The 115,343-nt window shown below is 72.1% G+C and carries 74 protein-coding genes, 6 rRNA genes and 2 pseudogenes (1 of these 82 running past the window's edge); 67 read left to right on the forward strand and 15 right to left on the reverse strand.

All coding sequences use genetic code 11. The annotated features are described in order from the left end of the window. Positions 1-137 precede the first annotated feature (137 nt). From ACW14Y_RS27005 to ACW14Y_RS27100, 20 genes are all read left to right on the forward strand, one after another. A complete protein-coding gene (locus ACW14Y_RS27005; protein ID WP_456983665.1) occupies positions 138-1,649 on the forward strand; it encodes a gamma-aminobutyraldehyde dehydrogenase in 1,512 nt (503 codons plus the stop codon). A 52-nt stretch (positions 1,650-1,701) separates the two neighbouring features. Continuing rightward, entirely contained in the window at positions 1,702-2,958 is a 1,257-nt protein-coding gene (locus ACW14Y_RS27010) for a polyamine ABC transporter substrate-binding protein (protein ID WP_380386451.1), read from the forward strand. A gap of 38 nt (positions 2,959-2,996) precedes the next feature. After that, on the forward strand, positions 2,997-4,139 hold the full coding sequence (locus ACW14Y_RS27015; protein WP_380386448.1) for an ABC transporter ATP-binding protein: 1,143 nt from the start codon (positions 2,997-2,999) through the stop codon (positions 4,137-4,139). Beyond that, complete coding sequence (locus tag ACW14Y_RS27020; protein WP_380386444.1) at positions 4,136-5,080, forward strand: ABC transporter permease; 945 nt, start codon at positions 4,136-4,138, stop codon at positions 5,078-5,080. Before ACW14Y_RS27015 ends, ACW14Y_RS27020 begins: the two co-directional genes overlap by 4 nt. Beyond that, positions 5,080-5,883: an ABC transporter permease gene (locus tag ACW14Y_RS27025; protein ID WP_380309543.1), complete on the forward strand. Its 804-nt coding sequence runs from the start codon at positions 5,080-5,082 to the stop codon at positions 5,881-5,883. Before ACW14Y_RS27020 ends, ACW14Y_RS27025 begins: the two co-directional genes overlap by 1 nt. A gap of 80 nt (positions 5,884-5,963) precedes the next feature. After that, positions 5,964-7,358 (forward strand): NAD(P)/FAD-dependent oxidoreductase, encoded by a 1,395-nt coding sequence (locus ACW14Y_RS27030; protein ID WP_380309545.1) that lies wholly within the window; start codon positions 5,964-5,966, stop codon positions 7,356-7,358. Positions 7,359-7,490: 132 nt separating this feature from the next. Further along, positions 7,491-7,922: a hypothetical protein gene (locus ACW14Y_RS27035; RefSeq protein ID WP_266313064.1), complete on the forward strand. Its 432-nt coding sequence runs from the start codon at positions 7,491-7,493 to the stop codon at positions 7,920-7,922. Positions 7,923-8,069: 147 nt separating this feature from the next. Beyond that, the gene (locus ACW14Y_RS27040) at positions 8,070-8,972 is read left to right on the forward strand and encodes a hypothetical protein (protein WP_456983666.1); all 903 of its coding nucleotides are present in this window, start codon (positions 8,070-8,072) and stop codon (positions 8,970-8,972) included. Between the two features lie 172 nt (positions 8,973-9,144). Continuing rightward, entirely contained in the window at positions 9,145-10,668 is a 1,524-nt protein-coding gene (locus ACW14Y_RS27045) for a CoA-acylating methylmalonate-semialdehyde dehydrogenase (protein WP_380309549.1), read from the forward strand. 680 nt (positions 10,669-11,348) lie between these two features. Next, positions 11,349-12,872 (forward strand): 16S ribosomal RNA (locus tag ACW14Y_RS27050). Between the two features lie 276 nt (positions 12,873-13,148). After that, a 23S ribosomal RNA gene (locus ACW14Y_RS27055) occupies positions 13,149-16,272 on the forward strand. A gap of 85 nt (positions 16,273-16,357) precedes the next feature. Further along, positions 16,358-16,474 (forward strand): 5S ribosomal RNA (rrf, locus tag ACW14Y_RS27060). Together the 16S, 23S and 5S rRNA genes form the textbook arrangement of a ribosomal RNA operon. Before the next feature lie 270 nt (positions 16,475-16,744). Then, on the forward strand, positions 16,745-18,151 hold the full coding sequence (locus ACW14Y_RS27065) for a sensor histidine kinase (RefSeq protein WP_456983667.1): 1,407 nt from the start codon (positions 16,745-16,747) through the stop codon (positions 18,149-18,151). After that, a complete protein-coding gene (locus ACW14Y_RS27070) occupies positions 18,103-18,768 on the forward strand; it encodes a response regulator transcription factor (protein WP_045944465.1) in 666 nt (221 codons plus the stop codon). Before ACW14Y_RS27065 ends, ACW14Y_RS27070 begins: the two co-directional genes overlap by 49 nt. A 220-nt stretch (positions 18,769-18,988) precedes the next feature. Further along, positions 18,989-20,707 (forward strand): DUF2637 domain-containing protein, encoded by a 1,719-nt coding sequence (locus ACW14Y_RS27075; protein WP_456983668.1) that lies wholly within the window; start codon positions 18,989-18,991, stop codon positions 20,705-20,707. A 139-nt stretch (positions 20,708-20,846) separates the two neighbouring features. After that, positions 20,847-22,142: a DUF6986 family protein gene (locus ACW14Y_RS27080; protein ID WP_380305025.1), complete on the forward strand. Its 1,296-nt coding sequence runs from the start codon at positions 20,847-20,849 to the stop codon at positions 22,140-22,142. 146 nt (positions 22,143-22,288) lie between these two features. Beyond that, a complete protein-coding gene (locus tag ACW14Y_RS27085) occupies positions 22,289-22,945 on the forward strand; it encodes an IMPACT family protein (RefSeq protein ID WP_456983669.1) in 657 nt (218 codons plus the stop codon). Positions 22,946-23,249: 304 nt separating this feature from the next. Then, complete coding sequence (locus ACW14Y_RS27090) at positions 23,250-25,079, forward strand: hypothetical protein (protein WP_456983670.1); 1,830 nt, start codon at positions 23,250-23,252, stop codon at positions 25,077-25,079. A gap of 128 nt (positions 25,080-25,207) precedes the next feature. Beyond that, on the forward strand, positions 25,208-26,863 hold the full coding sequence (locus ACW14Y_RS27095) for a restriction endonuclease (RefSeq protein WP_380441283.1): 1,656 nt from the start codon (positions 25,208-25,210) through the stop codon (positions 26,861-26,863). Between the two features lie 288 nt (positions 26,864-27,151). After that, positions 27,152-27,976 carry a ZIP family metal transporter gene (locus tag ACW14Y_RS27100; protein ID WP_380441281.1) on the forward strand — a complete coding sequence of 275 codons (825 nt, stop codon included), beginning with the start codon at positions 27,152-27,154 and terminating at the stop codon, positions 27,974-27,976. A gap of 69 nt (positions 27,977-28,045) precedes the next feature. On the opposite strand, the gene ACW14Y_RS27105 is transcribed toward ACW14Y_RS27100, so the two are convergent. Next, positions 28,046-28,951, reverse strand: a complete 906-nt coding sequence (locus ACW14Y_RS27105; protein WP_380305034.1) for a LysR family transcriptional regulator — start codon at positions 28,949-28,951, stop codon at positions 28,046-28,048. A gap of 112 nt (positions 28,952-29,063) precedes the next feature. Here ACW14Y_RS27105 and ACW14Y_RS27110 point away from each other — a divergent pair, with 112 nt between their 5' ends. After that, on the forward strand, positions 29,064-30,017 hold the full coding sequence (locus ACW14Y_RS27110; protein WP_380305064.1) for an EamA family transporter: 954 nt from the start codon (positions 29,064-29,066) through the stop codon (positions 30,015-30,017). Positions 30,018-30,141: 124 nt separating this feature from the next. On the opposite strand, the pseudogene ACW14Y_RS27115 reads toward ACW14Y_RS27110, so the two are convergent. Beyond that, positions 30,142-30,522 (reverse strand): annotated as a pseudogene (locus ACW14Y_RS27115) (MarR family winged helix-turn-helix transcriptional regulator); the annotation flags it as partial. A gap of 148 nt (positions 30,523-30,670) precedes the next feature. Here ACW14Y_RS27115 and ACW14Y_RS27120 point away from each other — a divergent pair. Beyond that, positions 30,671-31,009 (forward strand): DUF2218 domain-containing protein, encoded by a 339-nt coding sequence (locus ACW14Y_RS27120; protein ID WP_380305036.1) that lies wholly within the window; start codon positions 30,671-30,673, stop codon positions 31,007-31,009. 59 nt (positions 31,010-31,068) lie between these two features. On the opposite strand, the gene ACW14Y_RS27125 is transcribed toward ACW14Y_RS27120, so the two are convergent. Both ACW14Y_RS27125 and gabT read right to left on the reverse strand, forming a co-directional pair. After that, entirely contained in the window at positions 31,069-31,959 is an 891-nt protein-coding gene (locus ACW14Y_RS27125) for a phosphatase PAP2 family protein (RefSeq protein WP_456983671.1), read from the reverse strand. Between the two features lie 202 nt (positions 31,960-32,161). Beyond that, positions 32,162-33,517, reverse strand: coding sequence for a 4-aminobutyrate--2-oxoglutarate transaminase (gabT, locus tag ACW14Y_RS27130; RefSeq protein ID WP_380388004.1), 1,356 nt, complete (start codon positions 33,515-33,517; stop codon positions 32,162-32,164). A gap of 240 nt (positions 33,518-33,757) precedes the next feature. Here gabT and ACW14Y_RS27135 point away from each other — a divergent pair, with 240 nt between their 5' ends. From ACW14Y_RS27135 to ACW14Y_RS27145, 3 genes are all read left to right on the forward strand, one after another. Further along, positions 33,758-35,821, forward strand: a complete 2,064-nt coding sequence (locus ACW14Y_RS27135; protein WP_456983672.1) for an ATP-binding protein — start codon at positions 33,758-33,760, stop codon at positions 35,819-35,821. A gap of 216 nt (positions 35,822-36,037) precedes the next feature. Further along, complete coding sequence (locus ACW14Y_RS27140; RefSeq protein ID WP_380305044.1) at positions 36,038-37,603, forward strand: PucR family transcriptional regulator; 1,566 nt, start codon at positions 36,038-36,040, stop codon at positions 37,601-37,603. A gap of 165 nt (positions 37,604-37,768) precedes the next feature. After that, the gene (locus ACW14Y_RS27145) at positions 37,769-39,211 is read left to right on the forward strand and encodes an aldehyde dehydrogenase family protein (RefSeq protein WP_380305046.1); all 1,443 of its coding nucleotides are present in this window, start codon (positions 37,769-37,771) and stop codon (positions 39,209-39,211) included. A 73-nt stretch (positions 39,212-39,284) separates the two neighbouring features. Here the strand turns inward: ACW14Y_RS27145 and ACW14Y_RS27150 are convergent, their stop codons facing one another. Beyond that, positions 39,285-39,950, reverse strand: a complete 666-nt coding sequence (locus ACW14Y_RS27150; RefSeq protein WP_456983673.1) for an NAD(P)H-binding protein — start codon at positions 39,948-39,950, stop codon at positions 39,285-39,287. 129 nt (positions 39,951-40,079) lie between these two features. Here ACW14Y_RS27150 and dxr point away from each other — a divergent pair, with 129 nt between their 5' ends. The 5 genes from dxr to ACW14Y_RS27175 all read left to right on the forward strand — a co-directional run bounded on the left by dxr (position 40,080) and on the right by ACW14Y_RS27175 (position 45,754). Then, positions 40,080-41,309 (forward strand): 1-deoxy-D-xylulose-5-phosphate reductoisomerase, encoded by a 1,230-nt coding sequence (dxr, locus tag ACW14Y_RS27155; protein ID WP_380305050.1) that lies wholly within the window; start codon positions 40,080-40,082, stop codon positions 41,307-41,309. 109 nt (positions 41,310-41,418) lie between these two features. Beyond that, the gene (locus ACW14Y_RS27160) at positions 41,419-42,723 is read left to right on the forward strand and encodes a M50 family metallopeptidase (protein WP_380305052.1); all 1,305 of its coding nucleotides are present in this window, start codon (positions 41,419-41,421) and stop codon (positions 42,721-42,723) included. Positions 42,724-42,864: 141 nt separating this feature from the next. After that, positions 42,865-44,025: a flavodoxin-dependent (E)-4-hydroxy-3-methylbut-2-enyl-diphosphate synthase gene (gene ispG, locus ACW14Y_RS27165; RefSeq protein ID WP_030397739.1), complete on the forward strand. Its 1,161-nt coding sequence runs from the start codon at positions 42,865-42,867 to the stop codon at positions 44,023-44,025. 155 nt (positions 44,026-44,180) lie between these two features. Continuing rightward, on the forward strand, positions 44,181-45,056 hold the full coding sequence (locus tag ACW14Y_RS27170; protein WP_340637061.1) for a GNAT family N-acetyltransferase: 876 nt from the start codon (positions 44,181-44,183) through the stop codon (positions 45,054-45,056). A 104-nt stretch (positions 45,057-45,160) separates the two neighbouring features. Then, on the forward strand, positions 45,161-45,754 hold the full coding sequence (locus tag ACW14Y_RS27175; protein WP_380387993.1) for a GNAT family N-acetyltransferase: 594 nt from the start codon (positions 45,161-45,163) through the stop codon (positions 45,752-45,754). Here the strand turns inward: ACW14Y_RS27175 and ACW14Y_RS27180 are convergent. Both ACW14Y_RS27180 and ACW14Y_RS27185 read right to left on the reverse strand, forming a co-directional pair. After that, the gene (locus ACW14Y_RS27180; protein ID WP_456983674.1) at positions 45,727-46,644 is read right to left on the reverse strand and encodes an aminoglycoside phosphotransferase family protein; all 918 of its coding nucleotides are present in this window, start codon (positions 46,642-46,644) and stop codon (positions 45,727-45,729) included. The genes ACW14Y_RS27175 and ACW14Y_RS27180 overlap by 28 nt on opposite strands. A 99-nt stretch (positions 46,645-46,743) precedes the next feature. Beyond that, complete coding sequence (locus ACW14Y_RS27185; RefSeq protein WP_456988263.1) at positions 46,744-47,823, reverse strand: DUF4439 domain-containing protein; 1,080 nt, start codon at positions 47,821-47,823, stop codon at positions 46,744-46,746. A gap of 297 nt (positions 47,824-48,120) precedes the next feature. Here ACW14Y_RS27185 and rimP point away from each other — a divergent pair, with 297 nt between their 5' ends. From rimP to ACW14Y_RS27235, 10 genes are all read left to right on the forward strand, one after another. Then, positions 48,121-48,651 (forward strand): ribosome maturation factor RimP, encoded by a 531-nt coding sequence (gene rimP, locus ACW14Y_RS27190; protein WP_456983675.1) that lies wholly within the window; start codon positions 48,121-48,123, stop codon positions 48,649-48,651. A gap of 57 nt (positions 48,652-48,708) precedes the next feature. Continuing rightward, on the forward strand, positions 48,709-49,710 hold the full coding sequence (gene nusA, locus ACW14Y_RS27195) for a transcription termination factor NusA (protein WP_380305060.1): 1,002 nt from the start codon (positions 48,709-48,711) through the stop codon (positions 49,708-49,710). A gap of 126 nt (positions 49,711-49,836) precedes the next feature. Further along, entirely contained in the window at positions 49,837-50,082 is a 246-nt protein-coding gene (locus tag ACW14Y_RS27200; protein WP_266313086.1) for a YlxR family protein, read from the forward strand. Positions 50,083-50,294: 212 nt separating this feature from the next. Continuing rightward, entirely contained in the window at positions 50,295-53,489 is a 3,195-nt protein-coding gene (infB, locus tag ACW14Y_RS27205) for a translation initiation factor IF-2 (RefSeq protein WP_380305062.1), read from the forward strand. A 136-nt stretch (positions 53,490-53,625) separates the two neighbouring features. Beyond that, positions 53,626-53,922 carry a DUF503 domain-containing protein gene (locus tag ACW14Y_RS27210; RefSeq protein ID WP_266274452.1) on the forward strand — a complete coding sequence of 99 codons (297 nt, stop codon included), beginning with the start codon at positions 53,626-53,628 and terminating at the stop codon, positions 53,920-53,922. A gap of 153 nt (positions 53,923-54,075) precedes the next feature. Then, on the forward strand, positions 54,076-54,519 hold the full coding sequence (gene rbfA, locus ACW14Y_RS27215; protein WP_266274451.1) for a 30S ribosome-binding factor RbfA: 444 nt from the start codon (positions 54,076-54,078) through the stop codon (positions 54,517-54,519). A gap of 2 nt (positions 54,520-54,521) precedes the next feature. Next, positions 54,522-55,634: a DHH family phosphoesterase gene (locus ACW14Y_RS27220; protein ID WP_380312084.1), complete on the forward strand. Its 1,113-nt coding sequence runs from the start codon at positions 54,522-54,524 to the stop codon at positions 55,632-55,634. 124 nt (positions 55,635-55,758) lie between these two features. After that, positions 55,759-56,688, forward strand: coding sequence for a tRNA pseudouridine(55) synthase TruB (gene truB / locus ACW14Y_RS27225; protein ID WP_380312086.1), 930 nt, complete (start codon positions 55,759-55,761; stop codon positions 56,686-56,688). 236 nt (positions 56,689-56,924) lie between these two features. Then, positions 56,925-60,791, forward strand: a complete 3,867-nt coding sequence (locus ACW14Y_RS27230) for a serine protease (RefSeq protein WP_456983676.1) — start codon at positions 56,925-56,927, stop codon at positions 60,789-60,791. A gap of 65 nt (positions 60,792-60,856) precedes the next feature. After that, a complete protein-coding gene (locus ACW14Y_RS27235) occupies positions 60,857-61,801 on the forward strand; it encodes a bifunctional riboflavin kinase/FAD synthetase (protein WP_078896655.1) in 945 nt (314 codons plus the stop codon). A gap of 113 nt (positions 61,802-61,914) precedes the next feature. Here ACW14Y_RS27235 and ACW14Y_RS27240 read toward each other — a convergent pair whose 3' ends face one another. The 3 genes from ACW14Y_RS27240 to eccE all read right to left on the reverse strand — a co-directional run bounded on the left by ACW14Y_RS27240 (position 61,915) and on the right by eccE (position 66,507). Next, positions 61,915-64,185, reverse strand: a complete 2,271-nt coding sequence (locus ACW14Y_RS27240; RefSeq protein WP_456983677.1) for a MinD/ParA family ATP-binding protein — start codon at positions 64,183-64,185, stop codon at positions 61,915-61,917. 151 nt (positions 64,186-64,336) lie between these two features. Next, positions 64,337-65,110, reverse strand: a complete 774-nt coding sequence (locus ACW14Y_RS27245) for a hypothetical protein (RefSeq protein WP_380307050.1) — start codon at positions 65,108-65,110, stop codon at positions 64,337-64,339. Beyond that, positions 65,110-66,507 (reverse strand): type VII secretion protein EccE, encoded by a 1,398-nt coding sequence (gene eccE, locus ACW14Y_RS27250; RefSeq protein ID WP_456983678.1) that lies wholly within the window; start codon positions 66,505-66,507, stop codon positions 65,110-65,112. Before eccE ends, ACW14Y_RS27245 begins: the two co-directional genes overlap by 1 nt. Before the next feature lie 169 nt (positions 66,508-66,676). On the opposite strand from eccE, the gene ACW14Y_RS27255 reads away from it, so the two are divergent. The 4 genes from ACW14Y_RS27255 (at position 66,677) to mycP (ending at position 70,561) form a co-directional block, all read left to right on the forward strand. Continuing rightward, positions 66,677-68,365, forward strand: a complete 1,689-nt coding sequence (locus tag ACW14Y_RS27255; protein ID WP_380307046.1) for a type VII secretion protein EccB — start codon at positions 66,677-66,679, stop codon at positions 68,363-68,365. 197 nt (positions 68,366-68,562) lie between these two features. Further along, the gene (locus ACW14Y_RS27260) at positions 68,563-68,865 is read left to right on the forward strand and encodes a WXG100 family type VII secretion target (RefSeq protein WP_045941337.1); all 303 of its coding nucleotides are present in this window, start codon (positions 68,563-68,565) and stop codon (positions 68,863-68,865) included. Between the two features lie 77 nt (positions 68,866-68,942). Then, a complete protein-coding gene (locus ACW14Y_RS27265) occupies positions 68,943-69,236 on the forward strand; it encodes a WXG100 family type VII secretion target (protein ID WP_030397718.1) in 294 nt (97 codons plus the stop codon). 89 nt (positions 69,237-69,325) lie between these two features. Beyond that, positions 69,326-70,561: a type VII secretion-associated serine protease mycosin gene (mycP, locus tag ACW14Y_RS27270; protein ID WP_456983679.1), complete on the forward strand. Its 1,236-nt coding sequence runs from the start codon at positions 69,326-69,328 to the stop codon at positions 70,559-70,561. Between the two features lie 112 nt (positions 70,562-70,673). Here mycP and ACW14Y_RS27275 read toward each other — a convergent pair whose 3' ends face one another. After that, positions 70,674-72,086 (reverse strand): APC family permease, encoded by a 1,413-nt coding sequence (locus ACW14Y_RS27275; RefSeq protein WP_380307042.1) that lies wholly within the window; start codon positions 72,084-72,086, stop codon positions 70,674-70,676. A 469-nt stretch (positions 72,087-72,555) separates the two neighbouring features. Continuing rightward, the gene (gene eccCa, locus ACW14Y_RS27280) at positions 72,556-76,506 is read right to left on the reverse strand and encodes a type VII secretion protein EccCa (RefSeq protein WP_380442686.1); all 3,951 of its coding nucleotides are present in this window, start codon (positions 76,504-76,506) and stop codon (positions 72,556-72,558) included. 438 nt (positions 76,507-76,944) lie between these two features. On the opposite strand from eccCa, the gene eccD reads away from it, so the two are divergent. From eccD to ACW14Y_RS27350, 14 genes and pseudogenes are all read left to right on the forward strand, one after another. Continuing rightward, positions 76,945-78,408, forward strand: coding sequence for a type VII secretion integral membrane protein EccD (gene eccD / locus ACW14Y_RS27285; protein ID WP_380307038.1), 1,464 nt, complete (start codon positions 76,945-76,947; stop codon positions 78,406-78,408). A 186-nt stretch (positions 78,409-78,594) separates the two neighbouring features. Further along, entirely contained in the window at positions 78,595-78,885 is a 291-nt protein-coding gene (gene rpsO, locus ACW14Y_RS27290; RefSeq protein ID WP_266274437.1) for a 30S ribosomal protein S15, read from the forward strand. Between the two features lie 463 nt (positions 78,886-79,348). Further along, a complete protein-coding gene (locus ACW14Y_RS27295) occupies positions 79,349-81,556 on the forward strand; it encodes a polyribonucleotide nucleotidyltransferase (RefSeq protein ID WP_030397712.1) in 2,208 nt (735 codons plus the stop codon). A 68-nt stretch (positions 81,557-81,624) separates the two neighbouring features. Next, complete coding sequence (locus ACW14Y_RS27300; protein ID WP_380307035.1) at positions 81,625-83,013, forward strand: M16 family metallopeptidase; 1,389 nt, start codon at positions 81,625-81,627, stop codon at positions 83,011-83,013. A 14-nt stretch (positions 83,014-83,027) separates the two neighbouring features. After that, entirely contained in the window at positions 83,028-83,774 is a 747-nt protein-coding gene (gene dapB, locus ACW14Y_RS27305; protein ID WP_380307033.1) for a 4-hydroxy-tetrahydrodipicolinate reductase, read from the forward strand. A 7-nt stretch (positions 83,775-83,781) separates the two neighbouring features. After that, positions 83,782-84,309, forward strand: a complete 528-nt coding sequence (locus tag ACW14Y_RS27310; RefSeq protein WP_456983680.1) for a hypothetical protein — start codon at positions 83,782-83,784, stop codon at positions 84,307-84,309. Next, positions 84,306-84,587: pseudogene (locus ACW14Y_RS27315) on the forward strand (FAD-dependent thymidylate synthase); the annotation flags it as partial. The gene ACW14Y_RS27310 and the pseudogene ACW14Y_RS27315, both read left to right, overlap by 4 nt. 129 nt (positions 84,588-84,716) lie before the next feature. Continuing rightward, positions 84,717-85,946: an FAD-dependent thymidylate synthase gene (gene thyX / locus ACW14Y_RS27320; protein WP_456988265.1), complete on the forward strand. Its 1,230-nt coding sequence runs from the start codon at positions 84,717-84,719 to the stop codon at positions 85,944-85,946. Between the two features lie 260 nt (positions 85,947-86,206). Beyond that, positions 86,207-87,106, forward strand: a complete 900-nt coding sequence (gene dapA, locus ACW14Y_RS27325) for a 4-hydroxy-tetrahydrodipicolinate synthase (protein WP_380307029.1) — start codon at positions 86,207-86,209, stop codon at positions 87,104-87,106. Between the two features lie 171 nt (positions 87,107-87,277). Next, a complete protein-coding gene (locus ACW14Y_RS27330) occupies positions 87,278-88,963 on the forward strand; it encodes a ribonuclease J (protein ID WP_045941327.1) in 1,686 nt (561 codons plus the stop codon). Between the two features lie 454 nt (positions 88,964-89,417). Continuing rightward, positions 89,418-90,939: ribosomal RNA gene (locus ACW14Y_RS27335) — 16S ribosomal RNA — on the forward strand. Between the two features lie 277 nt (positions 90,940-91,216). Next, a 23S ribosomal RNA gene (locus tag ACW14Y_RS27340) occupies positions 91,217-94,338 on the forward strand. Positions 94,339-94,423: 85 nt separating this feature from the next. Continuing rightward, positions 94,424-94,540: ribosomal RNA gene (rrf, locus tag ACW14Y_RS27345) — 5S ribosomal RNA — on the forward strand. Between the two features lie 95 nt (positions 94,541-94,635). Then, positions 94,636-95,472, forward strand: a complete 837-nt coding sequence (locus ACW14Y_RS27350; RefSeq protein WP_380437195.1) for a phosphatase PAP2 family protein — start codon at positions 94,636-94,638, stop codon at positions 95,470-95,472. 69 nt (positions 95,473-95,541) lie between these two features. On the opposite strand, the gene ACW14Y_RS27355 is transcribed toward ACW14Y_RS27350, so the two are convergent. Both ACW14Y_RS27355 and ACW14Y_RS27360 read right to left on the reverse strand, forming a co-directional pair. Beyond that, the gene (locus ACW14Y_RS27355; protein ID WP_380304224.1) at positions 95,542-96,105 is read right to left on the reverse strand and encodes an acetate uptake transporter; all 564 of its coding nucleotides are present in this window, start codon (positions 96,103-96,105) and stop codon (positions 95,542-95,544) included. Between the two features lie 333 nt (positions 96,106-96,438). Then, positions 96,439-98,997 (reverse strand): SpoIIE family protein phosphatase, encoded by a 2,559-nt coding sequence (locus ACW14Y_RS27360; RefSeq protein ID WP_380304222.1) that lies wholly within the window; start codon positions 98,995-98,997, stop codon positions 96,439-96,441. 573 nt (positions 98,998-99,570) lie between these two features. On the opposite strand from ACW14Y_RS27360, the gene ACW14Y_RS27365 reads away from it, so the two are divergent. The 9 genes from ACW14Y_RS27365 to ACW14Y_RS27405 all read left to right on the forward strand — a co-directional run bounded on the left by ACW14Y_RS27365 (position 99,571) and on the right by ACW14Y_RS27405 (position 113,101). Further along, the gene (locus tag ACW14Y_RS27365) at positions 99,571-104,133 is read left to right on the forward strand and encodes a HAMP domain-containing protein (protein ID WP_380304228.1); all 4,563 of its coding nucleotides are present in this window, start codon (positions 99,571-99,573) and stop codon (positions 104,131-104,133) included. Between the two features lie 347 nt (positions 104,134-104,480). After that, positions 104,481-105,116, forward strand: a complete 636-nt coding sequence (locus ACW14Y_RS27370; RefSeq protein ID WP_030396687.1) for a response regulator — start codon at positions 104,481-104,483, stop codon at positions 105,114-105,116. Between the two features lie 157 nt (positions 105,117-105,273). Next, positions 105,274-107,967, forward strand: a complete 2,694-nt coding sequence (locus tag ACW14Y_RS27375) for a DNA translocase FtsK (RefSeq protein WP_456983681.1) — start codon at positions 105,274-105,276, stop codon at positions 107,965-107,967. Positions 107,968-108,273: 306 nt separating this feature from the next. Then, a complete protein-coding gene (locus ACW14Y_RS27380; protein ID WP_380304216.1) occupies positions 108,274-109,146 on the forward strand; it encodes a helix-turn-helix domain-containing protein in 873 nt (290 codons plus the stop codon). Positions 109,147-109,242: 96 nt separating this feature from the next. After that, positions 109,243-110,715 carry a 30S ribosomal protein S12 methylthiotransferase RimO gene (gene rimO, locus ACW14Y_RS27385; protein ID WP_380304214.1) on the forward strand — a complete coding sequence of 491 codons (1,473 nt, stop codon included), beginning with the start codon at positions 109,243-109,245 and terminating at the stop codon, positions 110,713-110,715. Then, a complete protein-coding gene (gene pgsA / locus ACW14Y_RS27390) occupies positions 110,712-111,350 on the forward strand; it encodes a CDP-diacylglycerol--glycerol-3-phosphate 3-phosphatidyltransferase (RefSeq protein WP_380304212.1) in 639 nt (212 codons plus the stop codon). Before rimO ends, pgsA begins: the two co-directional genes overlap by 4 nt. Positions 111,351-111,444: 94 nt before the next feature. After that, entirely contained in the window at positions 111,445-111,999 is a 555-nt protein-coding gene (locus ACW14Y_RS27395) for a CinA family protein (RefSeq protein ID WP_456983682.1), read from the forward strand. Positions 112,000-112,383: 384 nt separating this feature from the next. After that, positions 112,384-112,752 carry a helix-turn-helix domain-containing protein gene (locus ACW14Y_RS27400; protein WP_266274422.1) on the forward strand — a complete coding sequence of 123 codons (369 nt, stop codon included), beginning with the start codon at positions 112,384-112,386 and terminating at the stop codon, positions 112,750-112,752. A 52-nt stretch (positions 112,753-112,804) separates the two neighbouring features. Further along, on the forward strand, positions 112,805-113,101 hold the full coding sequence (locus ACW14Y_RS27405) for a hypothetical protein (protein ID WP_380304208.1): 297 nt from the start codon (positions 112,805-112,807) through the stop codon (positions 113,099-113,101). 235 nt (positions 113,102-113,336) lie between these two features. Here ACW14Y_RS27405 and ACW14Y_RS27410 read toward each other — a convergent pair whose 3' ends face one another. Further along, positions 113,337-115,343 carry the 3' portion of an Lhr family helicase gene (locus ACW14Y_RS27410; protein WP_456983683.1) on the reverse strand. It continues 2,736 nt past the right edge of the window, so only the last 2,007 of its 4,743 coding nucleotides appear in the window; the start codon falls outside the window, past its right edge — the gene reads right to left on this strand; it ends in the stop codon at positions 113,337-113,339.

Here is a 115,343-nt window from a genome sequence, read left to right on the forward strand (position 1 = left end):
ACCCGGCGCCACGAGCGCGACGACCGGCCTGCCGGCCACGCCCTGTCCGCCCCTCGCCCGCCCCCCACGGCGGCGCCGGTGGGACGGCCCGGGAGCGTCGTCCGGCCGGTCGCACCACCGCAACCTGGAGGAACCAGATGGACCTGACCGACTTCGGCGCGGGCGCGCAGTACATCGCGGGCCGGCAGGGCCGGGGGAGCGGTGACGCCTTCCAGGTCGTCAACCCGGCCGACGGCAGTGTCGTCCAGGAGATCTCCCTGGCCTCCACCGGACAGGTCGACGAGGCCGTGGCCGCCGCCCGGGCCGCGCTGCCGGAGTGGGCCGGCGCCACCCCCGGCGCCCGCTCCGAGGCGCTCACCCGGCTGGCCGCCGTCCTCACCGACGCGGCCGCCGACCTCGCCCGGGTGGAGACCGCCCAGACCGGCAAGCCGATCAAGCTCTCCACCGAGTTCGACGTCCCCGGCACCATCGACAACACGGCCTTCTTCGCCGGGGCCGCCCGCAACCTGGAGGGCAAGGCGGCCGGCGAGTACTCCAGCGACCACACCTCCTACGTGCGGCGCGAGGCGATCGGCGTGGTCGGCTCGATCTCGCCGTGGAACTACCCGCTCCAGATGGCCGCCTGGAAGGTCCTCCCGGCGATCGCGGCCGGCAACACCATCGTCCTCAAGCCGGCCGAGCTGACCCCGCTGACCTCGCTGATGTTCGCCCGGGCCTGCACCCTGGCCGGCATCCCGGACGGCGTGGTCAACGTCGTCACCGGCGCGGGCCGGGTCGCGGGCGAGCACCTGGTGTCGCACCCGGACGTCGCGATGGTCTCCTTCACCGGCTCCACCCCGGTCGGCAGGCGGGTCGCCGAACTCGCCACCGCGACCGTCAAGCGCACCCACCTGGAGCTCGGCGGCAAGGCCCCGTTCGTGGTCTTCGACGACGCCGACCTCGACGCCGCGGTGCACGGCGCCGTCGCCGCCTCCCTGATCAACAGCGGCCAGGACTGCACCGCCGCCACCCGCGCCTACGTCCAGCGCCCGCTGTACGACGCCTTCGTGGCCGGCGTGGCCGAGCTGTACGAGGGCATCCGGCTGGGCGACCCGCTGGACCCGCGCACCGACCTCGGCCCGCTGGTCTCCTTCACCCACCGCGACCGGGTGGCCGGCTTCGTCGAGCGCGCCCGGGCCTACGCGACCGTGGTCACCGGCGGCGCCGCCCCCGCGAAGGGCCACGACGGCACCGACCTCACCCGCGGCGCCTACTACCGCCCCACCCTGATCACCGGCGCCGCCCAGGACAGCGAGGTCGTCCAGGGCGAGATCTTCGGCCCGGTGCTGGTGGTCCTGCCCTTCGACAGCGACGACGAGGGCCTGCGGCTGGCCAACGACACCCCCTACGGCCTGGCCGCCTCCGCCTGGACGGGCAACGTGCACCGCTCGCTGCGGGCCACCCGCGAGCTGGCGGCCGGCTGCGTCTGGGTCAACGACCACATCCCGATCATCAGCGAGATGCCCCACGGCGGCTACAAGTCCTCCGGCTACGGCAAGGACATGTCGCAGTACTCGCTGGACGAGTACACCCAGGTCAAGCACGTCATGTTCGACACCACCGCGGTCGCCCGCAAGGACTGGCACCGCACCGTCTTCGGAGACAGATAACCCGGACCGGGGTGCCCCCACACCCCCCTTCGCCCCCCAGGAGGCCCGCCCCATGGCGTTCAACGAGCTCACCGACGGACTGTCGGAACCGGTCCGCAAGGCCTGGGAACGCAGTCTGACCAGTGGCCGGGCCGCCCTCGGCCGGCGCGCCGTGCTGCGCGCCGCCGCCCTCACCGCCGGCGCGGCCGGCCTCGCCGCCTGCGGCATACCGCCCGCCGGGCACACCGGTGGGACGGGCGACTCCGCCGCGAACGCCGCCAAGGACCTCTCGGACAGCGAGAAGGAGGTGAACTTCTCCAACTGGCCGCTCTACGTCGACACCGACGAGAACGACAAGGAGAAGCACGGCACCCTGGAGGCCTTCACCGCCGCCACCGGCATCAAGGTCAAGTACACCGAGGACGTCAACGACAACGTCGAGTTCTTCGGCAAGGTCAAGCCGCAGCTCGCCGCCGGCCAGGACACCGGCCGCGACCTGATGGTGCTCACCGACTGGATGGCCGCCCGGCTGATCCGCCTCGGCTGGGCGCAGAAGCTCGACCCGGCCAACGTCACCACCGCCATCACCAACGTCGAGTCCCGCTTCCGGGCCCCCGACTGGGACCCGGGCCGGCTGTACAGCTACCCGTGGGCCGGCATCCAGGTGGTCATCGCCTACAACCGCAAGGCCACCAAGGGGAAGGAGGTCACCAGTGTCGCCCAGCTGCTGGAGGACCCCGACCTCAAGGGCCGGGTGACCTTCCTCTCCGAGATGCGCGACAGCATCGGCATCACCCTGCTGGACATGGGCAAGGACCCGGCGAAGTTCACCGCCGACGACTACGCCGCCGCGGTCGCCCGGCTGCAGAAGGCGGTCGACAACAAGCAGATCCGCCGCTTCACCGGCAACGACTACGGCCAGGAGCTCTCCTCCGGCGACATCGCCGCCTGCGTCGCCTGGGGCGGCGACCTGATCCAGCTGCGGGCCGACAACCCGGACATCGAGTTCGTCATCCCCGAGAAGGGCTTCGTGACCAGCACCGACAACCTGCTGGTCCCGGCCAGGGCGCAGCACAAGACGAACGCCGAGAAGCTGATCGACTTCTACTACCGGCCGAAGATCGCGGCGCAGCTGACCGCGGGCATCGGCTTCGTCTCCGCCGTCACCGGGATGAAGGAGGAACTCGCCTCCATCGCCCCGGACAGCGCGGCCAACCCGCTGGTCGTCCCCACCCCCGAGATGGCGGCCAAGGCGCACGTCTTCCGGACCCTCACCGAGACCGAGGAGAGCGACTTCGAGGAGAAGTTCTCCAAGCTCATCGGCGCCTGACCCCCACTGACGGCAGCGAACCCAGAGAGACACCATCCATGACAGAGCAGCAGAGCCCCGCGGCCGTCGGCGGCGACGTCCGGCTCACCGGCATCGGCAAGACCTACGGCTCCTTCACCGCCGTCCACCCGCTGGACCTCACCGTCCCCCAGGGCTCCTTCTTCGCCCTGCTCGGCGCCTCCGGCTGCGGCAAGACCACCACCCTGCGGATGATCGCCGGCCTGGAGGAGCCCACCAGCGGCACCGTCCTGATCGGCGGCCAGGACGTCACCCTCCTGCCCCCGTACAAGCGGCCGGTGAACACCGTCTTCCAGAGCTACGCGCTCTTCCCGCACCTCGACATCTTCGAGAACGTCGCCTTCGGCCTGCGCCGGCGCGGCCGCAAGGACGTCAAGAAGCAGGTCGAGGACATGCTCGAACTCGTCGAGCTCGGCCAGTACGCCCGGCGCAAGCCGCACCAGCTCTCCGGCGGCCAGCAGCAGCGCGTCGCCGTCGCCCGCGCGCTCATCAACCACCCGCAGGTGCTGCTCCTCGACGAGCCGCTCGGCGCCCTCGACCTCAAGCTCCGCCGCCAGATGCAGCTGGAGCTCAAGCGGATCCAGACCGAGGTCGGCATTACCTTCGTGCACGTCACCCACGACCAGGAGGAGGCCATGACCATGGCCGACACCATCGCGGTGATGAACGGCGGCCGGGTCGAGCAGCTCGGCGCTCCCGCCGACCTCTACGAGAACCCCGCCACCACCTTCGTGGCCAACTTCCTCGGCCAGTCCAACCTGCTGCCCGCCGACGTCACCGGCGGCGCCGGCGAGGACCTGCTGCTCACCGCCGCCGGCGCCCGGCTCACCGTGCCCCGGGCCCGCTGCGCCACCGACGCCAAGCGGGTCCACCTCGGCGTCCGCCCGGAGAAGATCACCATCGAGCACGGCTCCGCCGAGGTCGCCGAGGGCCGCAACCGGCTGGCCGGCACCGTCGTCGACTCCAGCTTCATCGGCGTCTCCACCCAGTACCTGGTGCGCACCGACGGCGGCCAGGAGGTCACCGTCTTCGAGCAGAACATGGAGCGCGACGCCCGGGTCGTCCCCGGCGCCCCGGTCGTCCTGCACTGGAACCCGGCGCACTCCTTCGCCCTCGACGCCGCGCAGGCGATCGACGCGGGCACCGGGGAGGCGGCGGCATGACCACCACCACCCCGGCGGCACCGCCGCAGGCCGTACCCCCCGACGGCGCCGCCGCCCCGGTGCCCACCCCGAAGGCGAAGCGCCGGCTCACCCCGTACTGGCTGCTGCTGCCCGGCGTCGCCTGGCTGGTCGTCTTCTTCGCGGTGCCGATGCTCTACCAGGGCTCCACCTCGCTGCAGACCGGCTCGCTGGAGGAGGGCTTCCGCGTCACCTGGCACCTCGCCACCTACTGGGACGCCCTGGTCGAGTACAAGTGGCACTTCGTCCGCTCGTTCGGCTACGCCGCCACCGCCACCCTGTTCTGCCTCGCCATCGGCTACCCGCTCGCGTACACGATCGCCTTCAAGGCGAGCAAGCGCTGGCGCAGCGTGCTGCTGATCCTGGTCATCGCGCCGTTCTTCACCAGCTTCCTGATCCGCACGCTGGCCTGGAAGACCATCCTCTCGGACGGCGGCCCGGTGGTCGGCCTGCTCAACACCCTGCACGTCCTGGACGTCACCAGCGCGATCGGCCTGACCTCCGGCGACCGTGTGCTGGCCACCCCGCTGGCCGTGGTCTGCGGCCTCACCTACAACTTCCTGCCGTTCATGATCCTGCCGCTGTACACCTCGCTGGAGCGGATCGACCCGCGCCTGCACGAGGCCGCCGGGGACCTCTACGCCCGCCCGTTCACCACCTTCCGCAAGGTCACCTTCCCGATCTCGCTCCCCGGTGTGGTCGCGGGCACCCTGCTCACCTTCATCCCCGCCTCCGGCGACTACATCAACGCCCAGCTGCTGGGCTCGCCGAGCGAGCAGATGGTCGGCAACGGCATCCAGAAGCAGTTCCTGAACGTGCTCGACTACCCCACGGCCGCCGCGCTCAGCTTCATCCTGATGGCCCTGATCCTGGGCATGGTGACGGTCTACATGCGCAAGGCCGGGACGGAGGAACTGGTCTGATGTCCCGATTCTTCATGTGGATACGCGCCCACCTGGTGGTGCTGGCGGGCCTGCTGGCCCTCGCCTACCTGGTGCTGCCCAACCTGGTGGTCCTCGCCTTCTCGTTCAACAAGCCGGTCGGCAAGTTCAACTACGAGTGGAACGAGTTCTCCACCGACGCCTGGACCGACCCCTGCGGCGTCGCCGACATGTGCCAGTCGCTCTCGCTGAGCCTCCAGGTCGCGGTGCTCGCCACCGTCGGCGCCACCGTGCTCGGCACCATGGTCGCCTTCGCGCTGGCCCGCTACCGCTTCCGCGGCCGCTCCGCCACCACCGCGATGATCTTCCTGCCGATGGCCATGCCCGAGGTGGTCATGGCCGCCTCGCTCGGCACGCTCTTCCTCAACATGCGCATCCCGTTCGGCTTCACCACCATCCTCATCGCGCACATCATGTTCTGCCTGAGCTTCGTGGTGACGGCGGTCAAGGCGCGCGTGATGAGCATGGACCCGAGGCTCGAACAGGCCGCCCAGGACCTCTACGCCACCCCGGTCCAGACCTTCCTGCGGGTCACCCTGCCCCTCGCCGCCCCCGGCATCGCGGCCGGCGCGCTGCTCAGCTTCGCGCTCTCCTTCGACGACTTCATCATCACCCAGTTCAACTCGGGCCCGACCACGGTCACCTTCCCGATGTTCGTCTGGGGCGCCTCGCAGCGCGGCATCCCGGTCCAGGTGAACGTCATCGGCACCGCGATGTTCATCGCCGCCGTCGGCCTCACCGTGACCGGCCAGTGGCTCGGGAACCGCCGGAAGGCGACCGCCTGACCACCCCGGCCGCCTTCCCGGCGTACCGTCGGAAGGCGGCCGATCATCACCATCGATGTGCAGAAAGTGGCTGATAATGCATGGACTCCGCCCGCGCGCTCAGTGACGCCAGGCCCACCCCCTTCTGGCTCGAGGACCCGGGGCGGCCGACGGCGCAGCCCGCGCTGGTCGGCGACGCCCACTGCGACCTCCTGGTCGTCGGCGGCGGCTACTCCGGCCTCTGGACCGCCCTCGTCGCCAAGGAGCGCGACCCCTCCCTGGACGTCGTCCTGGTCGAGGGCCAGGAAGTGGGCTGGGCCGCGTCCGGGCGCAACGGCGGATTCTGCGCGGCCAGCCTGACCCACGGCTTCGGCAACGGCCTGCAGCGCTGGCCCGCCGAGCTCGGCCGGCTGGAGCGCCTCGGCGCCGACAACCTCGACGGCATCGAGGCCACCCTCACCCGCTACGGCATCGACGCCGAGTGGGAGCGCACCGGCGAGATCGACATCGCCACCCAGCCGCACCAGCTCGACGAACTGCACGAGGTCGCCGAGGCCGTCGCCCAGTACGGCCTGGACGTCACCGTGCTCGACCGCGACGAGCTGCGCGCCCAGGTCGACTCGCCGACCTTCCTCGGCGGGATCTGGGACAAGGAGGGCGTGGCCATGGTCCACCCCGCCAAGCTCGCCTGGGGCCTCAAGCAGGCCTGCCTCGGCCTGGGCGTGCGGATCTTCGAGCACACCCCGGCCGAGGCCCTGCGCGAGCACGGCGCCGGCATGGCCGTCCGCACCCCCTACGGCCGGATCTTCGCCGGCAAGGTCGCGCTCGGCACCAACGCCTTCCCCTCCCTGGTCAAGCGCGTCCGTCCGTACATCGTCCCGGTGTACGACTACGCCCTGATGACCGAGCCGCTCAGCGACGAGCAGCTGGCCGCGATCGGCTGGAAGGGCCGCCAGGGCCTCAGCGACAGCGCCAACAAGTTCCACTACTTCCGGCTCTCCGCGGACAACCGGATCCTCTGGGGCGGGTACGACGCCGTCTACCGGTTCGGCGGGCACGTCCGGCACGAGTACGACCAGCGGCCGGAGACCTTCCGCACCCTGGCCCGGAACTTCTTCACCTGCTTCCCGCAGCTGGAGGGCGTCCGCTTCACCAACGCGTGGGGCGGCGCGATCGACACCTGCACCAGGTTCTCCGCGTTCTTCGACACCGCCTACCGGGGCCGGGTCGCCTACGCCGCCGGCTACACCGGCCTCGGCGTCGGCGCCACCCGGTTCGGCGCCGAGGTCATGCTCGACCTGCTCGCGGGCGAGCGCACCGAGCGCACCGAACTGGAGATGGTCCGCCGCAAGCCGCTGCCCTTCCCGCCCGAGCCCGTCCGCTGGGCCGGCATCGGGATCACCACCCGCTCGCTGGAGCGCGCCGACCGCACCGGCGGGGAGCGCAACCTGTGGCTGCGCACCCTCGACAGGCTGGGGCTCGGCTTCGACAGCTGACGGGGCGCGGAGAAGACCCGCGTGCCCGACCCGTGTAAGAGAGACCCGCCGTTCACCTCTCGATGGTGACGGCGGGTCTCTGCACGCCCCGCCGCGCCATCGCACACACGACGCGCAGAGCGGGGACAGCACATGGAGACCACGGCACTCGACTGGCTGGCCCAGGCCGCACCGGACCCGCAGGCCTTCCGGGCCCAGTGGGAACGCTCCGGCCTCGGCCTGGTCCTGCTCCCGGCCGGCCGGCACTGGGACGTCCTCTCGGTACCCGGCCGGCTCGGCCGCCCGGTCGTCGAACTCCTCGGCACCGGTTCCTGCGGACCGGTCCTGGCCGACTTCGGCGAGGAGCACATCGGCTTCCTGGTGCCCGTCGGCACCGCCGCCCGCTGGATCGGCACCGGCGTGCGCTGCGCCGGGGAGGGCACCTGGATCGTCGTCCCCCACCCCGAGCGGCGGGGCCGGGGCGTGCGCTGGCTCGTCCCACCCGACGGGTCCGGGCGGCTCAACGATCCCGTGCTCCTGGAACTCGCCCTGCACGAGGCGGCGGTCGGGCTCGGCGACTGGTGACGGGAGGGGGCGGCCGCCCTTCGGCCCTCCGGGCGGGGGTGCTGTTCTCCGGGCCGTTGCTGTCCGAGCCGGGCCGTTGCCGTCCGGGCCGGGGCGTTGTCCTTCCGGCCGGGCGCGCCGGAGGGGGCGGCGCGCCAGACTGGAGGGATGACGACAACCCCGGACGCCGTCGACCCCGCCCTCCACCCGGGCCGGGCCCAGCTGCGCCTCGTCGACCTGGCCCGGCCGGTGTGCGACCGGCACGGCCTCGCCCTCGCCGGTGGGCACGCCCTGCGCGCCCACGGTGTCCCGGCCTGCGACCAGGACGGGATCACCCTGGTGGCCACCGGGACCACCGACCTGCCCCGGGCCGCCGCGGAGCTGGCGCTGGCCTACCGGACGGTGGGCGGCGTGGTCGCGGAGCGTCCGGGCACACCCCGGTTGGAGCAGCTCTCCGTCCGGCTCACCCTGGGCGGGCGGGCGCACACTGTCGAGCTGCGCAAGGAACCGCTGGGCCACCGTCCGGTCCGACTCGCTCTCGGCGGCCCCGACCGCGCTGCTCCTGAGCCTGCTGCCCCTGAGCCCGCTGGTCCCGAGCCCGCTGGTCCCGAGCCCGTCGGTCCCGAGCCCGACAGTGCGACCGGCACCCCGCTCGTGGTGGACACGGTCGCGCTGGAGGACGCCGCCGCCCTCACCACCGCGCTGCTCGTCGACCGGGCCCTGCCCCGGGACCTGATCGACGTGCACGCCCTCACCGCCTGCTACCGGGAGGGCGAACTGCTCGCGCTGGCGACCGGACTGGACGCCGAGTTCCAGCCCACCGCGCTCGCCGACCGGCTGGAGACCCTGGCCGAGGCCGCCGACGGCCGGTTCCGGGCCCGGGGCCTGCCCGGCGGGGAGGTCGACGCGCTGAAGCGGTGGGCGCTGGCCTGGGCCCAGGACCTCAGGCTGGACCTCCTGGAGACCCGGGAGGCCGCGGACGGCCTGCACGACCCGTACCTGGAGGACGTGGAGGCCCGGGAGGATCTGGCGGACCAGGCCCCCGGAGCGGGTCGGCAGTACGACCTGTAAGGCTGAATCCGCAATCCCCGTCAGCCTGTTCGTTGAGGCTGCCCCGACCGCGCAGCAGACTGGAGCAGTGAGCGCGGTAGCCCCGTGACCTCGCCGCCCCCGTCCCGTGCGGGCGGCGTCACACAAGGGACCGGTGGCGCAAGGCCGCCCGGACTTCGGAGGCAGACGGACCTTGAGCAAGCACATCACCCACTGGATCGGCGGCCGCCCGGTCGCGACCGCCGGTGCCGCGCCCCGTCGCGGTGACATCTTCGACCCGGCCACCGGCCAGGTCACGGGCCACGTCGACTTCGCGGCCGTGGCGGACGTCGACCAGGCGGTGGCCGCCGCCGCCTCGGCCTTCACCGAGTGGCGCACCGCGTCGATCGCCAAGCGCACCACGGTGCTCTTCGCCTTCCGCGAGCTGCTCAACGCCCGCAAGGACGAGCTGGCGTCGATCATCGTCGCCGAGCACGGCAAGGTGCACTCGGACGCGCTCGGCGAGATCGCCCGCGGCCTTGAGGTCGTCGAGTACGCCTGCGGCATTCCGCAGCTGCTCAAGGGCGGCTTCACCGAGCAGGCGTCCACCGGCATCGACGTCTACTCGATCCGTCAGCCGCTCGGCCCGGTCGCGATCATCTCGCCGTTCAACTTCCCGGCCATGGTGCCGATGTGGTTCTTCCCGATCGCCGTCGCCGCCGGCAACACCGTGGTGCTCAAGCCGTCCGAGAAGGACCCGTCCGCCGCCAACTTCCTGGCCGAGCTGTGGAAGGAGGCCGGTCTGCCGGACGGCGTCTTCAACGTCGTGCACGGTGACAAGGTCGCGGTGGACCGGCTGCTGGAGCACCCCGACATCAAGTCGGTCAGCTTCGTGGGCTCCACCCCGATCGCCCGCTACGTCTACGAGACCGGCACCCGCTACGGCAAGCGCGTCCAGGCCCTCGGCGGCGCCAAGAACCACATGCTGGTCCTGCCGGACGCCGACCTCGACCTGAGCGCCGACGCCGCCGTCAACGCCGGCTTCGGCGCGGCCGGCGAGCGCTGCATGGCGGTCTCCGTCCTGGTCGCCGTCGACCCGATCGGCGACGAGCTGGTCGAGAAGATCAAGCAGCGGGTCGCCACGCTCACCGTCGGCCCCGGCTGCAACGGCGAGTCCGAGATGGGCCCGCTGGTCACCGGCCAGCACCGGGACAAGGTCACCTCCTACGTGGAGTCCGGCCTCGCCGACGGCGCCGAGCTGGCCGTCGACGGCCGCAAGCACGAGATCACCGCCGAGGACCGCAACGGCTCGCCGACCGCGGACGGCTTCTGGCTCGGCCCCACCCTGTTCGACCACGTCAAGCCCGGCATGTCCGTCTACAACGACGAGATCTTCGGCCCGGTCCTGTCCGTGGTGCGGGTCGACTCCTACGAGGAGGGCCTGGCCCTCATCAACGCGAACCCGTACGGCAACGGCACCGCCATCTTCACCAACGACGGCGGCGCGGCCCGGCGTTTCCAGTACGAGGTCGAGGTCGGCATGGTCGGCATCAACGTGCCGATCCCGGTCCCGGTCGCCTACTACTCCTTCGGCGGCTGGAAGGCCTCGCTGTTCGGCGACGCCCACGCCTACGGCCAGGACGGCGTCCAGTTCTTCACCCGCGGCAAGGCGGTCACCCAGCGCTGGCTGGACCCCTCGCACGGCGGCATCAACCTGGGCTTCCCGACCAACAGCTGATCCGGACGGGCACCTGCCCGCCTCCGCCCCGAGTCCGTCCCGCTCGACAGGCCGGCCCGCACCCGTGCGGGCCGGCCTGCGGCTTGTCCCGGGAGTTTGCCGGGCGTTTGCCTTCGGCCGCGAACCGGCGTAGTGTTCCCTAGTCGCTCGACAGGGAGCACCGGACACGCAACAGCGCGGACGGTCCCGGGGCGGCCAATCCTCGAAACACCACTTCCAGAACCGAATCGGCTGCGCCATGCCTTTTGGCTTTCGCGGCGAGGGTTTGTTTTGTTGTGCTCATTTTTGATGATTGCGGCCGGATTCGCTTTTCGGAGCGGGGATCGGCTAGAGTTTGAAACGTCGGACGGGGCGTCAAGCCGCAGAAGACACCAGCGAGTTGGATGAAGGAAGTGCCGGGAACGGCACGGAAAACATCTGATAAGCTGGGAACACGAAAGAACGAAGCGCCCGGAGGGCCGGTGTGAAAGCCGCCTGAAGGAAGTGTCCGTTCCTTGAGAACTCAACAGCGTGCCAAAAGTCAACGCCAGATATGTTGACATCCCCGGCCTCGGACTTGTTTCGGGGTTGGAGATTCCTTTTGAAGTAAAACACTAGCGAGGACGCAGTGTGCGGGGCCGCCCTATTCCGGTGGTTGCCGTGCCGCTCGACGCGAGTGCTGACCCGATTACGGGTAATCATTCACGGAGAGTTTGATCCTGGCTCAGGACGAACGCTGGCGGCGTGCTTAACACATGCAAGTCGAACGGTGAAGCCCTTCGGGGTGGATCAGTGGCGAACGGGTGAGTAACACGTGGGCAATCTGCCCTGCACTCTGGGACAAGCCCTGGAAACGGGGTCTAATACCGGATATGACCTGGGACCGCATGGTCCCGGGTGTAAAGCTCCGGCGGTGCAGGATGAGCCCGCGGCCTATCAGCTTGTTGGTGGGGTAATGGCCTACCAAGGCGACGACGGGTAGCCGGCCTGAGAGGGCGACCGGCCACACTGGGACTGAGACACGGCCCAGACTCCTACGGGAGGCAGCAGTGGGGAATATTGCACAATGGGCGAAAGCCTGATGCAGCGACGCCGCGTGAGGGATGACGGCCTTCGGGTTGTAAACCTCTTTCAGCAGGGAAGAAGCGCAAGTGACGGTACCTGCAGAAGAAGCACCGGCTAACTACGTGCCAGCAGCCGCGGTAATACGTAGGGTGCGAGCGTTGTCCGGAATTATTGGGCGTAAAGAGCTCGTAGGCGGCCTGTCGCGTCGGATGTGAAAGCCCGGGGCTCAACCCCGGGTCTGCATTCGATACGGGCAGGCTAGAGTGTGGTAGGGGAGATCGGAATTCCTGGTGTAGCGGTGAAATGCGCAGATATCAGGAGGAACACCGGTGGCGAAGGCGGATCTCTGGGCCATTACTGACGCTGAGGAGCGAAAGCGTGGGGAGCGAACAGGATTAGATACCCTGGTAGTCCACGCCGTAAACGTTGGGAACTAGGTGTTGGCGACATTCCACGTCGTCGGTGCCGCAGCTAACGCATTAAGTTCCCCGCCTGGGGAGTACGGCCGCAAGGCTAAAACTCAAAGGAATTGACGGGGGCCCGCACAAGCAGCGGAGCATGTGGCTTAATTCGACGCAACGCGAAGAACCTTACCAAGGCTTGACATATACCGGAAACGGCTAGAGATAGTCGCCCCCTTGTGGTCGGTATACAGGTGGTGCATGGTTGTCGTCAGCTCGTGTCGTGAGATGTTGGGTTAAGTCCCGCAACGAGCGCAACCCTTGTTCTGTGTTGCCAGCATGCCTTTCGGGGTGATGGGGACTCACAGGAGACTGCCGGGGTCAACTCGGAGGAAGGTGGGGACGACGTCAAATCATCATGCCCCTTATGTCTTGGGCTGCACACGTGCTACAATGGTCGGTACAAAGGGCTGCGATGCCGCGAGGCGGAGCGAATCCCAAAAAGCCGGCCTCAGTTCGGATTGGGGTCTGCAACTCGACCCCATGAAGTTGGAGTTGCTAGTAATCGCAGATCAGCATGCTGCGGTGAATACGTTCCCGGGCCTTGTACACACCGCCCGTCACGTCACGAAAGTCGGTAACACCCGAAGCCGGTGGCCTAACCCGTAAGGGGAGGAGCCGTCGAAGGTGGGACCAGCGATTGGGACGAAGTCGTAACAAGGTAGCCGTACCGGAAGGTGCGGCTGGATCACCTCCTTTCTAAGGAGCAATATGCCGCTTGCAGGCGAATGTCCTGCACGGTTGCTCATGGGTGGAACGTTGACTATTCGGCACACTGGGCAAGGGTCCTGTTAGTACTGCTTCGGCGTGGAAAACAGAGCACTGGCTGGTGTGTCGGGCACGTTGTTGGGTCCTGAGGGAACGGCCGTATGGTCTGTTTCTTCAGTGACGGTCTCATGCGAGGTGGTCTTCGGGCTGCTGAGTGTGGGTGTCTGGTCGTTGTTTGAGAACTGCACAGTGGACGCGAGCATCTGTGGCCAAGTTTTTAAGGGCGCACGGTGGATGCCTTGGCACCAGGAACCGATGAAGGACGTGGGAGGCCACGATAGTCCCCGGGGAGCCGTCAACCAGGCTTTGATCCGGGGGTTTCCGAATGGGGAAACCCGGCAGTCGTCATGGGCTGTCACCCATACCTGAACACATAGGGTATGTGGAGGGAACGCGGGGAAGTGAAACATCTCAGTACCCGCAGGAAGAGAAAACAACCGTGATTCCGGGAGTAGTGGCGAGCGAAACCGGATGAGGCTAAACCGTATTGGTGTGAGACCCGGCAGGGGTTGCCGATACGGGGTCGTGGGATTTTTCTTGACCGGTCTGCTTAGCCGGTCGGCGAGTCAGAAACCGTACAGGTAGTCGAAGGACATGCGAAAGGTCCGGCGTAGAGGGTAAGACCCCCGTAGGCGAAATCTGTACGGCTCGTTTGAAGAACTCCCAAGTAGCACGGGGCCCGAGAAATCCCGTGTGAATCTGGCGGGACCACCCGCTAAGCCTAAATATTCCCTGGTGACCGATAGCGGATAGTACCGTGAGGGAATGGTGAAAAGTACCGCGGGAGCGGAGTGAAATAGTACCTGAAACCGTGTGCCTACAAGCCGTGGGAGCGTCGGACATGCAGCTTGCTGTGTGTCTCGTGACTGCGTGCCTTTTGAAGAATGAGCCTGCGAGTTTGCGGTGTGTAGCGAGGTTAACCCGTGTGGGGTAGCCGTAGCGAAAGCGAGTCCGAACAGGGCGATACAGTTGCATGCCCAAGACCCGAAGCGGAGTGATCTAGCCATGGGCAGGTTGAAGCGGAGGTAAGACTTCGTGGAGGACCGAACCCACCAGGGTTGAAAACCTGGGGGATGACCTGTGGTTAGGGGTGAAAGGCCAATCAAACTCCGTGATAGCTGGTTCTCCCCGAAATGCATTTAGGTGCAGCGTCACGTGTTTCTTGCCGGAGGTAGAGCACTGGATAGGCGATGGGCCTCACCGGGTTACTGACCTTAGCCAAACTCCGAATGCCGGTAAGTGAGAGCGTGGCAGTGAGACTGTGGGGGATAAGCTCCATGGTCGAGAGGGAAACAGCCCAGAACACCGACTAAGGTCCCTAAGCGTGTGCTAAGTGGGAAAGGATGTGGAGTCGCAGAGACAACCAGGAGGTTGGCTTAGAAGCAGCCACCCTTGAAAGAGTGCGTAATAGCTCACTGGTCAAGTGATTCCGCGCCGACAATGTAGCGGGGCTCAAGCACATCACCGAAGTCGTGTCATTGCAGCATATAGGGCCAACGCCTGCTGTGATGGGTAGGGGAGCGTCGTGTGCCGGGTGAAGCGGCGGTGGAAACCAGTCGTGGACGGTACACGAGTGAGAATGCAGGCATGAGTAGCGATACAAGAGTGGGAAACTCTTGCGCCGATTGACCAAGGGTTCCTGGGTCAAGCTGATCTGCCCAGGGTAAGTCGGGACCTAAGGCGAGGCCGACAGGCGTAGTCGATGGACAACGGGTTGATATTCCCGTACCCGCTTTGAAGCGCCAACGCTGAACCAGGTGATGCTAAAGCCGTGAAGCCGGCCCGGAGTCTTCGGACAAAGGGACGTGGTGGAGCCGCTGATCCAAGTCTGTACTAGGTGAGCGATGGGGTGACGCAGGAAGGTAGTCCAGCCCGGGCGGTGGTTGTCCCGGGGTAAGGGTGTAGGGCGTTGTGTAGGCAAATCCGCACAACACGTAGCCTGAGACCTGATGCCGAGCCGATTGTGGTGAAGTGGATGATCCTATGCTGTCGAGAAAAGCCTCTAGCGAGTTTCATGGCGGCCCGTACCCCAAACCGACTCAGGTGGTCAGGTAGAGAATACCGAGGCGTTCGGGTGAACTATGGTTAAGGAACTCGGCAAAATGCCCCCGTAACTTCGGGAGAAGGGGGGCCATTCCTGGTGACGGCACTTGCTGCCAGAGCTGGGGGTGGCCGCAGAGACCAGCGAGAAGCGACTGTTTACTAAAAACACAGGTCCGTGCGAAGCCGTAAGGCGATGTATACGGACTGACGCCTGCCCGGTGCTGGAACGTTAAGGGGACCGGTTAGCTCTGATTCGTCGGGGCGAAGCTGAGAACTTAAGCGCCAGTAAACGGCGGTGGTAACTATAACCATCCTAAGGTAGCGAAATTCCTTGTCGGGTAAGTTCCGACCTGCACGAATGGCGTAACGACTTCTCGACTGTCTCAACCATAGGCCCGGTGAAATTGCATTACGAGTAAAGATGCTCGTTTCGCGCAGCAGGACGGAAAGACCCCGGGACCTTTACTATAGCTTGATATTGGTGTTCGGTTCGGCTTGTGTAGGATAGGTGGGAGACTTTGAAGCCGTGACGCCAGTCATGGTGGAGTCGTCGTTGAAATACCACTCTGGTCGTGCTGGATGTCTAACCTGGGTCCGTGATCCGGATCAGGGACAGTGTCTGGTGGGTAGTTTAACTGGGGCGGTTGCCTCCTAAAGAGTAACGGAGGCGCCCAAAGGTTCCCTCAGCCTGGTTGGCAATCAGGTGTTGAGTGTAAGTGCACAAGGGAGCTTGACTGTGAGACTGACGGGTCGAGCAGGGACGAAAGTCGGGACTAGTGATCCGGCGGTGGCTTGTGGAAGCGCCGTCGCTCAACGGATAAAAGGTACCCCGGGGATAACAGGCTGATCTTCCCCAAGAGTCCATATCGACGGGATGGTTTGGCACCTCGATGTCGGCTCGTCGCATCCTGGGGCTGGAGTAGGTCCCAAGGGTTGGGCTGTTCGCCCATTAAAGCGGTACGCGAGCTGGGTTTAGAACGTCGTGAGACAGTTCGGTCCCTATCCGCTGTGCGCGTAGGAGTGTTGAGAAGGGCTGTCCCTAGTACGAGAGGACCGGGACGGACGAACCTCTGGTGTGCCAGTTGTCCTGCCAAGGGCATGGCTGGTTGGCTACGTTCGGGAGGGATAACCGCTGAAAGCATCTAAGCGGGAAGCCTGCTTCGAGATGAGCACTCCCACCTCCTTGAGAGGGTAAGGCTCCCAGTAGACGACTGGGTTGATAGGCCGGATATGGAAGCCCTGTGAGGGGTGGAGTTGACCGGTACTAATAGGCCGAGGGCTTGTCCTCAGTTGCTCGCGTCCACTGTGTTGTTCTGAAACAACGACCCCCATACCTGGTCACGGTGTGGGTGCGGTTGACAGTTTCATAGTGTTTCGGTGGTCATAGCGTGAGGGAAACGCCCGGTTACATTCCGAACCCGGAAGCTAAGCCTCACAGCGCCGATGGTACTGCAGGGGGGACCCTGTGGGAGAGTAGGACGCCGCCGAACAATCATTGTGAAGAACCCCCGTCGGGAAACCGGCGGGGGTTCTTTGCGTTGTGTGTGAATTACCGCGCGAACGGCTGTGTGTATTGCTGTGCGTGGTGCGTGGTGCGTGCGGGACTCGGCGTCGCTGGGGCAGGGGCCAGCGTGGGGTGGACCTAGGACCACCCCGAATTCGGGTGGGACGGCCAGTGCCGGCGGCTCCGGGTCCGGGGACACTGGATGAGGAGGATCGGGGCCGGTCTGCGGCATCGGCATCAGCAATCAGGAGTCGGCGTGACAACAGAGAGTCGGATCAGCGGGGGCGGTGCCGTGCGCGCCCAGACCGAGGCGGCACTCGCTGCGGGCGGCCGCGGGCTGGCCCGGTTGTCCCTCCTGGTGCTCGGTGCGGTGCCGATCGTGGTGGTGCCCGTGTTCGGGGCCTTCTTCGCCGGCGCGACGACCGCGTGGCTGCTCGACAGCTACTACCCGGCGGTGTTCCTCGCGCTGGTCGCGGCCGTGGGCGCGGCCCTGGCGCTGGCCGGGCTGTTCGTGCGGCCGACCGCGACCCGGACGAGGGGGCAGCTCAACCGCTGGTACGGCACCAGGCTGCAGGCGGTGTACACCCCCAGGCCGGCGCTGGAGGCGGACGCCCGCGGTCACTGGTGGACGGGCTACTCCTACCACCGGTCCCACAACGTCGCCCGGCTCGCGCAGCTGCTGCACTGGGCCGCGAGGGACGCGGTCGTGCGGCGCGAGATGCTCTGGCTGCTGGTCAGCCCGCTGCTGGCGACCGCGCTGGGAGCGGTGGTGCTGATGGTCCTGGGCAGCGGGGCGGCGTCCCTGGTCGTCGCGGTCCGCGGCGACGGGCCGGTGGGTTCGAGGGGTGCCGCGGCCCTGCCCCTCTCGATCCTGCTCGGGCTCGGGCTGCTCGCCCTGGGCACACTGCTGGCCCCGTACGCGGTGCGCGGGTACGCCGAGGTGGCCCGACGGGTGCTGGACAAGGACGGCCGGGCCTCGCACGCCCAGCTGACCCGGCGGGTGGCGGAGCTGACCGAGACCCGGGCCGACGCGGTCGGTGACCAGGCGGCAGAGCTGCGGCGGATCGAGCGGGACCTGCACGACGGTGCCCAGGCGCGGCTGGTCGCGATCGGGATGACGCTGGGCACGATCGAGCACCTGATGGAGACCGATCCGGTGGCGGCGCGCGAGCTGCTGTCCGAGGCCCGGCAGTCCTCGGCCCGGGCGCTCCAGGAGCTGCGCGACCTGGTCCGGGGCATCCACCCGCCGGTGCTGGCGGAGCGGGGGCTGGGTGACGCGGTCCGCGCGCTCGCGCTGGACTGCGCGCTGCCGACCGAGGTGTGCGTGAGCCTGCCGGACCGTCCGGCGGCGCCGGTGGAGGCCACGGCGTACTTCAGCATCTGCGAGCTGCTGGCCAACGCGGCCAAGCACTCGGGCGCGGAGCAGGTGTGGGTGGACATCCTGTACCGGGCCGGCCGGCTGCGGGTCACGGTGACGGACGACGGCGTCGGGGTCGCGGATCCCACCAGGGGGACCGGGCTGCGGGGGATCGAGCGGCGATTGGGTACCTTCGACGGTGTCCTCGCCATCGACAGTACGTCGGGCGGTCCGACCACCATCACCCTGGAGCTGCCGTGCGAGTTGTCCTCGCCGAGGACCTTTACCTCCTTCGAGAAGGTCTGATCAGGCTGCTGGAGGCGCACGGTTTCACGATCGCCGCCGCGGTCGAGACCGGTCCGGAGCTGCAGGAGGCCCTGCTGACGCACCGTCCGGACGTCGCGGTGGTCGACGTCCGGCTGCCGCCGACCCTGACCGACGAGGGTCTCCAGGCGGCGCTCAAGGCCCGTCGGGAGATTCCGGGCCTGCCGGTGCTGGTGCTGTCGCAGCACGTCCAGCAGCTCTACGCGCGGGAGTTGCTGGCGGACGGCACCGGCGGGATCGGATATCTGCTGAAGGACCGGGTCTTCAACGCCGACCAGTTCATCGACGCGGTGCGCCGGGTGGCGGCCGGCGGTACGGCGATGGACCCGGACGTGATCGCCAAGCTGATGCAGAGCACCTCGCGTCGTTCGGGGCCGTTGCAACGGCTCTCGCCGCGCGAGCGGGAGGTGCTGGAGCTGATGGCGGAGGGGTGTTCGAACTCGGCGATCGCCGCCCGGCTGTCGGTGAGCGACGGTGCGGTGGCCAAGCACATCGCCAATATCTTCACCAAGCTCGAACTCGCCCCGGCCGAGGACGCGAACCGCCGGGTCATGGCGGTGCTGGCCTACCTCAACGGCACGGCGGGGCAGCCGTCCTGACCGGGTGCCCGCTCCCCGGCCGCGCGGGGCGGGCAGCCGAGGAGCGCGAGTGGCCGGTGACGGTGACGGTGCGGGCTGCGGGAACGCTGGGACAGGTGTACGAGTAAACTCCGGTGGGCCGAGCCCGGAGGTCGCTCAGCCGTCCGGCGCCCCGACAAGCGGGAACCGGCAGCCGAGGCAGCGTACGGCCGCAGCCGACATCCAGGGGTTGATAGACGTAATGGCACGCCCATCGCTCACCAAGGCCCACCGCAGCCTGCTCGGTCTGGTCGCCGCCGGTGCCTGCATCATCTCCGGTATCGGCTTCGCCGGCTCGTACAGCGCGGTCAAGGAGCTGGCCGAGCAGAAGGGCTTCGGCGCCTTCTCCTACGCGTTCCCGATCGGTGTGGACGCGGGCATCGTGGTCCTGCTCTCGCTGGACCTGGTGCTCACCTGGCTGCGCATACCCTTCCCGGCGCTGCGGCAGACCGCCTGGCTGCTGACCGTCGCCACCATTGCCTTCAACGCGGCCGCCTCCTGGGGCGATCCGCTCGGGATGGGCATGCACGCCGTCATCCCGCTGCTGTTCGTCGTCGTGGTCGAGGCCTCCCGGCACGCGGTCGGCCGGATCGCGGCGATCACCGCGGACCGGCACATGGAGTCGGTCCGGATGATGCGCTGGCTGCTCTCGCCGGTGCCGACCTTCCGGCTCTGGCGGCGGATGAAGCTCTGGGAGCTGCGCTCCTACGACGAGGTCGTCCGGCTGGAGCAGAACCGGTTGGTCTACCGGGCCCAGCTGCGCTTCCGCTACGGCCGCGGCTGGCGCCGCGCGGCGCCGATCCAGGCGCTGCTGCCGCTGAAGCTGGCCAAGTACGGCGTGCCGCTGGATCCGTCAGTGTTCGACCGGATGGACGAGGACGCCCGGGTGGCCCGGGAGGAGAAGGAGGCCCGCGAGGTCGAGGCGGCCGCCAGGGCCGAGGCGGCCCTGGCGGCGCAGGAGGCCCGCGCGCTCCAGGAGAGCCGTGCGGCGGCCGCCCTGGTGCCGGCCGGGCAGTCGGCGCGGGCCGGGAACGGCGCCGCGGCGGTTCGCGAGCGGGACGGGGTCGAGGGTCCGGCCGCCGCGAGGCAGCAGCAGTCGGCCCGGGCCGACCGTTCCGCCCAGGCCGTTCCGCGGGTGCCGGGCCCGGCGCAGAGCCGGCCGCAGCCGCAGCCCCAGGGGCAGCCCGAGGCCCTGGGGCAGGGCCGCCCGGAGCCGGAGGCGGAGCCCTTGGGCCAGGCCGAGCCCGCTCCCGCCCAGGTGCTCGCCAAGCTCGCCGCCGTGCGGCTGCGCGACGCCCAGGAGCCGGTCGGCGCGGCGCAGCAGCCCCCGGTGCCGCAGCAGGAGGAACTGAACGTCTGGACCGAGCGGGCGGTGCGGACCACCGGGCACCCCGCTGACGGCGCGTCGGGCGGGCGGGTGCCCGGTCAGGTCTCGCCGTGGTTCAAGGCGCCGCGTCCGAGCGACCCCGATCAGCCGGAGGCGCCGGAGCAGCAGGCCGCCGCCCACGCCGGGCCCGGGGCGGGATACGCGGAGCCGTCGCTCGTCGAGGAGCACTTCGCCGAGCAGGGCCGGGTCGAGCAGGGCCGGGTCGAGCAGGGGTACGGGGACCAGGGCTACGCCGAGCAGGGCTTCGCCGAGCCCGTGGAGGAGGCGCCGGAGTCCGCCGAGCGCGGGCAGCGGCCGATCGGTCCCGCGCCGCGCCCGGGTTCGTACCGGCTGGACCCCGAGCAGGCCTTCGAGGCGCTGGTGAGCTACATCGACACCTTCGAGCACGAGCCGGACCCGCAGCGGCTGGCCGCCTGGCTGACCAAGAAGTACGGCGTGGCCGGCAACCGTCCCGACGGTTCGGTCCACCCCAAGGACGTCGAGGCGCTCTACCCGGAGCTGCGGGACCGCTACGCGACCTCCGGGCGGGACTGACCCGGCCCGGGGCCGCGTCGCCCGGTCCGTCGGCGGACCATTGACGCCCGTTCCCGGCCCGTCTACCTTCGCATCAACAAACTGTTGAAGCGCTGGCCTGGCACGGGCCCCGCGCGCATGCTTGCGTGAGGAGTGACGGATGTCGCAGGTCGAGACGGGCGCTACCACCGGGCCGACGGGCGAGGCGGGATTCTCCGCCGCCGCCCGGTCCGCCGTGGACGCTTTGCTGGCGCCGGTCGACGCCGAGCTGGCCCACCGCTTCCCGGGCGACCCGGGCACCCGCCAGCCGGTCCACACCGTCTACGTGCCGGCCGACGCCTTCGCCGCCGACACCGTGCGGAGCTGGGGCCGGCAGGCCCTGGCGGCCTTCGACACCCACGCTGGCACCCCCGCCGAGCTCGCCCGCGCGCTCGGTGTGGCGGACGACGCGCTGCTCGCCGAGGTGCACCGCCGGGTCCGGGCCAAGCTGGAGCGCGAGCCGGTCGAGGACCTGCGGATCGACTTCGAGGACGGCTACGGCCCGCGGCCCGACGCGGAGGAGGACGCGGCGGCGGTCCGGACCGCCGAACTGCTCGCCGCCTCGGTCGCCGACGGCAGCGCTCCGCCGTACCTCGGCATCCGGATCAAGTGCATGGAGGCGGCCGTCCGGGACCGCGGCATCCGCACCCTGGAACTGTTCCTCGGCACCCTGCTGGCGCACGGCGGACTGCCCGACGGGCTGGTGCTGACCCTGCCCAAGGTGACCTACGCCGAGCAGGTCACCGCGCTGGTCCGGCTGCTGGCGGACTTCGAGCGCGGTGCCGGACTGCCGGAGGGCCGGCTCCGTTTCGAGATCCAGATCGAGACCACCCAGGCGATCCTCGGCCCGGACGGCCGGGCCACCGTCGCCCGGATGATCGCCGCGGCCGAGGGGCGGGCCACCGGCCTGCACTACGGCACCTTCGACTACAGCGCCGCGTGCGGGGTCGCCGCCGCCCACCAGAGCATGGACCACCCGGCCGCCGACCACGCCAAGGCGGTGATGCAGGTGGCCGCCGCCGGGACCGGGGTGCGGCTCTCCGACGGCTCCACCAATGTCGTCCCGACCGGCACCACCGCCCAGGTGCACGCGGCGTGGAAGCTCCACCACGACCTGGTCCGCCGCTCGCTCGCCCGGGCCTACTACCAGGGCTGGGACATGCACCCGGCGCACCTGCCGACCCGGTACGTAGCCGTCTACTCCTTCTACCGGGAGGGCCTGGCCGCCGCGGCGGCCAGGCTGGCCGCGTACGTGGCCAAGGCGGGCGGGGACGTCATGGACGAGCCGGCGACCGCCCGGGCGCTCAGCGGGTACCTGCTGCGCGGGCTCGACTGCGGTGCGGTCGACCTCGCCGAGGTGCGGGCGGCGACCGGTCTGGACCGGGCCCGGCTGGACGCGCTCGCGGGCCGCGGCTGAGTGCTGCCCGGCCGGCCCGCCCAATGGGGTCCGCCCCCGGTCGGAAGGGCACGCCGTAGGCTGGCGGGGTGGTCCGTGGGCGAGCTGTCGTCCCGCCCGGGCCGCGCCGTCCGCCCCTCGTCGCCCTCCGGGAGAACCGCCGCGCCATGCCCGCCACACCGGAGCCGACCCCCCGGCCGTACCTGACCGTCCGGCGTGCGGGCACGCACGAGATCGAGATCAAGAAGTCCCGGTTCATCTGCCACCTCGCCCGGGTCGCCGACGAGGAGGAGGCCCAGGCGTTCATCGTCGGCATCCGCAAGCAGTACTGGGACGCCCGGCACAACTGCACCGCCTTCGTGGTCGGCGAGGATCAGCGCCGCGAGCGCTCCAGCGACGACGGCGAGCCCGGCGGGACGGCCGGAGTGCCGATGCTGGAGGTGCTGCGCAGGCGCGGGGTGACCGACACGGTGGCGGTGGTGACCCGCTACTTCGGCGGTGTGAAGCTCGGCGCCGGCGGTCTGGTGCGCGCCTACGGGAGCGCGGTGTCGGAGGCGCTGGACGAGCTCGGACTGCTGGAGCGGCGGCCGGTCGCGCTGCTCGCGGTGACGGTCGACCACGCCCGGGCCGGGCGGGTGGAGAACGACCTGCGGGCGGCCGGACACACGGTCAGCGACCTGACGTACGAGGCGTCCGGGGTGCGGATCGAGGTCGGGGTGCCGGAGCCGGAGGTCGCGGCGTTCCACACCTGGCTGGCCGAGGCGACCGGCGGCACGGCGGCCGGGGTGGCGGCGGGCCGGACCTTCGTCGAGGTGCCGGTCTGAGCGGTCGGCGTCCGCGCGGCCGGTCCGGGGGAGGGGCCGGAGGCGATGCAGATTCTCGTCCCGTGCGACAGCGGGCTTGAGCAGATTCACCCGAATGTAGTGATGTGGCCCGGAGTTGGAACTTCCGCTCCGGGCCATGGCGTTTCCTGGGCACAGGTCCGGCGAACCGGACCAAAGACCCATCGATGGAGGACACGGGACCCCACTGCCCCACGGAGGCATGCGCATGACCTCGGAACGTTCCTCGTCGCCGCCCGCCCGAGCCGGACTCCCCGGCTCCGGAGGCCCTGCGGCGCCCTATCGGATGACCGTCACCACCGCCCTCCCGTACGCCGACGCCCTCGCCCTGGCCGACCAGCACCTCGCCGCCTGGCTGAAACAGGAGGGGTGCGAGGAGCCTCCACCGGCCCTCCTCGGCCCGCCGCCCGCGCTCTCCACCGCCTCGTCCGCCCCGTGCGACCTGTCCGCCCCGTCCCGGGCCGGGGCCGCCGCTCCTTACGCCGAGCGCTTCCGGCTCGGCGAGCGCGTCCTGCTGGACCGCGACGGCGGCCCGCTCCCGCTCGGCCCCGGGGACCCGGACAGCCCCGGGGGCCGCTACGACCGCCGCCGGGTCCGCACCCCCGCCCCGCACGGCACCGACCACCTCACCCTCACTCTGGCGGCCGGGCCGACCGGCCCGACCTGGCTCCGGCTTGAGGCCGCCACCCGCACCACCGACAGCGCGGTGCGGACGCCCGGCCGGGTCCCGGTGCCCGCACCGGCCCGCACCCTGCTGCCGCTGCTGGACGCCGCCGACGGCCCGGCCGCCGTCCTGGCCGCTCCCCGGATGCTCACCGCGGCCGAGGTCGACGGCCTGGTCGACGAGCTCTGCGATCCGGACCGCCGGATGCCCGCCATGGTGGCCAGCGTCCCGGCCGGCCTCGATGCCGGAGCGTGGCTCGCCGAGGTGGTCGCCCCGCTCTGCGAGCACCTGCCGGGGCTCGCCACCCTGTACGTCCTGGACGCGGAGGCGCGCACCAGGTTCAACGTCGCCCTGGAGTTCCACGCCGTCTACGGCGGGGCGGTCCGCACCTATCTGCCCGAGGTCGACCCGGCCTCGCGCCGGGACGGCCGCCGGCACCCGGTGCTGGCCCGTCACCGGATCGAGGAGGACCCGCGGCGCGCGGCCGTCCTGCTGTCCCGCGAACCGCGTCGGCTCGCCGCCGAACGGACGCCGCCCGCGACGCTGGCGGCCGTGCCCCCACCGCGGGTGCCGGCCTCGGCTCCCGCGCTCGCGGCCCCGGTGGCCGTCCCCGCCGGCCGGCCGGACCGGCCGGAGGAGCACGAGCGGGGCGCGCGCCCAGGCCACTCCCCGTATCCCGCCCACTCCGCCCACCCCGCGCGGCACGAGGGCCGTCGGGAGCACCGTCGCGAGCGGCCCCAGTCGAAGGCCCTCACGGCGGGCGGCCCGCTCCCCGGCCGGACGGCCGGCCCCGGGCCGGGGCGCGGCTCCGCCGGCCGCCTCTGCACCGCACCCGGAGGAGCGGCGCCGGCCCCGCCGGCGCTCTTCGTCCCGGTCCCGGCGGCCCCGCCCCGGCCGCTGCTGCCCGCCCCCGCCCGTCGGGCCGGGCGGCGGCGCACCGGACCGGCCGGCGGCCACGGCGGGATCCCGCTCACCTTCACCGAGCTGATGGACCGGCTCGGCGAGTTCCCGCTGCTCACCTTCACCGGCGACCAGAAGGCCGCGCTCGCCCTCGACGAGCTGCGCTGCGCCGGAGGCGGCTGGGCCCGGCTCACCTGGGACGGTCTGACCGCGCTCCAGGAGTACGCCGAGGCGGCGGTCCGCGGCCGGGCGGGCGGTGACTTCAAGCAGTGGTGCGAGCGGACCCCGGCCGGCTGCCACCGCTTCCCGCCCCGCAAGGCGGTGCGCGGCGAGTCGCGGACGGTGTACAGCCACGCCAAGTGGAAGCGCGAACGGATGCTCCCGGTGCCGGAGTGCGTGGACGCGTCCAGACGGGCCTTCATGGGGGCGCACCTGCGGATCGGCGGCGGCCGCACCGCACCCCGGCTGCACTACCTGGACGACTGTTCGGGCAGTGGCCGGATCTATGTCGGCTACATCGGACTGCACCTGACCAACACCCGGACCAACTGAGAGGCTTGGCTGACCGGTGCGCCCGTTCGGTGGACAATGTCCGGAAGCGGGGCGGACCCCCGGTTCGCCGCCGAGGGGCTGCCGACCGCCCCGGGCAGGCGCCGGACGAGCATGGGGGACGACCACCGATGCAGTACTCAGCAGACGGCCAGTCCGACGGTGCTGTCACGGCCCCCCAACCGGGCTTCCTCGCCTCCGTGTTCCGTGACCTCGGGGTGGAGGAGCCGACCGCGGACGGTCCGCCCGGCCGTCCCCCCGGCGCCCCGGACGGACCTTCGTCCACCGCGGGTCCGGTCCCGGACCCGCTCGGCGCGGGCGGCGACGAGGACGTCGCCGCCCATGCCAGGGCCGCCGCGCTCACCCACCACCGCACGCTCACCGTCCAGAGCGAGCACGAGCGGCTGGCCGACCTGCTCCGGCGGTCGGCCCTGCCGGTCTCGGCCATGGACTTCGAGAGCCAGCTGCGCCGTTACGAGCCGCGCCCCTACCCGGACGGCGCGCCGCCCGCCACGGCCGGCGCGGACCCGGAGCCGCGCTGGGAGGACTACGCGCCCGCCGAACCGGCGGCCTCCGACCCCGACGGCCCCCCGGTCCGCCGGCTGCTCGACTCCGACTACCAGCGCGGACTGGCCAAGGCCCGGCTGGCCCACCAGCGGGCCCTGCGGGAGTGGCGCACCCGGCAGGCCGAGGCCGGCAGCCCCGCCGCCGACGAGTCCCGGCGCGCCCACGACGAGGCCGAGCAGGCCCGGGCGCGGGCGGTGCGCGAGTACAACGACTCGCTGGAGGAGTGCCGCCGGGCCTACCGGCAGGCCGAGCCGGCCGCCGTCGAGTCCCTGCTGGAACGGGCCCTCGCCGCCGCCGAGACCAACACCCGGGACCTGCCGGCGTCCTGCCGCGCCGTCTACCGGCCGCTGACCCGCACCGCGGTGCTCGACCTCGACCTGCCGCCGCTGGACGTCGTGCCCTCGCTGACCGGCTACCGGCTCGCCCCGGACGGCGAGGTCCTTCCGGTGCCGCGCCCGCCGGCCGACCGGGCCTCGGACTACCTGCGGCTGGTCGCCCGGCTGGCCCTGCGCGCCCTGCAGGCCGCCGACGCCGTCGACACCGACGAGATCCTCGCCGGCGTCGTGCTCAACGGCTGGCTGCGCGAGCCCGGCGCCCGGCCGCTCTGCCTGGTGAGCGTGGACGCGGACCGTGACGCGCTGGCCCGCACCAGGCTGCTGCCGCCCACCGATCCCGAGGAGGAGCCCGACGGCGAGGGCGTCTACGCGGACGCCGAGCAGGACGAGGCGCTGGTCCGGCTGCGCCAGCTCGACGCCGCCGTCAGCCCCGACCCGTACGGCCGGGCGGGCGTCGAACCGGCCGCGCAGGCGGCGGCCACCGTCCCGGCGGCGCCGGACCTCTCGGCGAACGAGTTCGCCCAGCTGGTCCGTGAGCTGCTCACCCGGGGCGGGCTCGGGCAGTGGAGCGTACGGCTGCGCGGCCCGGTCGGGCTGGTGGCCACCGGGGAGGGTCCCGTCGGCAGCGCGCTGCCCGGCCGCTGGGTGGTCTGGGCCTCCCGGGGCGAGGGGCCGGTGGGGGAGGAGGAGATCCGGACCCTGGCGGAGGCGGTCCGCGAGGAGTCGGCCGAACGCGGGCTGCGGCTGACCACCGGCCGCTTCACCGACGGGGCGCTCGACCTCACCGGCGAGGACGGGCACCGGCACATCCACCTGGTCGACGGGGACGGCGTCCGCGAGCTGACGCACACCCACCTCGGACTGTCGTTCGCCGCCGGACACTGAACCGCGCGGGCCCGGTCGTGCGGGCCCGGCCGCGGGGGCGCCCGCGTCCCGAGGGGGTCCGGGCGGTCGGGAATCCACTACGGTGGTCGGCCCGGCGCGGGTACTGCAGGCCGGCGTCGTCGGCCTGCCCCGGCGGCCTCACCCCGACGGCTTGCCCGGCGGGCGACGGCGCGCGGGGTGTCCGACGCTGGGGGACACGGCCGGTCGGTACCGGCCGGCGGTCGGCCCGGGGACGGGCGGGACACGGGGGAGACGAGTGGACAGACGGACCGTCACGGCGGTGCGGCGGTGACCGCGGTCCTGGTGGCCGCGGGGGCCTTCCTGATGACGCTGATCGGCGGCTGGGTCGCGCAGCGCACCGGCGACCGCCGGCACCTGGTGCTCGGCTTCGCCGCCGGGCTGATGCTCGGGGTGGTCGCCTTCGACCTCCTCCCGGAGGCGCTGCACCAGGCGCCCGAGGAGGTCCACGGGGTGCCGCAGGCGCTGCTGATGTTCGCGGCCGGCTTCCTGGCCATCCACATCGTCGAGCGGGCGGTCGCGATCCACCGCGGTCACGAGGAGGAGTACGCCGAGCACAGCCACGGCCACCGCCACAGCCACGGCGCGGCGGCCGAGCAGGACCGGGGCCACCACCACGGCCACAACCACGGTCGTTCCCGGTCGGACGCCGAGCGGCACCAGGGAGTGGGCCTGACGGCCGCGATGGCCCTGGTCGGCCACAGCGTCATGGACGGCTTCGCGATCGGCGCGGCCTTCCAGGCCGGTACGACGGTCGGGACGGTGGTGGCGATCGCGGTGGTCGCGCACGACTTCGCGGACGGCTTCAACACGTACACGATCACCCGGCTCTACGGGAACAACAAGCGGCGGGCGCTGGCCCTGCTGGCGGCCGACGCGCTGGCGCCGGTCACCGGCGCCGCGATCACCCTGCTGTTCAGCATCTCCGAGCACCTGCTCGGGCTGTACCTGGGGTTCTTCGCCGGATTCCTGCTCTATCTGGCGACCTCCGACATCCTCCCCGAGGCGCACAGCCCGCACCCCTCGCGCACCACCCTGCTCTGCACCCTCGCCGGGGTCGGCTTCATGTGGCTGGTGATCGGCTTCGCCTCCTGACGGGAGGCGCCGCGACGGGGCGACCGCCGGAGGGGCGGCCCGGTCGGCCGCCCTGGTCGGCAGTCCCGCTCAGCCGCTCCGGGCGTCCCAGCGGGCCCGCATCGCCTCCAGCGCCTCGGTGATCGCCGGCCGGCGCGAGGCCTGGGAGCGCCAGAGCGCGAACACCCGCCGGGCCGGCTCCGGCGCCACCGGCCGGGCCACCACCCCCGGCGGCAGCGTGCCCCGGCCCAGCCGGGGCACCAGTCCGATACCGAGACCGGCCCCGATCAGGGCGATCTGGGTCTCGAACTCGCCGACCCGGTAGTGCACGTCCGGTTCCTCGCCGGCCTCGCGCAGGGTCCGGACCAGCCAGTCGTGGCAGATGTTGCCCGGCGGCACGCTCGTCCAGCGCTGCCCGCGCAGCCGCCCCACCGGCACCACCGGGAGCTCCGCCAGCGGATGGCCGACCGGGAGCAGCAGGTCCACCGGGTCCGACCCCAGGTCCTTCCGGTCGAGCCCCTCCTGCACCGGCAGCGGCACCGTCGGCCAGTCCTGGACGAGCGCCAGGTCGACCTCGCCGCGCGCCACCAGCTCGGCCGCCGGGTACGGGTCGCTCTCCAGCAGCCGCACGTCCAGCTCCGGGCAGCGCTCGCGCAGATCGGCCAGTACCCCCGGCATCAGCCCGCGCGCACCGGTCGCGAAGGCGGCCACCAGCAGCCGGCCGGCCGCCCGGCCGCGCTGCTCCTCCAGCCGCACCTCGGCCTGTTCCACCAGCCCCAGCACCGCCTGCGCCGTACCCGCCAGCTCACGCGCCGCGTCCGTCAGCACCACGCCCCGGCCCTGGCGCTCCAGCAGCACCGTCCTGGTCTCCCGCTCCAGCTTGGCGATCTGCTGGGAGACGGCGGACGGGGTGAAACCGAGGGCCGCGGCCGCCCCGCCGACCGAGCCGTGGACGGCCACCGCGTGCAGCGCCCGCAGGCGCCCCAGATCCATCATGCAGCAATGCTAAAGCGTTGCCTTCAGAACTCATCGCTGGTGCTGCACGGTCCCGGGCGGCCATCCTCGAGCCATGAGCGTTTCCCCGCAGGCCGCCCCGCGCGGCGCCAGCATGAGTCCGCGTCACATCGGCCTGGCCGTCCTGGTGGCCGCCGTCTGGGGCCTCAACTTCGTCCTCATCCACATCGGGCTCCAGAACTTCCCGCCGCTGCTGTTCTGCGCCCTGCGGTTCGCGGTGGTCGCCGTCCCGGCGATCTTCTTCGTGGGACCGCCGAAGGTCGCCCTGCGCTGGGTCGTCGCGGTCGGGGTGGTGCTCGGCGTGGTCAAGTTCGGCCTGCTCTTCCTGGGCATGCACGCCGGGATGCCGGCCGGGCTCTCCTCGCTGGTGCTCCAGGGGCAGGCGGTGTTCACCGCGCTGTTCGCCGGCGCGCTGCTGGGCGAGCGCCCCGGCGCCCGGCGGCTGACCGGCCTGGGGGTCGCCTTCGCGGGCATCGGGCTGAGCGCCGTCGACCACGGTCTCGGCGGGCCGCTGGGCGCGTTCGCCCTGGTCGTCCTGGCCGCGGCCGCCTGGGGACTGTCCAATGTGCTGACCCGCAAGGCCGCCCCGCCGGACGCGCTGCGCTGGATGGTCTGGGTCAGCGCCGTGCCGCCGCTGCCGCTGCTCGGCCTCTCGCTGCTGGTCGAGGGCCCGGCGGCCGACCTGCGCGCGCTGCGCGGGATCGACCTCGCCGGGCTCGGCGCGATCGGCTACGTCGGACTGGTCTCCACCCTGTTCGGCTTCGTCGCCTGGAGCTACCTGCTGCGCAGCTACGACGCCACCGCCGTGGCGCCCTACTCGCTGCTGGTACCGGTGTTCGGGATGTCCTCGGCCTGGCTGCTGCTCGGCGAGCCGGTCGGCCCGGTGGCCGCCGTCGCCGCGCTGCTGGTGATCACCGGGATCGGGATCACCGCGCTGCGCCCGGGGGCGCTGTCCGGCGCGGCGCGGCGGTGGGAGCGACGGTCGCCGCGTACGCGGTCTCGGCGCTCCGCAGTGCTCGCAGCAGCGCGTCCTGGTCGGCGGGGCTGACCGCGCCGAAGTACTCCTGGGAGACCTCGTACCGGACCTGGCCGATCCGCTCCACCGCCGACCGGCCGGCCTCGGTCAGCAGGATCCGCACGGCCCGGCGGTCGGCCGGGTCCGGGGTCCGCTCCACCAGCCCGGCCTCCTCCAGTGCGTCGACCACCGTGGTGGCCGAGCGGGGGGCGATGTGCAGCCGGTCCGCCAGGTCGCTGAGCCGCATCGCCCGGTCGGGGAGCTCGCAGCCCGGGGCGTGCGCGAGGGTGCGCAGGGCGCGGCCCTGGCCGGGGGTGATGCCGTAGGGCTCCAACCGCTCGCTGGTGAGCCGGCGGATCCGCTTGATCGCCCGGGTCATCGCGTCGGCCAGCTCGGCGGCGGTGTCCTGTTCGGCGGTGCCGGGTTCGGTGCCGTGCTGCGCGGTACCGGCCTGCGCGGTACCGGCCTGCGCGGCGCTGTCGGGGGTGCCGGTGCCGGGGGAGGAGCTCGCCGCGTCGTCGGTCGGCGTGGTGGTCATGGGCGGCTCTCCTCGGCAGGTGTTCGACCAAGGGTATCGGCCGCTCCGGGGGGCGCCCGGAAAAATGTTGAGTAAGACTCAGTATCTGGGTTAGCGTAGGTGGCGAGTGAGGGCACCCTAAGTTCCCTCCCCTGATTCTGGAGGGCCCGTGCCCCGCTCCGAAGCCCGCGTCACCACCGACCGTTCCGCCCGCTACGCCAAGCAGCTCGCCGCCCACATGGGCCGCAAGATCAAGGCCGACTGGTCCGAGGAGACCGGTCACGGCACCCTCGTCTTCGGCGCCGGCACCGCCACGCTGGAGGCCACCCCCGACGCGCTGCTGCTCGCCGTCGAGGGCGAGACCGAGAACCTGCCCGGACTGGAGGACGTCGTCGGCCGCCACCTCGTCCGCTTCGGCGCCCGCGACGAACTGGTCGTCGAGTGGCACCGTGACAACGGCGAGGCCGGCCTCGTCCACCGCAACGAGGAGGAGCCGGCCGAGGGCTGATCCCCGGGCGGCGCGGGCCGGCGTCCACGGCCCGCGTTCACGGCCCGGGGCTCGGAGCCTCAGCGCTCCGGGCGCCGTCGGCGCGGGGACGGGCGGCCGGTGAGCGGCCACCGGGCCAGCGTCCAAAGGACCAGGCCGCCCAGGCACCAGCTGGCCACCACGTCCAGCAGCCAGTGGTAGTCGCTCCACACCAGCCCCAGTCCGACGCCCACGGCCAGCAGCGTCGCCGCCGCGGCGAGTGCCCGCCGGCCGCGCGGCGCGGCCGTCCGCGCCAGCAGCAGCGCCGCCACCCCGTACCCGAGCGTGGCGGTCGCGGTGTGGCCGGAGGGGTACCAGCCCCACTGGTCCGCCGCCAGCGGCAGCCCGAACGGGCCCGGCCGGGCGAACCAGGCCTTCGCCGGTACCACCAGCAGCGGGATCAGTCCCGCCGTCAGCACCGCCACCGGCACCGGCAGCCACCACCGCGCGAACCCCGCCCGGAACTCCCTCAGGGCGGCGACCGCTCCGCCCAGCAGCAGCACCGGTACCGCCACCGAGCCCCCGCCCAGGTCGGAGAACGCCTTGCCGAGGTGGTTGAGCAGGGTGCTGTGCAGTGCGTGCCGGGTCTCCCGGACGGCGTGCCGGGCCCAGTGGTCCAGCTCCAGCAGTGGCCCGTCCACGGCGACCTGCCAGGACACCAGCAACAGCACCAGGACGAGGGCCGCCGGCACCGCCGGCCGGGCCAGGACGCGAGGCAGCCGCCCCGGAGCAGGGGGGAGAGCTCCGGGGCGGCCCTGATGATCGCCGTTCCGTGCGTCCCGGGGGGTGTGGGCCGGACGGCCGGTCGATCGGCTTTCGGTGTGCGCCGCCCCGTACGGGACGGCCTGGTTGTCCTCGCGGCCCTCGCGCGGAGCCGCCCCCTGGGGCGACACCGCGGACGGCTCCGCCCGTGGCTGGGGCTCGCTGTCCATCTGTGATGACACTACGTCAAGGTCCTTGCGCGGCCGAGGAGCTTCAGCGATTCCGCACACCATCTTCACCGTCCGCGCCGGGGATGTCACACCGGGTTCGAAACCCAACGGCCCGCGGGGACTCGAGTCCCCACGGGCCGTTCGGCGCTGTCCGGACATCCCTCCGGCGGGTATCGGGCGCGGCCTCGGGCCGCGGGCCGGATCAGACGGTGGCGAAGGCGCCCTCGATGATGTCCAGACCCTCGTTCAGCAGGTGCTCCGGCATGACCAGCGGCGGCAGGAAGCGCAGCACGTTGCCGTAGGTGCCGGCGGTCAGCACGACCAGGCCCTCGGCGTGGCAGGCCTTGGCGATCGCCGCGGTGGCCTCCGGGTTCGGCTCCTTGCCGCCCGGCTTGACCAGCTCGACGGCGATCATCGCGCCGCGGCCGCGGACCTCGCCGACGCGGACCCGGTCGGAGTCGGCGTACTTCTCCTGGATCGCCCGCAGACGGCCCAGCATGACCTCGCCGATCCGCTGCGCCTTGCCGTTGAGGTCCAGCTCCTTCATGGTCTCGATGGAACCCAGCGCGGCCGCGCAGGCCACCGGGTTGCCGCCGTAGGTGCCGCCCAGGCCGCCGGCGTGCGCGGCGTCCATGATCTCGGCGCGACCGGTCACCGCGGCCAGCGGCAGACCGCCGGCGATGCCCTTGGCGGTGGTGATGAGGTCCGGGACGATGCCCTCGTCGTCACAGGCGAACCACTGGCCGGTGCGGCAGAAGCCGGTCTGGATCTCGTCCGCGACGAAGACGATGCCGTTGGCCTTCGCGTACTCGACGATGGCCGGCAGGAAGCCCTTGGCCGGCTCGATGAAGCCGCCCTCGCCCTGGATCGGCTCGATGACGATCGCGGCGACGTTCTCGGCGCCGATCTGCTTGTTGATGATGTCGATCGCCTGCGCGGCGGCCTCGGCGGCGCAGTTCTCGGCACCGGTCAGCCAGCGGTAGGGGTACGCCACCGGCACCCGGTGGACCTCGGGGGCGAACGGACCGAAGCCCTGCTTGTACGGCATGTTCTTCGCCGTCATGCCCATGGTGAGGTTGGTGCGGCCGTGGTAGCCGTGGTCGAACACCACGACGGCGGTGCGCTTGGTGTACGCGCGGGCGATCTTCACCGCGTTCTCGACCGCCTCGGCGCCCGAGTTGAACAGCGCGGTGCGCTTGTCGTGGTCGCCCGGGGTCAGCTCGTTGAGCTGCTCGGCGACGGCGACGTAGCCCTCGTACGGGGTCACCATGAAGCAGGTGTGGGTGAACGCGGCGAGCTGCTCGGAGGCCTTGGCCACCACGGCCTCGGCGCTGTTGCCGACGTTCGTCACGGCGATGCCGGAGCCGAAGTCGATCAGCGAGTTGCCGTCCACGTCCTCCAGCACGCCGCCGTTGGCGCGGGACACGTACACCGGCAGGGTGGTGCCGACGCCGGCCGCCACCGCACCCAGCTTGCGGGCCTGCAGCTCCTGCGACTTCGGACCGGGGATCGCGGTGACCAGGCGGCGCTCCTGCGGGAGCGGCGTTGCGGCGCTCATGGGTTTCTCCAGACTTCTCGGCTCGGTAGTTCGCAGGCTACGGGGGCGTTCCCCGGGCAGGCATGCGCCACTCGGTAGCACTGGGCCGTCCGACTTGTCCGGGGCGGCCAGCCCGGGCGGAGCCGCTACCGGGAGGCTCCGCTCCACTACATTGAGCGCGGGCGTGTCGCCGGGGCGGTGGCATGGGTATGGGCGGCACCGACGGCGGTCGGGCCGGCGGGCGAGGGAACGGGGCCGTAGATGGGACTGGACGGGGCACGGAGCCACGACGAGCGGACCACCGCCACCCCCCGCACTCCGATGCCGCACCCGCGTCCCCCGGCCAGGGCGCCCTTCGACCTCGCCGCCTGGGCCTCGGCCCCGCGGCCCGAGGCCGACCCGGGTGTCTTCCGCCAGGAGCACCGGCCGCTCGACCCCGACCGGGCGGAGGCCGCCAAGGTCCCCACCTGGCCGCTGCTCCTGCGGGCGGGGCTGAACGCGGTGGTGGGGTGGCTGGCCTTCGTCTACGGGACGCAGCTCGTACTGCGCCTCATCGTCCTGACCGTGTGGGTGGACCATCCGTCCTCGACCGCGGTCACGGTGGTGGGACTTTCGGTCAATGCCCTGGTCCTCGCCGTGGTCATCAAGGTCTTCGGCCGGATGGGCCGGTGGCTGGAGGTGTGGCGGCGGTACGCCTTGCCGTTGCTGTCGCGGACGGTGACGGAGGAGGTGCCGGCCACCGAGGAGGAGCAGTCGGAGGCGGCCCGGCGGCGGGATCCGTGGGCGGTGCTGCGGCAGGACGGGGCCGCCGTCGCGGCCGGGCGGCTGGACGCCGAGGTGGTCGGGGACGTCGACTACGTGCGGATCCGGCGGGCCTGGGAGTCGGCCCAGGCCGATCCGGCCTTCCTGCCGGCCTTCGTCGAGCAGGTGACGCAGCGCGGCGCCGCCGCGTTCGCGCACCCCTCGGAGGCGCGCGAGCTGCCGGGCCGGGCGGAGCGGCACGATCTGCTGCTGGGGCAGGTGCGGCTCGGCACCGCGCAGGACGTGCCGAAGAACCCGCTGACCCACCGGTCGGCCGGTTTCGCGCTGGACCCGGTGGTGCTGGGCACCTCGCTGCTGGCGGTGGGCCCGGCCGGGACGGGGAAGACGGCGCGGCTGGCCCGTCCGGTGGCGGAGGCGCTGTGCCTGCAGGCGCTGGCCGGGACGGCGTGCGCGGTGGTGATCGGGGCGGCCGACGCCGATCTGGGGCCGGACGCCTGGTACGACGTGGTGATCGCCCCGGGCGACCCCGCGTCCCGCTACGGGCTCGACCTCTACGGCGCGGCCCAGGATCCGGACGAGGCGGCGGCCCGGCTGGCCGAGGCGCTGCTGCCGGACGAGCTGACGGCGCGCGCCGAGACCGCCAGGACGGCCCTGCAGCAGATGGTCGGCCCGTTCCACGCCGCGTTCGGCCGCTACCCGGGCGTGCGCGAGCTGCGGGCGCTGCTCGCCGGTGAGCCGGATGCGCTGGAGGCCCTGGTGAAGGGGCTGCGGGCGGCGGAGCGGCTCGGCTCCTTCGAGCGGGACCTCGAGCACCGGGAGCACCAGCGCGGCCGGGCGGACGATCCGGGGGCACTGCTGGCGGACCGGCTGGCGCTGCTGGACCGGCCGGCCTTCGAGGGGGTGTTCGCGACCGACGGCACGGGTCGGCCGCCGTTCGCGATGCGGGTGCTGGACCATCCGCTGCGGGTGCGGGTGAAGCTGCCGGAGCGCAGCCATCCGGAGGCGGCGCGGATGCTGTCGCGCCTGCTGGTGGGGCAGTTCGTGCAGGCGGCCGGGGCGCGCGGGGACCGGTCGCTGTTCGCGGGCCTGGTGGTGGACGACGCCTCGGCGGCGCTGGACGCCGGGATCGTGCGCGGTCTGCAGCGGCTGCGCGGGGCGAACGCCGGAGTGGTGCTGCTGCTGCGCACCCTGGTGGACCTGCCGGAGGCGCTGCGGGCGCCGCTGTTCGGGGCGGTGGGCTGCCGGGCGGCGTTCCCGGGCATCGCGCCGTGGGACGGGAAGCTGTTCTCGGAGGCCTGGGGCACCCATCTGGTCCGCGAGACGGCGGTGACGCTGGCCCCGGACACCTCGGGCGGGATCGTGCGGCGGGCCGGGCGGCTGGGGCGCAAGGCGCTGTCGGGGACGACGGCGCAGACGGAGTCGGTGACCACCCGGGAGGTGGAGCGGCTGCGCTGGTCGCCGTCGGACCTGGCGCACGCCCTGCCGGCGGGGCACGCGGTGGTGTCGCTGACGGCGGTGTCGGGGGAGCAGGTGCCGCCGCTGCTGGTGGACCTCCGGGGCTGAGTCGGGCCGCCGATTGGGCCGGGGCGGGCCCTCGGACAGGACCGGGGCAGGCCGCCGAACGGGCCGGGGCGGGCCCTCGAAGCTCGCCTTCGAGGTGGATTCGGCAGTGCCGGTTGTCCGGAGCGTCCATAATGAGAAGTGGGGTTCCCCCTGGACTCCCGGCTCTCTCCCCGCCCGGCCGCAATGGCGCGGTCGCGTCGCTCCCCCGAAGGTGCCATGCCCCCCACACTTGCCTCCGTCGTCCGCAACACCTCGCTCCATCTGACGGTCCTCGCAGGTGCGGACCATTTGGAGCGGCCGGTCCGCTGGGTGCACACCAGCGAGCTGGACGACCCGACGCCCTTCCTCGAAGGCGGTGAGCTGCTGCTCACCACCGGTATCAAGCTGGGCCGCACGGCCGCCCGGCTGCAGGCGTACGTGCACCGGCTGGCCGACGCGGGGGTGGTCGGGCTGGGGCTCGGGGTGGGGCTGTCGCACACGGAGGTGCCGCAGCCGCTGGTGGACGCGGCGGCGCAGCGCGGGCTGCCGCTGCTGCGGGTGCCGGAGCCGACGCCGTTCATCGCGATCAGCAAGGTCGTGTCGGCGGCGCTGGCGGCCGAGCAGTACGAGGCGGTGACGACCAGCTTCGAGGCGCAGGAGGAGCTGACCCGGGCCGCGCTGGGCAAGGACGGCACGACGGCGGTGGTGCGCCGGCTGGCGGCCCGGCTGGGCGGCTGGGCGGCGCTGTACGACGGTTCGGGCGCGCTGTCGGTGGTGGCGCCGGACTGGGCGGCGCGGCGGGCCGGGCGGCTGGCGGCGGAGGTGGACCGGCTGCGGCGGCGTCCGGCGCCGTCGAGTGCCGCGCTGCAGGGCCGGGCGCCGGGGATAGACACGGCGGACGAGGACTACGTGGTGGTCCAGTCGCTGGGGGCGGACCGGCGGGCGCGCGGGTTCCTGGCGGTCGGTACCGAGGACCGGATCACGCCGACCGAGCGGTACGTGCTGAACGCGGCGGTGGCGCTGCTGACGCTGACCCTGGAGCGGTCGCGGGAGCTGCGGCAGGCCGAGGAGCGGATGGGCGCGGCGCTGCTGCGGATGGTGCTGGCCGGTGAGGTGGCGACGGCGCGGCAGGTCGCGGCGGGCCTGTTCGGCGGGCTGCCGGAGGGCACGGTCCGGGTGCTGGTGGCCGGGGCGGGCCAGGGGGTGGACGCCGGGGAGTCGCTGGGCGAGCTGGGTGACCGGGCCGAGCAGGCGGGTTCGCGGGTCGGCGAGAAGCTGCTGGTGGCGCGGGAGGACGGCGCGCACGGGCCGCGGCTGATGGTGCTGGCGCTGGACAACGGCGCGGTGCACCGGGCGTGCCTGGGTGTGGTGGAGGAGCACGAGGGTCTGTCGCTGGGGGTGTCGGCGCCGGCCGCGCTGGAGGACGCCGGTACGGCGCACGCGCAGGCCGAGCGGGCGCTGGCGGTGGCGCTGCGCGGTGGGCGCCGCTCGGTGGACCACGAGGAGGTCGGCGCCGGTTCGCTGCTGCCGCTGCTGGGGGAGGACGCCGTGACGGCCTTCGCCGAGGGGCTGCTGCGGCCGCTGCGGGAGCACGACCGGACGGCGCGCGGCGATCTGGTGGCCTCGCTGCGGGCGTGGCTGTCGCGGCACGGGCAGTGGGACGCGGCGGCGGCCGATCTCGGGGTGCACCGGCACACCCTGCGGTACCGGATGCGGCGGGTCGAGGAGCTGCTGGGCCGGTCGCTGGACGACACGGACGTCCGGATGGAGCTCTGGCTGGCCCTGCGCTCGGGCGAGGAGTAGCCCACCCGCAGGTCCACCGGCCCCGGGCCGCTGGACGCGGTGGAGTGGCCGCGCGGGTGAACGCTACTCCGTGTCCAATCCGGTCGGTGCGTCGGCCGCCCTACCCTCGATTGCGGCTCCACGTCCGTGGGGTCCTGAGGACGACGAGGAGAGGCCGGTACCACGGTGACCACCACGTACGATTTCTGGCTGGCCGGCCGCCGGGCGAGCGGCGATGCCGACTTCGAGGTGCACAACAGCTGGGACGGCCGCCTGGTCGGCAAGGTGAGCGTGCCCACCGAGGCGCAGGTCGAGGAGGCCCTGGAGGCCGCCGTCGCCGCGCTGCCGGTGTTCGCCGCGACCCCGGCGCACGTGCGGTCCGCCGCCCTGGACCACGTGGCCCGGCGGCTGGCCGAGCGCACCGAGGAGATCGCCCGGCTGATCACCGCGGAGAACGGCAAGCCGATCAAGTGGGCCCGCGGCGAGGTCGGCCGTGCCGTCTCGGTGTTCCGCTGGGCCGCCGAGGAGGCCCGCCGGACCAACGGCGAGACCATGCGGCTGGACACCGACCCGGGCGGCGTGGGCCGTTTCGCGCTGGTGCGCCGTTTCCCGCGCGGCGTGGTGCTGGGCATCGCCCCGTTCAACTTCCCGCTGAACCTGGTCGCCCACAAGGTCGCCCCGGCGATCGCGGTCGGCGCGCCGATCATCCTCAAGCCGGCCCCGGCGACCCCGCTGTCGGCCATGGTGCTGGGCGAGATCCTGGCCGAGACCGACCTGCCGGCCGGTTCCTGGAGCGTCCTGCCGGTCCCGAACGACCGGATGCCGGCCCTGGTGCAGGACCCGCGGCTGCCGGTGATCTCCTTCACCGGTTCGGACAAGGTCGGCTACCAGATCATGGACTCGGTGCCGCGCAAGCACACCACCCTGGAGCTGGGCGGCAACGCCGCGGCCGTGGTGCTCGCCGACTGGTCCTCCGAGGCGGACCTGGACTGGGCGGCCACCCGGATCGCGATGTTCGCCAACTACCAGGGCGGCCAGTCCTGCATCTCGGTGCAGCGCGTGATCGCCGACGCCTCGGTCTACGACGCGCTGGTGGAGAAGGTCGTCGCCAAGGTGGCCGAGCAGGTCACCGGTGACCCGAACGACGACGCCACGGACGTCGGCCCGCTGGTCGACGAGAACGCGGCGAAGCGGGTCGGGTCCTGGGTGGACGACGCGGTGGCCAAGGGCGCGAAGCTGCTCGCCGGCGGCACCCGCGAGGGCGCGACCTACGCCCCGACCGTGCTGGCCGAGCTGCCGGCGGACGCGATCCTGGCGACCTGCGAGGTGTTCGGCCCGGTGCTGTCGCTGCACCGGGTGGACGGGGTGGACGAGGCCTTCGCCGCCGTCAACGACTCGCCGTTCGGCCTGCAGGCGGGCGTGTTCACGCACGACCTGCAGACCGCCTTCCGCGCCCACCGGGAGCTGGAGGTCGGCGGTGTGATCATCGGCGACGCGCCGTCCTACCGCGCCGACCAGATGCCGTACGGCGGCGTCAAGGACTCCGGCGTCGGCCGTGAGGGCGTCAAGTACGCGATGGACGACTACACCGTCGAGAAGGTCATGGTCCTCAGCGGCCTGGACCTCTGAGACAGCTGCTGACGAAGGGCCCGACCGCGGTACGGTCGGGCCCTCTGGCGTACCCGGGGTGCCGGGGGAGCGCTCAGTCCCGGCCGGCGGCGGCCGCGACGGCCTCGGCGACGGTGGCGTCGCCGGAGAGCAGGTCCAGGGTCTTCCCCGCGGTGCCGGGTTCGTGCAGCAGGGCGGCGAGCACGGCGGCGACGTCCTGCCGGTCGACGGCGCCGCGGGGGAGGCCGGGGGCGAGCCGGACCAGTCCGGTGCCGGGTCCGTCGGTGAGGCGGCCGGGGCGCAGCACCGTCCAGTCCAGGCCGGGGCGGGCCCGGACGGCGTCGTCGGCGGCGCCCTTGGCCCGCAGATAGGTCTGGAAGCCCTCGTCGGCGGGGTACTCGGCCCGGGCGTCGGCGCCCATCGAGGAGACGATGACGTAGCGGCGGACGCCGGCGAGTTCGGCGGCGTCGGCGAGCAGGACGGCGGCGTCCCGGTCGACGGTGAGCTTGCGGGCGGCGCCGCTGCCCGGTCCGGCGCCGGCCGCGAACACCACGGCGTCGGCGCCGTCGAGCAGCCGGGCGAGTTCCGGAGCGGTGGCGGCCTCCAGGTCGAGCAGCAGCGGTTCGGCGCCGGCGGCGGCGAGGTCCTCGGAGTGTTCGGGGCGGCGGACGATTCCGGCGGGCCGGTCGCCCCGGTCGGCGAGCAGCCGTTCCAGTCGGAGGGCGATCTGTCCGTGGCCCCCGGCGATGACGATGCGCATGGCTCCGACGGTAGCCCGGGGCGGGGGCGCCGTCCTGGGGAACCGGGGCGGCGGGTCCGGGGATCCGGTGGGGCGGGTCGGGGCAACCCGTGGTGCGGGGGAGGGTGTCGGGCAGGCCACAATGGGCGCATGACTTCGCTCGCCCACCCGCAGCTGCGGTTCACCCCCGAGGTGACCGACCCCTCCGGCCCCCGGGAGTTGGTGATCCTCGGTTCCACCGGATCGATCGGCACCCAGGCCATCGACGTGGTGCTCCGCAACCCCGACCGGTTCCGGGTGGTGGCCCTGTCGGCGGCCGGCGGCCGGGTCGAACTGCTCGCCGAGCAGGCGGTCCGGCTGGGCGTGCGCACGGTGGCGGTGGCCGATCCGGCGGCGGAGCCGGCGCTGCGCGAGGCGCTGGCGGCGAAGGCCGCCGGCGGGCCGCTGCCGACCGTGCTGGCGGGGCCGGACGCGGCGACCGAGCTGGCGGCGACGGAGTGCCACTCGGTGCTGAACGGCATCACGGGCTCGATCGGTCTGGGCCCGACGCTGGCGGCGCTGCGGGCCGGCCGGGTGCTGGTGCTGGCCAACAAGGAGTCGCTGATCGTCGGCGGCCCGCTGGTGAAGGCGGTGGCGCGGCCGGGCCAGATCGTCCCGGTGGACTCCGAGCACGCGGCGCTGTTCCAGGCGCTGGCCGGCGGCACCCGGGCCGAGGTCCGCAAGCTGGTGGTGACCGCGAGCGGTGGCCCGTTCCGCGGCCGGGGCCGCGCGGAGCTGGCCGGGGTGACCCCCGCCGACGCGCTGGCGCACCCGACCTGGGCGATGGGCCCGGTCGTCACGATCAACTCGGCCACCCTGGTGAACAAGGGCCTGGAGGTGATCGAGGCGCACCTGCTCTACGACGTGCCGTTCGACCGGATCGAGGTCGTGGTCCATCCGCAGTCGGTCGTGCACTCGATGGTGGAGTTCACGGACGGTTCCACGCTGGCGCAGGCGAGTCCGCCGGACATGCGGATGCCGATCGCGCTCGGCCTGGGCTGGCCGGACCGGGTCCCGGACGCGGCCCCGGGCTGCGACTGGACCAAGGCCGCGACCTGGGAGTTCTTCCCGCTGGACGACGAGGCCTTCCCGGCGGTCCAGCTGGCCCGCGAGGTCGGCACCCTGGGCGGTACCTGCCCGGCCGTGTTCAACGCCGCGAACGAGGAGTGCGTGGAGGCCTTCCTGCAGGGCCGCCTCGCCTTCACCGGGATCGTGGACACTGTGGCGAAGGTCGTGGCCGAGCACGGCGCCCCGGCCGCGGGAACTTCTCTGACGGTGGAGGACGTCCTGCACGCGGAGGACTGGGCGCGCGCCCGGGCCCGCGAGCTGGCGGCGGGCTGACGGTCCGCCCGGACGGGCGGCTCCACCGCGGCGGGGCGGTCCGGACGGCCCCGCCCGGAGGACCGGTACGACGACAGGACGATCGGAGCGGAATGACGGAGGCGCAGCGGTGGCAACGGTGATGACGGTGGTCGGCATCCTGGTCTTCGTACTGGGACTGCTCTTCTCGATCGCCTGGCACGAGCTCGGCCACCTCTCCACGGCCAAGCTGTTCGGCATTCGGGTGCCGCAGTACATGGTCGGCTTCGGGCCGACGATCTGGTCGCGGAAGAAGGGCGACACCGAGTACGGCCTCAAGGCGGTGCCGCTGGGCGGGTACATCCGGATGATCGGGATGTTCCCGCCCGGTGCGGACGGGCGGATCACCCAGCGCTCCACCTCGCCCTGGCGGTCCATGATCGAGGACGCCCGGGAGGCCTCCTACGAGGAGGTGACGGAGGGCGACGAGTCCCGGCTGTTCTACACGCGCAAGCCGTGGAAGCGCGTGATCGTCATGTTCGCCGGGCCGTTCATGAACCTGCTGCTCTCGTTCGGGCTGTTCCTGACCGTGATGATGGGCTTCGGCGTCTCGATGGCGGTGCCGACCATCGGCACCGTCTCGGAGTGCGTGGTCAAGGCCGGCCAGGCGACCGACACCTGCCCGGCGGACGCCCCGGCGGCGCCCGCCTTCCAGGCCGGGCTGCGGCCGGGCGACCGGGTGGTGTCCTTCGACGGCGACCGGATCGGCACCTACGAGCAGCTCCAGGCCGACATCCGGAAGTCGGCCGGCAAGCAGGTCGAGCTGGTGGTCGAGCGCGACGGTCAGCGGCTGACCCTCGAACCGACCATCGCCAGCAACGACGTGCAGAAGTACGACGACCAGGGCCTGCCGGTCAAGGGCGAGACGGTGCGGGCCGGCTTCCTCGGCTTCACCCCGACCACGGGCGTGGTCCGGCTCGGCCTCGGGCAGTCCGTCGACCGGATGTACGACATGGCGGAGAACGGCGTGGAGTCGCTGGCCGCGCTGCCCGGCAAGATCCCCGGGCTGTGGCACTCGGTGGTCGACGGCGCCCCGCGCGAGGTGGACTCCCCGATCGGTATGGTCGGCGCGGCGCGGGTGAGCGGCGAGGTGTTCTCGCTGGACATCCCGGGCAGCCAGCGGGTCGCCTACTTCGTCAACCTGCTCGCCGGGATCAACCTCTCGCTGTTCCTCTTCAACATGCTGCCGCTGCTGCCGCTGGACGGCGGCCACATCGCGGGCGCGGTCTGGGAGTCGGTCCGCCGCCGGTTCGCACGGCTGTTCCGCCGTCCCGACCCCGGTCCGTTCGACGTGGCCCGGCTGATGCCGCTCGCGTACGTGGTGGCCAGCGTGTTCATCGGCTTCACCCTGCTGGTGCTGGTCGCCGACCTGGTGAACCCGGTCAAGATCAGTTAGAGCGGCGGGGCCGGTGGGTGCGCGGGCGCCCGTTCCCGTGGCGTACCGTTGGAGCCCGGGCGTGCGATCGTCGGCGCGCCCGGGTTCGGTCGTCCCAGCGGCCGGGCCGACCACACATCGACCCCGGGGAACCCTGCGCACATGACCGCGATCTCGCTCGGTATTCCGTCTCTGCCGCTCAAGCCGCTCGCCAAGCGCCGGGTCTCCCGTCAGATCATGGTCGGCAACGTGCCGGTCGGCGGCGACGCACCCGTCTCGGTGCAGTCCATGACCACCACGCTGACCTCGGACATCAACGCCACCCTGCAGCAGATCGCGGAGCTCACCGCCTCCGGCTGCCAGATCGTGCGGGTCGCCGTCCCGTCCCAGGACGACGCGGACGCGCTGCCGATCATCGCGAAGAAGTCGCAGATCCCGGTGATCGCCGACATCCACTTCCAGCCGAAGTACGTCTTCGCCGCGATCGACGCCGGCTGCGCCGCGGTCCGGGTGAACCCGGGCAACATCAAGGCCTTCGACGACAAGGTCGGCGAGATCGCCAAGGCCGCCAAGGGCGCCGGGGTGCCGATCCGGATCGGCGTCAACGCCGGTTCGCTCGACAAGCGCCTGCTGGAGAAGTACGGCCGGGCGACCCCCGAGGCGCTGGTCGAGTCCGCGCTCTGGGAGTGCTCGCTGTTCGAGGAGCACGACTTCCGCGACATCAAGATCTCGGTCAAGCACAACGACCCGGTCGTGATGATCAACGCCTACCGCCAGCTCGCCGCCGCCTGCGACTACCCGCTGCACCTCGGCGTCACCGAGGCCGGCCCCGCCTTCCAGGGCACCATCAAGTCCGCGGTCGCCTTCGGCGCGCTGCTGGCCGAGGGCATCGGCGACACCATCCGGGTCTCGCTGAGCGCCCCGCCGGCCGAGGAGATCAAGGTCGGCAACCAGATCCTGGAGTCGCTCGGCCTGCGCCAGCGCGGTCTGGAGATCGTCTCCTGCCCGTCCTGCGGCCGCGCCCAGGTGGACGTCTACAAGCTCGCCGAGGAGGTCACGGCCGGCCTGGAGGGCATGAACGTGCCGCTGCGCGTCGCGGTCATGGGCTGCGTCGTCAACGGCCCGGGCGAGGCCCGCGAGGCCGACCTCGGCGTCGCCTCCGGCAACGGCAAGGGTCAGATCTTCGTCAAGGGCGAGGTCATCAAGACCGTCCCCGAGTCCAAGATCGTGGAGACCCTGATCGAGGAGGCGTTCAAGATCGCCGAGCAGATGGAGTCGGAGGGCGTCGAGTCCGGCGCGCCGACCGTCACCGCCGGCGAGTGACCCACCCCGGTGCCGGGTAGGTCCGCGCTGTTCTTCCGGAAGCGGGGCCGTCCGTGCGCGGACGGCCCCGCGGCCGTGCCCGGGTGGGGGCAGGGAGTAGGGTGCGGCCACCGTCGTCTCAGTAAGGTGCTGTCTCGATGCTCGATCGAGGTGTGATGCTCCCCAGCTCGTTCCAGGCCGCCCGCGCCCTGGCGACCACCCGCGTGCTGGAACCGCCGGACCTCGCCGACGCCCTCGCCGTCCTCCACCGCGACCCCGTCGCCAACGCCTTCGTGGCCACCCGGGTGGAGGCCGTCGGCCTCGACCCCTGGCGGCTCGGCGGCGAGATGTGGGGCTGGTACGACGAGCACGGCGAACTCGACGCGCTCTGCTACGCCGGGGCCAACCTCGTCCTGGTGGACGCCGGCCCGCAGGCCGTCCAGGCCTTCGCCGAACGCGCCCGCAGACAGGGGCGCCGCTGCTCCTCCATCGTCGGCCCGGCCGGGCCGACCTCGGCCCTGTGGGCGCTGCTGGAGCGCAGCTGGGGGCCCGCCCGCGAGGTCAGGGCGCACCAGCCGCTGCTCGCCACCGCGGTGCCGTCCGCCGAGATCGCCCCGGACCCGCTGGTGCGGCGGGTGCGGCAGGACGAGGTCGACATCCTGATGCCGGCCTGCGTGGCCATGTTCACCGAGGAGGTCGGCGTCTCGCCGCTGGCCGGTGACGGCGGGCTGCTCTACCAGGCCCGGGTCGCCGAACTCGTCACCACCGGACGCTCGTTCGCCCGTTTCGGCGAGGACGGCGAGGTGGTGTTCAAGGCCGAGATCGGGGCGGTCACCGAGGGCGCCTGCCAGATCCAGGGGGTCTGGGTCGCGCCCGGGCACCGGGGGCAGGGGCTGTCCGAGACCGGGATGGCCGCGGTGCTGGAGGTCGCGCTGCGGGAGGTCGCGCCGGTGGTGTCGCTGTACGTCAACGACTACAACCTGCGGGCGCGGGCCTCCTACCGGCGGGTGGGGTTCCGGGAGGTCGGGGCGTTCATGAGCGTGCTGTTCTGACGGTCGACCGGTCGCCGGTCGCCGGGTTGCCGGTGCGGGCCGCGTGGCGGGTGGGCGGGGGGTAACGTCCGGGGCATGGAACGGGTGACTGGGGTGATGGCGGGGTGACCGGGGTGACTGGGCCGGCCGGGGTGCGGATCGAGGCCATCGACCTCGCGGCATGGGCTCCGCAGGCGCTCGACGTCCAGGCGGTGGCGTTCGGGCTCACGCCCGAGGAGGTCATGGTCCGGCTCCACATCGTCGGACGGCACGCCCAGCAGCCCGGGGTGATCGCGCTCGGGGCGGTCAGCGGCGGCCGGCTGGTCGGTTTCGGGTACGGGATGCCGAACCGGCGCGACCACTGGTGGAGCACGGTGATCGAGCCCTATCTGGTCGCCCGGGGGCACGGGGCCTGGCTGGACGGCGTCTTCGCCGTCACCGAACTGCACGTGCTGCCGGAGTTCCAGGGGCGCGGCGTCGGCTCGGCGCTGATCCGGACGCTGACCGCGCGGTCGGGGGCGGACCGCAGCATCCTCTCCGCGATCGACGCCGAGACGCCGGCCCGGCGGCTCTACCGGGCGCTGGGCTACCGGGACCTCGCGAGGGCCGTGCACTTCCCGAACACCGAGCGGCGCTACGCGGTGATGGGGGCTCCGCTGCCGTTGCGCGGGGCGGGCGGCGCGGACGTGGTTCAGAGCGCGCCGGCGAACTCCAGGTAGAGCTCGGCGTCCGGGCGGCGGCCCTCGGCGAGGGCGGCGCCGGCCAGGTCGACGGCGCGGACCAGGGTCCAGCCGCGGAGGCGGTCCCGGTCCACCTCCAGGGCCTCGGCGAGCTGGTGCAGCCGGCGGCGGACGGCGGCCGGCAGGCCGGGGGAGCCGACCAGGGTGTCGGCGCGGTCCAGGGTGAGGCGGGCCAGGTCGTAGGCGCGTTCGCCGACCAGCGGCCGGGGGTCGATCGCGAGCCAGGGCGCGCGGTCGGCGGCGAGCACATTGCCGTGGTGGAAGTCGCCGTGCAGCAGGAACTCCTCGGTGGCGGAGGCGGCGAGGGTGGCGGCGGCCTCTTCGGCCTCGGCGAGGAGCGGACCGGCCTCGGCCGGGAGGTCCGCGGCGGTGGCGGCGGGTGCCGGGGCGGGCAGGCCGGGGAGGCCGTGCCCGGGGGGGACGGGGGTCCAGAGCCGGTGCAGCAGGCTGGTGGCCTCCAGCATGGCCTTGGGCTCGGCGAGGGAGCGCAGCGGGATCTCGCCGTGCAGTCGCTCCAGCAGGAGGACGGTCGTACCGGGGTCGGGAACGGCCGTGTCCAGCAGCAGGACGGCGCCGCGGCCGGCCCAGGCAGTGAGGGCCTCGGCCTCGTGGGCGGTGCCGGGGGTGCGGAGGGAGACCTTGAGCACGGCCGGAGCGAGGTCGTCGTCGCGGTGGACGTAGGCCACCAGGGCGAGCGAGCCGCCGGGGTCCAGGACGCGGTCCAGGGTCAGGCGCAGCCGGGCGAGCTCGGCGGTGACGAGGGCGGGGAGGGCGGCCAGCCAGCGGTCCGCCTCCTCGGGGCGGACGGCGGCGACGTTCCGCGCGAGCCGGTCGGGGACGGTGATCTGCCCTGGTGCTGCTGCCGACATGCCGGCCTTTCGGTAGCGGTTCCCCCGTGGTGGTACGTCTCCATTGTCGGTGATGGGAGGGCCGGGGGCGCTGGGACGGAGCAGGGGCGGGGCCTCCGGCTACGGGGTGGGGGTACCCGTCGCGGCGGGGGTGTCGGCGAGGCCGGGGAAGGCGGTGGGGGCGGCGCCCCACTGGCGGGCGCGGAGGGCGGACTCGCGCAGGGCGTCGGCTGCCAGCGGCCGCTGGGGGGTGGGGACGGCGGCGACCAGGTCGGCGTAGACGGTGGTCAGCCGGGTCTCCAGATGGGCGGCGAGGCGGCCGGCGGAGGCCGCGTCGCCGACCGGGAAGGGCAGCTGGTAGCCGGCGGCCGCCGGGTCGGGGGTGGCGCCGGCGCCGGCGAGGAGGCGCTGCCAGGCGTCGCGGCGGGCCTGGTGGGCGGCCAGCGAGGTACGGGCCGCGGTGCGCTGCCCGTCGTCGGTGAGGCGGGCACCGACCACGCCGTAGCCGTAGACGGCGGCGTGCTCGGCGCCGAGGGCGTCCTGGAAGGGGGCGGCCGGGCCGGCGGCGGACGCCGTGGTGGACGTACTGGCGGACGTACTGGCGGACGCGGACGCGGACGCGGACGCGGACGGGGAGGCGGAGGAGGACGGCGCCGGGGCGGCGGCAGCGGCCGGGGCGGCGTCGCCGAGGGCCACCGCGTGCAGGACGCCGGCCGCGGAGACCGAGGCCAGCAGGCGGGCCAGCGGCGGCGAGGCGGCACCCAGGTCGGCCAGCCGGGCCTGGGCGGTCTGGCGTTCGAGGGAGGCCAGCGCGGCGGTGGTGGGTACGACGGCGGCGGTGGTGGTGGCGGTGGACGCGGTGGCGCCGGGGGTGCCGGGGGTGCCGGCGCCGGAAGTGCCGGTGCCGGGGGAGGGGGTCGGCGCGGGGGTGGCGGTGTCCAGGGCCGCACGGTGGCGGGCGACGTCCTCGCGCAGCGGCTGGAGCTGGGGCGCCTGCGGGAGCAGGGCGTCGTAGGCGGCCAGCAGGGCGTCGGTGGCGTCGAGGGCGCGGCGGCGGACCGGCTCGTCCGGGTCGGGCCGGTTGTGGTCGCCGGCCGGGCTGCCCGGGTCCCGGTGGGGCGAGTCGGTGCAGGCGGTCAGCGCTCCGCCGGTGAGGAGCAGCCCGAGGGCCAGGAAGGTCCGTCGGCTGGGCGGCTGCATGGCTGTCACTCCGGGGCGGGTACGGGAGGACGGCCTGCCCTCGCTGGCGTGAATGATTACAGAATCCTCACCTGTGTGGGCGTGGATTGCCCTCCCGGCGGGTGCGGGCGGCCCGTGTGAGCTTGCTCGCACCCGGCCGGGAGGGGGTGGCGGCGGCGGGGGCGGAATCGGTGGTTGGGCGGTTCACCGGCTAGGCTTTGGGCCGAGCTGCCGCGACCCGGCCGCGCGCCGGAACGGCGCCGGTGGGTGCGGTGCGACCTTCCGACAACAGCAGACGCGGCCGAGGAGTCCACCCGGATGAGCACCACCCACATCGACCGGCTGCGTGCGTTGCTGGAGCCGCTGGCCGCGCAGTCGGGCCTGGACCTGGAGGACATCAAGGTCACCCAGGCGGGCAGCCGCCGCCAGGTGCAGATCGACGTGGACGCCGAGGACGGCGTGGACCTGGACACCGTCGCCGAGTTCAGCCGGGTGGTCGGCGAGGCCCTGGACGCGTCCGACGTGATGGGTTCCGGCGCGTACGTGCTGGAGGTCGGTTCGCCGGGTGCGGAGCGTCCGCTGGACCTGCCCCGGCACTGGATCCGGGCCGAGGGCCGTCTCGCGAAGATCCACCTGGTCGACGGCGGGGAGATCGTCGCCCGGGTGCTGACGGCGGACGAGGACGGCGCGCTGGTCGAGGTGCAGCCGGTCAAGGGCCGGGGCCGGGCCAAGGAGCGCCGACTGGAGTACACCGAGGTCGACCGTGCCCGGGTCCAGGTGGAGTTCAACCGCAAGGACGACGAGGAGCTCGACGAGCTGCTCGAAGAGGGGGACGACGGTGCGGAGTGACGACCTGCGCACCGACCGCACCATGAAGAACGTGACGAAAGACGAGGAGGCGTAGCCGTGGACATCGACATGAGTGCCCTGCGCACGCTGGTCAGCGAGAAGAACATCCCCTTCGGCCTCGTGGTCGAGTCGATCGAGTCGGCCCTCCTCACCGCGTACCACCGCACCGAGGGCTCGCGCCGCCGCGCCCGGGTCGCGCTGGACCGCCAGTCCGGCCACGTGACGGTCTGGGCCACCGAGGACGCGTCGGAGCTGGACGAGGGCGTCGAGCCGAAGGAGTTCGACGACACCCCGAGCGGCTTCGGCCGGATCGCCTCCAGCATCGGCATGCAGGTCATGATGCAGCGGCTGCGCGACGCCGCCGACGACCAGACCTTCGGCGAGTACGCGGGCAAGGAGGGCGACATCGTCACCGGTGTCGTCCAGCAGGGCAACGACCCGAAGAACGTGCTGGTCGACATCGGCAAGCTGGAGGCCATCCTGCCGCCGCAGGAGCAGGTCCCGGGCGAGGACTACCGGCACGGCACCCGGCTGAAGTGCTACGTGGTGGCCGTGCGCCGGGGTGTCCGCGGGGCGTCGGTGACGCTGTCGCGCACCCACCCCAACCTGGTCCGCAAGCTGTTCGCGCTGGAGGTCCCGGAGATCGCGGACGGCAGCGTCGAGATCGCCGCGATCGCCCGTGAGGCCGGCCACCGGACGAAGATCGCGGTCTGGTCGCGCCGCCAGGGGCTGAACGCCAAGGGCGCCTGCATCGGCCCGATGGGTGCCCGGGTGCGCGCGGTGATGGGCGAGCTGCACGGCGAGAAGATCGACATCGTCGACTGGTCGGAGGACCCGCGCGAGATGGTCGCCGCGGCTCTGTCCCCCGCGCGGGTGACGAGTGTGGAGATCGTCGACCTGGCGCAGCGCTCCGCACGGGTGATCGTGCCGGACTACCAGCTGTCGCTGGCGATCGGCAAGGAGGGGCAGAACGCCCGTCTGGCCGCCCGTCTGACCGGCTGGCGGATCGACATCCGCCCGGACACCGAGGGCGTCGAGCCGGAGTCCCCGGCCGAGTAGTCGTTGCTGTCGGAGCCCCCCGCCGTTCCCCCCGGAATCGGCGGGGCGGCGCCATGTCCCTCCGGAGGGGTAGACTTGCCTTCGTCTGGCCGGACGCACGTCCGAGCACGCCCGGAACGCACCTGCGTGGGCTGCCGCAAGCGCGCGGCCAAGCACCAGCTGTTGCGTGTCACGGCGGTCGAGGGCGTCTGCGTCCCTGATCCACGTGGCGCACTGCCGGGCCGGGGAGCGCATCTGCACCCCGAACCGGCCTGTCTCGACCTCGCGGTCCGCCGACGGGCGTTCCCCCGGGCCTTCCGGCTCCAGGGCGCGCTCGACACCGGGCGGCTCCGCGGGTTCATCGAGGAGCGGGTGAGCGACAGCTCCCCGTGACAGCGCGCCGCTCACGCGGCGGAGAACCACCGCAACAAGCACGGCGCACGGGCAGCCGTACGTCGTGCCACCAGTCAGGTACCTCGCGATGTGGAAGTAGGTCGAGATTGCGATGAGCACTCGATGAGTACGCGATGAGTACGCGATGGGTACGCCCATGAAGTAGCGACAGTCCGGCGGACGAGACCCCCGGACTCATAGACAGGAGTGAAGTGGCTAAGGTCCGGGTTTACGAGCTCGCCAAGGAGCTTGGTTTGGAGAGCAAGGCCGTGATGGCCAAGCTCACCGAGCTGGGCGAGTTCGTCCGTTCGGCGTCCTCGACCATCGAGGCGCCGGTCGTGCGCAAGTTGACTGACGCGCTTGGCGTTGCCCCCACCGGTGGTGGCTCTGCTGCCAAGCCGGGCCCGCGGAAGCCCGCGGCGCCCCAGCCCTCGGCCGGTTCGGCCGCGGGCGCACCCAAGCCGGGTGCTCCGACCCCGGGTCCGCGCCCCAGCGCGACCCCCGGTCCCCGTCCGACCCCTGCGGCCGCCGCCCCCGCGGCTCCGGCCGCGCCCGCCGCCGCCCCCGCGTCCCGGCCGGCCGGTGCTCCGGCACCGGGTCCGCGTCCGGCGCCGCGTCCCGCGGCTGCGGCCCCGGCCGCTCCGGCGGCCGAGTTCTCCTCGCCGGCCCCCGTGTCCGGTGAGACCGAGGCTCCGCGCCCGGCCGCCCAGGCCCCGCGCTCGACCGGTGGCCCCGCCGCCGGTGGCCCCGCTGCCGGCAGCGGCGCCCGTCCGGGCCCGCGTCCGGCCGGCCCGCGTCCGGGCAACAACCCCTTCACCTCGGGCAGTGCCACCGGTATGGCCCGCCCCGGCGACCGCCGTCCCGGCGCGCCGGGCGCGCGTCCGGGTGCTCCGGCCGGCCAGGGTGGCGACCGTCCCCGTCCGGGCGGCGACCGTCCGCGTCCGGGTGGTCAGGGTGCTCCGGGTGCCGGTGCTCCCCGTCCGGGTGGCGACCGTCCCCGTCCCGGTGGCGACCGTCCGCGTCCGGGTGGTCAGGGTGCTCCGGGTGCCGGTGCTCCCCGTCCGGGTGGCGACCGTCCCCGTCCCGGTGGCCAGGGCGCCCCGGGTGCCGGTGGTCCCGGTGCCGGTGCTCCGCGTCCCGACGGCATGCCCCGTCCGGCCGGCCCGCGTCCGAGCCCGTCGGGCATGCCGCGTCCGAACCCGGGCATGATGCCGCAGCGTCCGGCCGGTCCGGGCCCGCGTCCCGGCCCCGGTGGCGGTCGTGGTCCGGGTGGCCCCGGTGGCCGTCCGGGTGGTCCGGGTGCCGGTGGCGCCCGTCCGGGCTTCCAGGGCCGTCCGGCCGGTCCGGGCTCGCGTCCGGCCGGTGGCGGCTTCGGCGGCCCCCGTCCCGGTGGCGGTGCCCCGGGTGGCGGCGGCGGTTTCGGTCCGCGTCCGGGTGGCTTCGGCGGCCGTCCCGGTGGCCCGGGTGCCCGTGGTGGCACGCAGGGTGCCTTCGGTCGCGGTCCCGGTGGCCGTCCGGCCCGTGGTCGCAAGTCGAAGCGGGCGAAGCGCCAGGAGTACGAGGCCATGCAGGCCCCGTCCGTCGGCGGTGTGATGCTGCCTCGCGGCAACGGCCAGACCGTTCGCCTGTCGAGCGGCGCCTCGCTGATGGACTTCGCGGAGAAGATCAACGCCAACCCGGCCGCGCTCGTCTCCGTGATGTTCAACCTCGGTGAGATGGTCACCGCGACGCAGTCGGTCTCCGACGCGACGCTGCAGCTGCTGGCCGACGAGATGGGCTTCCAGCTCGAGATCGTCAGCCGGGACGACGAGGACCGCGAGCTGCTGGAGTCGTTCGACATCGACTTCGGTGCCAACGAGGGCGACGAGGAGCAGCTGGCCCCGCGCCCGCCGGTCGTCACCGTCATGGGTCACGTCGACCACGGTAAGACCCGCCTGCTGGACGCCATCCGCAAGTCCAACGTGGTGGCCGGCGAGGCCGGTGGCATCACCCAGCACATCGGTGCGTACCAGGTGGTCACCGAGGTGAACGGCGAGTCCCGTCCGATCACCTTCCTCGACACCCCGGGTCACGAGGCGTTCTCCGCCATGCGTGCCCGTGGTGCCAAGTCCACCGACATCGCGATCCTGGTGGTCGCGGCCAACGACGGTGTCATGCCGCAGACGGTCGAGGCGCTCAACCACGCCAAGGCCGCGGGTGTGCCGATCGTGGTCGCCGTCAACAAGATCGACGTCGAGGGCGCCGACCCGACCAAGGTCCGCGGTCAGCTGACCGAGTTCGGTCTGGTGGCCGAGGAGTACGGCGGCGACACCATGTTCGTCGACATCTCCGCGCGCCAGGGCCTCAACATCGAGCAGCTGCTGGAGGCCGTGGTCCTGACCGCGGACGCCTCGCTCGACCTGCGGGCCAACCCGGAGCAGGACGCGCAGGGTATCGCCATCGAGGCCCACCTCGACAAGGGCCGCGGTGCCATGGCGACCGTCCTCGTGCAGCGCGGTACCCTCCGCGTCGGCGACTCGATCGTGGTCGGCGACGCCTACGGCCGCGTCCGCGCGATGCTGGACGAGAACGGCAACAACCTCGCCGAGGCGGGCCCGTCCCGTCCGGTGCTGCTGCTCGGTCTGACCTCGGTGCCCCGCGCCGGCGACAGCTTCATCGTCGTCGACGAGGACCGCACCGCCCGCCAGATCGCCGAGAAGCGCTCGGCCCGCGACCGCAACGCCGCCTTCGCGCAGCGTCGGGTCCGGGTGTCCCTGGAGGACCTGGACAAGGCCATCGCCGCCGGCTCCATCGAGCAGCTCAACCTCATCATCAAGGGTGACGTCTCCGGTTCGGTGGAAGCCCTCGAGGACGCCCTCGTCAAGCTGGACGTGGGCGAGGAGGTCGAGCTCCGGGTCCTGCACCGCGGTGTGGGTGCCATCACCGAGTCCGACGTGGACCTGGCGATGGGCTCGGACGCCATCATCATCGGCTTCAACGTGCGCGCCGAAGGCCGTGCGCGCGCCGCGGCCGACAAGGAAGGCGTGGACGTCCGGTACTACTCGGTCATCTACCAGGCGATCGAGGAGATCGAGAACGCCCTCAAGGGCAAGCTCAAGCCGGAGTACGAGGAGGTGCGCCTCGGCGCCGCGGAGATCCGCGAGGTCTTCCGCTCCTCCAAGTTCGGCAACATCGCCGGTGTCCTGGTCCGCGACGGAATCATCCGCCGCAACACCAAGGCCCGCCTGCTGCGCGACGGCAAGGTCGTGGCGGAGAGCCTCACCATCGAGGGTCTGCGTCGCTTCAAGGACGACGCGACCGAGGTCCGCGAGGGCTTCGAGGCCGGTGTGACCCTGGGTTCGTTCAACGACATCAAGGTCGACGACATCATCGAGACCTACGAGATGCGCGAGAAGCCGCGCGCGTAAGCGAGTGGCTGCCGGGGCCGGTCGACGGGTGGTATTTCCGTCGACCGGCCCCGGTCCTGCTGTGTAGGGTCCGGGGAGCGGTCCCGTTCGGGAACCGCTCCCCGAGGCCTTCCAGGTCGGCTCTGACCTGTCACACATGTTCGTGGGAACACTCACCTTCGACCTGCTGCTGGGCGACGTCCACTCGCTCAAGGAGAAGCGGTCGATCGTGCGGCCCATCGTGGCCGAACTGCAGCGCAAGTACAGCGTGTGCGCTGCCGAGACCGGGAACCAGGATCTGCACCGCCGGGCCGAGATCGGCCTCGCGGTGGTGTCCGGCGAAGCCGGGTACATCACCGAGATCCTGGACAGCTGTGAGCGGTTGGTCGCCGGCCGCCCCGAGGTTCAGCTGCTCTCCGCCAGGAGGCGCTACCACAACGACGACGACGAATGAGAACTGTGGACGCGGACGGCGCGAGTCGCCGTTCTCACACAGATCAGGACCGAGAGCGCCCACAAGGCTGGGCGCGGGCCGGTACTTTGGGGCATGGGCCCCGATGGGTGCGCAGCACGCCCGAGTACCCGGCCCACTGCACGAGGAGGCAACGTGACCGACACCGCAAGGGCGCGCAAGCTCGCCGACCGCATCCAGGTGGTCGTCGCCCAGACCCTGGAGCGCCGGATCAAGGACCCGCGACTCGGGTTCGTGACCATCACCGACGCCCGGGTGACCGGGGACCTGCGCGAGGCCACCGTCTTCTACACGGTCTACGGTGACGACACCGAGCGCGAGGCCACGGCCGCAGCGCTGGAGAGCGCCAAGGGCGTGCTCCGCTCCGAGGTCGGCAAGCAGACCGGGGTGCGCTTCACCCCGACGCTGACCTTCGTCGCGGACGCCCTGCCGGAGAACGCCAGGAACATCGACGATCTGCTCGACCGGGCCAGGGCCATCGACGCCGCGGTGCGCACCAGCGCCGCGGGCGCGGTCTTCGCCGGCGACGCGGACCCGTACAAGGTTCCGGCGTCCGAGCGTGACGACGAGGACGAGTAGTCATGGCGGGTGAGCCGGCGGCGGCCGGTTCGGCGGCCGGTACCGGTTCGACCACGGGGGCATCCTCCACCGACACGGTGGAGGGTGCCCTCGCGGTGCTTCCGGGGCCGCGCGCCGAGGAGAGCGGATTCGAGCTGCTGTGGCAGCAGGTGGTCGCCGAGATCGGCCGGGCCCGCTCGATCGACCTGATCTGCCACATCTGCCCGGACGGCGACGCGCTCGGCTCCGCGCTGGCGGCCGGGCTGGCGCTGAAGGGCCTCGGCAAGGAGGTCCGGGTCTCGTTCGGCGACGATCCGCAGATCGTCCCCGAGTCGCTGGCCTTCCTGCCCGGCCAGGAGCTGATCGTGCCGGCCTCGGCGGTGCCCGACACCCCCGAGCTGGTGCTCTGCTTCGACGTCGCCGCGGAGAGCCGGCTGGGCCTCCTGCACGACAAGGCCTTCGCGGCCCCGGTGCTGGTCGTCCTCGACCACCACGCCTCCAACCCCGGCTTCGGCACCCACCAGCTGATCGATCCGGACGCCCCGGCGACCGCCGTGCTGGTGGACGAGCTGCTGCGCCGGCTGGGCGTCGAACTGGACCAGGCGCTGGCCACCTGCCTGTACACCGGTGTCGCGACCGACACCGGCTCGTTCCGGTACCGGGCGACCACGCCCGCGACCCACGAGCTGGCCGGGCGGCTGCTGGCGACCGGCATCCGGCACGACCTCATCTCGCGGCAGCTGTGGGACACCTCCTCGTTCGGCTACCTCAAGGTGCTGGCCGGCGCGCTCGACCGGGCCGTCTACGAGCCGGACGCGGCGGACGGCCTCGGCCTGGTGTGGACCTGGGTGCCGTACCAGGAGCTGGTGCTGTTCAGCGTGACCGTCGAGGAGATCGAGGGTCTGATCGACATCCTGCGCCGCCCGGCCGAGGCCGAGGTGGCGCTGGTGCTCAAGCAGGACCCGGACGGCACCCTGCGCGGCTCCTCCCGCTCCAAGGGCGCGGTGGACGTCGCGGCCGCCTGCGCGGAGCTGGGCGGCGGCGGCCACGTCTACGCGGCCGGGTTCTCCGCCCGGGAGGACGTGGACGTGGTGGTGCGGCGGTTCCGCGCCGCGCTGCGGGCCGGCCGGGACTGATCCGCCCGCCCCGCCGACGGCCGCCGGCTGCCAGCCGTGCTGCGTGGTGGGCGGGGCCGTGCGGTCGGTAGGTTGGCAGCCTGTGGTTGATCGTTTTGTACAGGGCTTTGACAGAGAGAACTTGATGAAGCGCAAAGGCACCGGTCCGGACGGCCTGGTCATCGTCGACAAGCCGGAGGGCATCACCTCGCACGGGGTGGTCGCGAAGCTCCGGTGGCTGGCCGGGACGCGGAAGGTCGGCCATGCCGGCACCCTCGACCCGATGGCCACCGGTGTCCTGGTGATCGGGGTCGAGCGGGCCACCCGGCTGCTCGGCCATCTGATGCTCACCGCCAAGACCTACGAGGCGACCGTCCGGCTCGGCCAGACCACCGTCACCGACGACCGGGAGGGCGAGGTCACCGCCTCGACCCCGGCCGACGGGGTGACCGCGGAGGCCATCGCCGCCGGCGTCGCGGCGCTCACCGGCGAGATCATGCAGGTGCCGTCCAAGGTCAGCGCGATCAAGATCGACGGCAAGCGCTCCTACGCCCGGGTGCGCGAGGGCGAGGACTTCGAGCTGGCCGCGCGGCCGACCACCGTCCACTCCTTCACCGTGCACGAGCGGCGGGCCTCGGTCGCGGAGGACGGCACGCCGGTGGTCGACCTGGACGTCACCGTGGAGTGCTCCTCCGGCACCTACATCCGGGCGCTGGCCCGGGACCTCGGCGCCGGGCTCGGCGTCGGCGGGCACCTCACCGCGCTGCGGCGCACCCGGGTCGGGCCGTACGGGGTGGAGTCGGCGTACACCCTGGAGCAGCTGGAGGCCTCGGTGACCGGCGACGGGGCCACCGGGCTGGAGGTGCTGCCGATCGCCGCCGCGGCGGCGGCCGCCTTCCCGCGCTGGGACCTCGACGCCGACCAGGCGAAGCAGCTGTCCCACGGCGCCCGGTTGAAGGCTCCGGGCATGGGCGTGGACGGTCCGATCGCGGTGTTCGGCCCCGACGGCACCTTCCTGGCGCTGGTGGAGGAGCAGGCCGGCCAGGCCAGGCCGGTCGCCGTCTTCGTCGGCTGAGCCGGGGCCGGACCGGGGTCGGTCCGCGGCCGGACCGGCGTGCTGGGGGGGGCGGCGTCGGCGCTTCCTCGGGCGGACATTCACCCGCGCGGGGGAGCGCACGAGGTGAACCGAGGTCGTGAACGGCGTGGGCGCGGTCGGTCCGCGACCGTGCCGGGCAGGCTCCCCCGCGGCGCGCAGGTCGCCGCGACGCGTCCACTCCAGGGCCGGCCGGCCCTGCGGGGAGGGCTGCGGGCATGCCGGGACTGCTGGGCTTCAGGGGCTTGCCGGGGGAGGACGACGGCACGGCGGCGGGCGACCCCGGCCGTCGGCTGCTGCGGATCCACGACCGGGACGGTCGGCCGCGGGGCCTGGGCTTCGTGCTCGACCCGCTGGGCACCGTCCTCACCGCGCACGAGACGGTCGCCGGACTCGACGGGATCGTGCTGCACCTCCTCGGGGGCCAGACCAGGGTCCTGGGCCCGGACCACGTCCGGCCGCTGCCCGGCCAGGGGCTGGCCCTGCTGCGCACCGACAGCGTCGGCGGACTGCCGGTGCCGCCGCTGCCCGTCGCCCCGCCGCCGGTGGCCGGGGACGGCGCCGTGCTGCTGGTGCCCGTCCAGGTCCGGGGCGAGGGGCGCGCGGACGGGCGGACGGTCCTGCTGCGCTGCGGCCTCGCGGCGACCACCGGGGCGGTGTACCCGCAGGGCGACCGCTTCCACCTGATCGACGGTGTCCTGCTGCTCGACGTGCCCTCGGCGGCCGACGCGGCGCTCGTCCCGGCCGGGGCACCGGTGCTGGACGCCGCCACTGGCACGGTGGTGGCCGTGGTCGCGCCCGGCCTGCGGACCCCGGGGCGGCCCGGGCCGCCCACCGCCGTTCCGGTGACCGCCGTCGGAGTGGACGTGCCGGAACTCGCCGAGGCGCTGGCGCGCAACGCGGCCGGGGTGCCCGCCTACGGGAGCGCGCTCAATCCGGCCGGGGTGCTGCGGCTGTCCGCCGCCCAGCTGGCCGCGGCGGGGGCCGGGCCGGACCGGGTCGCCGCGCTGGCGGCCGACCGGGTGGACCGGCCGGACGGGCTCGCGGAGTGGGCCGACCTGCTGGTGGACGGCTGTTCCTCCGGCGGCGGTCCGTCCGGCCACGGTCCTTCCGACGGCGCTCCTTCCGCCGGCGGTCCTTCCGGCGGCGGCTGGTCCGGCGGCGGCCGTTCCGAGCCCGGCGGAGCGCCGGAGGTCGGGGTGGTGGCCCTGGTGGGGGCGGCCGGCACGGGCCGCAGCACCGAGGCGGCGGCCGTCGCCGTACGGCGCGGGGACGGCGAGAGCCCCCGGCCCACGGTGTGGCTGCGCGGCGCCGACCTCGGGCCGGGGGACGCCTCGCTCGCCGACGCGGTGGAGCGGGCCCTGTGGGCGGCCTCGGCGGAGCTGGGGGTGCCGGCGCCGACCGGCCCCGGGGCGGTGGCCGCGCTCTGCGCGGCGGCCGGGCGGCCGCTGCTGGTGGTGCTGGACGGCCCGGAGGAGTCGCCGGTACCGCTGGACGCCGACTGGCTGCGGGCCTCGGCGCACTGGCTGGCGGCGGGCGGGGCCCGGCTGCTGGTCGTCTGCGGGGCGGAGGCCTGGGAGCGGCTGGCGCCGGGCGGGGCCGAGGGCGAGTTCCTGGTGCCGGTCGGAACGCCGCTCGGCCCGCCGTTGGGAGCAGCGACCGGAGCAGTGTTCGGAGCAGCGGTAGGAGGGCCGCCCGGCGGGCCGGGGCGCGGCGCGGGCGCCGTCCGGGTGGTGGTGCGGCGTCTGGGGCCGCTGCCCGCCGAGGCGGCGGAGCGGGTGCGGCGCCGGTACGGGGTGCCGCCCGGCTGGCCGGCGGCGGAGGACGCCCGGCACCCGTTGGCGGTCCGGCTGGCTGGGCAGTTGTGGGCGGAGGGGCTGCGCGGGGAGCCGGTGGGCCGTACCGGGCTGTTCGCCGCCCACCTCGACCTGTGTTGCCTGCGGGTGGCCCAGCGGCTCGCCGAGGACGGCCGGCCCCGGCGGCCCGGCGCCCACCGCCGGGGCGCGGTCCCGCCCGCCGGGGTGTCCGCCGGGCGGGTGCGCCGGACGGCGGCGGCGGTGGCCGGCCGGGTGCACGAGGCGGCGCGGCGGATGCTGGGCGCCGAGCAGGGCGGTCTGCCGCGGGCGGTGTTCGAGGAGCTGTTCCCGGTGGCGGGCGGCTGGGCGACGGCGGTGCTGGCGGAGGGGCTGTTCGTACCGGCCGGGCCCGGCTACCGCTTCGCGCACGGGGAGTTCGCCGACTGGCTGCAGGGCCTGCACCTGGACCTGGACGCGGCGCTGCGGCTGCTGCTGGGCGAGGCCGAGGACACTCCCCCCGGGCCCGGCGGGGGCCCGCCGGCGGGGATCCGCACCGTGCCGCGGCACCGGATCGGCCCGGTGGTCGCGGCGCTGCGGCGGGTCGGCCTCACCTGGGGCGCCCCGGCGCTGGATCCCTGGCTGCACCGGATCTGGCGGGCCGTGGATCTGCGCCCGGCCGGCAGCGAACCCGGCTGGTGGGCCGGGCGGTTGCTGGTCGCCGGACTGGCCGCCGGTCCCGACCTCGCCGAACACCGCTCGCTGCTGGAGCAGTTGGCCGAACGGATCGTCGAACGGTCGGCGGCCGCAGGTGGGTTCGAACGGCTGCCGACGGAGGGCCTGGGCCGGTTCGGACCGTCCTTCTGGTCCGCTCTCGGACTGCCGCCGGAGGCCGAACTCGCCCTGTTCCGCCGGCTGGTGGCCGCCGACGGACCGGACCGGCCGTTCCTCGCCGCGGTGACCGCCCGGCTGCGCGCCGATCCGCCGGCGGTGCTGCCACTGCTGTGCGGATGGTTCGACGATCCGCGCGGTCTGCCGGCCCGCCCCGGGAGCACCGTCGCCGACCTCGCGCACGACCTGCTGTTCGCCCACCGGTCCCTGGCCCTGGACGAGTTGACCGAGGTGCTGGCCGCGGCCGCGCACCCGAGGGCGGACGCGCTGCTCGCGGTGCTGGCCGTCGAGGAGCCCTCGGCGCTCTGCCGGGCGGTCGACCGCTGGAGCCACGACCCCCGGCCCGAGCGCCATGTGGCCGCCGCGGTGCACGCGCTGCACGTCGCCCCGTACGCCCGCGGCGCCGGGCCGGAGCTGCTGCGGTTCTCCGCGCTGGCCCTGCTGGCCAGGGAGGACGAGCTGGCCCTGCACGGCGCCGCGCTGGCCCTGCTGCTGCGGGAGCCGGCGAGCCGGGCCGTCCATCTGCGGTCGGCGCTGGACGTGTACCGGGGCGGCGAGGACCGCTTCCTGACCGCGCGGGCGCTGGCCCCCGCGCTGGAGAGCGACCCGGAGCCGGTCCTGGCCGCGCTGGCCGACCGTCTGGGCGGGCCCGGCGCGGCGGCGCGGCCGGGCGCGCCGGTGGCCGGGACGCTGCGGGTGCTGGCGGACGCCCGGGCGCCGCTGGCCGCCCGGCGGGGCGCCGAGTTCGCCGCCCGGCTGCTGCGCGAACGGCCGGAACTGGCCGGGCCGGTCGCCGTCGACTACCTGGGCCGGCGGCTGGCGCGCGGTGCGGTCGAGGGCGCCGTCGCCCGGTTGGAGCTGCGGGTGCTGCTGAGCGGGGCCCTGGCGGCCCGGGCGGCGGCGGTCCGCCGGCCGTTCGCCGAGGTGCTGTCCCGCCCGGTGCCGGATCCGGTGGCGGACGCGCTGCGCTGCGAGCTGCTGGACACCCTGCTGGCCACCGAGGGGGACCCGGAGGTGCTGGCCGCCGCGCTCGCGGGGCTGGCCGAGCACTGTGCGGCGGAGCGGCCGGTCCGGGCCCGGGCGGTGGTGGTCCGGGTGGCGGCCGCGCTGCCGGGCGCGGACGGGCTGCTGGTGCGCTGCGCCGGCCGGTCGGCGGCCTTCGCCGCGCTGCTGGCGCGCTGGCCGGAGGACGAGCGTCCGGCCCGTCCGGTGGGGCCCCGGCTGGACCGGCTGCGCGCCCTGGTCGCGGCCGGTCGGGACCCTCGGTACGCGGCGGCGGAGGCCGAGCGGGCCGGTGGCGCCGGGGCCGCCCGGCCGCCGGGCGGGGGAGTCCGGCACCCGGCGGTTCGGCCAACCTGCCTTCCGGTGCCGAACTCCGGACAGGCGCATGGCACGCTATAGGGGTTCGGGTTTTGAGCGTTTGAGCGTACAGAAGGTACGCGCCGTAGGGAACAAGGAGCGGTCAGGTGCAGCGCTGGCGTGGCCTGGAGGAGATCCCCGCTGACTGGGGACGCAGCGTCGTCACCATCGGCTCGTTCGACGGGGTGCACCGCGGACACCAGCTGATCATCAACCGGGTGGTCGAGCGCGCCCGCGAGCGGGGGGTGCGCTCGGTGGTGGTCACCTTCGACCCGCACCCCAGCGAGGTGGTCCGTCCGGGGACCCACCCGCCGCTGCTCGCCCCGCAGCCGCGCCGGGCGGAGCTGATCGAGGAGCTGGGCGTCGACGCCGTGCTGGTGCTGCCGTTCACCACCGAGTTCTCCAAGGAGTCGCCGGAGGAGTTCTTCCGGCAGGTGCTGGTGGACGCCCTGCACGCCTGCCTGGTGGTCGAGGGGCCGAACTTCCGCTTCGGCCACCGCGCGGCCGGGAACGTCGCCCTGCTGGCCGAGCTGGGCCGGGCGGCGGACTGCGGCGTCGAGGTCGTCGACCTCCAGGTGCGCGGCACCGTCGGTGACGGCGAACCGTTCTCGTCGACCCTGACCCGCCGGCTGGTGGCGTCCGGCGACGTGGCCGGGGCGGCGGAGGTGCTGGGCCGCCCGCACCGGGTGGAGGGCGAGGTGGTGCGGGGCGCGCAGCGCGGCCGCGAGATGGGCTACCCGACCGCCAACGTGGACACCGTGCCGCACAGCGCCGTCCCGGCCGACGGTGTGTACGCGGGCTGGCTGACGGCGGACGGCGAGAGGATGCCGGCCGCGATCTCGGTGGGCACCAACCCGACCTTCGACAACACCGCGCGCACCGTCGAGGCGTACGCCATCGACCGGGTCGGCCTGGACCTCTACGGGCTGCACGTGGCGGTGGAGTTCCTGGTGTACCTGCGCGGGATGGAGAAGTTCGACTCCATCGAGGCACTGCTGGACCGGATGGCCGACGACGTGAAGCGGGCCCGGGAGCTGACCGACGCCGGCTGACGGACACCACGCCGACCGCCGCGCCGGACGGCGTGCCGGAGCACGCGCGAGGGCCCGCCGACCACCGAGGTCGGCGGGCCCTCGCGCGTCCGTCGTTACTGCTCCTGCTCCTGCTACTGCTGCGGCGGCGCGGGCGGCGGCGGGTATCCGTAGCCGGGGGGCGGGGGCGGCTGGTGGCCCTCCTCGGGGCCGGGGTGGCCGTAGGCGCCGCCGGCCGGCGGCGCGGGCGGCTGCTGCCACTCGGGCGCCGGCGGCTGCGGCGGGGCGCTCTGCTGCGGCGGGTAGCCGTAGCCGGGCGGGGGCGGCGGGACCTGGCCGGGCTGCGGCGCCCACGGCGTGCCGGGCTGCGGGGCGTGCTGGCCGGGCTGCGGCGGCTGGGGGGACGGGTACGGCTGGCCGTACGGGGGCTGGCCCTGCGGTCCGGGCTGGGGCTGCGGGTAGCCCGGTGCCGGGGGCTGCGGCTGGGCGGGCTGCGGCTGGACCTGCTGCTGCCAGCCGTTCTGCTGGGCGGTCTGCTGGGCCCGGACGATGTCCTCGGCGACCAGGGTGGCCAGCTCGAAGTAGGCCTCGCGGACCTTGGGCCGCATCATGTCGAGGTTGACCTCGGCGCCGGCCGCCAGGCTCTCGTCGAACGGCACCACGACCACGCCGCGGCAGCGGGTCTGGAAGTGCGCGACGATGTCCTCGACCTTGATCATCTTCGCGGTCTCGCGGACCCCGGAGACCACCGTGATCGACCGCTGCACCAGGTCGGCGTAACCGTGCGCGGAGAGCCAGTCCAGGGTGGTGGAGGCGGACGAGGCGCCGTCCACGCTGGGCGTGGAGACGATGATCAGCTGATCGGCGAGGTCCAGCACCCCGCGCATCGCGCTGTACAGCAGACCGGTCCCGGAGTCGGTCAGGATGATCGGGTACTGGCGGCCCAGCACGTCGATGACCTGGCGGTAGTCCGAGTCGTTGAAGGTGGTCGAGACGGCCGGGTCGACGTCGTTCGCCAGGATCTCCAGACCGGAGTGGAGGTCCTGGGAGGTGAACTGACGGATGTCCATGTAGCTGCGCAGGTGCGGGATGGCCGTCACCAGGTCGCGGATGGTCGCGCCGGTCTGCCGCTTGACCCGGCGGCCGAGCGTGCCGGCGTCCGGGTTGGCGTCGATCGCGATCACCTTGTCCTGGCGCTCGCTGGCCAGGGTGGCGCCCAGGGCGGTGGTGGTCGTGGTCTTGCCGACGCCGCCCTTCAGGCTGATCACCGCGATCCGGTAGCAGCTGAGCACCGGCGTCCGGATGATCTCCAGCCGGCGGGCCTTCTCGGCGGCCGCGGCCTTGCCGCCGAACTGGAACCGGGGCTGCTGCCGCTGCTGCTTCGGCTGGCTGCGCAGCAGCCGGTCCGAGGACAGCTCGACGGCGGCGGTGTAGCCGAGCGGCGCGCCGTGCGCGGTCTGCTGCGGGGCACCGGCCTGCTGGAACGCGGCGGGCGCGGCCGGCGGCTGGCCCCACTGCGGGGCGGTCGGCTGGGGCTGCGCGGGCTGCTGGTAGGCGGCGGGCTGCGGCCAGCCGCCGGCGCGCGGGTCGGCGCCGGCGGGCGGCGCGGCCGGTCCGGGCTGCTGCTGCTGGGGCTGGGCCTGCTGCGGGACGGCCTGCGGCGGGACGACGGCCTGCTGCGGCTGGCCGGGTTGGGCCTGGGCCTGCTGGGCGGCCGCCCACGCGGCGGCCTGCGGGTCCTGTGCGAAGGGCTGCGGATCCTGCGCGAAGGGCTGGGGGCCCGGCGGGAAGGCCTGCGGCTCCTGGGCGAACGGCTGGGGCTGGCCCGGCGCCGCGGCGAAGGGCTGCTGCGGCGCGGCCGGGTACGGCTGGGGAGCCGGGGCGGCGGCCGGCGGCTGGGCGGGGCCGGGCTGCGCGGCGGCGGACGGGTCGGCCGGCGGCCAGCCGGGCACGGGGGCCGGGGCCGGCGCCGGTACGGGGGCCGGGGCCGGAGCTGCCACCGGTACGGCAGCCTCGCCCGGCTGCGGCTGCGGCTGCGGGTACGCCGGGGACTGCACCGGCGGCTGGGACTGCACCGGAGGCTGGGCCTGCGACGGAGCGAGGGGCTGCGCGGGCGGCTGGGCCACGACCGGCGGCGCCACGGCGTCCGGCACCACGGCCTCGGGCGCGACGACGGGTGCGGGGACAGGCGCGGGTACAGGAACGGGTGCGGGTGCGGGTGCCGCCGCTGCGGCAGCACCGCCCGGAGCCGGCGTCACCCCGGCGTCCGGCGCGGCCGCCGGAGCACCCGCGGCGTCCGTCTGCACGTACCAGGACGGGGGAGTGTAATCGGGCGCGTCGGACCAGTCGTCGTCGTCCTCCGCCGCGTTGTCGCCGACGTAGACGCCGTCCCGATCGCTGCTCACCTAGGGCTCCCTCGTGTTCGCCGCCGCAAGTTCGCGGTGCCGTTGCCGTCCCACAGCCTAGGCCGTGAGCCACCCCCGGCTGAAGGCGGTGTCTCATCTCCGACCGGGCCGCACACGGGCCGTACACAGGCCCCGACCGGCTCCGCGCGGGTCAGTCGAGGCGGCGCGGGCCGCCGAGGACCTGGCGCTCCGCCTGTCCGGTGACGATCCGGACGTACTGACGGCTCATCCGGGTCGTCCACAGCGTCAGGTCGTCCGGGAGCGACGGCAGGGCGGCGGTCTCGGCCGGTCCGAGCGAGAGCACCCGGCCGATCAGCTCGGCCTCCTCCGGCATCACCCGCTGCACCCCGACCAGGTCGGCCGCGTTGAGCACCCGGGAGGCGTTCGGCCCCAGGTGCGGCACCACCGTCAGGACCGTCTGCCAGGGCGTGGCGGAGAGCCGGCTGCGCGGCGGGCGGGCACCGAGGTCGCGCACCACGAGCACCGGCGAGGTGACCGAGGCGCCCTGCGGGCCGAGCCGACCGGGCTGGTGGACCGTCACGCACGGCTGCCCGCCGCCCGCGGCCTGCGCCATCGGCCCCCAGAGGTGGCCGCGGGCGGTCTCGACGGCGATCCGCGCGCCGGTGGCGGCCGCCCGCAGCGCGATGACCTGCGCCGTCCAGAGGCCGCCGACCAGCACCAGGTCGTAGGAGCTGGGCCGGAACAGGCCGAGCACGGCGGGCCGGGAGCGGTGCACGTCCTCGCCGATCAGCACGCCGTCGTCGCCGACCGGGAAGGACAGCGCGTCGAGCTCGGCGAGGGTGAGCACGTGCTTCTCCCGGCGCGGGCCGCGCAGCCCGAAGCCGGGCAGCAGCCGGCGCCCGGTCCGGGGCGCCGGCTCCGCGCCGGTCCGCGGGGCGGGAGCGGGATAGGACTGCTGTGCCATCAGGAGGCACCTCCCAGCGGCAGGGTGGCGAGCACGCCGGGTGCCTGCTCCAGGTCGAGCCGGACCAGGCCGAGTCCGGCGCTCTGGGCCCGGGCCTCCAGCTGCCGGCCGAGTTCGACGGCCTCGCTCTCGCTGCGCTCGGTGACCCGGACGTGGCCGCTGAGGGTGACCGAGCCGCCGGTGCCGTGACCGGCGGTCAGGCTGAAGGTGCTGGCCAGCGCGGGCGCGCCGGTGACCAGGTTCACCAGATCGGGGACGGCGATCCGGCCGGGGGCGCCGCCGGGGCGGCCCAGCTGCGGCCAGCGGGAGATCCAGTAGGTGCTGTGCCAGCGGTCGTCGACCCGCCAGAACCGGTTGGTCTCCTGGGTGCGCCGTCCGCTGCCGCCGCCGCTGCCGGTGCCCTGCCGGACCGTCGTGGCCAGCGGGTTGACGCAGGTGGAGATGGCGAGGGCGGCGATCAGCTCGCGCTCGTCGAGCACGGTGACGTCGAACCCGGCGCTGTTCAGCCGCCCGGCCAGCTGGTCGGTGACCCGCTGGAGCGCCTTGCGGGCACCCGTCTCGCCGCCGCCGCGGGCGCGCACCGCGGTGGCGGCCCGCTCCGGGTCGAGCTTGAGCGCGACCCAGGTGAGCCGCAGCGCGGGGGTGGCGGTGCCGTCGGCGAGCTCCCGGTAGGCGCGGGCGGCCAGCGACTGCTCGGGCAGGTGCGGCGCGGGCGCCGGCTGGGTGTGCTGGACGAGCTGGACCGATTCCAGGGCGATGTCGTCCACCCGCAGCGCCGAGCAGACCACGTCCAGCGGCAGCGGCCGGGCGGTGCGGTCCGGACGCAGCGGCAGGTCCTTGGCCTGGACGAGCAGGACGGCGCTGAGGAAGGTGCCGTCGCCGACCATGCCGGTCTCCCGGCGCACCGGTCGGCCGCCGAGGTCGGCCTCGGTCGCGTGGGTGCAGGTGCGCAGCGCGGGTTCGAGTTCCAGGGCGGGCGCGAGCGCCGGGTCGGTGCCGGGCGGCGGGAGGTGGGTGCGGGCCCGCTTGCGCCGGGCCTTGAGCGCCGCGCGCACCCGCAGCGCCTCGGGGAGGGTGCGGCCGCGCAGCGGCACCAGGGCCAGCGCGACCAGGGCGAGGGCGACCGCGCCGAAGCCGGCGGCGACCGCCCTGCTGATCGTCCAGCCGACCGCGACCAGGGCCACCGCGACCTCGACCAGCACGAGTTGCTGGAGCCTCAGCCGGCTGCCGAGCAGCCCGGGCCGGGGGTGGACGCGGACCGTGACGGGCCCCTGGGCTCCGTCGGCGCGGCCCGGGGCGGGGGAGCCCGCGGTGTCGGTCCCGTCGCGGCGCGCGGAGCGGCGCGGACCTCTGCCCCGTGACGTGCTCCGGCGCCCCGGAACGGTCTGGTTCGGCATCCCCCGAGTGCCCCTCTCTGGTCGGTTGTCGCGGCCCGGCTGGCCGGTGCGTGAACCGTACCCGTACCGTACTCACCGTCTGCTGCCGCATCGTAGAGGGTTCGAGCCCGTTCTCGCCCGGGGGGTGGCAGGCCACGGGGAGCAGGGTCCGACAGGGGAGACGACGAGCATGGCATCGCGCCGGGACGAGCTGAACGCCTACACCTTCGCCCGCAAGCGCACGGTCGGAGCCTTCCTGCTGCCCGGCGGCGGGGGGAGCGACGAGGACGCGCCGCGCCCGGTGAAGGCGATCCTGCCGAGCGTGCTGGTGGGGGCGCTGGTGATCGGAGGCTTCGGCCTGTGGGGGGTGTTCAGGCCGAGCGCGCCGGTGGGTTGGGACGAGGGCAAGTACATCGTCCAGGGCAAGCAGAGCACCACCCGCTACGTGGTGCTGGTCGATCCGGACGGGAGGACCAAGCGGCTGCACCAGGTGCTGAACATGGCCTCGGCGCGGCTGGTGCTGCCGGTGGACAGCAAGGTCGTGGTGGTCGACGACGGCGTGCTCGACCGCTATCCCAACCACGGTCCGACGATCGGCATCCCGTACGCGCCGGACAAGCTGCCGAGCAAGGAGAACGCGAGCCGGCCGATGAAGTGGTCGGTCTGCGACCGGCCGGGCGACGAGCAGGGGAGCACCGTCGACCAGGCGGTGTTCGTGGCGGGCGGCGCCGACGCGGAGGTGCTCGGGGCGAAGGACCGGATGCTGGACGTCGGCCAGGCGCTGCTGGTGCAGCAGGCGGACGACCCGCAGGTGACGGCCTCCGGTCCGGCCGCCGGCCAGGGCAAGCTGAAGGTGTTCCTGGTGGACAGCAAGGGACGCCGGCACGCGATCGGCGGCCCGGAGGACTCCGACACCACCCGCTCGCAGCTGATGTGGGCCGTGTTCGGGTCGACGGCCGTGCCGCAGAAGGTGAAGAAGGACTGGCTGGACACCCTGGCGCCGGGCAGCGACATCGTCTTCCCGCGGATCGACGGGCTGGTCCCGGACACCAGGACGGCCAACTCCTCGGTGCCGCTGCAGAACCCGGAGGACCGCAAGGTCGGCCGGCTGGTGCGGTTCGGCGAGAAGTACTACGTGGTGGGGAAGAGCCAGCTGCTGCTGGTCAGCCAGTTCCAGGCGGAGCTGGTCCGGCAGAACCCGCTGCTGCAGCCGCTGTACAACCAGGACGCCAACAAGAGCCCGCGGATCGACGACCTCACCCCGGCCGAGCACGCCACCGTCAACAGCAGTGTGCCGCTGATGGCCGAGGGCGCCGCCGACTGGCCGACCCGGACGGGCGCGCCGGCCAACTCCTGGCAGGCGCCGAAGGACGCCCGGGCGGTGGTCTGCAGCACCTTCGACGGGGTCGCGGAGGACGGCCGGACGCCGCGGCGCAGCGTCTGGGCCGGGACGGAGTACCCGGTGCGGTACGGCAACGGCACGTCGACCGCGCATGTGACGCCCGGTCACGGCCTGTTCTACCGGGCGCTGGACAACGCCATGGACGGCTCCGGCACGGACTTCCTCATCACCGAGACCGGTCTGCGCTACGCGGTGCCGGCCAGCAGCGAGGGCGGCAAGGGCGGCCAGAGCACGCCGTCCGCCCAGCCCGGCCAGCCGTCGGCTCCGGCGCCCGCGCCGCCGGGTGCGTCGAAGGGGCCGTCCGGGCAGCCGGCGACCCCGTCCGGCCCGCCGCAGCCCGAGGAGCTGGGCGGCAACCAGGCCCGGCTGGGCTACCAGGGGCTGCAGCCGGCGCCGGTGCCGCAGCAGTGGTCGAACCTGGTGCCGGTCGGCCCGGCGCTCAACGCCAGGAGCGCGGCCCAGCAGCAGAACGCCTGACGGCCGCGGTGGGGTCTCGCCCCGCTGCCCGCAAAGGAATTGGCCATGATGTCATGGCTTGGTAACCGACCGTCGCCCGGTGTTGGGCGAGCTGCGTGTGCCGACTACAGTGCTGCAGGACATCACACCGGTGGTGCCCGGGGGGCCGGAAACGATCCCTCCGGACTCAAGGTCTGTCTCATGGGGGACGGTAGAGCATGGGTCAGTTCAAGACGACCGCTCAGGAGATGCTGGCTTTCGCCAAGCACATGGACGAGGTCATCAACCAGATCAACACCGAGATCAACGGTCTCAACAACCTGGTGGGTTCGATCACCGGTGGTTGGCAGGGCCAGGCCGCGCAGGCGTACACCAACCTCCAGGGTCAGTTCAACACCGACGCCCAGGAGCTGAACAAGTCGCTGCGCGCCATCAAGGACGCGATCGAGCTCACGACCCAGAAGTACTCGCAGGCGGACGCCGACCAGCAGGCGATCTTCGGTTCCGCGGCCGCGTCCTGATCCTCAGCTCTGTCCGTTCACCCGGCGACGCACCCCTCGGGTGATGGGGTGCCTCGCAGCCTCGACTAGGAGACATCGTGGCCGAACACATTCTGGTCAACTTCGAGACCATCAAGAACGCCAGCTCGGAGGTCCGTCGGACCGCGGGGACGATCAAGGCCCAGCTCGAGGAGCTGAAGGCCGGCGTCACCAAGATCTCCGGTAGCTGGGAGGGCGCCGCCCAGCAGGGCTACCAGGCCCACCAGGCCAAGTGGGACCAGCGCGCCGAGCACCTCCAGCAGGTGCTGGAGTCGATCGCCAAGTCCCTGGACAGCGCGGCCTCCAGCTACCAGAACACCGAGAACCGCAACGCCACCCTCTGGACCGGCTGACGGTTCGCGGCCCCAGTACCACGCGCCGAAGGGCGGGTGTCCCGTGCGGGCACCCGCCTTTGGCGCGACCGCACGACCAGGTGGACGACATGAGGGGTGGCAGGGTGCCGGTGGTCAGGTACCGGACGGCGGCCGCGGCGGTGGCCGCGCTCACGGTGCTCGGCGGCCCGCTGACGGTGCCGGCGGCGGCCGAGGGGCCGGGCGTCTCGGCGTCGGGGGAGTGCGGCAAGAACGCGCAGAACGTGCAGGCCGTGCCGTGGTCGCTGCAGCGGATGGTGCTGGACGAGCTCTGGCAGGGCGGCGCGACCACCGGGGCGGGCGTCCTGGTCGCGGTCATCGACACCGGGGTGGACGACCAGAACCCGCAGCTGGCCGACAAGGTCCTCGACGGCGGTTCGCTGCTCAAGGACAAGGAGGGCAAGCGGGTCGAGGGCGGCGGCAAGGACGACCTGGTCGGCCACGGCACCAAGGTGGCCGGCATCATCGCGGCCTCCCGCAGCGACCGGACCGGCTTCGTCGGCATCGCCCCGGGCGCCAGCGTGCTGTCCATCCGGCAGAACGACGCCGAGGGCAACGGCGACGTGCACTCGCTGGTGGACGCCGTCAACTCGGCCGTCGCCCAGGGCGCCAAGGTCATCAACATCTCGCAGGACGTGCGCGGCGCGGCCGACACCCGCTTCGTCGGCTACGAGGAGCTGAAGGCCGCGGTCGACAACGCGGAGAACCGGGGTGTGGTGGTGGTCGCCTCCTCCGGCAACGACGGCAAGAGGGGCGACACCTTCCCGGCGGCCTTCCGCACCGTGCTCGCCGTCGGCGCCTCCGACCGCAACAACGAGCGCACCTACTTCTCCCAGTACGGCGATTTCGTGGACGTCGCGGCCCCCGGCGTCGACATGCTCTCCACCGTCCCGCGCGGCGGGCAGTGCGTGGACAACGGCACCAGCTTCGCCGCGCCGTACGTGGCCGGGCTGGCGGCGCTGCTGGTCGGCGCGCACAAGGAATGGAAGCCGAGCCAGGTGCGCGCCTGGATCGAGCAGACCGCGCAGCGCACCGACCACAAGGCGAACGAGTACATCGGCTGGGGTGTGGTCGACCCGGTGAAGGCCGTCACCACCGCGCCCGCGGCGCCGCCGGACAAGCCGGCCGAGGACCCGCCGGTGCAGCTGGCGTCCGCCCCGATCGTGCCCCGCCCGCTCGGCCTCGGCGAGACCCAGGCCGACCGCGACGGCCGGACCGCGACGTACGTCCTGGGGGTGGGGGCGCTGCTGGTCGCCCTGCTGATCGGCGGTGGCGTCGTCCTCCGCGACCACCGCCGCCGTCCCTGAGCCCTGGACCGGAACCGCGCGAGGCGGCGAGCGGACGCGGCAGTGCCCCGGGCCAGGGGGAGCCCGGGGCACTGCCGTGTGGGGGAGGGGTGGGGGTCTTCGGGGGCGGCGGTCAGGCCTGCTGGTCCTCGGGGACGGTGATCACCCAGCGAGTGTCCTGCCGGGGGCGCAGGTAGAGCAGCCAGTAGAGGGTGGCGACGGCGGTGATGCCGCCGGTCCACAGCAGCGGCACGGTGTCCAGCTGGGTGATCACGTAGACCAGCACCACGATCAGCACCACCGGGACGGCCGGCCACAGCGGCATCCGCCAGGCGGCGGCGTGCTTGTGCTGGTTGCGGCGGGAGAGCAGCGCGGCGATCGCGACCAGCAGGTACATCCCGGTGACGGCGACGCCGGTGATCTCGCTCAGCAGCTCGCCCTTGACGAAGCAGAGCGCGGCGCCCGGGAGGCCGACGGCCAGGGTGGCGACCCACGGGGAGCCGAACCGGCCGAGGGTGCCGAAGGCCTTGTTGACCGGCTCGGGCCACGCCTTGTCGCGGGCCGAGGCGAACAGCACCCGGGAGTTCTGGATGACCATGACGATGCCGGCGTTGATGATGGCCAGCGCGACGCAGAGGCTGATGAAGGTGCCGACGGCCGAGTTGCTCCAGGAGGTGACCAGGCCGGAGATGTCGCCGGAGCTCAGGGTGGCGAGGTCGGGGGCGCCCATGGTGATGGCGGCGACCGGGACCAGGATGACGGCGGCGGAGATCGCCAGCGTCCACAGCACGGTGCGGGACACGTTGCGGCGCGGGTTCTCCAGCTCCTCGGAGAGGTAGACGGCGGTGGAGAAGCCCTGGGTGATGAAGAGCGCGATGCCGAGGGCGCCGATGATCGCGCCGATGCTCACCGTGGTGGTGACGCCGTCCTCGCCGGTGACCACGCCGTGCAGCATGCTGGGCGCGCCGCTGTTGGCGTGGGCGAAGCCGAGCACCGACACCACGCCGGCGGCGATGACCTCCAGCACCAGGAAGACGCCGGTGATCCAGGCGTTGGCGCGCAGGTCCAGCAGGCCGGCGAGGGTGGCGGCGAGCATCACCGCGGCGCCGGCCAGCGGCTTGTCCACGTGCAGGACGGGGGCCAGGTAGTCGGCGGTGCCGAGGGCGATGACCGAGGGGACGATCATCACCACGATCAGCGAGAGCACGAACACCAGCCAGCCGGCCAGCCGTCCGGCCAGGGTGCCGACCATGGCGTACTCGCCGCCGGCGCTGGGGATCAGGGTGCCGAGCTCGGAGTAGCAGAAGGCGACCGCGATACAGAGCACCGAGCCGATCGCGATGGCCAGCGCGGTGGCGCTGCCGATGCTGGAGAACAGCTCCGGGACGATCACGAAGAGCGTGGAGGCCGGGGTGACGCAGGACAGCGTGAGCAGTGTGCCGCCCACGACGCCGATCGAACGCTTGAGCGTCTGCGAGGCGGCGGGGGTGCCCTCGACGGTCGGGCCGGGGGCCGCGGCGGTCGGTGGGCGAAGCGTGTCGGTCATCGGGGCATCCGATCGGCTCTGTGCGGTCCTGGAGAGGGAGCGGTATCGCCTCCGCTGGCTGTCTGCTCGGTTCTGGTCCTGTCGCTCCCGGGCCGTCATGGAACCTTGGCCGTATCGATCGCGTCAATGCCGGAATTGCTTCGGAATCCGTTGCGCCGATCCGCATAGACATGCGATCTGATGATCACTTATCGTCATCACTATGCATGTCCGACTTGTTACTTTCGCCACATAGCACTTGAATCCAAGGTGAACGCGGTGTTGCGCGCCTCAATCCAAGGTCTGGACCGGATGCGGAGGCAGGTCGACCGGAAGTGCCCTGGCCGTAGGCCCGGTCCTCCACCGGGTACGGGAACCGCAGCCCTCCGGCGGAAAGATCTAGGTAACGTTTCGACACCCGGGACGCCGAAGGGGCCGGACCCCGAGGATCCGTCCCCTTCGAGCACGCTCCGTGACGACAGGCCCGCCGTTACGGTGCCGGCAGCCAGCCCGTCTGCACCATCTGCCCGCTGGTCACCCGGCGCGAGACGAACACGCCCCGGCCCGGCGGCAGCGCCTGCGGCTTGACGTTGCCCAGCAGCGGGCCCTCGTCCCGGTTGCCGGACAGCAGGACGCCCTGCCCGCCCAGCTCCCGCATCCGCTGCATGAACGGCTCGTACAGCGAGCGCCCGGCGCCGCCCGCGCTGCGCGCGACGACCACCCGCAGCCCGATGTCGCGCGCGAACGGCAGGAACTCCGCCAGCGCGGCCAGCGGATTGCCGGAGGAGGTCGCCACCAGCTCGTAGTCGTCCACCACCACGAACATGTCCTTGCCGCTGTACCAGCTGCGGTTGCGCAGCTGCTCCGCGGTCACGTCCGGCCCGGGCAGCCGGCGCGAGCAGGCCCCGCGCAGCATCTCGACCACGGAGTTCATGGCCGGCTGCGCGGCGGCGTACTCGACCAGGTACTCCGGCGGGACCACGCCGAGCAGCGCGCGCCGGTAGTCGCCGACCACGATCCCCGCCTGGTCCGGGGTGTACCGCTCGGTGATCTGCTTGACCAGCATCCGCAGCAGCGCGGACTTCCCGGACTCGGTGTCGCCGAACACGATGAACAGCGGATCGGTCTCGAAGTTGACGAAGGCCGGTGCCAGCTCCGCCTCGTCCACGCCGAAGGCGACACCCCGCTCCGGGTGCTCGAAGCCCTTCGGCAGCGACTGCCCGTCCAGCACCGTCGGCAGCATCCGCACCTGCGGCGCGCGCGGACCGGTCCAGGCCCCGGCGACCGCCCGGACCAGCCCGGCCACACCGTTCTGCAGGTCCTCCACCGAGTCGGAGCCGTCCAGCCGGGGCAGGCCGGTGAGGAAGTGCAGCCGGTCCGGGGTGACGCCCCGGCCCGGCTGGGCCGGTACGGCCTGCGCCACCCGGCGGTCCACCTCGGACTCCATCGCGTCGCCGAGCTTCAGCTCGGTCCGGTTCTGCAGCAGGTCCTTGAGCGCCGGGCGGACCTCGGCGTACCGGGCCGCGGTGACGATCAGGTGGACGCCGTAGCCGAGGCCGCGCTGGGCGATGTCGCCGACGACCGGCTCCAGCGCCTCGAACTCCTGCTTGAAGGTGTTCCAGCCGTCGATCACCAGGAAGACGTCGCCGAACCGCTCGTCCGGCAGCGCGCCGGCGGCCCGGCGCGCCCGGTAGGTGCCGATGGAGTCGATCCCGGTGCTGCGGAAGAGCTCCTCGCGCCGGTTGAGCACCCCGTGCACCTCGGAGACCATCCGGCGGACCTTCTCCGCGTCCAGCCGCCCGGCCACCCCGCCGACGTGCGGCAGGTCCTGGAGCGACTGGAAGCCGCCGCCGCCGAAGTCCAGCAGGTAGAACTGCGTCTCCAGCGGCGTGTGGGTGAGCGCGAACGAGGCCACCGTGGTGCGGATCATCGTCGACTTGCCGGAGCGCGGGCCGCCCACCACCAGTCCGTGGCCGGCCGCGCCCGCGTAGTCCTGTTCGAGGATGTCCCGCTTCTGGTCGCGCGGCTTGTCGACGATGCCGACCGGCACCCGCAGCCGGCCCAGCGTGCCGGACTGCGGCGCGGTCAGCCCGCGCTCGGCGGTCGCCTGCAGCGGCGGCAGCAGCTGGTCCACGCTCGGCGGCGTGTCCAGCGGCGGCAGCCACACCTGGTGCGCGGCCGGGCCCTGGCCCGCCATCCGCTGCACGAACACGTCCAGCACGGTGTCCGCCAGGGCGTCGTCCTGCTCCTCGACCAGCGGCTCGACCTCCTCCTGCACCAGCGGCTCGGTCACCGGCACCTCGGCCGCGGTGAACCGCACCGGCCGCGCGGACACCAGCCGGCCGCCGGTCGACCGCTGCTGCCCCGGTGCCCGGTAGGCCCCGGAGACGTAGGCGGCCTTGAACCGCTCCATCACATCGGTGCCGAACTTCAGGTAGCCGACACCCGGCACCGGCGGCAGGTGGTAGGCGTCCGGAACGCCGATCGCGGCCCGCGACTCGGCCGCCGAGAAGGTGCGCAGACCGATCCGGTAGGAGAGATAGGTGTCCAGGCCGCGCAGCTTGCCCTCCTCCAGGCGCTGCGAGGCCAGCAGCAGATGCACCCCGAGGGACCGGCCGATCCGGCCGATCTGGATGAACATGTCGATGAAGTCGGGCTTGGCGGTGAGGAGTTCGGAGAACTCGTCGATGATCAGCACCAGTGAGGGCAGCGGGTCCAGCGCCGCGCCGGCCGCCCGGGCCCGCTCGTACTCGTGGATGTTCGCGTAGTTGCCCGCCCGGTGCAGCAGCTCCTGGCGCCGGTTGAGCTCGCCCTCGATGGCGTCCCGCATCCGGTCGACCAGGGTGAGCTGGCCCTCCAGGTTGGTGATCACCGCCGAGGTGTGCGGCATGTCCGCCATGCCCGCGAAGGTCGCGCCGCCCTTGAAGTCGGCGAGCACGAAGTTCAGCGTCTCCGAGGAGTGCGTCATCGCCAGCGCCAGCACCAGGGTGCGCAGCAGCTCGGACTTGCCGGAGCCGGTCGCGCCGACGCACAGGCCGTGCGGGCCCATGCCCTCCAGCGCGGCCTCCTTGAGGTCCAGGTACACGTGCTCGCCGCCGGCCCCGACACCGATCGGCACCCGCATCCGCTCGTGCTGCGCCCGCTGCCGCCAGCTGCGGGTCACGTCGAAGGAGCCCGGGTCGCCGGAGTTCATCAGGTCGGTGAAGTCCAGGTTGGACAGCAGCGGCTCGTCGTCACCGCCGGCCGAGGCCCGGTACGGCGCCAGCTGCCGGGCCAGCGCCTCGGACTGCCAGGCGCCGAGGGTGTCCGGCTTGCCGGTGTAGGTGGCGCCCGAGGCGGAGCGCAGCACCAGCGCGTCCGGCGAGACGGTGACGATCAGGTGCCCGCTCGGCTCGTCCAGGTCGCCCGGGACCACCTCGACGATGGTCACCCCGTGCACGCCCTCGGCGCCGGCCAGCAGCGAGTCGTGCGGTACCGAGGCGCCGTCCATGACGACCACGATGTGCGGCTGGTCGGCGGCCGGGGCGGCGTCCCGGACGAACCGCTGGCGACCGGCCAGCTCGTCCTGGAGCAGCAGCTCCAGGTCGCCGAGTCCGGTGGCGATCAGCCGGCGGGAGCCGGCGCCGTCGTTCTCCTTGCGGTGCTGGTTGTGCGGGAGCCACTTGACCCACTCCCACTCGTCCACCGCGCCGGGCGCCGCGGCGACCGTGATCAGCAGGTCGTCCGGCGAGTGCAGGGTGGTCAGCTGGGCGATCATCGCCCGGACGTTGCCGTACACGGTGTCCGGGTCGCCGCAGACCGTGATGTGGTAGAAGGCGCGCAGCGAGATCGCCAACGGCAGGTCCTGCAGGGTGCCGTGGGCGTTCAGGAAGGTCTGCATCGCGGCCGCCGAGAGCGGCTCCAGCTCGTCCATCGGCGCGGTCTGCGGCGCGACCAGCGGGGTGGACAGCTGGACCGGTCCGCGGCCGACCCTGATCTGCGCGAAGTCGGCGTCGCCGCCCCGCCGCTCCCACAGCCGCCGGCCGTCGGCGACGATCGACCAGAGCTGGTCCGGCTCGGGGTTCAGGAACAGCTGCGCGCCGCGCTGGCGCTCGGCGGTCCGGCGCACCTGGCGGCGCATCTGCTGGAGGTACTTGAGGTAGTCGCGCCGCTCGTCCGCGGTGGCCGTGGAGCCGCCCTTGCGGGCCCGGACGATCTGGGCGAGCGCCATGCCGACCGTCGAGACGATCATCAGACCGCCCATGATCTTCATCGGGGCCTGGGCGCCGGGGGCGAAGAAGAACACCGCCGAACCGCCCATGCCGAGCATCGGCAGGATGCTCATCACCCAGTCCTCGCCGCCCGAACGGGGCAGCTCGGGCGGGGGTACCAGCTCCACCGGCTCGTCCGGCACCGCCGGCGGATAGGCCCTGGGCGGCCGCTTGACCATGATCACGCCCATACGCGTCCCATCCCCCGACCACGAACGCTTCGCAAGACCACTACGGCATCAGCCCTCACGCAACAGGATCCGTACGGGTGAGGACGCCCCGTGTGACGCCGCCCCCGCTCCGCCGACCGCAGGCATCCGGGGAGGAACGCGCCGCCCCCGCCGCCCTGCGCAGGGGCCGATCCTACTGGGGCCCGCCCCCGCGGCCCCGCCCGCCCTCCGCGGGGCCGGGCACGAACCGAGCGGGTAGGGTAACGCCGCGCCAACTCGTGGCCGCGCCCGGCCGGTTCCGTCCGGCCGGCGTCCGCGCGAGGGCCGGACCGGCCGGCCGCCGGTGCCGCGCCGGCACCGTCGGGGCGGCGGCACCGCGCACCGGCGCCGAGCACCCGTCACCGAACACCGTCTCATCAAGGGGGAGCGCCCAGTGCGTCGAGCGAACGAGGTGCGGGCATGACGACGCCCGCGACCACCGGCTTCTGCCGGGTCACCGTCGTCGCCCCGGACAGCCGGATCGACGTCGCCCTGCCCGAGGACGTCCCGCTCGCGGACGTGTACCCCGAGGTCCTGCGACTGTCCGGCCAGACCCAGCCCGACGGCGTCCCCACCGGCTTCCACCTGGTCCGCCGCGACGGCACCGTGCTCGACGGCGGCCGCTCGCTCGCCGCCCAGCAGGTGCGCGACGGCGACCTGCTCAACCTGCGCCCGTTCGCCGAGTCGCTGCCGCCCGCCGTCTACGACGACGTCGCCGACGCGATCGCCACCGCCGGCGAGACCGACCGCCGGTTCTGGAGCCCCGAACTGATGCGCGCCTTCGGCCTCGTCGGCGCCGGCGTGCTGCTCACCCTGCTCGGCTTCGCGCTCTGGTTCGCCGACCTGCGCCACGACATGCACGGCCTGCCCGGCGTGCTCTCCGGCGTCGTCGCCGTGGTGCTCACCGCCCTCGCCGGCGTCCGCGCCCGGGTCTACCGGGACGCCTGGGCCGGCCTCGCGCTCGGCCTCGGCGCCCTGCCGCACGCCCTGATCGCCGGCAGCGGCATCCTCGCGCCGACCGGCGGCCCGCTGGACGGCCCCGGCCGGCTCCAGTTCCTGACCGGCTGCGTCGCCGTCCTGGTGGTCGCCGTCCTGCTGGTCGGCCTGCTGCCCACGATGGACTCCCTGTTCGTGGCCGCCGCCTTCCTGGCCGCGGCCGGCGCGCTCGCCACCTTCGCCGCCGTCCTGCTGCCCGGCACCCCGGCCCACCACATCGCCGCCGTCACCGGCGTCGCCGCCGTCGCCGTGATCGGCTTCCTGCCCGGCCTGTCCGCCCGCTTCGCCCGGCTCCCGGTCGGCTACAGCGCCCCCGGCCAGACCCGCGCCCGGGGCCGCGACCACGACGAGGACGCCGCCCGCGCCGAGCTGGTCCAGTACGAGCGGATCGCCCACCAGGCCCGCCGCGGCCACGAGGTGCTGGTCGGCCTGGTCGGCGGCTGCGCCGCGGTGGTCGTCGGCTCCTGCGCGGTGCTCGGCTTCACCGACCGGACCTTCCCCGAGCTGCTGGCCCTCGTCCTCGGACTGGCCGCGATGCTCCGGGCCCGGCTGTTCCGCTACAGCGCCCAGGTCCTCGCGCTCACCGCGGCAGGACTGCTGGGCCTGTCCCTCCTGATCGTCGGCCTCTCCCTGCACACCCCGCAGTTCGTGCTGCGGGTCGGCCTCGGCTCCACCGACGCCGATCTGCGCACCGTCTGGCTGACCGCCTCGATCGCCTTCGGCGCCGCCGTGCTCACCGCGATCGCCCTGGTGGTGCCGCGGCTCGGCGTCTCCCCCTTCTGGGGGCGCATCCTGGACCTGGTCGACAGCCTCACCCTGATGTCGCTGGTCCCGCTGGTGCTGGCCGTGCTCGACGTCTACCGGCTGGTCCGCGGCGCCACCGGCTGATCCGCACGCCGGGGCCGCCGACCGTCGGCATCGGCGGCACTGGTACGCTTGGCCTCCGAGCGCAGCCGTGTGTCCGTCCCCGGGTGGGACGACGCCCGTAGGCCGCGCCCGCAACACGACACCGAGTTCTCGCAGAGTCCTGTGCCGTAGACCAGGAACGCTCGGTATCACCTCGAAGGAGTTGCAGTGGCTCTCGCCTCTGACATCAAGAAGCAGATCTTCGCCGAGTTCGGCCAGAAGGAGGGCGACACCGGCTCCCCCGAGGTCCAGGTCGCCATGCTCTCGCGCCGCATCTCGGACCTGACCGAGCACCTCAAGACCCACAAGCACGACCACCACTCGCGTCGTGGCCTGCTGATCCTGGTCGGCCAGCGTCGTCGTCTGCTGCAGTACCTGGCCAAGAAGGACATCGAGCGCTTCCGTACGCTCGTCGACCGCCTGGGCATCCGTCGCGGTGCCGCCGGCGGCGCCCGCTGAGAACGCCGCTCGGGGCGGCTCCCCACACCGGGGAGCCGCCCCTCGCGCGTATGCCGCGACCGGTGACCGGGGCGCCCACCACGGCGCCCGCGCCCACCGGCCGGGGATAACAACTCGCGCGCACCTCCCCAGGTGGCCGAGGATTGCACCGTAGGGTTGTGGGCATGCCGGTGATGGCGCCGAAAGCGCGCCACCGGGCAGCAGGACCCGAACCCCCCGCGGGACGAAGGCTTCAAACGGAAGCCGCCCGCATCCGAGAGAGCGTCCAGACGCGGACCGCCCGTCCGAACCCGGCCGGCCGAGAGGCGCCGGTCCTCGGTAGTGGCCGCCGGAGGCCCCGCAGACCGAAGCGGGGACCGCCGGAGGCTTCGATCGAAGACCGGCCCGGACCGTCCAGGGTCAGCACGCAGGCGATTACGCGGGGACGCTCTCCCGGACACGTACGAAAGAGGAGATCTTCCAGGTGGAAGAGAACGTGTTCTACGCCGAGGCCGTGATCGACAACGGTTCCTTCGGCACCCGTACCATCCGCTTCGAGACCGGCCGTCTGGCCCGTCAGGCCGCCGGCTCCGCCGTGGCCTACCTCGACGACGACACCATGGTGCTGTCGGCCACCAGCGCGTCCAAGCAGCCGAAGGAGCACTTCGACTTCTTCCCGCTGACCGTGGACGTCGAGGAGCGGATGTACGCCGCGGGCCGGATCCCCGGCTCGTTCTTCCGTCGCGAGGGCCGGCCCTCCGAGGACGCGATCCTCACCTGCCGCCTGATCGACCGCCCGCTGCGCCCGTCCTTCGTCAAGGGCCTGCGCAACGAGATCCAGGTCGTCGTCACCGTGATGGCGCTCAACCCGGACCACCTGTACGACGTGGTGGCCATCAACGCCGCCTCCGCCTCCACCCAGCTGGCGGGCCTGCCGTTCTCCGGCCCGATCGGTGGCGTCCGCGTCGCGCTGATCAACGGTCAGTGGGTGGCCTTCCCGACCCACAGCGAGCTGGAGTCGGCCGTCTTCGACATGGTCGTGGCCGGCCGCACCCTGCCGGACGGCGACGTCGCGATCATGATGGTCGAGGCCGAGGCCACCGACAAGACGATCAAGCTCGTCGAGGGCGGCGCCGAGGCGCCGACCGAGGAGATCGTCGCCGCCGGTCTGGACGCCGCCAAGCCGTTCATCAAGGTCCTCTGCGCCGCCCAGGCCCAGCTGGCCGCCCAGGCCGCGAAGCCGACCGGCGAGTTCCCGGTCTTCCTGGACTACCAGGACGACGTGCTCGCCGCGCTGACCGCCGCCGTCAAGGACGAGCTGGCGCAGGCCCTCACCATCGCGGGCAAGCAGGAGCGCAACAACGAGCTGGACCGCGTCAAGGCGCTGGCCGCCGAGAAGCTGCTGCCCGAGTTCGAGGGCCGCGAGAAGGAGATCAGCGCCGCCTACAACGCGCTGACCAAGAAGACCGTCCGCGAGCGCGTCATCAAGGACAAGGTCCGCATCGACGGCCGCGGTGTCACCGACATCCGCACCCTGGCCGCCGAGGTCGAGGCCATCCCGCGGGTGCACGGCTCGGCCCTGTTCGAGCGCGGCGAGACCCAGATCCTGGGTGTCACCACGCTGAACATGCTCCGCATGGAGCAGCAGCTCGACACGCTCTCCCCGGAGACCCGTCGTCGCTACATGCACAACTACAACTTCCCGCCGTACTCGGTCGGCGAGACCGGCCGCGTCGGTTCGCCGAAGCGCCGCGAGATCGGCCACGGCGCGCTCGCCGAGCGGGCCATCCTGCCGGTGCTGCCGTCCCGCGAGGACTTCCCGTACGCCATCCGCCAGGTCTCCGAGGCGCTGAGCTCCAACGGCTCCACCTCGATGGGCTCGGTCTGCGCGTCCACCATGTCGCTGCTGAACGCCGGTGTGCCGCTGAAGGCCGCCGTCGCCGGTATCGCCATGGGCCTGATCTCCCAGGAGATCGACGGTGAGACCCACTACGTGACCCTCACCGACATCCTCGGTGCCGAGGACGCGTACGGCGACATGGACTTCAAGGTCGCCGGTACCCGCAACTTCATCACCGCGCTGCAGCTGGACACCAAGCTCAACGGCATCCCGGCCTCGGTGCTGGCCGCCGCGCTGAAGCAGGCCCGCGACGCCCGCCTGCACATCCTCGACGTGATGAACGAGGCCATCGACTCCCCGGACGAGATGTCGCCGAACGCGCCGCGCATCATCACCATCAAGATCCCGGTGGACAAGATCGGTGAGGTCATCGGCCCCAAGGGCAAGATGATCAACCAGATCCAGGAGGACACCGGCGCCGAGATCACGATCGAGGACGACGGCACCATCTACATCGGTGCCGCCGACGGTCCGGCCGCCGAGGCCGCCCGCACCACGATCAACCAGATCGCCAACCCGACCATGCCGGAGGTCGGCGAGCGCTACCTGGGCACCGTGGTCAAGACCACGACCTTCGGTGCCTTCGTCTCGCTCATGCCGGGCAAGGACGGTCTGCTGCACATCTCGCAGATCCGCAAGCTCGCCGGCGGCAAGCGTGTGGAGAACGTCGAGGACATCCTCGGCGTCGGCGCCAAGGTGCAGGTCGAGATCGCCGAGATCGACCCGCGCGGCAAGCTCTCGCTGATCCCGGTCGTCGAGGGCGAGGAGAACGGCGAGGCCGCTTCCGAGTGAAGCGCCGCTAGCTGATCCGCGGCCCGCACGCCCCCAGCGGCGTGCGGGCCGCACCCTGTTGTCCCCCCATGCTTCGACGGATTGCTTTCTACGGAGGTACCCCCGTGGCTCTGGCCTCGGCGGCGACGCAGCGCCCCGGCACGACCCGAACCCTGCTGAAGGGCGCGGACGGCGCCGGAATCGTGCGCCGCACCGTCCTTCCCGGCGGCCTGCGCGTCGTCACCGAGACCCTGCCGACGGTGCGCTCCGCGACCTTCGGCATCTGGGTCGGGGTCGGCTCTCGCGACGAGACCCCCCAGCTCAACGGCGCCACGCACTACCTGGAGCACCTGCTCTTCAAGGGCACCGAGCGGCGCAGCGCGCTGGACATCTCGGCCGCCCTGGACGCGGTCGGCGGCGAGATGAACGCCTTCACCGCCAAGGAGAACACCTGCTACTACGCGCGGGTGCTCGACACCGACCTGCCGCTGGCCATCGACGTGGTCTGCGACATGCTCACCGGCTCGCTGATCCGCCCGGACGACGTCGAGGCCGAACGCGGCGTCATCCTCGAGGAGATGGCGATGGCCGAGGACGACCCGGGTGACGTCGTCCACGACCTCTTCGCCAAGGTGATCTTCGGCAACGGCCCGCTCGGCCGCCCGATCCTCGGCACCCAGGAGACCGTCAGGTCGCTCACCCGCGACCAGATCGCGAACTTCTTCCACCGCCGCTACCGGCCCGAGCACCTCGTCGTCGCCGCGGCCGGCAACCTGGACCACCGCAAGGTCGTCCGGCAGGTCGAGCGGGCCTTCGCACCGCTGCTCGCCAAGTCCGAGGCCGTCCCCGCCGAGGCCCGCCGCGGCGTGAAGGCGCTGCGCACGGCCGGCCGGGTCGAGGTGCTCAACCGCTCCACCGAGCAGGCCCACCTGGTGCTGGGCGTGCCCGGGGTGCCCCGGCACGACGAGCGCCGCTGGGCGATGGGCGTGCTCAACGCGGCCCTCGGCGGCGGGATGAGCTCGCGGCTGTTCCAGGAGGTGCGGGAGAAGCGCGGCCTGGCGTACTCGGTGTACTCGTACTCCTCCTCGTACGCGGACAGCGGGCTGTTCGGCATCTACGCCGGCTGCCAGCCGAAGCGGGTCGAGGAGGTGCTGCGGATCTGCCGCGAGGAGCTCGCCAAGGTGGTCGCCGAGGGCATCACCGAGGAGGAGCTGCGGCGGGCGATCGGCCAGATCTCCGGTTCCACCGTGCTCGGCATGGAGGACACCGGCTCGCTGATGAACCGGATCGGCAAGGCCGAGCTCAGCTACGGCCACCACCTGTCGGTGGACGACATGCTGGCGCGGATAGCGGCGGTGACCCTGGACGACGTGCACGCGGTGGCCCGTGATGTGCTGGGTGCCCACCGGCCGTCGCTCGCGCTGATCGGCCCGATCAACGACAAGCGGGCCGCCCGGCTCGCCGACCTGCTGGTCTGAAGGGACTTCTCACCATGACGCTGCGTGTCGCCGTGATCGGCGCCAAGGGGCGGATCGGATCGGAGGCCGTCAAGGCCGTCGAGGCCGCCCCGGACCTGGAGCTGGTCGCCACCCTCGGGCGGGGGTCGGACCTCGCCGAGCTGACCGGCGCGGGCGTGCAGGTCGCCGTCGAACTGACCCACCCCGACTCGGTGATGGGCAACCTCGACCACTGCCTGTCGCACGGCATCCATGTGGTCACCGGCACCACCGGCTGGACGGAGGAGCGCCTCGCCACCGTCCGGGGGCAGCTCGCCGCCGCGCCGGAGCTGGGTCTGCTGATCGCGCCGAACTTCTCCATCGGTGCCGTGCTCGGCATGAAGTTCGCGCAGGCCGCGGCGCGGTACTTCGAGTCGGTCGAGGTCGTCGAGCTGCACCACGACCACAAGGCGGACGCCCCCAGCGGCACCGCCACCCGCACCGCCCAGCTGATCGCCGCCGCCCGGGCGGAGGCCGGCCTCGCGCCGCAGCAGGACCCGACCACCCACGGCCTGCCCGGCGCCCGCGGCGCCGACGTCGACGGGGTGCCGGTGCACTCGGTGCGGCTGCGCGGTCTGCTCGCCCACCAGCAGGTGATGTTCGGCGACGAGGGCGAGACCCTCACCGTCCGGCACGACTCGCTGCACCACAGCAGCTTCATGCCGGGCATCCTGCTCGGTGTGCGCAAGGTCGTGGAGACGCCCGGGCTCACCCTGGGCCTCGAACACTTCCTGGACCTGTGAGCCCGGCATGACGTCCCGTACCGGCTTCTTCGTCCTCTCCGGAGTCCTGGCCCTGGTCGCGCTGATCTGCGTCGGCGAGGGCGTCCAACTGGTCGCCACCGGCAAGCCGCTGGGCATCGGCCTGGGCCTGTGCGCCTTCGTCATCCCGGTCGTCGGCATCTGGTTCCTGCGCCAGACGGTCCGCTTCGGACGGGACAGCGAGCGGCTCGCCCGCGAGCTGGAGGCCGAGGGCGGTCTGCCGGTCGACGAGCTGGAACGCACCGAGGGCGGGCGGATCGACCGCGCCTCGGCCGACGCGGTGTTCGCCCGCCGCAAGGCCGAGGCCGAGGCCGCCCCGGGCGACTGGCGGGCCTTCTTCCGGCTCGCGGTGGCCTACGCCGACGCCGGCGACGTGCCGCGCGCCCGCAGGACCATGCAGCACGCGATCAAGCTGCACCGCACCACCACCGGTGCCGACGCCACCACCACCGGTGCCGACGCCACTCCCGGCGGCGCCGAAAGCACCATCGGCAAGCCCGCGAGGAGCACCGCGTGAGCGAGGACACCACCGCCCCCAGGTTCCGCAGCGACATCACCGCGGACCTGGTCCGAGGCGCCGCCGCCGACTCGGACGTCATCTGGGCGGCCCGGGTCTCGACGGCGGGGGAGCAGTCCCTGGAGGCGCTCCAGGAGGACCCGGAGAAGTCCGCCGGCCTGATCAACTTCCTGATGCGCGACCGCCACGGCACGCCGTTCGAGCACAACTCGATGACCTTCTTCATCAGCGCGCCGATCTTCGTCTTCCGCGAGTTCCAGCGCCACCGCAGCGGCTGGTGCCTTGCCGGAGACACCGAGATCACGCTGCAGGGCAAGGACGGGTCGCTCAAGCGCCGGACCATCGCCGAGTTGTACCAGCAGTGGCACGTCGGCGTGGAGGACCGGATCGAAGCCGGGAAGGGCGGCGTGACCTGGCACAAGAAGTCCGAGAAGTGGCGGGCGCAGGTCAAGCAGAAGGGCGAGACCCACCACTTGGGTCTGCACGGCACTCGCGAGGCGGCGGAGGTCGCCGTCGCGGAGTTCCGCGCCCTGAATCCGAGCAAGCGGACCCGGAAGCTGGAGTCGGTTCGGCGCAACCACGTCCGCTGCTTCGACGAGCGGACACTCCTGGCCGGGCGCGCGCGGATCGTCGACGTGATGGAGTCGGGTGTCAAGCAGCTCCTCCGGCTGACCACCGCGAGCGGCAAGCAGCTGCGGTGCAGCAAGGACCACGCGATCCTCACTCCGGACGGCTGGCGCAAGGCGGGTGAGCTGGCCGTCGGCGACTCGGTGATGACCGGTGGTACCGCGGCACGTCCGTCGGAGGCCCTGGTCCCGCCGAGCCTTCGGCGGGGCATCGGTGTGTGGACCTCGATGCAGCGGAACCGGCTCATCGACGAGCAGGACGTCTGCTACCTGTGTTCCCGCGTGTTCCCGCGGGAGGCGCTGGAGCTGGACCACGTCGTACCGGTCGCCCTCGACCTGGGCAAGGCACTGGACGAGAAGAACCTGGCGCCTGCCTGCGGAGACTGCCACACCGCCAAGAGCGCGGGCGAACAGGCCCTGGCCAGGCGCGGTGGCAAGGTCGCCCTCGCCAAGGCCGACCTGGTCACCGGGATCGTCGAGCACGGCGAGGAGATGACGTACGACCTGGCGGTGGAGGGGCCTTGGCACAACTTCCTGGCCGACGGCATCGTCGTCCACAACTCGTACAACGAGGAGTCCGGCCGCTACCGCGAGCTGCAGCCGGTCTTCTACGTGCCGGCGGAGGACCGCAAGCTGGTCCAGCAGGGGCGTCCCGGCCGGTACGAGTTCGTCGACGGCACTCCGGAGCAGCACCGGACCGTCGGCTCCGCGATGGAGTCCGCCTACCGCGAGGCCTACGAGCGCTACCAGGAGATGCTGGCGGCGGGCGTGGCCCGGGAGGTCGCCCGCGCGGTGCTGCCGGTCGGGCTGTTCTCCTCGATGTACGCGACCTGCAACGCCCGCTCGCTGATGCATTTCCTGTCGCTGCGGACCAAGCGGGAGCACGCGGCGGTCCCGTCGTTCCCGCAGCGCGAGATCGAGATGGTCGCCGAGCGGATGGAGGAGCAGTGGGCGGAGCTCATGCCGCTCACCCGTGCGGCTTTCGAGAAGCACGGTCGGGTCGCGCCCTGACCTGCGACGACGGGCATCCGGGGGCAGCGCCGGGCATGTCTGGATTGCGGCATTTCTGACCTCTCCCTACGCTCGTGAACACGGATTCCGGTGCTGCTTGAACCCCCGAGCACGCAGCACCGGAATCCCATGTTTCCGCTGCTGGAACCGGCTCCAGGGGGCCCGTACCGGGACGATCCCGGACCGTTCCACAGGCACGGCCGTCCGAACAGTGGACCGGCCTGGGTGTCGTCCCACCGCCTACGAGTAGTTTTGGACACATGGCTCCGACCTCCACCCCCCAGACGCCCTTCGGCCGGGTCCTGACCGCGATGGTGACACCGTTCACCGCCGACGGCGGCCTCGACCTCGACGGCGCCCAGCGCCTCGCCGCGCACCTCGTCGACTCCGGCAACGACGGCCTCGTCGTCAACGGCACCACCGGCGAGTCCCCGACCACCAGTGACGCCGAGAAGGCCCAGCTCGTCCGCGCCGTGGTGGAGGCGGTCGGCGACCGGGCCCACGTGGTGGCCGGCGTCGGCACCAACGACACCCACCACAGCGTCGAGCTGGCCCGGCAGGCCGAGGCCGCCGGCGCGCACGGCCTGCTGTCGGTGACGCCGTACTACAGCAAGCCCCCGCAGGAGGGCCTGTACCGGCACACGGTGCGGATCGCCGACGCCACCGGACTACCTGTCATGCTGTACGACATCCCGGGCCGCAGCGGCGTCGCGCTGAGCCACGAGACGCTGGTCCGGCTGGGCGAGCACCCGCGGATCGTGGCCAACAAGGACGCCAAGGGCGACCTCGGTGCCGCGTCCTGGGCGATCGCCCGCTCCGGACTGGCCTGGTACTCCGGTGACGACATCCTCAACCTGCCGCTGCTGTCGGTCGGGGCCGCGGGTGTGGTGAGCGTGGTCGGGCACGTGGTCGCCGGCGAGCTGCGGGCCATGGTCGAGGCCTACCTGGCCGGTGATGTGGCCAAGGCCACGGCGGTCCACCAGCGCCTGCTGCCGGTGTTCACCGGTATCTTCCGCACCCAGGGCGTCATTCTCGCCAAGGCCGCGCTGGACCTCCAGGGTCTGCCGGCCGGGCCGCTGCGACTGCCCCTGATCGGCGCGACTCCGGAGGAGATCGCGCAACTGAAGAAGGATCTCGCCGACGGCGGGGTAGACCTGTAACAGACAAAGACGTGCGCGCCCCGGCTCGCCGGACCCTCACGGGCCCGCCGCTGGACCGGACCGAAGGCGCGAGAGCACAGACCTGGTAGGAAAACCGACACGGAGAACGCACGCCATATGTCTCACGGGGGAGGACCCCGGACATATGGCGTGCGTCGTGAGGAGAGTCTTTTGAGCCACCCGCATCCCGAACTCGGCACGCCGCCGGCCCTCAAGGCCGGCGCCCTGCGCATCACCCCGCTCGGCGGTCTCGGTGAGATCGGCCGCAACATGACGGTCTTCGAATACGGCGACCGCATCCTCATCGTCGACTGCGGTGTCCTCTTCCCCGAGGACGAGCAGCCCGGCGTCGACCTGATCCTCCCGGACTTCACCTACATCCGGGACCGTCTGGACAAGATCGACGGCATCGTCCTCACGCACGGCCACGAGGACCACATCGGCGCCGTCCCGTTCCTGCTCCGGGAGAACCCGGACATCCCGCTGATCGGGTCGAAGCTCACCCTGGCGCTCATCGAGGCCAAGCTCGCCGAGCACCGCATCCGCCCGTACGTGCTGGAGGTCGCCGAGGGCGACCGCGAGCGGATCGGCCCCTTCGACTGCCAGTTCATCGCGGTCAACCACTCCATCCCGGACGCGCTGGCCGTCGCCGTGCGCACGCCCGCCGGCATGGTCGTCGCCACCGGTGACTTCAAGATGGACCAGCTGCCGCTCGACGGCCGGCTGACCGACCTGCCGACCTTCGCCAAGCTGGCGGAGGAGGGCATGGACCTGCTGCTGGTGGACTCCACCAACGCCGAGGTCCCCGGCTTCATCCCGTCCGAGCGGGACATCTCCGCGGCTCTGCGCAACGTCTTCGCCAACGCGGACAAGCGCATCATCGTGGCCTCCTTCGCCAGCCACGTGCACCGCATCCAGCAGGTCCTGGACGCCGCGCACGAGTACAAGCGCAAGGTCGCCTTCGTCGGCCGCTCGATGGTCCGCAACATGGGCATCGCCCGCGACCTCGGCTACCTCAAGGTGCCCGGCAACATGGTCGTCGACGTCAAGCAGCTCGACGACCTGCCGGACAAGGAGGTCGTGCTGATCTGTACCGGTTCGCAGGGCGAGCCGATGGCCGCGCTGTCCCGGATGGCCAACCGCGACCACCAGATCCGCATCGTCGAGGGCGACACCGTCGTGCTCGCCTCCTCGCTGATCCCCGGCAACGAGAACGCCGTCTACCGGGTGATCAACGGCCTGACCCGCTGGGGCGCCAAGGTCGTCCACAAGGGCAACGCCAAGGTGCACGTCTCGGGCCACGCCTCGGCGGGCGAGCTGCTGTACTTCTTCAACATCTGCAAGCCGCGCAACCTCATGCCGGTGCACGGCGAGTGGCGCCACCTGCGGGCGGCGGCCGATCTCGGCATCGCCACCGGAGTCCCGCGCAACCGGGTCGTCATCGCCGAGGACGGCGTCTGCGTCGACCTGGAGAAGGGCGTCGCCCGCATCGTCGGCAAGGTGCAGGCCGGCTACGTCTACGTGGACGGCTCCTCGGTCGGTGACATCACCGAGGCCTCGCTCAAGGACCGCAGGATCCTCGGCGAGGAGGGCTTCATCTCCTGCTTCGTCGTGGTGGACTCCACCAACGGCAAGATCGTCGGCGGCCCGAGCATCCAGGCCCGTGGTTCCGGCATCGACGACGCCGCGTTCGTCCCGGTGGCGGCCAAGCTCCAGGAGGCGCTCGACCGCTCGGCGGGCGACGGCGTTCTGGAGATCCGTCAGGTCCAGCAGCTGGTGCGCCGGACCCTCGGCAAGTGGGTCGCGGACAACTACCGCCGCCGCCCGATGATCCTGCCGGTCGTCGTCGAGGTGTGATTTGACGTGGGGCAACCCGGTGCGTAATGTTCTCCGGGTTGCCCCACGGGACGGCCCCCAGTCGAAGTCCTCGAAATGAAATTCGAGAACGGAGCGGGAAAACGGCCCGAGAAACTCTGATAGAGTTCGGGAGCGCCGAAAGGCCCAAGCAAATACGATGAATGAAACTCCGGAAAACGGAGCGGAAAACATCTGATAAGCTTGAAACACGAAAGAACGAAGCGCCCGGAGGGCCGGTGTGAAAGCCGCCTGAAGGAAGTGTCCGTTCCTTGAGAACTCAACAGCGTGCCAAAAGTCAACGCCAGATATGTTGACATCCCCGGCCTCAGGGTTTCCTGGGGTTGGAGATTCCTTTTGAAGTAAAACACTAGCGAGGACGCAGTGCGCGGGATCACCCTATTCCGGTGGTTGCCGTGCCGCTCGACGCGAGTGCTGACCCGATTACGGGTAATCATTCACGGAGAGTTTGATCCTGGCTCAGGACGAACGCTGGCGGCGTGCTTAACACATGCAAGTCGAACGGTGAAGCCCTTCGGGGTGGATCAGTGGCGAACGGGTGAGTAACACGTGGGCAATCTGCCCTGCACTCTGGGACAAGCCCTGGAAACGGGGTCTAATACCGGATATGACCTGGGACCGCATGGTCCCGGGTGTAAAGCTCCGGCGGTGCAGGATGAGCCCGCGGCCTATCAGCTTGTTGGTGGGGTAATGGCCTACCAAGGCGACGACGGGTAGCCGGCCTGAGAGGGCGACCGGCCACACTGGGACTGAGACACGGCCCAGACTCCTACGGGAGGCAGCAGTGGGGAATATTGCACAATGGGCGAAAGCCTGATGCAGCGACGCCGCGTGAGGGATGACGGCCTTCGGGTTGTAAACCTCTTTCAGCAGGGAAGAAGCGCAAGTGACGGTACCTGCAGAAGAAGCACCGGCTAACTACGTGCCAGCAGCCGCGGTAATACGTAGGGTGCGAGCGTTGTCCGGAATTATTGGGCGTAAAGAGCTCGTAGGCGGCCTGTCGCGTCGGATGTGAAAGCCCGGGGCTCAACCCCGGGTCTGCATTCGATACGGGCAGGCTAGAGTGTGGTAGGGGAGATCGGAATTCCTGGTGTAGCGGTGAAATGCGCAGATATCAGGAGGAACACCGGTGGCGAAGGCGGATCTCTGGGCCATTACTGACGCTGAGGAGCGAAAGCGTGGGGAGCGAACAGGATTAGATACCCTGGTAGTCCACGCCGTAAACGTTGGGAACTAGGTGTTGGCGACATTCCACGTCGTCGGTGCCGCAGCTAACGCATTAAGTTCCCCGCCTGGGGAGTACGGCCGCAAGGCTAAAACTCAAAGGAATTGACGGGGGCCCGCACAAGCAGCGGAGCATGTGGCTTAATTCGACGCAACGCGAAGAACCTTACCAAGGCTTGACATATACCGGAAACGGCTAGAGATAGTCGCCCCCTTGTGGTCGGTATACAGGTGGTGCATGGTTGTCGTCAGCTCGTGTCGTGAGATGTTGGGTTAAGTCCCGCAACGAGCGCAACCCTTGTTCTGTGTTGCCAGCATGCCTTTCGGGGTGATGGGGACTCACAGGAGACTGCCGGGGTCAACTCGGAGGAAGGTGGGGACGACGTCAAATCATCATGCCCCTTATGTCTTGGGCTGCACACGTGCTACAATGGTCGGTACAAAGGGCTGCGATGCCGCGAGGCGGAGCGAATCCCAAAAAAAGCCTCAGTTCGGATTGGGGTCTGCAACTCGACCCCATGAAGTTGGAGTTGCTAGTAATCGCAGATCAGCATGCTGCGGTGAATACGTTCCCGGGCCTTGTACACACCGCCCGTCACGTCACGAAAGTCGGTAACACCCGAAGCCGGTGGCCTAACCCGTAAGGGGAGGAGCCGTCGAAGGTGGGACCAGCGATTGGGACGAAGTCGTAACAAGGTAGCCGTACCGGAAGGTGCGGCTGGATCACCTCCTTTCTAAGGAGCAATATGCCGCTTGCAGGCGAATGTCCTGCACGGTTGCTCATGGGTGGAACGTTGACTATTCGGCACAGGAAGAGACCAGGGGCTAGTACTGCTTCGGCGTGGAACGCGTTCTGGGATTGACTGTGTCGGGCACGTTGTTGGGTCCTGAGGGAACGGCCGTGAGGCTGTTGCTTCAGAGATGCCGGTCTCATGCGAGGTGGTCTTCGGGCTGCTGAGTGTGGGTGTCTGGTCGTTGTTTGAGAACTGCACAGTGGACGCGAGCATCTGTGGCCAAGTTTTTAAGGGCGCACGGTGGATGCCTTGGCACCAGGAACCGATGAAGGACGTGGGAGGCCACGATAGTCCCCGGGGAGCCGTCAACCAGGCTTTGATCCGGGGGTTTCCGAATGGGGAAACCCGGCAGTCGTCATGGGCTGTCACCCATACCTGAACACATAGGGTATGTGGAGGGAACGCGGGGAAGTGAAACATCTCAGTACCCGCAGGAAGAGAAAACAACCGTGATTCCGGGAGTAGTGGCGAGCGAAACCGGATGAGGCTAAACCGTATTGGTGTGAGACCCGGCAGGGGTTGCCAATACGGGGTCGTGGGATTTTTCTTGACCGGTCTGCTTACCGGTCGGCGAGTCAGAAACCGTACAGGTAGTCGAAGGACATGCGAAAGGTCCGGCGTAGAGGGTAAGACCCCCGTAGGCGAAATCTGTACGGCTCGTTTGAAGAACTCCCAAGTAGCACGGGGCCCGAGAAATCCCGTGTGAATCTGGCGGGACCACCCGCTAAGCCTAAATATTCCCTGGTGACCGATAGCGGATAGTACCGTGAGGGAATGGTGAAAAGTACCGCGGGAGCGGAGTGAAATAGTACCTGAAACCGTGTGCCTACAAGCCGTGGGAGCGTCGGACATGCAGCTTGCTGTGTGTCTCGTGACTGCGTGCCTTTTGAAGAATGAGCCTGCGAGTTTGCGGTGTGTAGCGAGGTTAACCCGTGTGGGGTAGCCGTAGCGAAAGCGAGTCCGAACAGGGCGATACAGTTGCATGCCCAAGACCCGAAGCGGAGTGATCTAGCCATGGGCAGGTTGAAGCGGAGGTAAGACTTCGTGGAGGACCGAACCCACCAGGGTTGAAAACCTGGGGGATGACCTGTGGTTAGGGGTGAAAGGCCAATCAAACTCCGTGATAGCTGGTTCTCCCCGAAATGCATTTAGGTGCAGCGTCACGTGTTTCTTGCCGGAGGTAGAGCACTGGATAGGCGATGGGCCTCACCGGGTTACTGACCTTAGCCAAACTCCGAATGCCGGTAAGTGAGAGCGTGGCAGTGAGACTGTGGGGGATAAGCTCCATGGTCGAGAGGGAAACAGCCCAGAACACCGACTAAGGTCCCTAAGCGTGTGCTAAGTGGGAAAGGATGTGGAGTCGCAGAGACAACCAGGAGGTTGGCTTAGAAGCAGCCACCCTTGAAAGAGTGCGTAATAGCTCACTGGTCAAGTGATTCCGCGCCGACAATGTAGCGGGGCTCAAGCACATCACCGAAGTCGTGTCATTGCAGCATATAGGGCCAACGCCTGCTGTGATGGGTAGGGGAGCGTCGTGTGCCGGGTGAAGCGGCGGTGGAAACCAGTCGTGGACGGTACACGAGTGAGAATGCAGGCATGAGTAGCGATACAAGAGTGGGAAACTCTTGCGCCGATTGACCAAGGGTTCCTGGGTCAAGCTGATCTGCCCAGGGTAAGTCGGGACCTAAGGCGAGGCCGACAGGCGTAGTCGATGGACAACGGGTTGATATTCCCGTACCCGCTTTGAAGCGCCAACGCTGAACCAGGTGATGCTAAAGCCGTGAAGCCGGCCCGGAGTCTTCGGACAAAGGGACGTGGTGGAGCCGCTGGACCAAGTCTGTACTAGGTGAGCGATGGGGTGACGCAGGAAGGTAGTCCAGCCCGGGCGGTGGTTGTCCCGGGGTAAGGGTGTAGGGCGTTGTGTAGGCAAATCCGCACAACACGTAGCCTGAGACCTGATGCCGAGCCGATTGTGGTGAAGTGGATGATCCTATGCTGTCGAGAAAAGCCTCTAGCGAGTTTCATGGCGGCCCGTACCCCAAACCGACTCAGGTGGTCAGGTAGAGAATACCGAGGCGTTCGGGTGAACTATGGTTAAGGAACTCGGCAAAATGCCCCCGTAACTTCGGGAGAAGGGGGCCATTCCTGGTGACGGCACTTGCTGCCAGAGCTGGGGGTGGCCGCAGAGACCAGCGAGAAGCGACTGTTTACTAAAAACACAGGTCCGTGCGAAGCCGTAAGGCGATGTATACGGACTGACGCCTGCCCGGTGCTGGAACGTTAAGGGGACCGGTTAGCTCTGATTCGTCGGGGCGAAGCTGAGAACTTAAGCGCCAGTAAACGGCGGTGGTAACTATAACCATCCTAAGGTAGCGAAATTCCTTGTCGGGTAAGTTCCGACCTGCACGAATGGCGTAACGACTTCTCGACTGTCTCAACCATAGGCCCGGTGAAATTGCATTACGAGTAAAGATGCTCGTTTCGCGCAGCAGGACGGAAAGACCCCGGGACCTTTACTATAGCTTGATATTGGTGTTCGGTTCGGCTTGTGTAGGATAGGTGGGAGACTTTGAAGCCGTGACGCCAGTCATGGTGGAGTCGTCGTTGAAATACCACTCTGGTCGTGCTGGATGTCTAACCTGGGTCCGTGATCCGGATCAGGGACAGTGTCTGGTGGGTAGTTTAACTGGGGCGGTTGCCTCCTAAAGAGTAACGGAGGCGCCCAAAGGTTCCCTCAGCCTGGTTGGCAATCAGGTGTTGAGTGTAAGTGCACAAGGGAGCTTGACTGTGAGACTGACGGGTCGAGCAGGGACGAAAGTCGGGACTAGTGATCCGGCGGTGGCTTGTGGAAGCGCCGTCGCTCAACGGATAAAAGGTACCCCGGGGATAACAGGCTGATCTTCCCCAAGAGTCCATATCGACGGGATGGTTTGGCACCTCGATGTCGGCTCGTCGCATCCTGGGGCTGGAGTAGGTCCCAAGGGTTGGGCTGTTCGCCCATTAAAGCGGTACGCGAGCTGGGTTTAGAACGTCGTGAGACAGTTCGGTCCCTATCCGCTGTGCGCGTAGGAGTGTTGAGAAGGGCTGTCCCTAGTACGAGAGGACCGGGACGGACGAACCTCTGGTGTGCCAGTTGTCCTGCCAAGGGCATGGCTGGTTGGCTACGTTCGGGAGGGATAACCGCTGAAAGCATCTAAGCGGGAAGCCTGCTTCGAGATGAGCACTCCCACCTCCTTGAGAGGGTAAGGCTCCCAGTAGACGACTGGGTTGATAGGCCGGATATGGAAGCCCTGTGAGGGGTGGAGTTGACCGGTACTAATAGGCCGAGGGCTTGTCCTCAGTTGCTCGCGTCCACTGTGTTGTTCTGAAACAACGACCCCCACGGCATGGCCTGTCGTGGGTGCGGTTGACAGTTTCATAGTGTTTCGGTGGTCATAGCGTGAGGGAAACGCCCGGTTACATTCCGAACCCGGAAGCTAAGCCTCACAGCGCCGATGGTACTGCAGGGGGGACCCTGTGGGAGAGTAGGACGCCGCCGAACAATCATTCCAAAAAGACCCCCTCCGGTTCAGGAGGGGGTCTTTTTGCGTTAACGTCTCCCCACTACGTCCGCGCTCGGTGGAGAGGCACGAACCGTTGCAGAACCTGACCCTTACCTGGCAGTCCGCCGGGGGTACCGCGGCCGTGCTCTACGGGGGCTCGTACGTGGCGGCCCGGGTGCGGCGACGCGGTGTCTCGACGGTCCTGCGGGAGGCCGGCACCCTGCTCGCGCTGTTCGCGCTCTGGCAACTGGTCGGACGCCTCTCGCTGATGAGCACCGAACACGCCCTGGACCGCGCCCGCTGGATCCACGGGACGGAACTGGCGGTCGGACTGCCCGACGAGGCCTCCTGGCAGGCCGCGGTGACGCCGTACCCGGTCCTGGTGAAGCTGGCGAACTACTACTACGCGTCGATGCACTTCACCGTGATGATCGCGGTGCTGGTCTGGGTCTTCGTCAGACACCGGGAGCGGTACGCCTGGGTGCGGACCACGGTGGTGATCACGACGGCGGTCTGTCTGGCCGTCCAGTTCATCCCGGTGGCGCCGCCCCGGATGCTGCCGGAGAAGGGGTTCGTCGACGTCGCGGCGGAGTACGGGCAGTCGGTCTACGGCGGTGGGGTCGGCGGGCTGGTGCAGGCCGCGCAGCTGTCGGCGATGCCGTCCGTCCATGTGGCGTGGTGCGTGCTGGTGGCGGTCGCGGTGGTGCGGGTCTCGCGGAGCCCGCTGCGGTGGTTGATGGTGCTGCACCCGGTGCTGACCGTCACGGTCGTGGTGGTGACGGCCAACCACTTCTGGGCGGACGGCCTGGTCGCGGTGGCGATCCTGCTGCTGGCCTACGCGGCCCAGAGCGGCTTCGCGCGGTGGCGGGCCCGGAACACGGCGGACGTCCGGCCGGAGGCCGGACGGGACCGGGTGGGTGCCCGGGGCTGAGCCGACGTACGGCAGGCCGGTGGGCCGGGCCCCGTGGGGGGAGGGTCTGGCCCACCGGTGCACCCGCCGTTACTTGACCGGCAGGGCGTCACGGCCCCACGCGCTGTTGGTCAGCGACGCGGTGGCCCAGTACCAGGCCGCCAGCCCGGAGGCCGCGGCGATCCAGCCGGCCGCCTTGGCAAGGCCGCCGGAGGTGTTGAAGGTGGCGATCGCGGAGAGGAACAGCGAGACCGTCAGCAGGCCGTAGACCACGCGGCTGAACAGACCGGCGTTCCAGCTGGCCGCGGTCAGGGTGAGCGCGAGCAGGGCCCAGAGCAGCAGGAACAGGCCGGCCGCGTTCTTGCCGGCGCCGGAGGCCGTGGACCAGGTGGCCCAGAAGGCACCGAGGCTGGTGAAGGCCGTCCCGGTGAATCCCTCGCCGCCGCGGAGCTGCCAGAGGCCGGCGACGAACAGGGTGATGCCGCCGAGGATGTGGGCGAGATGGGCCGAGTTCGCCGCGGCTGTGCCGCTGAACAGGCCGGTCGAGAGAACGCCGTAGGCGAGGAGGGTCAGGCCGAGTGCGAGGTAACCGAGGTTACCCGCGTCGGCACCGGTGGAGCGGGCGTTCAGTGCCCCGGTAGCTTCATTGCTCACCGGAGGCTCCTTTCACTCATGGGCGCGCGCAAGGGCGCAGTGAACGCGGGATGAGTTTCGATGAGGTGAAGGCGCACGACCGCGCCGGGTGCGCACGGCTGGAGCGTGCGACGGCTGCGGTCAGAAAGCTGGCCAGCGAAAGAGCCGCTGGTCACGTCCCCTCCGGGGGGATTCCCCGGTGAGATCGGTGTACCCACGGTGAGCGGGCTTGTACCCTTGTGAATCGCACATTTTGTGTCGACGGCCCGTCGCGGATCGTTCAGGCTGCGACAGTCCGACGGACAAGCCCGGTCCGACAGGACAGGACGGGCCCGGTCGGGGCCGGGGCCGGACTCAGGTGGTCCGCTGGGTGGGCACCCGCAGGGTGAGGATGGCCATGTCGTCGGACGGCGGCTCGGGGGCGAAGCGTTCGACCGCCCGCTGGACGCGCAGCGCGACCGCTCCGGCGGTGAGGCCGGTGCAGCCGGTGAGCACCTCGGCGAGGCCGTCGTCGCCCAGCATCCGCAGGCCCTCGCGGCGCTCGGTGACGCCGTCGGTGACGCAGAGCAGGACCTCGCCGGGGTGGAGCACCAGGTGCTCGGCGGTGAGGTCGAGCTCGTCCATGACGCCGAGCAGCGGCTGCGGGGTGGCGGCCCGGTCGACCCGGCCGTCGGTGCGCAGCCGCAGGGGCAGCGGATGGCCGGCGCAGACCATGGAGAGTTCGGTGCTGCCGTCGGGGCGGGGGGTCAGCTCGCCGTAGAGCAGGGTGAGGAAGCGGCTGCGCGAACCCTCGTCCAGGATCGCGGTGTTGAGCCGGCTGAGGACCTGCGGGGCGTCCAGGCCCTCGCGGGCGAGCAGCCGCAGCGAGTGCCGGGCGAGGCCGGTCACCGAGGCGGCCTCGGGGCCGGTGCCGCAGACGTCGCCGATGGCGAAGCCGTAGGTGCCCTCGCGGATCGGGAAGAGGTCGTAGAAGTCGCCGCCGACCTCGTTGCCCTCGCCGGCGGCCTGGTAGTAGACGTCCACCTCGACGCCCGGGATGTCGGGCAGGTCCGGCGGCAGCAGGCTGCGCTGCAGGGCCTGGCTGGTGGCCGTGCGCTCGGAGTAGAGCCGGGAGTTGTCCAGGGCGAGGGCGGCCCGGCGGGAGAGGTCCTCGGCGAGTTCCAGGACCTCCTGGCGGAACCGGACGCCGGCCGGGGTGCCGAGTGCGAGCAGGCCGATCACCCGGTTGCGGGCGGTCAGCGGCAGGACGACGGTCTCGCCGAGGAGGCCGCCGAGGCCGGGCTCGTCGGCGAAGCCGCTGCCGTCGGCGGTCTCGACGGGTCCGGCCCAGAAGCGGGCGCCGTGGGTGGGGCCGGCGTCCGGGGCGGTGGTCTTGTCGAGCAGGGCGCGCAGCGGGTCGATCCGGTCCTCGTCCTCGTGCAGGACGAAGGCCAGTGAGGCGGGGGCGCCGTGGTCGCCGTTGGTGTAGACGGCGCACCAGGAGGCGAGGGTGGGGACGGCCATCTGTGCCATCAGGGCCAGCGTCTGCTCGTGTTCGAGGGTGCCGGCCAGCAGGTCGGAGGCCTCGACCAGGAAGGACAGCGAGCCGCGGCGCAGCCGTTCGAGCTCGGTGAGCCGGGTGGACTCGACGGCGAGCGCGAGCCGGTCGGCGGCGGACTGGAGCCGCAGCGCGTCCTCGTTGTCGTAGCGGCCGGGGGCGGCGGTGGCGATGCCGAGCGAGCCGATCAGGCGGCCCTCGACCTTGAGCGGGACGGTGAGCAGGGAGCGCAGGGCGCTGCCGTCGAGCACGGTCCGGCCGGTGGGCCGGGCGGTGAGGTCCTCGTGCACGGAGGGGAGGCGGGGCGAGTCGTAGCGGTTGCCGGTGTCGACCGGGAAGCGGGTGTGCGGCCGGATCGCGGTGGGCAGTCCGGTGGTGGCGCGGAGCTCGAACTCGGTCTCGTCCTCGGTGGTGAGCAGGACGTAGGCGGCGTCGGCGTCGAGCAGGTCGCGGGCGCGTTCGACGGTGTGCTGCAGCAGGGTGTCGAGGTCCTCGCCGCTGCCGAGGCCGGCCAGCAGGTCGAGCCGGGGTGCCGGTTCGGCGCGGTCGCCGGGCAGGGCGCGGGCGGGGGAGCGCAGGACGGCGCGGTCGTCGTCGAGGACCAGCAGACAGAGCGTGGACGGGGTGCCGTCGGTGTCGCGCAGGCGGACCTGGACGCCGTAGACGTCGGTGGTGGTGCCGTCGGCGCGGCGCAGCGCGTAGCCGCCCTCCCAGCGGGCGAGCCGCAGGGTGGCGGCGAGGCCGAGGCCGGCCTCGGCGGGCTGGGGCCAGACGGCGAGGTCGGCCCAGGGGCGGCCGAGCACGGTGTCGGCGGGGTGCTGGAACAGCGCCTCGGCGTCGGGGTTCCAGGCGAGCACCCGGCCGTCGTCGTCGAGCTGGACGACGGCGACGTGCACCGGGCCGCTGCTGCGGGGCAGTTCGCTGCCGGGGGTGGCGGGCAGCGCGTAGCGGGTGCCGGCGGTGTGCGCGGGCAGGGCGAGCCGGAACCAGACGGTCTTGCGGCCGGAGCCGTACTCGACGCCCCAGCGTTCGGCGAGGGCGGCGCACATCAGCAGGCCCCGGCCGCCCTCGCCGTCGGCGTCGGCGTAGTGGTCGGAGGCGGTGGTGGGTACGTCGGCGAAGGTGGGCAGGCCGCGTTCGGGGTGGTGGTCGGTGACCTCGATCCTGACCGTGCCGTCCTCGCGCAGGCAGCAGACCTCGGCGGCGGTGCCGGCGTGCACGACGGCGTTGGTGACGAGTTCGCTGACCAGGACCACCGCGTCGTCGACGACCTCGGGCAGCCCCCAGCCCAGCAGCGCGTCGCGTACGAAGGCGCGGGCGGCGGAGGCCGACCGGCCCACGGGTTCGAAGGTGGCGGCTGCGCGCGCGGTGACCACGTTGCCACGTCTCCTCTGCTCTGGCCTGGCTGCCCGGGGGTGCGGCCTCGACTCCCGGTGCGTGCCGGCGGGTGGCGGCGGCGCTGGGGCGGGTCGGTGGCCCGGTGCAGCGCTCCACCCTACTTTCCGCTTGGTTCCCCGTGGGGGCGGGGCGTCGAAACAGGCACCGGAGGGTGATTCTGCCCACCCGTTTCGGACCGGGCCGGTACCAACCGAGCGCAACCGGTCTTGTACCGGGCGCGAGTGCTGCCAGACTGGGGGGTCCGCGATGTCCGTTCGGAGCAGTACGGTCGTTGCGGGTTCCGGTGGACCCGAGGGGCCCACCGGGACGTTCACCGGGACGGTTCCCGGCGGTGGGCCCCGGCGGGGCGCGGCCGCGGGCGCCCGGACAGTTCACGATCTGGGAGGGGCCCGTTGAGTTCGGCCACCAAGGACGCAACCGGTACGACGCCGCCCGCTCAGCGTGGCGGGCGGTCCGGGGCCGCGCCGCGGAGCGCGGCCGGCCGGCGTGCCAACCACAACCGCGGCGCCGAGCCGGCCGAGCTGCGCAAGCTGCTGGCCGCGCTGACGGCGATGCGGGACGGAAACTTCCGGCGCCGGCTGACGGTGCCCGGGGACGGACCGCTGGCGGAGATCGCCGCGGTGTTCAACGAGGTGGCGGAGCGCAACCAGCACCTGACGGGCGAGCTGGCCCGGGTGCGCCGTGCGGTGGGCCGCGAGGGCCGGCTGAACGAGCGGCTGGAGACCGGGGCCGGCGAGGGCGCCTGGATGGCGGCGGTCGACAACTGCAACTCGTTGATCGACGACCTGGCGCGGCCGATGGCCGAGGTGGGCCGGGTGCTGAGCTCGATCGCCGAGGGCGACCTGGACCAGAAGATGGAGCTGCGCTCGCTGCACAGCAACGGGGTGAGCCACCCGTTGCGCGGCGAGTACCTGAAGATCGGCCGCACCGTCAACGGGCTGGTGGACCAGCTGTCGGAGTTCACCGACGAGGTGACCCGGGTGGCCCGCGAGGTCGGCACCGAGGGCAAGCTGGGCGGCCAGGCGAAGGTGCGCAGCGTCTCCGGCAGCTGGAAGGACCTCGCGGACTCGGTCAACACCATGGCCGGCCGGCTGACCGCGCAGGTCCGCAACATCGCGCAGGTGACGACCGCGGTGGCCAAGGGCGACCTGTCCCGCAAGGTGACGGTCGAGGTGGCCGGCGAGATGCTGGAGCTGAAGAACACCGTCAATACGATGGTGGACCAGCTGAACGGCTTCGCGGCCCAGGTGACCCGGGTGGCCCGGGACGTGGGTACCGAGGGCCGGCTGGGCGGTCAGGCGCAGGTGCCGGGTGTCGCAGGGGTCTGGCGGGACCTCACCGATTCGGTGAACTTCATGGCGGACAACCTGACGGGTCAGGTCCGCAGCATCGCCCAGGTGACCACGGCGGTGGCGCGCGGCGACCTCTCGCAGAAGATCGAGGTGGACGCGCGCGGGGAGATCCTGGAGCTGAAGAACACCATCAACACGATGGTGGACCAGCTCTCGGGCTTCGCCGAGCAGGTGACCAGGGTGGCCCGCCAGGTGGGTACCGAGGGGCGGCTCGGCGGTCAGGCGCAGGTGCCGTGGGCGGCCGGGGTCTGGCGGGACCTCACGGACAACGTCAACTTCATGGCGAACAACCTCACCGACCAGGTGCGGAACATCGCCCAGGTGACCACGGCCGTGGCCCGGGGCGACCTCTCGCAGAAGATCCAGGTGGACGCCCGCGGGGAGATCCTGGAGCTGAAGAACACCATCAACACCATGGTCGACCAGTTGTCCGCCTTCGCGGACGAGGTGACCAGGGTGGCCCGGGACGTCGGCACCGAGGGCATCCTCGGTGGTCAGGCGAGCGTGCCGGGGGTGTCCGGCACCTGGAAGGACCTCACCAACAGCGTCAACCTGATGGCCAACAACCTGACCAGCCAGGTCCGCAACATCGCCGAGGTGACCACCGCGGTGGCCCGCGGGGACGTCTCGAAGAAGATCACCGTCGATGCCCGGGGCGAGATCCTGGAGCTGGTGACCACCGTGAACACGATGGTGGACCAGCTGTCGGCGTTCGCCGACGAGGTGACCCGGGTGGCGCGCGAGGTGGGCACCGAGGGCAACCTCGGCGGCCAGGCCCGGGTGCGCGGGGTGTCGGGCATCTGGAAGGACCTGACCGACAACGTCAACTTCATGGCCTCGAACCTCACCAGCCAGGTGCGGAACATCGCCGAGGTGGCGACGGCGGTGGCCTCGGGCGACCTCTCCAAGAAGATCACCATCGAGGCGCAGGGCGAGGTCGCGGCGCTCGCCGGGACGCTCAACACCATGGTCGACCAGCTGTCCGCGTTCGCGGTGGAGGTCACCCGGGTGGCCCGCGAGGTGGGTACCGACGGCATCCTGGGCGGTCAGGCGGGGGTGCCGGGCGTGGCCGGCATCTGGAAGGACTTGACCGACAACGTCAACCTGATGGCCAACAACCTGACCGGTCAGGTGCGGAACATCGCGCTGGTGATCACGGCGGTGGCGCGCGGCGACCTGTCGCAGAAGATCGACGTCGACGCGCGCGGCGAGATCCTGGAGCTCAAGACCAGCATCAACACCATGGTGGACCAGCTGTCGGCGTTCGCCGACGAGGTCACCCGGGTCGCCCGCGAGGTGGGCACCGACGGGCGGCTCGGCGGTCAGGCCCGGGTGCCCGGGGTGGACGGCACCTGGCAGGACCTCACCGAGTCCGTCAACGAGCTGGCGAACAACCTCACCCGGCAGGTGCGCGCGATCGCGCAGGTCGCCACCGCGGTGACCCGGGGCGACCTGTCGCTGCGGATCGACGTGGACGCCGCCGGAGAGCTCGACGAGCTCAAGGACAACATCAACCAGATGATCGCCAACCTGCGCGAGACCACCCGCACCAACCAGGAGCAGGACTGGCTGAAGACCAATCTGGCCCGGATCTCCGGCCTGCTCCAGGGCCGGCGCGATCTGGAGGCGGTGGCCTCGCTGATCATGACCGAGCTCACCCCGGTGGTCTCGGCCCAGCACGGCGCCTTCTTCCTCGCCCAGCCGGCCGGCCGTACCGCCGAGCTGATCACCGAGGACGACGACGAGAACGACACCGTGCTGCGGCTGATCGGCAGCTACGGCTACCAGCGCCGGGCGATGCCGACCACCTTCCACCCCGGTGAGTCGCTGATCGGCCAGGCCGCGGTGGAGAAGCGGGCGATCATCCTCAAGGAGGCGCCGCCCGGGTACCTGAAGATCGCCTCCGGGCTCGGCGAGGCCTCGCCGGCCCACATCGTGGTGCTGCCGGTGCTGTTCGAGGGCCGGCTGCTGGGGGTGATCGAGCTGGCCACCTTCAGCTCCTTCACCACCGTCGCGCTGGACTTCCTCAACCAGATCGCCGACCTCATCGGCGTCACCGTCAACACCATCAGCGTCAACACCAAGACCGAGGGCCTGCTGCTGGAGTCCCAGCGGCTGACCGCGGAACTCTCGATGCGGTCGGCGGAGTTGGAGGCGCGCCAGGAGGAACTGGAGCGCACCAACGAGGAGTTGCAGGAGAAGGCCGAGCAACTCGCCCAGCAGAACCGTGACATCGAGATCAAGAACAGCGAGATCGAGGAGGCGCGGCAGGTCCTGGAGGAGCGCGCCGAACAGCTCGCGCTGGCCTCCCGCTACAAGAGCGAGTTCCTCGCCAACATGTCGCACGAGCTGCGCACCCCGCTGAACTCGCTGCTGATCCTGGCCAAGCTGCTCTCCGACAACAACGAGGGCAACCTCTCGCCCAAGCAGGTCGAGTTCGCCGACACCATCCACGGCGCCGGGTCCGACCTGCTCCAGCTGATCAACGACATCCTCGACCTGTCCAAGGTGGAGGCGGGCAAGATGGACGTCCGGCCGGCCCGGATCGCCCTCGTCCAGCTGGTCGACTACGTCGAGGCGACGTTCCAGCCGGTCGCGCTGGACAAGAACCTGGAGTTCGAGGTGCGGGTCTCGCCGGCCCTGCCGGTCACCCTGCACACCGACGAGCAGCGGCTCCAGCAGGTGCTGCGCAACCTCATCTCCAACGCGGTGAAGTTCACCGACACCGGGGCCGTGGACTTCTCGATCAGCCCCGCGGGCGGGGGCGTGCCGCAGCACGTGCGCGAGCAGCTGCTGGAGGCGGGCGCGATCCAGGGGCCGGACGATCCGCTGATCGCCTTCACCGTCTCGGACACCGGGATCGGCATCCCGGGCGACAAGCTGCGGGAGATCTTCGAGCCGTTCCGGCAGGCCGACGGCACCACCAGTCGCAAGTACGGCGGCACCGGCCTCGGGCTGTCGATCAGCCGGGAGATCGCCCGGCTGCTCGGCGGCGAGATCCACGCCGAGAGCGAGCTGGGCAAGGGCTCGACCTTCACCCTCTACCTGCCGCTGCACACCGAGGCCCCGGGCGCCGGCCAGGCGCCGGGCATGCCCGCGCTGCGGGCCTCGGTCGGGGTGACCCCGGTCGGGACCCCGGTGCCGGTGGGGGAGAACCCGGCCGAGCACTGGGCGCAGGAGGTGCGCGAGCTGGTCGAGGTCCGCCGCCGGGGAGCGGTCGAGCGACGTCGCGGCGCGGCCCTGGACGTGCCGCCCGGCGGTGGCCGGTCCACCCCGGCCCGGCCCGCCGGCCTCCGTCCGGCCGAGGGGCGGGCGGCCGAGGGGCGCACCCTGGAGAGCGCCCCGGCGGTCCGGTCGGCCGGTCGCGGCGACCTCCGGTTCGACGGCGAGCAGGTGCTGATCGTCGACGACGACGTGCGCAACGTGTTCGCGCTCACCAGCGTGCTGGAGCAGCACGGTCTGACCGTGCTGTACGCGGAGAACGGCCGTGAGGGCATCGAGATGCTGGAGCAGCACGAGAACGTGGCGCTGGTCCTGATGGACATCATGATGCCGGAGATGGACGGCTACGCGACCACCGAGGCGATCCGGCGGATGCCCCAGTTCGCCGGTCTGCCGATCATCGCGCTGACCGCCAAGGCGATGAAGGGCGACAAGGAGAAGTCCCTGGCGGCCGGTGCCACCGACCACATCACCAAGCCGGTGGAGACCGACCACCTGCTGTCGGTGATGCACGAGTGGCTCACCCTCCGGAAGTCCTGAGGGCCGGGTGTCCGGTGCCCACCGGGCCCCGCGGAAGGCCGAGTTCGGCCCATGCGAATGGCGGGGGCGTGAATCCCGGAGTACGCTCCGGGGTTCACGCCGGTGGGTGGGCGGTTTGCTGGCGGGGAGGGTCGGGAACCGGGTAGGGTCACCGATCGTTGCGAACAGTGACCGAGTGACGACTCGCTGGTGAGCGTACGCCGGTGCACTGGCTGCGCACCGCTCCGGATCCGGACGCGACGGAGCGATGTGCCGGGCGAGGGGGTGCGGCTAGCATGACCGGGGTAGTGGTGGGCAGTACGCGGGTGCCTTCCCCAGGTAGGCAGGCGACAGGAGGGCGCGTCGTAATGCAGAAGGCGAAGATCCTCCTGGTCGACGACCGGCCGGAGAACCTCCTGGCACTGGAGGCGATCCTCTCGGCGCTGGACCAGACGCTGGTACGGGCGGCCTCCGGCGAGGAGGCGCTCAAGGCGCTGCTCACCGACGATTTCGCGGTGATCCTGCTGGACGTCCAGATGCCGGGGATGGACGGTTTCGAGACCGCCGCCCACATCAAGCGCCGCGAGCGCACCCGGGACATCCCGATCATCTTCCTGACCGCGATCAACCACGGGCCGCACCACACCTTCCGCGGCTACGCGGCCGGCGCGGTCGACTACATCTCGAAGCCCTTCGACCCCTGGGTGCTGCGCGCCAAGGTCTCGGTCTTCGTCGATCTCTACATGAAGAACTGCCAGCTGAAGGAGCAGGCGGCGCTGCTGCGGCTGCAGCTGGAGGCGACCGGCGCCGAGCCCGCCATCGGCGGCGCGCTGCTCGGCGAGCTGTCGGCCCGGCTGGCCGCCGTCGAGGAGCAGGCCGAGTCGCTGACCAAGCAGCTGGACGGCACCGAGGACGGCGGGGTGGCGGCCACCGCGGCGCACCTGGAGCGCAAGCTGACCGGACTCCGGCGGGCCCTGGACGCGCTGCGTCCCGGTACCGACTGAGACACGCCGGGCCCGCCCCCGAGGGCGGTCGGCCGGCCCGTCGGCGCTCACCCGTCCGGGTGAACACGACCGGGGTGACGGTGTGTCGGCGACACGTCCGGGCACCCCGGACGGACGACATGGGCACAGCTCGCGTGCCCCGGTAGGCTGCTGACCCATGGCCACACGCACGCCCGGAAGCGCGGCACGCAACCCGAGTCCGGGACCGTCCAAGAAGGCCGCGGCGAAGGCTCCGGCCAAGCCGCCCGCGAAGAAGGCGGCCGCCAAGAAGGCAGCCCCGGCGAAGAAGACGGCGGCCAAGCAGGCCCCGCCGCCGCCCCCGCCCCGGCCGATACTCTTCCGGGCCGTGCGCGCCGTCTGGCTCGGCGCGGCGCACGGCATCGGCGCGGTCTTCCGGGGCTTCGGCGACGGAGCGAAGAACCTCGACCCGGCGCACCGCAAGGACGGCCTCGGCCTGCTGCTGTTCGCGCTGGCCCTGGTGACCGCCGCCGGCACCTGGTTCAGTCCGCAGGGCTGGCTGGGCGAGGCGGCCACCAACGTGGTCTCCGGCCTGTTCGGCCGGCTCGACGCGCTGGTGCCCTTCCTGCTGGCCGCGGTGGCGGTCCGGCTGCTGCGCCACCCCGAGCTGCCGGAGGCCAACGGGCGGATCATGATCGGTCTGACCACCCTGCTGGTCGGGGTGCTCGGTCTGGTCCACATCGGCTGCGGCGCGCCCGCGATGGGCAGCGGCGCGACCCGGATAAGGACGGCCGGCGGGATCATCGGCTGGGCCGCGTCCACCCCGATGATGGCCGCGGCCGGGCCGGCCCTGGCGGTGCCGCTGCTGCTGCTGCTCGCCTTCTTCGGCCTGCTGGTCACCACCGCCACCCCGGTCAACCGGATCCCGGAGCGGATCCGCGCGGTCGGCGTCCGGCTCGGGGTGGTCGAGGCCGGTCCGCAGGGCACCGGGACCGAGGGGCGCACGCCGGAGCGCGAGCTCTCCCACGAGCCGCCGGAGGACGCCGATCCCTCGGCGCTGCCCTACACCCTGGAGACGGACGGCGAGGACTCGACGGACGAGGTGGCCGCCCGTCGGCGCCGTCGCAAGCGCAGGCCGGAGCAGGCCGGGGCGCCCGCCGACGAGCCGGACATGTTCACCAAGGAGGCCCTGGACCCGTACGCCACCCGGGACATCGCCGCCGGCGCCGCCGCCGACCTGGACGGCGCGCTGGTGTACGGCGTGCCCGCCTCCTCGGCGGTGGCGGACATGATGCACCAGGTGCAGGACCGCACCGCCCCGCCGGAGGAGCCCGCCGTCCCGGCCGCCAGGACCGGCGGCGCCGGCCCCGGCGCCCCCGAGGAGCACGGCCCGGCCCCGGTCCGGATGGAGCAGCTCCGGCTCTCCGAGGGCGTCGGCTACTCACTGCCCCCGCTCGACCTGCTGGAGCGCGGCGGCCCGGCCAAGGCCCGCAGCGCCCTCAACGACGAGGTGGTGGCCCAGCTCACCGGGACCTTCGGCGAGTTCAAGGTGGACGCCAGGGTGACCGGCTTCACCCGCGGCCCGACGGTCACCCGCTACGAGGTCGAGCTCGGCCCGGCCGTCAAGGTCGAGCGGATCACCGCGCTGGCCAAGAACATCGCCTACGCGGTGGCCAGCCCGGACGTCCGGATCATCAGCCCGATCCCGGGCAAGTCCGCGGTCGGCATCGAGATCCCGAACCGGGACCGGGAGATGGTCAACCTCGGCGACCTGCTGCGCTCGCGCGCCGCCGCCGAGGACGCCCACCCGATGGTCGTCGGCATGGGCAAGGACGTCGAGGGCCACAGCGTGATGGCCAACCTCGCCAAGATGCCGCACATCCTGGTGGCCGGCGCGACCGGCGCGGGCAAGTCGTCCTGCATCAACTGCCTGATCACCTCGATCCTCGCCCGGGCCACCCCGGAAGAGGTGCGGATGGTGCTGGTCGACCCCAAGCGGGTCGAGCTGACCGCCTACGAGGGCATCCCGCACCTCATCACGCCGATCATCACCAACCCGAAGAAGGCCGCCGAGGCCCTCCAGTGGGTGGTCCGCGAGATGGACCTGCGCTACGACGACCTCGCCGCGTTCGGTTTCCGCCATGTGGACGACTTCAACGCGGCGGTCCGGGCCGGCACCGTCACCCCGCCGCTCGGCAGCGAGCGCGAGCTGACCCCGTACCCGTACCTGCTGGTGATCGTCGACGAGCTGGCCGACCTGATGATGGTCGCGCCGCGCGACGTCGAGGACTCGGTGGTCCGGATCACCCAGCTCGCCCGCGCGGCCGGCATCCACCTGGTGCTGGCCACCCAGCGGCCCTCGGTGGACGTGGTCACCGGCCTGATCAAGGCCAATGTGCCGTCCCGGCTGGCCTTCGCCACCTCGGCGATGGCCGACTCCCGGGTCATCCTGGACCAGCCCGGCGCCGAGAAGCTGATCGGCAAGGGCGACGCGCTGTTCCTGCCGATGGGGGCGAGCAAGCCGATCCGGATGCAGGGCGCGTTCGTCACCGAGGCCGAGATCGCCGCGGTGGTGAAGCACTGCAAGGAGCAGTCCTCGGTCGCCTACCGCGACGACGTAACGGTCGGCGGCGGGCCAAAGAAGGAGATCGACGAGGAGATCGGCGACGACCTGGAGCTGCTGATCCAGGCGGCCGAGCTGGTCGTCTCCACCCAGTTCGGCTCCACCTCGATGCTGCAGCGCAAGCTGCGGGTCGGCTTCGCCAAGGCCGGCCGGCTGATGGACCTGATGGAGTCGCGCGGCATCGTCGGGCCGAGCGAGGGCTCCAAGGCCCGCGACGTGCTGGTGCAGCCGGACGAGCTGGACGGGGTGATCGTCGCCATCCGCGGCTGAGGGTGCCGCGGTGGCCGGAGGGCGGTGTGTCGGGGCCCCGGGGAGTGTTCACCCGTTCGGACCGGGGTAGGCGGCGGGTGCGGAACCGATCGGGTGCGGACGGCGTCCCACGGGCAACGGACGATGTGCCACCCCGGTACGGGGGTCCCGGAGACGGCGGCCCCCGCACCGACGGACAGTCAGTGCACGCCCGGCCCCCGGCGGGGGCGGGCGAACGCATTCGGGCCTGTTCCGCTTGAGAAACGATCCGCTCCCGCCCCTAGACTGTTCCCCAGCAGGTGGCCAACCGCTCGAAAGGCGTGCACCGTGACCATCGGCAAGTCTCCCGACCGCGAGAACGCCCCGTCGTCCGCGCTGCCCTCCGGCACCGCGGAACAGACGGCCGATGCGCCCAGCATCGGCCGGGTGCTGTCCGCCGCCCGGATCGACGCCGGGCTCACGGTGGATCAGGTGAGCAGTGCCACCCGCGTGCGGGTGCCGATCGTGCACTCCATCGAGGAGGACGACTTCGGTCGCTGCGGCGGTGACTTCTACGCCCGCGGCCACATCCGCGCGATCGCCCAGCTGGTCCGCGTCGACGGCGAGGCCCTGGTGGCCCGCTACGACGCCGCGCACGGCGGCTCCCCGGCCTCCAAGCGGCCCACCGAGCTGATCGAGAGCGGCCCGATCAAGGTCCCCGGCCGGGGCCGCCCGAACTGGACGGCGGCGATGGTCGCCGCGATCGTCGCCGTGGTCGGAGTGATCGGCTTCAACCTGGTGAGCGGCAAGTCCGGCGTCGGCACCACCGGCTCCGCCAGCGCCCCGCTGCCCTCGGGCTCCGGCACCGGCTCGGTCGCCGCGGTCGCCCCGGCGCCCACCCCGACGGTCCAGCCGCCCGCGCCGGCGCCCAGCGCCGCCGCGATCGCCGCCGCCCCGGCCGACAAGGTCACCGTGAAGCTGGTGGCCGAGAAGGACACCAGCTGGGTCTCGGCGGTGGACGGCACCGGGAAGTCGCTGTTCCAGAACAACATCGAGGAAGGTCAGGACCAGACCTTCACCGACCCCAAGCAGATCAAGCTGGTGATCGGCAACGCCGGCGCCGTGCACGTGTACGTCAACGGCAAGGACCTCGGTCCGGCGGGCAAGAACGGCCAGGTGGTGCACGTCACGTACACCCCCGGCGACCCGCAGGCGGGCTGATGGCGAGGGGCGTCCGACCGGTCGGGAACCCGGCCGGGACCAACGTGTGGCCTCCGGGGCGAACGGCTCCGGCGGCCGCGCGTTAATCTTGGCCCTATGCCTGATCGCCGTACTGTCGCCCTTGTCACGCTCGGATGCGCCCGCAACGAGGTGGACTCCGAGGAACTCGCCGGGCGACTGGAGGCCGACGGCTGGTTGCTCGTGGACGACGCAGCCGAAGCCGACGTCGCCGTCGTCAACACCTGTGGCTTCGTCGAGGCCGCCAAGAAGGACTCCGTCGACGCCCTCCTGGAGGCCAACGACCTCAAGGGTCACGGCCGCACCCAGGCCGTCGTCGCGGTCGGCTGCATGGCCGAGCGCTACGGCAAGGAGCTCGCCGACGCGCTGCCCGAGGCCGACGGTGTGCTCGGCTTCGACGACTACTCGGACATCTCCGACCGCCTGCAGACCATCCTGTCCGGCGGCCACCACGCCCCGCACCTGCCGCGCGACCGCCGCAAGCTGCTCCCGCTGAGCCCCGTCGAGCGCCAGGCCGCCGCCGCCGAGGTGGCCGTGCCCGGGCACGGCGCCCCCGAGGACCTGCCGGACGGCCTCGCGCCCGCCTCCGGGCCGCGCACCCTGCGCAAGCGCCTGGACGACAACCCGGTCGCCTCCGTCAAGCTCGCCTCCGGCTGCGACCGGCGCTGCTCGTTCTGCGCCATCCCGGCCTTCCGCGGCTCGTTCATCTCCCGCCGCCCCTCGGACGTGCTGCACGAGGCCCAGTGGCTCGCCGGGGAGGGCGTCCGCGAGGTCGTCCTGGTCAGCGAGAACAACACCTCGTACGGCAAGGACCTCGGCGACATCCGACTGCTGGAGACCCTGCTCGGCGAGGTCGCCTCGATCGAGGGTGTGGAGCGGGTCCGGGTGTCCTACCTCCAGCCCGCCGAGATGCGCCCCGGGCTGATCGACGCCATGACCGGCACCGCGGACGTGGTGCCCTACTTCGACCTGTCGTTCCAGCACTCCGCGCCGGCCGTGCTGCGGCGGATGCGGCGCTTCGGCTCCACCGACCAGTTCCTGGAGCTGCTCGGCTCCATCCGCGGCAAGGCCCCGCAGGCCGGCGCCCGGTCCAACTTCATCGTCGGCTTCCCCGGTGAGACCGAGGCGGACTTCGCCGAGCTGGAGCGCTTCGTGACCCACGCCGGGCTGGACGCGATCGGCGTCTTCGGCTACTCGGACGAGGACGGCACCGAGGCCGCCGGCTACGACGGCAAGCTGCCGGAGGACGTGGTCGCCGACCGGCTGGCCCGGCTCACCCGGCTCGCCGAGGAGATGACCGCCCAGCGCGCCGAGGAGCGGATCGGCACCGAGGTCGAGGTGCTGGTCGAGTCGGTCGACGGGGACGTGGTCGAGGGCCGTGCCGCCCACCAGGCCCCGGAGACGGACGGCCTCACCACCCTGCTCGGGGTCGAGGACCCGGAGGTCGGGCAGTTCTACCGGGCCCGGGTGGTCGCCAGCGAGGGCGTCGACCTGGTCGCCGAGGCGCTGGAGCAGGTGCGGCTCCGCCGGGCGCCCGGAGTCGGGGAATGACCCAGGGGCCAGGCGCCCCGGCCGCGGCCCACCCGGGCAGACCGGCGGCCGTGGCGCCTCCGGCGCCGGGGATCTGGAACATCGCGAACGTGCTGACCATGGTCCGGCTGCTGCTGGTCCCGGTCTTCGTGTCCCTGCTGTTCGCCGACGGCGGGCACGATCCCAAGTGGCGCTCGGTGGCCTGGGCCTCCTTCGCGGTCGCGATGATCACCGATCTGTTCGACGGCGAGCTGGCCCGGCGCAAGGGCCTGGTCACCGACTTCGGCAAGATCGCCGATCCGATCGCGGACAAGACGATCATGGGCGCGGCGCTGATCGGGCTCTCGGTGCTGGGGGACCTCCCCTGGTGGGTCACCGTGGTGATCCTGGCCCGCGAGCTCGGCATCACGCTGATGCGGTTCTGGGTGATCCGCTTCGGCGTGATCCCGGCCAGCCGGGGCGGCAAGATCAAGACGCTCACCCAGGGCATCGCGGTCGGCATGTACGTGCTGGAGCTGACCGGCTGGCTGGCCACCGGCAGGGCCCTGCTGATGGGGGTCGCGGTACTGCTGACCGTCGGCACCGCGCTGGACTACGTGGGGCAGGCGCTGCGCCTCCGCCGGGAGGGTCTGGCCGCGCGGCGCACGACCGGGTGAATGCCGGGGCGGAGCGGCTCCCCGACGGCCCTCCGGGCCCACAATGACGGGTACTCCGGGGCGGGCCCGGGGAACGCGAGGGAGGGACGTCGGGATGAGCGGCGGAGCCGGGGCGGCCGATTCGGGGCCGGCCGAATTCGGGCCGGGTGATTTCGGGCCGGGTGATTTCGGACTGGCCGAGCGGGTGCACGCCGGGCTGCGGGCGGAGGGCGGCACGGTGGCCGTCGCGGAGTCGCTGACCGGCGGACTGCTGGCGGCCGCGCTGGTGGACGTCCCGGGGGCCTCCGCGACCTTCCGGGGGTCGGTGACCGCGTACGCGACCGAGCTGAAGGCCTCGGTGCTCGGGGTCGACGAGGGACTGCTGGCGGTCCACGGCCCGGTCCACCCGGTGGTGGCCCGGCAGATGGCCGAAGGCGTGCGGAAGCTGCTCGGCGCCACCTACGGGATCGCGACCACCGGAGTGGCCGGTCCGGAGCCGCAGGACGGGCAGCCGGTCGGCACGGTACACCTCGCGGTGGCCGGCCCGGGGGGAAGTCTGGTCAGTTCGCCACGGTTGTCGGGGGAGCGTGCCACAATCCGTCACGGGGCGGTGACCGCCGCTCTGGAGCTGCTCGTAGGGCGGCTCCCGTCCGGTACGCCCACGCGCTGAGCGTCGTCCGCACTGTCGTCACCGTGCCTCCGACCGTCCACGCACCACCTCGGACCCGGCTCCCGCCGAAGGCCGCTCGCAGGATCTCCGTCGAACCGGGATCCACCGAACTGGCGTGCGGGCATCGGACAACTGCAGGATCGTGTTACATCGGAGGCCCTGGTTGGGCAGAAACCAGGTGGCGAACGAGTGGCGCGGCGGTGACCCGGTGCCGCCCGGAGGGTACGACGGGGTGCCCACCGGCCCGGGCGCGACACCGAAACAGGGGAGGGGACAGCCTTGCAGCCCAGAGTGAACACGACCATGGTCCCCGCACGCGAAGCGGGCAAGGCGGTACGGTGGGGGCGTGACATCTCGATCCGCAGTCCGAGGAGGGAGGCACCGATGATCCTGCTCCGTCGCCTACTGGGCGATGTACTGCGTCGGCAGCGCCAGCGCCAGGGCCGCACACTCCGCGAGGTGTCGGCGGCAGCCAGGGTTTCGCTCGGATACCTCTCCGAGGTCGAGCGGGGACAGAAGGAGGCCTCCTCGGAGCTGCTCTCCGCCATCTGCGACGCACTCGACGTCCGGATGTCCGAGGTCATGCGCGAGGTCAGCGACGAACTGTCGCTCGCCGAACTTGCGGCGATGGCCACCCTCTCCGAAGGTGAACTGCTGAGGCCGGTGCTCGAACCGGTACCGCTGCCGGCCCCCGGTTCCGACCGGGCGAACATCTCGCCCAAGGCCGCCGCGATGGACGTGGTCGCCGCCTGACCCGGTCTCGGAGCGGGCCCTCTGCGGCCCGGGTCGAGCGAAGGAGGCGGTCGTGCGGAATGCGGCGGCGATGCGTGCCGGGGCCCGAATACGGCTCCGGCGGGTGCGGTCCCGGCGGGTCCTGGTGCTGCTGGCGCTCCTGACGGTCCTGGCCGTCGGGTCCGGCTGGTGGCTGTCGGCGGGTGCCGGACGGCTGCCCGAAGGGGCGATGCTGGGGCTGCTGGCGGCCGGGGGCTGGGGCCTCGGGCTGATCCCGGTCCATGCCGACCGGTGGTCCACCGGCCCCTCGCGACGCCGGACGGCTGAGCCGATCGGACCAGCGGCGGAGGCCGGGCCTCCGATCGGGTGAGACCGGGCGGGGCCGAGGGAACAGAACGCGGACGAGGGCCGCGGGACTTCGACGTCCCGCGGCCCTCGTCGTGTGTCCGCCTCCGTCCGTGTGCGTCCTCGTGCGTCGGGTGGACCGGGGGCGGCGTTCCCCGGCCCGGGGGTGGGTGCTTTTCGGCCGCTTCCGGATGTTTTCCGGCCCCCTTGTACCGGCCCTTCCGGTGCTTCCGGCCCGTCCGGTGCCGGCGGTGCTCCGCTCAGGGGCGCAGCCGCAGACCGCGCGGGGTGGGGTGGAAGCCCGCCTCCTCCAGGGCGGCGCCGAGCGCGGAGCCGAGGGCGGGCTCGCCGTTGGTCCGTTCGACGGTCACGCTGCCGAGTGCCCCGGCGCGGGCGGCCCCGGCCAGCGCGGCCGCCGCGGCGGCGAGCGTCGCCCCGTCCTCCGGCCAGGCCAGCAGGGACTTGCCGCCGCGCTCGACGTACAGGCACAGCTCGCCGTCGACCAGGACCACCAGGGCGCCGGCCTTCCGGCCGGGCCGGTGCGCCTTGCCCGTGGTCCCGGCGGGCGGCTCGGGCCAGGGCAGCGCGGCCCCGTAGGCGTTGGCCGGGTCGGCGGCGGCCAGTACCAGGGCCTGTGGGGGCTCGGCGGCCGGGGCGGCCGGCCACTCCACGCCCCGGGCCCGCTCCAGCCGGCCGTTGACCGAGCGCAGCCGGTCGGCGGCGCCCTCCATGGCGAACTGGGCGCCGCCCAGCCCCTCGACGAAGTAGCCGCGACGGGCCCGGCCGCGCTCCTCCATGGCGGAGAGCACCCGGTAGACCCCGGCGAAGCCGCCCGGGACCCGCTCGGCGACGACCGTGCCCCGGGTGAGCAGGCCGTGCCGGTCCAGCAGGGACTGGGCCTGGGCGGTGGCCCGGAGGGTGGGGTCGGCGGTGAAGGGGGGCAGCAGCGACCAGCGCCCGCCCACCGTCGGCGGGCCGCTGCGCAGGGCTCCGCCGAGTCGGCCCTGGGGCCGGCCGGCGCCGCCGTAGCGGCCGCGCGGGGTGGCCCGGGGCGCCCGGTGCGCGGTGGCGCCGGCCGTCCGCCCGGAGCCGAGCAGGGCCCGCAGCGGGGCGAGGGTGTCGTTGCTGACGTAGCCGGCCCAGACGAGGTCCCACAGGGCCTCGACGATCTCGGGTTCGGGTGTCTCCGGGAGGTGCGCGACCAACTGGCGGAAGAACAGGCCGTAGCCGTCGGCCAGCGCCTCCAGTAGGGCGCTGTGCACCGGGGTGAGGGCGGGCGGGACGGGTTCGGGCCGCAGCAGATGGGCGTTCTCGGCCAGGTGCAGGCTGATCCAGCCGTCCTTGCCGGGCAGCGCGCCCGCGCCGGCCCAGCCGATCTCGCCGGCCGCCGTCAGCTCGTCGAGCAGGCCGGGGGAGTAGTCGCTCAGCCGGGCCGGGAGGATCAGCTTCTCCAGCGCGGAGGCGGGCAGGGCGGAGCCCTGGAGCTGCTCGACCACCCGGAGCAGGCCGTCCGGTCCGCGCAGCCGGTGGCCGGCCAGGTGCTGCCACTGCGGCAGGAAGGCGGCCAGCGCGCGGGGCGGGACCGGCTCGACCTCCTGGCGCAGGGCCGCCAGTGAACGGCGGCGCAGTCGGCGCAGCACCTCGGCGTCGCACCACTCGACCGCGCCGGTGTGCCCGTCGGCGGGGGCGGTGTGCGGCGCTTCGGGTGCGGGGTGGTGGGAGACGGGGCGGAACTCGCCCCGGACCAGGCGGCCGGTGGCGGTGAGGCGGTGCAGGGTGCCGGTGACCACGGCGGTGCCGAGGCCGAAGCGGGCGGCGGCCTCGGCGGAGGTGAACGGGCCGTGGGTGCGGGCGTGCCGGGCGAGCAGGTCGCCGAGCGGGTCCTTGACCGGTTCGGTGAAGGCCTCCGGCACACCGACCGGGAGCGGGGTGCCGAGGGCGTCGCGCAGCCGGCCGGCGTCCTCGACGGCGGCCCAGCGCAGCTCGCCGGAGATCCGGACCTGGATCACCCGCCGGGCGGCCTCCAGTTCGAGGGCCAGGAGCGGTTCGGCGCCGCGGGCGGTCAGCTCGGCCTCGCTCAGCGGGCCGAGCAGGCGCAGCGCGTCGGCGACCCCCTCGGCGTCCTTGATCCGGCGCTCGGGGGTGAGCCGCTGGAGCTCGGCCTCCAGCTCGGCGAGGACCTCCGGGTCCAGCAGCTCGCGCAGCTCGGCCTGGCCGAGGAGCTCGGACAGCAGCCGGGAGTCGAGCGAGAGGGCGGCGGCCCGGCG

The sequence above is a fragment of the Kitasatospora sp. cg17-2 genome, from assembly GCF_054031055.1.

Bases quoted from the DNA above. Each gene is read 5' to 3' on its own strand.
- mycP (WP_456983679.1), top strand. From the start codon at position 69,326: ATGAGGGGTGGCAGGGTGCCGGTGGTCAGGTACCGGACGGCGGCCGCG.
- dapB (WP_380307033.1), top strand. From the start codon at position 83,028: ATGACGCTGCGTGTCGCCGTGATCGGCGCCAAGGGGCGGATCGGATCG.
- ACW14Y_RS27025 (WP_380309543.1), top strand. From the start codon at position 5,080: ATGTCCCGATTCTTCATGTGGATACGCGCCCACCTGGTGGTGCTGGCG.
- ACW14Y_RS27005 (WP_456983665.1), top strand. From the start codon at position 138: ATGGACCTGACCGACTTCGGCGCGGGCGCGCAGTACATCGCGGGCCGG.
- ACW14Y_RS27395 (WP_456983682.1), top strand. From the start codon at position 111,445: ATGAGCGGCGGAGCCGGGGCGGCCGATTCGGGGCCGGCCGAATTCGGG.
- eccCa (WP_380442686.1), bottom strand. From the start codon at position 76,506: ATGGGCGTGATCATGGTCAAGCGGCCGCCCAGGGCCTATCCGCCGGCG.
- ACW14Y_RS27095 (WP_380441283.1), top strand. From the start codon at position 25,208: ATGCAGTACTCAGCAGACGGCCAGTCCGACGGTGCTGTCACGGCCCCC.
- ACW14Y_RS27020 (WP_380386444.1), top strand. From the start codon at position 4,136: ATGACCACCACCACCCCGGCGGCACCGCCGCAGGCCGTACCCCCCGAC.
- ACW14Y_RS27105 (WP_380305034.1), bottom strand. From the start codon at position 28,951: ATGATGGATCTGGGGCGCCTGCGGGCGCTGCACGCGGTGGCCGTCCAC.
- ACW14Y_RS27370 (WP_030396687.1), top strand. From the start codon at position 104,481: ATGCAGAAGGCGAAGATCCTCCTGGTCGACGACCGGCCGGAGAACCTC.
- ACW14Y_RS27375 (WP_456983681.1), top strand. From the start codon at position 105,274: ATGGCCACACGCACGCCCGGAAGCGCGGCACGCAACCCGAGTCCGGGA.
- ACW14Y_RS27255 (WP_380307046.1), top strand. From the start codon at position 66,677: ATGGCATCGCGCCGGGACGAGCTGAACGCCTACACCTTCGCCCGCAAG.
- ACW14Y_RS27180 (WP_456983674.1), bottom strand. From the start codon at position 46,644: ATGTCGGCAGCAGCACCAGGGCAGATCACCGTCCCCGACCGGCTCGCG.
- ACW14Y_RS27035 (WP_266313064.1), top strand. From the start codon at position 7,491: ATGGAGACCACGGCACTCGACTGGCTGGCCCAGGCCGCACCGGACCCG.
- ACW14Y_RS27110 (WP_380305064.1), top strand. From the start codon at position 29,064: ATGAGTCCGCGTCACATCGGCCTGGCCGTCCTGGTGGCCGCCGTCTGG.
- ACW14Y_RS27365 (WP_380304228.1), top strand. From the start codon at position 99,571: ATGCGGGACGGAAACTTCCGGCGCCGGCTGACGGTGCCCGGGGACGGA.
- rimO (WP_380304214.1), top strand. From the start codon at position 109,243: ATGCCTGATCGCCGTACTGTCGCCCTTGTCACGCTCGGATGCGCCCGC.
- pgsA (WP_380304212.1), top strand. From the start codon at position 110,712: ATGACCCAGGGGCCAGGCGCCCCGGCCGCGGCCCACCCGGGCAGACCG.
- ACW14Y_RS27015 (WP_380386448.1), top strand. From the start codon at position 2,997: ATGACAGAGCAGCAGAGCCCCGCGGCCGTCGGCGGCGACGTCCGGCTC.
- ACW14Y_RS27090 (WP_456983670.1), top strand. From the start codon at position 23,250: ATGACCGTCACCACCGCCCTCCCGTACGCCGACGCCCTCGCCCTGGCC.
- rimP (WP_456983675.1), top strand. From the start codon at position 48,121: ATGAGCACCACCCACATCGACCGGCTGCGTGCGTTGCTGGAGCCGCTG.
- dxr (WP_380305050.1), top strand. From the start codon at position 40,080: ATGACTTCGCTCGCCCACCCGCAGCTGCGGTTCACCCCCGAGGTGACC.
- ACW14Y_RS27080 (WP_380305025.1), top strand. From the start codon at position 20,847: ATGTCGCAGGTCGAGACGGGCGCTACCACCGGGCCGACGGGCGAGGCG.
- ACW14Y_RS27275 (WP_380307042.1), bottom strand. From the start codon at position 72,086: ATGACCGACACGCTTCGCCCACCGACCGCCGCGGCCCCCGGCCCGACC.
- ACW14Y_RS27140 (WP_380305044.1), top strand. From the start codon at position 36,038: ATGCCCCCCACACTTGCCTCCGTCGTCCGCAACACCTCGCTCCATCTG.
- ACW14Y_RS27170 (WP_340637061.1), top strand. From the start codon at position 44,181: ATGCTCCCCAGCTCGTTCCAGGCCGCCCGCGCCCTGGCGACCACCCGC.
- ACW14Y_RS27150 (WP_456983673.1), bottom strand. From the start codon at position 39,950: ATGCGCATCGTCATCGCCGGGGGCCACGGACAGATCGCCCTCCGACTG.
- eccE (WP_456983678.1), bottom strand. From the start codon at position 66,507: ATGCCGAACCAGACCGTTCCGGGGCGCCGGAGCACGTCACGGGGCAGA.
- gabT (WP_380388004.1), bottom strand. From the start codon at position 33,517: ATGAGCGCCGCAACGCCGCTCCCGCAGGAGCGCCGCCTGGTCACCGCG.
- ACW14Y_RS27230 (WP_456983676.1), top strand. From the start codon at position 56,925: ATGCCGGGACTGCTGGGCTTCAGGGGCTTGCCGGGGGAGGACGACGGC.
- ACW14Y_RS27260 (WP_045941337.1), top strand. From the start codon at position 68,563: ATGGGTCAGTTCAAGACGACCGCTCAGGAGATGCTGGCTTTCGCCAAG.
- ACW14Y_RS27085 (WP_456983669.1), top strand. From the start codon at position 22,289: ATGCCCGCCACACCGGAGCCGACCCCCCGGCCGTACCTGACCGTCCGG.
- ACW14Y_RS27400 (WP_266274422.1), top strand. From the start codon at position 112,384: ATGATCCTGCTCCGTCGCCTACTGGGCGATGTACTGCGTCGGCAGCGC.
- dapA (WP_380307029.1), top strand. From the start codon at position 86,207: ATGGCTCCGACCTCCACCCCCCAGACGCCCTTCGGCCGGGTCCTGACC.
- ACW14Y_RS27030 (WP_380309545.1), top strand. From the start codon at position 5,964: ATGGACTCCGCCCGCGCGCTCAGTGACGCCAGGCCCACCCCCTTCTGG.
- eccD (WP_380307038.1), top strand. From the start codon at position 76,945: ATGACGACGCCCGCGACCACCGGCTTCTGCCGGGTCACCGTCGTCGCC.
- ACW14Y_RS27210 (WP_266274452.1), top strand. From the start codon at position 53,626: ATGTTCGTGGGAACACTCACCTTCGACCTGCTGCTGGGCGACGTCCAC.
- ACW14Y_RS27310 (WP_456983680.1), top strand. From the start codon at position 83,782: ATGACGTCCCGTACCGGCTTCTTCGTCCTCTCCGGAGTCCTGGCCCTG.
- ACW14Y_RS27125 (WP_456983671.1), bottom strand. From the start codon at position 31,959: ATGGACAGCGAGCCCCAGCCACGGGCGGAGCCGTCCGCGGTGTCGCCC.
- ACW14Y_RS27245 (WP_380307050.1), bottom strand. From the start codon at position 65,110: ATGGCACAGCAGTCCTATCCCGCTCCCGCCCCGCGGACCGGCGCGGAG.
- ispG (WP_030397739.1), top strand. From the start codon at position 42,865: ATGACCGCGATCTCGCTCGGTATTCCGTCTCTGCCGCTCAAGCCGCTC.
- ACW14Y_RS27010 (WP_380386451.1), top strand. From the start codon at position 1,702: ATGGCGTTCAACGAGCTCACCGACGGACTGTCGGAACCGGTCCGCAAG.
- ACW14Y_RS27135 (WP_456983672.1), top strand. From the start codon at position 33,758: ATGGGACTGGACGGGGCACGGAGCCACGACGAGCGGACCACCGCCACC.
- ACW14Y_RS27220 (WP_380312084.1), top strand. From the start codon at position 54,522: ATGGCGGGTGAGCCGGCGGCGGCCGGTTCGGCGGCCGGTACCGGTTCG.
- ACW14Y_RS27040 (WP_456983666.1), top strand. From the start codon at position 8,070: ATGACGACAACCCCGGACGCCGTCGACCCCGCCCTCCACCCGGGCCGG.
- truB (WP_380312086.1), top strand. From the start codon at position 55,759: ATGAAGCGCAAAGGCACCGGTCCGGACGGCCTGGTCATCGTCGACAAG.
- ACW14Y_RS27075 (WP_456983668.1), top strand. From the start codon at position 18,989: ATGGCACGCCCATCGCTCACCAAGGCCCACCGCAGCCTGCTCGGTCTG.
- ACW14Y_RS27185 (WP_456988263.1), bottom strand. From the start codon at position 47,823: ATGCAGCCGCCCAGCCGACGGACCTTCCTGGCCCTCGGGCTGCTCCTC.
- ACW14Y_RS27300 (WP_380307035.1), top strand. From the start codon at position 81,625: ATGCTTCGACGGATTGCTTTCTACGGAGGTACCCCCGTGGCTCTGGCC.